The following is a 115,343-nucleotide window of genomic DNA, read 5'->3' as shown; positions in this document are numbered from 1 at the left end:
AGCGGCTGCTCGGCGACGGGCACGAGGTCCGCTCGGTGAGCCGGCGGCCGCACACCGGCACCGAACGGCCGCGGCTGCGGTCCTACGCGGTCGATCTGCGCGAGGGCACCGGCCTGGACGTGGCGCTCGCGGACGTGGACGCCGTGGTGCACTGCGCCTCGACGCCGTCCGGCGGTGACCTGGAGGCGGCCCGGCCGCTGCTCGACGCGGTGGCGGCGGCGGGGGTGCCGCATCTGGTCTACATCTCGATCGTCGGGGTGGACCGGGTGCCGCTCGGCTACTACCGGACCAAGCACGCGGTGGAGCGGCTGATCGAGGACTCCGGCGTGGGCTGGACGGTGCTGCGGACGACGCAGTTCCACGATCTGGTGCTCCAGATGGTCAAGGCGGGTGCCCGGTCGCCGGTGGTGCCGGTGCCGACCGGGATCCGGATGCAGCCGGTGGAGGTCCGCGAAGTGGCCGCGCGGCTGGCCGGGTTGGCGGCCCGGGAGCCCGCCGGGCGGGTCGCGGACATGGGCGGGCCCGAGGTGCTGGAGGCGCGGGAGCTGGTGCGGGCGACGCTCGACGCGGGTGGGCGGCGCCGGCTGCTGGTGCCGGTGCGGGTGCCGGGCAAGGTGGGCGCGGCACTGCGCCGGGGCGAGAACCTCACTCCGGAGCACGCCGTCGGGGTGCGGACCTACGCGGAGTTCCTGGCGGAACGGGCGGGCGGCGGGACGTCGCACTGAGCGCGGGGCCGGGCCGGGCCGTCCGGCGCCCGGGTGCGGCCCCTGTCCGTCCGGAGCGGGTTCAGCCCGCCGGGGCGAACAGCTCGTCCTGCGCCGCGTCCCGTGCGGCGAGGACCGCGCCGCGCAGTACCGCCCGGCCGCCGACCGCGCCGGCCCGTACGTCGGTGCGCAGCGGGGAGAGCCGGGCCAGCCGGCCGGCGACCCGGTCGGCGAGCGCGGCGCCGCCGGCCAGGCCGATCTCGCCGCCGAGGACCACGCAGCCGGGGTCGAGGACCGCGCAGACGGCCGCCGCGCCCAGGGCGACCCGGTCGGCCAGGGCGTCGAGGAAGGCGGCGCCCGCCGGGTCCGCGCCGCGTTCCTCGGCGGTGACCGCGGCGCGGACCAGGGCCTCGGCGGGCGGGGCGTCGGTGGGGCCGGGCCGGCCGGCCCCGTCGCCGGGCGGGGCGGCGAGGCCGTGCTCGGCCGCGAGGGCGCAGAGCGCCGTGGAGCCGGCGAGGGAGTGGAAGCCGCCGTCGCAGCCGGTGGCGGAGGGCAGTGCGCCGGTGCCGGGGACGGGGAGGAAGCCGATCTCGCCGGTGCCGCCCGAGGCGCCGCGCCGCAGCGCGCCGTCCAGGACGACGGCGGCGCCGGTGCCGTGGCCGAGCCAGAGCAGGACGAAGGTGTCGTGGTCGCGGGCCGCGCCCTCGCGCTGTTCGGCGAGGGCGGCGAGGTTGACCTCGTTCTCCAGCAGAACCGGGGCGGCCGTCCGGGTGCGCAGTTCGCCGACCAGGGTGGCGTGCCAGGTGGGGATCCGGTCGGTGCCGCCGAGCCGGCCGGTGGCGGGGTCGACCAGGCCGGGCGCGCCGACCGCGAGGGTGTGCGGCCGGTCGGCGCCGGCTGCGGCGAGCGCCTTGTCGACCACGGCGAGGGCGGTGGCGACGGCCGTGTCGGGGGTGTCGTCCGCGCCGACGGGGGCGGTGCGTTCGGCGCGCACCCGCCCCAGGAGGTCGGCGACCGCGACCGTGACGCTGCGGGTGCGCAGGTCGAGGCCGACGAGGTGGGCCCGGTCGGCGACGATGCCGTAGAGGCGGGCGTTGGGTCCGCGCCGCTGGGCGCCGCTCTCCCCCACGACGGCGATCAGCCCGGCCTGCTGGAGGCGTTCGACGAGGTCGGCCACGGTCGGCCGGGACAGCCCGGTCAGCGTCTTGAGCTGACCGGCCGTCAACGGCCCCTCGGACTGCAGGAGTTGCAGGGCCAGCCGGTCGTTGATCAGCCGGGCGGTGGCCGGGGAGGCGGTGCGGCCGGCGGCTGCCGCGCGCGGTGGATGCATGGCGGGATTCTTCCCTCCGGTCGGACCAACGCCCTTATTATCAGGCAGGGTTCCTGATAATTTACCGCTCATGGCTGGCACCGGCACCCCCGACGGCTCCCTCCCCCTCGTCCCCCCGCTCCCCCGGGGCCGGCTGCGCCGTGCCCGTTGGGCCGTCGCGCTGGTCTTCCTCATCCACGGCTCGGTCACCGGCAACTTCGCCACCCGCATCCCCTGGATCCAGGACCACACCGGCATCTCCCCCGGCCAACTCGGCCTGGCCCTCGCCTTCCCGGCGATCGGCGCGTCGCTGGCCATGCCGCTGGCCGGCCGGATCAGCCACCGCTTCGGCGCCCGGACGGCACTACGCGGCCTGCTCGCGCTGTGGACCCTCTCGCTGGTCCTGCCCGCCCTCTCCCCCGGCCTGTACGCGCTCTGCCCGGCGCTGCTGGTGTACGGCGCGGCCTCCGGCACGGCGGACGTCGCGATGAACGCCCTCGGCGTGGAGACCGAGGACCGGCTCGGGCGGCCCATCATGTCGGGGCTGCACGGGATGTGGAGCGCGGGCGCCCTGCTCGGCTCGGCGGCCGGCACCCTCGCCGCGCACGCCGGATGGGACGCCCGGCTCCATCTCGCCGGTGCCGCGCTGGTGTTGACCCTGCTGGGCGTGGCCGCCTGCCAGGGCGTGCTGGACCTGCGCAGTGCCCCCGAGGAGCATCCGCCGCCGCGCTTCGCGCTGCCGCCGAAGTCGGCCGTGATCATCGGGGCCATCGGATTCTGCGCGGTGTTCGCGGAGGGCGCCGGACTGGACTGGTCGGCGGTCTACCTCCGCGACCGGCTGGGCACGGACGCCGGCCTGGCGGCCGCCTCGACCACCGCCTTCTCCTGCACCATGGCGGCCGCGCGACTGGCCGGCGACAAGGTGGTGGCCCGCTTCGGCGCGGTGCGCACGGTACGGGCCGGGGGCGTGCTGGCGGCGGCCGGCGGGCTGCTGATCGTCGCGGCCCGCCACCCGGTGACGGCGATGGCCGGGTTCGGGCTGATCGGCCTGGGCATCGCGGTGGTGGTCCCGCTGGCCTTCGCGGCCGCCGGGCGCAGCGGTCCGGCGCCGAGCCAGGCGATCGCCGGGGTCGCCACGATCACCTACACGTCCGGGCTGATCGCCCCGTCCGCGATCGGCGGGATCGCCCAGGCCAGTTCGCTGACCGTGTCGTTCGCGCTGGTCACGGCGCTGGCCTGCGGTCTGGTCGTGGGCGCCCGGGTACTGGCCGTCCCGGCCCGCAGGGCCTCGGGCGGCGCGCCCGCGGTGGCGGGCGACCTGGAACGTTCCTGAGCCGGAGCGGTCCCGGTCGCGGCCCGTTCCCGGTCCGGCGGATCAGGCCGCGTCCGCCGCCGTCTCCCGCTCGTCCGTCTCCGGCCGGATCAGTTCGCCGGCGACCGCGCGGGCCCGGTCCGACCACGGCGTGGGCCGCAGTGTGGCGGAGTCGATCCGGACCAGGACGCGGTGGCCGTGCGCGTAGGTCTCGGTGCCGTCGGCCGAGCAGAGCCGGAAGCCGTAGGTGAGGCCGGTGCGGCCGAGGCGTTCGATCCAGAGGTGGGCGGCGTAGTGGCCGGGGCGGGTGACCGGGCGCTCGTAGGAGACCCGCATCTCCTTGATGACGTTGCACATGTCGCCGGCCGCGGCCCAGTCGCCGTCGAAGCCGAAGCCCTGGCCGTGCCAGTACTCCGCCCAGGCGCGTTCGACCAGCAGCGGGTAGCGGGAGTTGTGGAGCATGCCCAGGGCGTCGAGGTCGTCGAAGTGGACGGTGACGGGGACGAGCCGGCCGTACGGGAGGGCGGCGGGCGGAAGGGCTTCGACGGTCACGGACGGGGCTCCTGGTGCTGTTGCGGACATGCCGATCCATCGTAAGCGACTGCTCAGTATGGTTCGCCCGCCGGGTGCCCCTGGGCCCGGCGGTGGCCGCACCGCACGACGTGGCTCACTCCCGCGACCGGAAGCTGGTCAGGGCGGCCGTCACGGCCCCGGCGAGCAGCAGCGCGAGCCAGCAGCCGGCGACCAGGAAGGGGTGCTGGCCGGGAAAGCCCGAGCCGGGCTGGACCGGGTTGCCCCACAGGTGGCGGATGGCGTCGGCCACCGCGGTGACCGGGTTCCACTCCACCACCGGGCGGAGCCAGGCGGGCATGGCGGACGCCGAGAAGACCGCGTCCGAGAGGAAGGTGCAGACGACCAGGCCGAGGGCCGCGATCGAGTCGACGGACTCGATGTTGCTCACGGTCATCCCCAGCGCGATGCCCACCCACACGGTGGCGAGGATGAACAGGGCGGCGACGCCGAACCCGGCGAGGACCGACAGCGGGTCACCGTGGACCCGCCATCCGATGCCCAGGCCGACGAGGCTGATCACCACCAGGACCCCGAGCCCGACCAGCAGGTCGCCCAGCGCGTGCGCGGTCAGCACCGCCGCCCGGGAGATGGGCAGCGACCGGAAGCGGTCCATGAGACCGGCCCGCCGGTCCAGGGCGACGCTGACCGCCGTGGGTCCCACCCCGGCCAGCCCTACTTGCGCGGTGATGCCGGCCATCAGGTACTCCTGGTAGGCACCGCCGTGCGGGGAGACGATGGCGTTCTTGAACAGGTAGCCCACGGCGAGCAGCATCACCAGCGGGTTCATCACGAGCCCCACCGTGCGTCCGGGGCCCGGCGGAGGTGGCGCAGGCGCCGCCCGGCCAGGGCGAAGGTCTCCCGGACGACGCCGGCTGCGGCGGACGGTCCGGACGGGGTGTCGACGGTGAGGGTGCTCATGCCTGCCTTCCGGGGCGCCGCGCCGCGAGGCGGCGCAGGTCGTCGTCGAGGATCTTCCCGATGGCCGCTTGCGGTCCGGGGTGCATCAGGTACTCGTGCTCGTGCGGTACGTCGTGCCGGTGCACCGCGCCGGTCACGTGCTGCCGCCAGCGCCGGACGGAGTGCGCGGTGGCCTCCGCGGAGCGCTCGGCGGCGGCGACCACCAGGGTCATTTCGCCCTCGTGACGGCCGGGCCGGAACCGGGTCGCCAGATCGGCGTGGTGCCGCATGGTGGCCATCAGCCGCTCGACGTCCTCGGTGGCGAGCCGGGCGAACGTCCCCCCGTGCCGGCGGAGCGTGCGCGCGACGGACTCGGCGCCGCCGTCGGCCGCCCCGGCCGCGTCCTCGTGCCCGAGGTACGCGAGGAACCGCACCAGGAGTTCCCGCTCGCCCGCCAGCGGCCCGTCGTGGGCGGGGTCGTGCGGATAGGCGTCGAGGTTGGCCAGGTACGCCACGCGGTCCCCGGCGTCCCGGAGCCGGACGGCCAGTTGGTGGGCGAGCAGTCCGCCGTAGGACCAGCCCATCAGGTGGTAGGGGCCCGCGGGCTGGATCCGCCGGATCAGCCGGAGGCAGGCGTCGGCCTGCGCCTCCAGGGTGGCCGGCGGTGCGCCGCCGCTCGCCTGCGGCGCCTGGAGGCCGTACAGGGGGCGGGCCGGGTCGATGTGGGCGGCCAGGCCGAGGTACGGGAGGCTGAGGCCCAGTCCGCCGTGGAGGCACCACAAGGGCGGCAGTTCACCCGTGGGCCGGATGGGCAGCAGGGGGGCGAACGGGTCGAGCGTGCCCGCGTCGAGCCCGCCGGCCGTCCACTGCTCCTCCAGGTGCCGGACCGTGGCGTCACCCGGGGCCGTCGGGCCGCGGCGGGCCAGCGCGGCCAGGGCGGCGACCGTGCGGGCGGTGAAGACCTCCGCGACGGCGATCCGCAGGCCGTCCTTGGCCAGCCGGGAGACCAGTTGGACGCTGCCGATGCTGTTGCCGCCGAGGTCGAAGAAGTCGTCCTCGGCGCCGACCCGGTCGACCCCGAGCACCTCGGCGAAGGCGTCGGCGACCAGCCGTTCGGTCCCGTGCGCGGGCGGCCGGGACGGCGTGCCGCGCCACTCGGGCGCCGGCAGCGCGGCGACGTCCAGCTTGCCGTGCGCGGTCAGCGGCAGCTCCGGCAGGGCCAGGAGGGCCGCGGGCACCAGGTGGCCGGGCAGTTTGCGGGCGAGCGCGGCACGCAGCGCCGCGAGCTCGGGCTCGGTCCCGGTCTCGGGCACCAGGTAGCCGACGAGCCGCAGGTCCCCGGGGCGGTCCTCGCGCGCGACGACGGCCGCCTGGGCCACCCCGGGCTCATCGGTCAACGCGCTCTCGATCTCGCCGGGTTCGACCCGGAAGCCGCGGATCTTGACCTGCTGGTCGGCCCGGCCCACGTAGTCCAGCGTGCCGTCGGGGAGCCACCGCACCAGGTCTCCGGTGCGGTACATACGGGAGCCTGGGGCGCCGAAGGGGTCGGCGACGAAGCGTTCCGCGGTGAGCTCCGGGCGGTTGAGGTAGCCCACCGCGAGGCCCGTGCCGCCCACGTAGAGCTCTCCGGTGACGCCGGCCGGAACCGGGGACAGCGCATCGTCGAGGACGTAGGTGCGGTGCCCGGCGACGGGACGGCCGATGGGTGGGCGGCCTCCTTCGAGCCGGTCGCTGACGGTGCAGCAGACGGTGGTCTCGGTCGGGCCGAAGGCGTTGACCATCCGGGTGGCCCCGGCCCAGCGGTCGACGAGCTCCGGCGGGCAGGCCGAGCCCGCTACCGCCAGCAGCATGTCCTTGGGCAGCCGGGCGTCCGGCGGGAGGGAGGCGACCACGACCGGCGGCAGGACCGCGAGGTTGACCGCGTGCCGGCCGATCGTGTCGGCCAGCGGCTCCCCGGCCCGCCGGTCGTCGTCGGCCTGGACCAGGGTGCCGCCGCTGAACAGCGACACGCACAGTTCCCACACGGCCGCGTCGAAGCCGAAGGACGCGAACTGCAGGGCCCTGGTGTGCGGGCCGAGCCCGAGGCGGGCCCGGTGGTCGCGGGCGAGATCGGCGGCCGTGGCGTGGCTGACCGCGACGCCCTTGGGCCGCCCGGTGGACCCGGAGGTGTAGATCACGTACGCGAGGTCCGCGGGGGTGAGGGGCCGGGTCCGCTCGTCGTCGGTCAGCGGCCGGGAGGGGCGGGCGGCGACGGACTCCGCGGTCGCGACGTCGTCGAGCAGCACGGTCCGGTCCTCCGCCACCACGTCGCCGGGCAGCGCGCCCGACGCCCGCACCGCGGTGCGGGTGACCAGGAGCGCGGGCCGGGCGTCGGTCAGCATCTGCGTGATCCGCGCGGTGGGGTAGGCCGGGTCGACCGGGAGGTAGGCCGCGCCGGTCTTGAGCACCGCGAGCAGCGCGACCACCAGGTCGGCCGAGCGGGGCAGCGCCAGGGCGACCAGGGTGCCCGGGCCGGCGCCGAGGTCCCGCAGGTGGCGGGCGAACCGGCCGGCCCGCTCGTCCAGTTCGCGGTAGGTCAGCCGGTCCCGGTCGGAGACGAACGCGGGGTGGCCGGGCTGCTGCCGCGCCCACTGCTCGAACAGGTCCGGCAGGGTGACGGGTGGGGGCGCGGTCCACTCCCGGTCGGCGCTCCACCGCTCCAGGATCTGCCGGCGCTCCCCGGGCGCCAGGACCGGAAGGGAGCTCAGCCGTTCCGTGGGCCTGCTGACCGCGGCGGTCAGCAGGCGGACGAAGCGCTCCGCGAGCCGCTCGGCGGTGGGGCGGGTGTACAGATCGGTGGCGAACTCCAGCCGGCCGGTGAGGCCCGCCGGTCCGTCGGCGTCGTGCTCCTCGGCGATCTCGAAGGCGAGGTCGAACTTGACGCCCAGGCCCACCTCCACCGGGGCGCACTCCAGCCCGTCCAGGGAGAACGTGGAGCGCTCGGTGTTCTGGAGGATGAGCATGACCTGGAACAGGGACTGGCGCGCCAGGGAGCGGGTGGGGCCCAGCGCCTCCACCAGGCGCTCGAACGGCAGGTCCTGGTGCGCGTAGGCACCGAGGTCGGCCTCCCTGACCCGGTGCAGCAGTTCGCCGAAGGTCGGGTCGCCGCCGGTGTCGGTGCGCAGGACGAGGGTGTTGACGAAGAAGCCGACCAGGTCGTGCAGGGCGGCGTCGGTGCGGCCCGCCACCGGGGTGCCGAGGGGGATGTCGGTGCCGGCGCCCAGCTTGGTGAGCGTGACGGCGAGGGCGGCCTGGAGCACCATGAAGGGGCTGACGCCGGCGGAGACCGCCAGCGCGGCCAGCCGGCGGTGGATCTCGGCGGGCACGGTGAAACCGACCGCGTCACCGGCGTACCCGGCCATCTGCGGCCGCCGGTGGTCGGTGGGCAGCTCCAGCTCCTCGGGCATGCCGCGCAGAGTGGTGGTCCAGTAGTCGAGTTGCCGGTTCTGGAGGCTCTCGGGGTCGTCCTCGGTGCCGAGCAGGCGCCGCTGCCACAGCGTGAAGTCGGCGTAGTTCACCGGTAGTTGGGGCAGCTCGGGGGCGCGGCCGGCGGTCCGCGCCCGGTACGCCGCGGAGAGTTCGCCGGCCAGGACCTCCAGCGACCAGCCGTCGACGGCGATGTGGTGCATCACCAGCAGCAGCACGTGCTCCGCGGGCCCGAGCCGGAACAGCCGGGCGCGCAGCGGGAGTTCCGTGGTCAGGTCGAAGTCGGCGGCGCACTCGGCCGCCAGGCGGGCGGTCAGCTCCCGCTCGCCCCCGGTCACCTCGTACCGCGGCAGGTCCGGCCGGGCCTCGGCGGCGTCCACCACCACCTGGCCGGGGACGCCGGCCAGTTCGGGGTAGACGGTGCGGAGCACCTCGTGGCGGTCGGTGAGGTCGCCCAGCGCGGCGCGCAGTGCCCCGGTGTCCGGCGCGCCGGTGAGGCGGACCGCCGAGGCCACGTGGTAGGCGCCGCCGCCGGGGGCGAGGCGGTTGAGGAACCACAGCCGCTGCTGCATGTGCGACAGCGGCACGAAGGACGGCCGTTCCTGCGGGCGCAGCGGTTCCCGGGCGGCCGGTGCGGCGGTGAGGTGGCCGGCGAGGGCGGCCGGCGTGCGGTGGTCGAAGAGGGCGCGGACCGACAGTTCGGCCCCGAGCGCGGCCCGGACCCGGCTGACCAGCCGGGTCGCCAGGAGGGAGTGGCCGCCCAGGACGAAGAAGTCGTCGTCCGGGCCGACGTCGGCGCAGCCCAGGGCATCGGCGAACAGGCCGCGCAGGATGTCCAGCGCGGGGGTGCCGGAGGGCGGGAGGGGCCGGGCCGGGGTGACGGCCGGCGGCTCCGGGAGCCGGGCGCGGTCGACCTTGCCGCTGGTCCCGAGCGGCAGCGCGTCCAGGCGGACGAAGGCCGCCGGGACCATGTAGGAGGGCAGCGCGGCGGCCACCCCTTCGCGGATCCGCGCGGTGTCCGGGTCCGGGTCGGGGGTGACGAGGTAGGCGACCAGCCGTACGTCGTCCGCCGCGTACGTGCGGGGCACCACCACGGCCTGGGTCACCCCGGGCTGGGCGACGAGGGCCGCCTCGATCTCGCCGGGTTCGATGCGGTGGCCGCGCACCTTGATCTGGTGGTCGGTCCGGCCGAGGTACTCCAGCCGTCCGTCGGTGTCCCAGCGGGCCAGGTCGCCGGTGCGGTACATGCGGGTGCCCCGAGCGCCGTGCGGGTCGGCGACGAAGCGTTCGGCGGTCAGCGCGGGGCGGCCGAGGTAGCCGTCGGCCAGTTGCGCCCCGGCCAGGTAGAGCTCGCCCACGACGCCGGGCGGCACCGGTCGCAGCGCCGCGTCCAGGACGTATCCGCGGGTGTTGGCCAGCGGGGTGCCGATGGGCGGGGTGCGGTCGACCGGCGCCCGTACCTCGTGCGCGGTGACGTAGACGGTGGCCTCGGTGGGCCCGTAGAAGTTGACGAGGGAACCGGCGTGCCGGAGCAGCCCCTCGGCGAGCGCCGCGCTCAGCGCCTCTCCCCCGGACAGCAGGCGCAGGCCGGTCAGGCAGCCGGGCTGCGCGGTCAGCAGCGCCTGCAACTGGCTGGGGGTGGCCTGCAGGACGGTCGCGCCGTGGGCCCGTATCGCCGCCGCGAGGGCCGCCGGGTCGCGAGTGGTGGACCGGTCGGCGAGGACCAGCCCGGTGCCGGTCAGCAGCGGCAGGAAGAGCTCCAGCAGGGCGATGTCGAACCCGAAGGTGGTGGTGGCCAGGATGCGGTCGTCCCTGGCCAGCGGCACTCTGCGCGGCAGATCGTGGAGGAAGTTGGCGAGCGCGCCGTGCGGGACCACGACGCCCTTCGGCCGGCCGGTCGAGCCCGAGGTGTACAGGATGTAGGCGGGCAGGGCGGGGTGGAGCGGACCGCCCCGCTCTGCGTCGGTGAGGTCGCCGTCGGTGAGGGTGTCCAGCAGTTCTCCGACGGCGGGCCGGTCCACCAGGACGGTGCGGCCCGGCCAGCCGATGGCGGCGGCCTCGGCGGTGGCGCTCAGCAGCACGGCGGGGCGGGCGTCGTCCAGCATGTACCGGATGCGGGTGCGCGGGTGGTCGGGGTCGACCGCGAGGAAGGCGCCGCCGGTCTTGAGGACGGCGAGCACGGCGACCAGCAGGTCGCAGGTGCGGGGCAGCGCCACGGCGACGACGGACCCCGGCCCGGCGCCCTGGTCGAGCAGGTGCCGGGCGAGCCGGTTGGCGCGGCTCTCCAGCGCGCCCGCGGTCAGCGTCCGGTGGTCGCTCTCCACGGCGACCCGGTCCGGGTCCTCGGCGGCCCGCCGGGCGAGGGCGTCCGGCAGGAGCCGGCCGGGGGCGGGCCGGACGGTGTCGTTGTACCCGGCCAGTACGCGTTCCCGTTCCTCGGGTACGAGGAGGTCGAGGCGGCCGGCCGGTTCGCCGGCGACGTCGGGGAGGCGTTCCAGCAGCCGGGTGGCCCGGTCCAGCAGCCGGCGGGCGGCCTGCTCGGTGAAGAGTCCTGGGTGGTGCTGCAGGCGCAGTTCGAGGCCGTCGCCGGGCAGGACGACCAGGCTGAGCGGGAACTCGGTGTCGTTGCGGATGTCGGAGGCGAGCAGGCGCAGGCCGGTCAGTTCGGTGAAGGCGTCCTCGCCGGTCCGCGGGTAGTTCTGGAACAGGACAGCGGTGTCCAGGAGGGTCGCGCCGCCGACGAGTTGCTGGATGTCGACGAGGCCGAGGTGCCGGTGCGGGAGCAGGTCCGCCTGCCGGTCCATGAAGGCGGTGAACACCTCGGTCAGGGGGCGGGCCGGGTCGATCCGCAGCCGGGCGGGCAGGGTGTTGGCGAACATCCCGACCAGCGAGTCGACGCCGGGCAGTTCGGCCGGGCGGCCGGAGTCCACCACCCCGAAGGTGACGTCGGAGCGGCCGGTGAGCTGGCCGACGAGGAGTCCCCAACCGCCCTGGACCACCGTGCCGGTAGTCAGCTGGTGGCCGCGCGCCCAGCCGGCCAGCCGTCCGGCGGCCGGTGGGGACAGATGGCCGCGGACGGTGTGCGGGACGACGGCGGTGCGGCCCGGGTCGTCCGGCGCGACCAGGGACGGTTCGGACAGCCCCGACAGCGCCTCGCGCCACGCCCGGCGTGCCGCCCGGCCGTCCTGGCGGGCCAGCCAGGCCAGGTGGTCCCGGTAGCCGGTCCCCGGGCGTACGGCGGGGGCGGCGGTGCCGGACGCGGCGGCGTAGTCCTCGAAGAGGCCGGAGAGCAGCAGCGGCATGGACCAGCCGTCCACCACGATGTGGTGCACGGTGAGCAGGAAGCGGTACCGGCCGTCGGCGCGGCGGACGAGGGTGCACCGCAGCAGCGGCGGGCGGGTCAGGTCGAAGCGTTCGGTCCGGTCGGCCTCGGTGATCCGTTCCAGTTCGGCGGCCTGCCCGTCGGGGGGCAGGTGGCCGAGGTCGAGCGAGGTCCAGCGCAGCGGCACGGCGGCGGGCAGCACCTGCACCGGTTCGCCCGACCGGCGAGTGCGGAAGCAGGCCCGCAGGTTGGGGTGGCGGACGAACTGGGTGCGCACCGCGGCGCGCAGCCGGTCCTCGTCGAGGGGGCCGGCGAGGTCGGCCGTGAACTGCAGGACGTGGATGTCGGGGCCGTCCTGCACCAGGTCGGCGTGGAAGAGGAAGCCGCGCTGCAGCGGCGACAGCGGCAGGAACTCACTGCCCGGCCGGGTCGTGGGAGGGGTCGCCATCATGACTCCAGCTCGGTGTCGAGGTCCGCCAACTCGCCTTCGAGGGCGGCGAGTTCGTCGCCGTCCAGGCCGAGGAGGTCCGCCGGGTCCGCCGGGTCCGCGGTGGTGCCCGCCTCGTCCGGGGCGGATTCCTCGGCGGGTGGCCGTGCGGCGGCGAGGGCGGCGGGGGTGCGCAGCCGGAAGACCTGCCCGGCGGTCAGGGGCAGCCCCTTCGCGCGGGCCCGGCCGACGACCTGGATCGCGCTGATCGAGTCCCCGCCCAGCAGGAAGAAGTTGTCCTGCGGGCCGACCTGTTCGCGCCCCAGGACCTCCGCGAACAGTCCGCACAGCAGCGCCACCTCGGCGGCCGCCGCGTCCGGGGCCGGCCCGGTGTCGGACCGGTCCGTCCCGCCGGCGGGCGCCGGGACACCGCAGCGAAGCGGCACGTCCTCGTCGGGGACCGGGGCCCCCGGTCCGGCGACGGGCCGGCCGGGGTGCTCCACCAGCCCCAGGAGCAGCCGCCGGAAGGCCGTGGCGAGCGCCTCGACGGTGGCCCGGTCCAGGACGTCGGGCGCGTGGTCGAAGCGGATCTCCATGCGGGTGCCGGTCCGCACCACGAGGCTGAGGGGGTGGTGGCGGGCGTCGCGGGCGCCCGCGTCGGCCACCCGCAGGCCGGCTCCGGCGGGCAGGTCGTCGGTGGTCACGGTCGGGAAGTTCTCGAAGACCAGGACCGTGTCGAAGGGTTCACCGGCCGCGGCGAGCGCGGGGTTGCCCCCGAGCATCTCGGCGAGTCCCAGGTGGTCGGCGTCGCGCAGCGCGGACTGCTCCTTCTGCAACCGGTGCAGGAAGTCGGTCGCCGGCTCGTCCGGACGCAGCGCGGCACGCACCGGGAGGGTGTTGAGGAACGGTCCGACGATGGACTCCACGCCGGGCAGCGCGCCGGGACGGGTGGAGACGATCGAGCCGAACAGCACGTCGTCGCGTCCGGTCGTCCGGCTCAGCAGGGCCGCCCAGGCGCCCAGCAGGAGGGTGTTGACGGTGAGCCCCTGCGCCGCCGCGAAGCCGGTGAGCGCGGCCGTTTCGGCCCCGGTCAGCAGCAGCGGCACCGAGGCGGGCTCGACCGGTTCCCGGCCCGGTTCGGCCGCGCAGAGGTACACCGGTCCGGTGACGCCCTCCAGCGCCGACCGCCAGACGACCCGGGCCGCTTCCCGGTCCTGCGCGGCGAGCCAGGACAGGTAGGCGCGGAACGGCACCGGGGCGGGCAGGTCCCGGGCGTCGCCGCCGTCCGCGTAGCAGGTCAGCAGTTCCCGGACGAGGACCGGCATGGACCAGCCGTCGACCAGGATGTGGTGCAGGGTCCAGATCAGCCGGTGCCGCCGGTCGTCGAGACGGACCAGCGTCCAGCGCATCAGGGGCGGGTGGGCGAGGTCGAAGTGACGCTCCCGGTCGGCCGCGGCGAGGCGGGAGAGTTCCGCCGCGCGCTCCTCGGCGGACAGGGTGCGGCAGTCGGCGCGGGTGAGCGGCACGGTGACGCCCTCGCGCAGTACGGCGACCGGGTCGCCGGCGGCGCGGTAGCGGAAGCCCGCCGCGAGCTGGGGGTGGCGGTGCAGCAGGGCGGCCATCGACCGTTCCAGTGCCGTGGTGTCGAGCGGGCCGGCCAGGTCGGCGGAGATCTGGAGGGTGTAGAGGTCGGGTCCGTCGCCGCGCAGTTGGGCCTGGAACAGCAGGCCGCGCTGGAACGCGGTGAGCGGCAGCACGTCCGTCAGGGCTCCGGTGCTCTCCCGCGCCAGTGCGTCGGTCTCCTCCTGGGTCAGGGTGACCAGCGGGAAGTCCGACGGGGAGGGTCCGCCGGCGTCCGGCAGCGCGAGGTGGCGCACCACGGCCCGCAGCGCCTCGAACCAGCCCGGGCGATCTCCTCGACGTCCGCGGCGGTCAGCACGCCGTCGGCCCACAGCCAGTCCGCGGCCAGCCGCGGTCCGGTCCCGAGGTCCTCGGTGACGGCGGTGACCGCCAGCGGGTGGCGCAGCGGCATGGCGGGGTGGACGCCGGTGCCGACGACCGCGTGCGTGCCGTCCATGGTCCACGGGCCGGCCGCACCGTCCGCGGTGAACCGCCCGAGGTAGTTGAAGCCGATCTCCGGGGTTCCGCCGGCCGCCAGCAGCCGGGCGGTCTGCGGGTTGAGGTGGCGCAGCAGGCCGTGGCCGAGGCCGCGGTCGGGCACCGCGCGCAGCTGCTCCTTGGTCCGCTTGACGACGGTGGCCAGGGCCGGCCCGGCGTCCCACGCCTCGGCGGCGTCGAACTCCCCGGGGTCGAGCAGGACGGGGAAGACGGAGGTGAACCAGCCGACCGTGCGGGACAGGTCGGCCGTGGCGTCGAGCTCCTCGCGTCCGTGGCCTTCGAGTTCGACCAGGACCCGCGGGCCTGCGTCCGGGTCGTGCCGGGACCGCCAGCGGCCGACGGCCAGGGCGAGCGCGGCCAGCAGGAGGTCGTTGATCTCGCCGTGGAAGGCGGTGACGGCGGAGGTGAGCAGGGCTGCGGTGGTGTCCTCGGGCAGGTGCAGCCGCAGCCGGCCGGCCCGGCCGTAGGTGTCGCGGGCCGGGTCGAGGGGGCGCCGGCCGAGACCGGCGCCGGTGGCCGGGCCGCCGGTCTGCCGCCGCCAGTGGTCGAGTTCGGCGATCCGCCGGCCGGAGCGGGACTCGCGGGCCAGCAGGGACGCCCAGCGCCGGTAGGAGGTGGGGACCCGCGCCGGCTCCGGGGGCTCCCCGGCCTCGACCGCCTCGCAGGCGGAGCGCAGGTCGGCGAGGAGGATGCGCCAGGAGACGCCGTCGACGACCGTGTGGTGCGCCAGCAGCAGCAGACGGCCGGTGCCGTCCGGTCCGCGGCCGAGCAGCACCGCCTGGAGCATCACGCCGCCGCGCGGGTCGAGCCGGGCGCGGGCCGCCTCGACCTGCGCGGCCACGGTCCGTTCGAGGGCGGCCGGGTCGTTCGGGGTGCCGTCCGCGGTGTGGACCAGGGTGCCGGCGTCGACCGTGCCGGGCTCCCCGGTGCGCAGCGTCCAGACCCCGGGCGCCGGTTCGTGCAGCCGCAGCCGGAGCACGTCGTGGCGGTCGAGGAGGGACTGCAGCGCGGGGACGAGGCGTTCGGCGGTCAGTTCGGGGGGTGTGCGGAGGACCAGGTACTGGCTGTACTGCGCGGCCGGCCCGTCGAGCGTGGTCAGGTCCTCGCAGAGCTGGGCGATGATCGGGGTGGGTTCGACGTCCCCCACGCCGTCATCGGCCGCCGCGGTGCGGGGTGTTGTTCCCGCGGGGGTGTCCTGGTCCCCTCGCACGGGGTGGTGCACGGCGAGGGCGGCGGGGTGCGGTGGTCGAAGATCGCCCGGGGGTGAGCGTCACCCCGCGGGTCCGCGCCCGGCTCACCACCTGGATCGCGGTGATGGAGTCGCCGCCGAGGGCGAAGAAGCTGTCGTCGGCCTGGACCTCGGGCAGGTGCAGCACCTCGGCGAAGGTCTCGCAGAGCACCGTCTCGGCCCCGGCCGCGGTCCGCGGCGCCGCCGGGCGACCGGGGCGGGGGCGCCGGCGGGGTCGGGCAGCGCCCGGCGGTCCACCTTGCCGTGCGCGGTCAGCGGCATCCGCTCCAGCGCGACCCAGCCCGACGGCACCATGTACTCCGGCAGCGCCGCGGCGACCGCGTCGCGCACCGCGTCCGTGGGCAGGTCCGGCGCGACGACGTAGGCGATCAGGCGGGTGGCGCCGGACGGGCCGGAGACCGCCCGCACCGCCGCGTCGGCCACCCCGCGACCTCGCGCAGCGCGGCCTCCACCTCGCCCAGTTCGATCCGGTGTCCGCGCACCTTGACCTGGTGGTCCAGGCGCTCGACGAACTCCAGCTGGCCGTCGGGGCGGCGCACCACGCGGTCGCCGGTGCGGTACATCCGGGCCCGCCCCCGGCGAAGGGGTCGGCGACGAACGAGGCGGCGGTCTTGACCGGGTCGGAGAGGTACCCGCGGCCCACCCCGGCGCCGCCCACGAAGAGTTCGCCCACCTGGCCCACCGGGACCGGGCGCAGATCGCCGCCGAGCACGTGCAGGACGGTGTTGCGCACCGGGCGGCCGATGGGGACTCGGGCGCCCAGCTCCTGCCCCGGCCGCAGCACGGCGTGGGTCACGTCGTCCGAACACTCCGTGGGTCCATAGGCGTTCACCATCGGCACCCCGGCGATCCGCCACCAGCGTGCGCACAGGTCCGCCGGCAGCGCCTCGCCGGTGACCATCAGCCAGCGGAGGGAGCCGGTGTCGGGGCCGGTGTCCGAGACCTGCCAGAGGTCCAGCGCGGCGCGCAGCAGCGACGGGACGACCTCCAGCACCGTCACCGCGTGGTCCGCGACGGTGCCGAACAGCGCCTCGGGGTCGGCCGCGACGTCGTGCGGGACGATCTGCACGGCGCCGCCGGCCAGCAGCGGGCCGAGCATCTGCCACACCGACACGTCGAAGGTCACCGGCGCGTTCCACACCACCGTGTCGCCGGGCCCGAGTCCGAGGTCCTCGATCTTGGCGAGGAGGTGGTTGAGCATCCCGCGGCGTTCGACGATCGCGCCCTTCGGCCGGCCGGTCGACCCCGAGGTGAAGATCACGTAGGCGGGGTCCCGCTCCGCGCCCGCCGGGGCGGACAGCGTGGTGGGCGCGGCCGCCGCGGCGAAGTCCCGGTCCGCGGCCAGCCGCCGGACCGGGTGGCCGGTCAGCGCGGTCACCTCGTCGGCGGACGCGGCGCATCCGGGGCCGACGACCAGGTGGCCGACGCGGGCGTCGGTGAGCAGCCCGGCGGCCCGGGCGGCCGGGGCCCGTACGTCCAGCGGGACCCAGGCGCCGCCGGCCTGGAGGACGGCCAGCACCGTGCCGAGGAAGACCGCGCCGGGTTCGGCCAGCACGCCCACCAGTGCGCCGGGTCCCACGCCGGCCTCGGTCAGCCGCCGCGCCATCGCATCGGCCCAGGTCACCAACTGACCGTAGGAGACGGTCAGTTCGCCCTCCGCCAGGGCGGTGGCCGCCGGGTCCTGCTCGGCGCGCTCCCGTATCCGCTCCACCACGGCGCCGTGCACCGGGCCGGTGGCTCCGGTGCCGGCGGCGAGCAGCTCGGCGCGTTCGTCCTCGGTGACCGTCTCCAGCCGGCCGAGCGGGGTGGGGGCCGGGGCCGACGCCAGCCGGCGCAGGAACACCTCGAACCGGCTCAGGTGGCCGCGGATCTCCTCGGGCCGGTAGAGCGCGGGGTTGCCGTTCATATGGAGTTCCAGGCCGCCGCCGGCGGAGTCCAGGACGGTGATCATCAGGTCGTCGACGATGCCGGTGGAGAGGTTGTGCAGCACCGCCCGGCAGGGGCCGAGGCGGATCTCCGGGTTCTGCGGCAGGACGTTGACGAACGGTCCGAACGGCCGCCGGTCGCCCGCCGTCAGACCCATCGCCCGGCGCAGCCGCTCGGCCGGGTAGCGCTGGTGCCGCAGCGACCGGGCGAGGGTCCGGGAGGTCGCGGTGAGCAGCTCCGCCACCGTCGTGGAGGCGGGGAGCCGGGCCGGGAACGGCAGGTAGTTGGCGACCATCCCGGGCACGGTGCGGGCGAGCGCGGACTGCCGCGCGGTCACCGGGAGGGTCAGCAGCACCTCGGGGTTGCCGGTGGCCTTGGCGACGTAGGCGGCCGTCGCGGCGATGGCGAAGGTCGGCCAGGTCACCCCGGCGTCCGCCGCGGCGGCGCGCAGGGTGGCCGCGGCGGCGGCGTCGACGGTGCGGGTGACCCGCAGGAACGCGGTGCCGGGTACGGGGTCCCCGGTGGCCAGGCCGGTCGGTTCGGCGTCCCGCGGGAGGTGGCGCTCCCAGAAGAGCCGGTCGCGCTCGACGGCGGGCGAGGCCAGGTACGCCGTCTCGGCGTCCAGCAGCACCCGCAGCGGGGGCAGCGGGGTTCCGGGCGGTCCGCTCCCGTCGGCGGCCGGGCCGCCGTAGACCTCACTGAGCCTGCGGTAGACCGCGAGCCGGCTGTATCCGTCGGCGAGCAGGTGGTGCATGGCCAGGTGGAGCAGGTGGCGGTCGGCGGCGATCCGCACCAGGGTCAACCGGAACAGCAGGCTCCCGGTGAGCCGGAAGGGCCGGTGCAGGTCCTCGTCGAAGAGCCGGAGGGCCTCGGCGACCGGATCGGCGGCGCCGCTGAGGTCCAGCTGCCGCAGCGGCAGTTCCCCGAGCGGCCGGACGTGCTGGACGGGGACGCCGTCCGTCTCGGAGAACCGCGCCCTGGTGCACTCGGCCTCGTCCAGCACCGTCTCCAGGGCCCGGCGCAGCAGGTCCGCGTCGAGCGGGCCGGAGATGTCGAGGTAGTCGGCCATGTTGTAGGCCAGTCGCCCCTGCGAGAGCCGCTCGTCGAACCAGATGCCCGACTGGGCGCCCGTCAACGGCAGGGCGGTGTCGGCGGGTGGGGTCATGGTGTCTCCTGGACGCGTCACGGTGGAAGGGCGGGGCCGCTGCTACGGGGGTGGGAGCGGGGCGGCGGGAGCCGGGACTGCGGGCGGCTCAGCCGACCCGGGCGGGCACGTCGTCGTCCAGGGCTCGCGGGCCGTAGAGGTCGACGACCCACTGCTCCTGGTACACGGTGTCCAGGTAGCGCTCGCCGAGGTCGGGGGCGATGGCGACGGCCCGGCCGCCGGGCGGCAGCGGATGCCGTGCGAGCCACGCGAGGGCGCCGCTGACGACGGTGCCGGTGGACCCGCCGAAGAGGAAGCCGCGGCGGGCCAGCCGGCGGCAGCTGCGGATGGTGTCGGGCTCGGCGACCAGCACCACGTCGTCGACGAGCGACTCGTCCAGCAGGGGCGGCCGGACGCCGGTGCCCAGCCCCGGGATCATGCGGGTCCGGGCGGGGCCGCCGAAGGTGACCGACCCCTCCGCGTCCACCGCGACCACCCGGACCGACGGCTTGTGGTCGCGCAGGTAGCGGGCGCAGCCCATCAGGGTGCCGGTGGTCCCGGCCCCGACGAAGAGGACCGACAGGTCGGGGAAGGCCTTGAGGATCTCCGGGCCGGTGGTGTCGTAGTGGGCCTGCCCGTTGTCCGGGTTGGCGTACTGGTTGAGCCAGAGGAAGTCCTCGTTGCCGGCGCACAGTTCGCGGACGTGCGCGAGGCGCGCGCCGAGCAGCCCGTCCACCGGGTCCGGGGTGGTGATGACGTGCACCTCGCTGCCCAGCGCCTGCATCAGCTGGCGGGCGCCGAGGGTGCAGCGGGAGTCGGTCACGCAGAGGAAGCGGTAGCCCCGGGAGGCGGCCAGCAGGCTCAGTGCCACACCGAGGTTCCCCGAGGAGCTCTCCACCAGGGTGGAGCCGGGACGCAGGCGCCCCCGGCGTTCGGCGGCGTCCACCATCGCGCGCGCGGCCTTGAGCTTGATGGAACCGGCGAAATTGAATCCCTCGCATTTCAGCATCAACGGTTCACCGACGAGGGGTTCCAGATCGACGAAGAGGTCGTCGGCATTGAATTCGTGGGGAGCGGTGATGATGTGAATGGGACACCTGCCGCCTTGATGGGAATGGGCTTCTTCAGATGCGTGCGCGATCCTGCCAAATCGCACTGACTACCGGTTGACCGCCCGCTGACCGGAATTTGCCAACTTGCCGCTCTTACAAGGCCGTTGCTAGGTTCTGGGCGGCCCGGCCCGATGTCGTGGTCCGGGTGGTGGCCGAATGGGGGGAAGGCAGCCATGCGCATCGTGCTCGCCGAGGACCAGTTCTTGTTGCGCGAGGGTCTGATCCGGCTGCTGGAACCGCACGGTTTCGAGGTCGTCTCGGTCGTCGGCAGCGGCCCGGAGCTGGTCCGGGCGCTGGACGTGGAACGCCCCGACCTGGTCCTCGCGGACATCCGGATGCCGCCGACCCACACCGACGAGGGGCTGCGCGCGGTGCTGGAGGCCCGCCGCCGCCACATCGGCCAGCCGTCACTGCTGCTGTCGCAGTACGTCGACCAGCTCTACGCGCGGGAGTTGCTCGCGGACGGCGAGGGCGGCGTGGGCTATCTGCTGAAGGACCGGGTCTTCGACGCCACGCAGTTCGTCTCGGCGCTGCGCCAGGTGGCCGGCGGGGGCACGGTGATGGACCCGGACGTGGTCACCGCGATGATGTCCGGCAGCGGGCGGGACGAGAAGGTCACCCGCCTGACCGACCGGGAGCGCGACGTCCTGCACGGCATGGCCGAGGGCCGGTCCAATGCCGCGATCGCCGCCCTGCTCGTCATCACGGAGAAGGCGGTCACCAAACACATCGGCAACATCATGCAGAAACTGGATCTGCCGCCGTCCAAGGACGACAACCGCCGGGTGCTGGCGGTCCTGACGTATCTCAACCATTCCTGACCGCGGCGGTCACCCCGCGGCCCGCCCGGCGCGCAGCCCCGGGAAGAGGTTGAGGTGCTGGATGTTGCGGGTGCCTTCCATGAACTCGACGCCCCGTGCGTCCCGCGCCAGTTTGTCCAGCAGCGGGTGGCTCGCCCGGGCGGCCGGCGCCAGCAGCTCGCAGCCGGCCAGCGTGACCTCCTCGGCCAGGGCGCAGGCCCGCGCCTTGGCGGCCGAGGCGAGGTGTCCGTCGCCGGTGGCGTCCACCTCCGCGGCGGCCCGGAGCACCAGGGACCGGGTGGCCGCGATCCGGTGGCCCAGCTCCTCGATGCGGTCCCGGGCGGCGCCCCGGGCGGCCGGCCGCTGTTCGACGACGTAGGCATGGGCCGCGCCGGCGATGCCGAGGGCCAGTGCCGCCACCCCGGGGCGCAGCCGGTTGAAGACCTGGACGCAGGCCCACATGCCGCGGCGGACCGGCGACAGGTGCCGGCCGAGCACCCGCTCGGGTTCGACGGGGAGGTCGTCGAGGGTGACCGCGCCCAGTTGCGCGCCGCGCAGTCCGAGCGTGTCCAGCGGCTCGGCCCGGTAGCCGGCGCACCCGGTGTCCACCAGGACGGCGGTCACGCCGAGCGGTCCGCTGCCGGTGCGGGCGAAGACCACGGCGACCTGGGCGCGGGCGGCGTTGCCCACGTAGCGTTTGCGGCCGCTCAGGACGAACCGGCCGTCGGCGCCGGGGCGCAGCGTGGTCTCCATCGCCGAGGCGTCGGAGCCGTGGCCGGGCTCGGTCAACGCGAAGCAGGTCCAGATGGGTTCGCTCACGATCCGGGTGTAGTACTCCGCGCGCTGCGCCGGGTCGGCCAGTTTGTCCACCAGCACGCCCGACATCGACGGACCGGGCGCGGCGAGGGTCAGCCCCGCGTCGCCGCGCGCCAGTTCCTCCAGCAGCACGACGTGTTCCACGGCGCCGGTGCCCTCGAAGGCGTACGGGCCCACCCGCAGCGGCCGGCCGCCGTACTCGCGCGGTGTGCCGTAGGTGCTGAGGTGGCGGACCCCGGGCAGGTCCAGGTAGCGGTGGACGGCGTCCGGGTCCCGGTCGAGCTCCGGTGCGGCGGCGCGGAACTGGTCGCCCCACTCGCGGGCCAGGTCGCGCAGCGCGGCCAGCCGTGCGTCACCGTTCACCGTTCCTCCTCCGCGGGAAGGTAGACATCGGCCAGCAGTTCCGAGACCTCGGCGACGCCGCCGGGGCCGGTGCGCAGGAATCCGTGGGCGCCCAGCAGCCGCAGCCATGCCCGGTCGGTGCGGGTGACCTGGGAGTGCAGGTGCCGCAGCCGTGCCGTCGTCGCGTCGGCCGGGGCGAGCGAGGCGGCGTGCGCCGTCAGCTCCAGCTCGCCGGCGTACGCCTCCGCGGCCTGGGCCTTGACCAGTTGGTGCATCAGGATCGTGCCGTCCCCACTGGCGCGTTCGCCCAGCCGGGCGAGAGTGGCGGTGCGGAGTCCGGCGGTGAGTCCGAGCCGGATCCAGAGCAGGGACGGTGCATCGGGCGGGGCGGGCCGCGCGGCGTCCCGTACCCGCCGTACCAGGACCACGGGTCCGGCGGGCGGCGGGTAGTGGCGCAGCACCCGGCCGTCCACCGGGCCCGCGGGCTCCGGCAGGACGGCGTGGCCGGCGGCGCCGCCGTCCAGGGCGTGCGGGCCGTGCCGGGTCAGCAGGGCGCGCAGGGCCGCCGCGGGTCCCTCGTCCCGGGCCGCGGCGTACAGGCGCTGGTGGCCGGGCGGGGCGCTCACGCCGGTCGCGGCGCTCATGCGGCCACCGGGCCGACCCGGCAGACCGACAGGTCACCGAGGGAGCGGTCGTACTCGGCGAGCAGCACCGGGGCGTCGTCCGGGGCCGGGCGCAGTCGGGCCAGCGCGCCGAACAGCGCGGTGCACGGCCATCCCTGCGGGGTGTGCCGGAGCGCGGAGTGCGGGATCCGCGGCTGCCACCGCTCCCCCACCCCGGCGCCGACCAGGATCGTGGAGGCGCCGTCGGCCGCGAGTTCGGCCGCGAGGGCGTCGAGGGTGCGCGGCACCTCCTCGGCGGGGACGCCCGACCGCTGGCGCACCCGGAGCGCGTCCGGGGCGCCGTCCGGCGCCGGCTCGACGACCAGCGCCACCGCGGCGTCGCCCGCGACCCGCCGGTCCGGTGGCAGCGGAGGGTCGTGCGGCAGGTCCGACCGGTCGAAGGCGAACGCCAGCACCCGCCGGAGGCGGTGGCGGAGCACGCTGGAGCGGGCCAGCGCCAGCATGGTGAAGGGCGCCGAGACGCCGGTGTCGGTGATCCCGAAGAGCCGGGGCCGGCCGGGCAGTCGGGCGGCCAGCGTGGGCCCGGTGAGCGTCAGGGGCGTGAGGTCGGGCGTCGCGTAGGCCAGCAACAGCAGGTCGACCGGGTGGTCCTGGGCGCCGAGCGGGTCCAGCAGGGCGACCGCCATCTCCTCGAAGGTGGATCCGGTGACGGTCGGCCGGGTGGCGTCCCGCAGGGGCACGCCGGCCGCGGCGGCGACCTTGGCGTGGTACCGGTCGTCGTCGGCGGCGCCGGGGCGGGTGGCCCCGGCCGGGAAGCGGCGGTGCGCCATCGCGGAGACCGTCAGGGCGAGCGTCACCGCTGCGCTCTCAGCTCGCCCGTGAGGTGGTCGGTCAGCGAGCCGACGGTGGCGAAGTGGCTCATCTCCAGGTTCTCCGTGTCGAACTCGCAGTCCAGCAGCTCCTCCAGGGCGAGCAGCAGGTCGAGCACGCCGGTGGAGTCGAGGCCGAGTTCGTCGAAGAGCCTGGTGCCGGGCTCCAGGCCGGTCAGCTCGCGCTGGAGGACGTCGCCGAGGGCTTCGGTGACGGCGGCGGTGACCCGGTCCTGCTCGGTCGCGGGCTGCTGGATGGTCGCTTCGGTCATGTCCGTGTCCTTCGGTAGGGGCCGGCCCGGGTGCCGGGCCTAGGCGGTGGGGAGCGAGTCGAGCGGGGAGCGCACGGCGGACGAGGCGGGGTCGTAGAGGTGCTGGCGGGCCAGCAGGTCCCTGGGGTGTCGGCGTCCCGGACGAGGTGCGCCCGCCCGCGGTGGACCAGCACCTCGGCGGGGTGGCCGTGGGAGAGGAAGAACACCGGTGAGGCGCTCGGGCCGTACGCGCCGGACCGGCGCACGCCGAGGAGGTCACCGGTCCGCAGCGGCGGCAGCGGCACCTTCTTGCCGAGGGTGTCGTTGGGCGTGCACAGCGGTCCGGTGATGTTCCACGGTTCGGTGGCGCCGGTGCCGGGCCGGTTGAGCAGTTCGATGGGGAAGTTCCGCTTGACGAACGACCCGATGCCCACGGCGGCCATGTGGTGGTTGGTGCCGCCGTCGGCGACCGCGAAGTTCTCCCCGGCCGAGGTCTTGGTGTAGCCGACCCGGACCACGTACGTCCCGCTCTCGGCCACCAGGTAGCGCCCGAGTTCCATGATCAGCCGGGTGTCGGGGTGGGCTTCGGCGAAGGCGTCCAGGACCGGGTTGACGCCGGCGGCCAGGCGCGCCAGGTCCAGGTCGCGCTCGCCGTCGAAGTAGGCGACGCCGAGGCCGCCGCCGACGTCGACCGTCTCCAGGGGGAAGCCGTGGTGCGCCGCGACGCGTTCGGCGAGGTCGAGGATGCGCTCGGTGTTGAGCACGACGGCCTCCTCGCTGAGGATGCGGGTGCCCATGTACACCTGCACGCCCATCAGCCGCACGTGTGCCAGTCCCTTGCCCAGCGGCTCCGATCCCAGCAGCTGGTCCTCGTCGATGCCGAACTGGCGGGGTTTGCCGCCCATGGTGAGCCCCGAACCCTTCACGGTGAAGCTCGGGTTGACGCGCAGCGCGACCGGAGCGGTCAGGCCGAGTTCGTCGGCCAGCTCCTCGATCGCCGCCAGTTCCTGGAAGGACTCGCAGATGACCGCGTACACGCCGTGGCGGAGGCAGGCACCGAGTTCCTCGCGGCTCTTGCCGGGGCCGAGGAAGACGATGTCGCGGGCGGCCACCCCGGCCGCCCGTGCGGTGAGCAGCTCGGTCAGCGAGGAGACCTCGGCCCGGGCGCCGTGCGCGTGCAGCAGGGCGCAGACGGAGACGTTCGGGTTGGCCTTGAGCGAGTAGAAGATCTCCAGCCGGGGGTGGAGCAGCTCGCGGAGGGCGTCCATGCGGCCGGTCAGGCGGTCGCCGTCGTAGAGGTACAGCGGGGTGCCGAACCGCTCGGCGAGGGTGGTGATCCCCAGGTTCTGCACGGTGAACTCAGCGGACATCGGCGGGCTCCTCGGTCAGGGTGGCCAGTTGCTTCGAGACGGCCTCGTCCAGCGCGGGGAGCCGTTCGGGGGCGCCGACCAGCAGTCCGTACAGCCGCCCCTGGTAGGGCCCGGAGCCGGCGCCGGCGTTGACGGTGGCGAAGTTGTTGACGACCAGCCCCTCCTCGCCCGGTGCCGGCAGCAGCAGGCCGTCCAGCAGCCGGCGCACGGCGGCGAACGGCAGCTCCCGGCGCAGCCGGAGGGGGTAGTGGCGGGCGAGTGCCGACTGTCCCGGGGCGAGCACCCGTTCCTGGAGCCGGACCTGGTAGGTCGACATGTTGTTGCGGGCGTTGATCTCGATCACCGGGAAGACGCCGCCGTCGGTGTCCACGATCGCGTCGATGCCGGCCACGCCGAAGAAGCCGTCGGACGCCAGCTGTTTGCCGAGCAGCCGGGCGGCGTGCCGGATCTCGTCGAGTTGACGTGTCGTCAGGTCGGGCGGGAAGCGGTGGCCCTTGTGCACGCCGCCTTCGGTGAGGGCCTCCTTGACGAAGTCCAGCCGCACGCTGCCGTCCCGGCCCACGGTGATCTGGTAGTTGAGGTCCCGGTCCTTGGCCACCCGCTCCTCGATCACGAAGGCGGCGCGGTCCGAGCCGGCGGCGCGGGCGGACCGGGTGATCATGGTGTGCAGCCGGTCGAGCCGACGCCGGCTGTCGACGACCGCGATGCCCTTGCCGGAGACGCCGAACGCCTCCTTGACCATCAAGGTGACGCCCTGTTCGCACAGTTCGGCGGCGTGCGCCAGCGCGGCGTCGAGCGCGTCGAGCGTCTCGCAGGCCCAGCCGCGCGGCTGCCGCAGCCCGGCCGCGTCCGCGGCGCGCCGGCTGTAGACCTTGCTGTTGACCGCCTTGCACAGCGGTGCCGGCGGGGCGGCCAGCGGGAGCCGGGCCCGGGCGGCGAGTTCCTCCTCCAGGGCGGAGACGCCGTGCGGGGCCAGCAGCGCGCCCCGGTCGGCCAGTTCGCCGAGGCCGGCGATCAGCGCGTCGTCCGCCAGGGCGTCCCGGGTGACCAGGTGGTCGGGCCGCTGGCCGGCCACCACGTGCACGGTGGGCAGGGACAGCCCCAGTCGGCGCAGGTGGTCGAGGTAGTCCTCGTCGGGCCGGGCCTTGAGGACGACGTGGTCGTCGGCGTCGCCCAGCAGCAGCGCGAACTCCTCCATGCGGTTGACCACGGCACTGTTCCCCGCCGACGAGAGCCGGGGCAGTCCGGTCTCGCCGCGCGCCCACTCCTCCTCGACCTCGAAGTTGCCCAGGAACACCAGGGACGCGCCCGGGTCACCGGCCACCGCGGTCTTCAGCCGCCGGCTGAAGTTCTCCTCCACCGCTTCTCCGTCCTCCCCGTACACCCGGGGTGCTCAGTGCTCCACGACCATCGCGGCGAAGCACGCCCCGAGCCCGACGGCCACCATCAGGTAGTGGTCACCGGGGCGGAGTCTGCCCAGCTCGCAGGCCGTGACGTAGTTGACGAACGGGTCGGCCCCGAAGCAGTGCCCGGTGCGCGGGACGTTGTCCAGGAGCACCCGTTCGGTGCGGGTGCCCAGCCGGTCCGCGAGCTTCGTCCACGCGACCCGGTTCACGTTGTGCGGCAGCACCAGGGCGATCTCGTCCATGGTCAGCCCGGCGGCGTCGACGGCCTCGCCGATGACCTCGGTGAGGACGTCGGCGTACATCCCGCGGAAGGCCCGGGCGGCCTCCGGCGTCATCACCATCTTCGGGTGGCCGGTGGACACGGTCCGGGTGGCGAAGCCGCGTACCCGGTCCCTGGTCCCGGACGCCGCCACCAGTACCGCGGCGGTCGCCTCGCCGGTGGCGCCCACCCCGGGCACGAACTGGGTCTCCCGGGTCAGCGCCTTCTCCCCGGTCAGGATCAGCGCGAGCGCCTCGGGGTCGCCCTCCTCCGCCAGCAGCATGCCCGCGACCTCCACCGCCAGCAGGCCGGAGGCGCAGGCGTGCTCGGTCAGCGCGAAGGTGCGGGCGTGCCGCAGACCGGCCTCGCGCCGGATCTCCTGGAGCGCGCTGTGCGGATACGGCGACGGCGCGCGCAAGGTCCTGGCGCGTATCAGGAAACGCACCCGTTCTTCCGCGCCGCGCAGCGACGGCAGTTTCTCCAGGGCGGAGAGGAGCAACTCCTTCTCCGTGACCTCCTCGTCCCAGCAGATCCGGGAAAGTCCGAACCCCCGGATGTAGCGGCGCAGTTCCGCGTCCGTCAGTCCCAGGTCGTGCTGGCGCTCCGCGAGGGAAACCGGTGACGGCCAGTGCGTGGATACCTCGGCTATTGAGGTCACAGCCCGCCGACTCCTTTCGAGCCCGACTGTCCCCGAATTGGGTGCGGGGAACGGCGCCCAAAGTAATCGCGCCGATTGACGAGGCACTGACTGAGCACTGACCACGCCGATCGACGGCCGGTGGTATTCCCGGGCGATCGTCCGGCACCCCGGCCGTCCCCGGACCCATTTCGAGCCACCACGCGCCTTTTCTCTCCGGGGGACGGGGAAAGGCCGCGGCCAAGGAGAATCCATCCTTCCGCAACCTCGCCGCCGCGCGGGGCGCCGGCGCTCCCGCCCGGGTCCGCCGACCCCCGCCTTCCCCGGCCCCGGACGGACCGGTCCGTCCCGTCACCCGTGGCGGCGGCCGTCCCGGGATTTTCCGTAAGGGGAAGGCAAAAGCACCTCTCGCGCGATATCACTGACCAGTACGGCGTGTGTTAGCTTGGCGTGGCCGAAAAGCATGGACCCACGCTCAGCACGTAGTACGCGCACGGTGATGGTCAGCAGCTCAGGCTCAGGGGGGACCAGCTCATGCAGCAACGCCGGACCGTTGTCCAGTGGGGAATCTCCCGGAGGCTCGCTCGTTCGCGAGCCTGACCTCATCGCCCCTCGCACGGAATTCTCCCGTCCGTTTTTCCGGGGGAAGTAGTGGTTCTTGGTCGCATGCCCGCGCATGCGCCGTTCTGCACCCGCAACGACCAGGCGACATCACACGATTGCGCCCGTCCGGCGACGCCGAAGTGAGTACAGGGGGAAGACGCCGCATGCCGAGTACAGGGAGTAGGCGCCGAACGCTGACCACCGGGAGAAGAAGAATGGAAAACAGATGGCTCCGCACATCCTGAACGGGGACAACATGGACACGGGCGAGGTGTCGGTCGGATTACTGGGCCCCTTACAGGTCGCCCATCGGGGGAGGTCCTACGGCGTCGGGCCGAACCGTGCCCGGGCCCTGCTCGCCGTGCTCGCCCTCTCCGCCGGAGAGGTCGTCTCCATCGACTTCCTCATTGACGAACTCCTCACCGACCGGCCCTGGAAGAACCCGAAGAACGCGCTGCAGGCCGGGGTCCACCGCCTGCGCGACGCCCTGGAACGGATCACCGGGACGCCGGGCACCCTGATGGTGCGCACCTCGGCCAACGGCTACCTGCTGGACGTCCCGCCGGCCCGGGTCGACACCCACCGCTTCGACACGCTCGCCGCCCAGGGGGCGGCCCTGCTCCCCCACGCGCCCGACGAGGCCGTCGCCGCGCTGGAGGAGGCGCTCGCCCTGTGGCGCGGGGACGCGCTGCTCGACGTACTGGGCGGCCTGCGCTGTCAGAACCAGATGAGCCGGCTGGCCAGTCAGCGCCTGAGCACTCTTGAGGACCTCTACGAGGCCAAGCTGCTCAGCGGCGGCTACCGCGTGGTGAACGGGCTGGAGCAACTCGCCCTGGAGCACCCCGAACGCGAGCGCCTGACGGAGCTGCTGATGGTCGCGCTCTACCGTTCCGGCCGGCAGCAGGAGGCCCTCGCCACCTTCCAGCGGGTCCGCTCCTGGCTGCAGGACGAGCTCGGCGTGGAACCGGGCCGGAAGCTGCGGAGCCTGCAGCGGGCGATCCTCACCCAGGACGCGGCCATCGACGCGCGCCTGCCCCAGACGACAGTGACCTGACGTTCCGTCAAAATGCCTGTTCCGCAAAGGACTTGACCGGTAGCTGACGCGGCGTCGTCAGGAGGCGGCCGGCGTCGCCGGACCGCCTCTCAGCCGTCGTCGAGCGGGTGCTCCAGGAACCGCTCCTCGACCCGCGCCGAGCGGCCGCACACCGCCAGCGCCCCGGCGTACCCGGGGCCCGGCTCCAGGTCGAACAGGGCGAACGGCCCGGCCGCGTACGGTCCCCGCCACTCCACGAGCGCCGCCGAGCGGCCCGGGCCGGACACCGTGATGTCGCGCTTGGGCACGACGATGCCCAGGCCGACCGCCTTCAGCAGCGCCTCCTTCCGCGTCCAGTACACCGCGTAGGCCCGGTCCCGCCGGTGCTCGGGGAGCGCCTGGAAGACGCGGTACTCGTCCTCGGCCAGCACCCGCGGGGCCAGCCGCCGCACGGACCGGCCGGGGACCCGCTCCACGTCCACCCCGGGCTCCGGGCCCTCGGTGACGGCGAGTACCACCCGGCCACCGGTGTGGGCGAGCGAGAAGCGCACCCCGGCACCGGGCACGAACGGCTTGCCGTGCGGGCCGCCGCAGTGCCGGCACCGGCGGTGCAGCGGCACCCGCCGCGGCGGTGTCCCGGTGATCCGGCCGATCACCGTCCTGATCAGCGCCCGTCCGGTCGTCAGGCGGGCCCGGTCCGCCGCCTGGTGCAGCCGTTCGCGGCGGGCGCGCTCGTCCGCGTCGAGCAGGGCCCGGGCCGCCGGGTCGTCGACCACCGGGGACCACCACACCCGGCACACGGGGGCTTCCGCCACGGCCCGGTTCACCCCGGCCCGCCGTCGGCCTGCCGGCCGGTCAGGCCGAGGAACACGTCGTCCAGCGACGGGCGCCGCCGCGCGAAGTCGACCACCTCGATCCCGGCCTCGTGGAGCGCCGACGCGGCGGCGGCGATGCCGGCGAGCCCGTCGTCGAGCTGCCACCCGAGCACGCCGCGCTGGGCGTCCTGTGTCAGTTCGCCGGTCACCACCGTGCGCAGGGTCCGGCGGGCCGTGGCCAGGCCCGCCGCGTCGGCGAGGGTGATCTCCAGCCGCTCCTGACCGACCTTGCGCTTGAGCGCGTCGGCGGTGCCCTCGGCCACCACCACGCCGTCCGCGATCACCGAGATGTGGTCGGCCAGTTGGTCGGCCTCCTCCAGGTACTGCGTGGTCAGCAGGACGGTGACGCCCTGCGCCACGAGTTCCCTGACCACCTCCCACAGGGCGATCCGGCTGGCCGGGTCGAGGCCGGTGCTGGGTTCGTCGAGGAAGATGACCTCCGGGTGGCCCACCAGGGTGCTGGCCAGGTCCAGGCGCCGGCGCATCCCGCCGGAGTAGGTGCCGAGCGGCCGTCCGGCCGCGGCGCCGAGGCCGAAGCGTTCCAGCAGTTCCCCGGCCCGGGCCCGGGCGTCCCGGCGGCTCATCCCGAGCAGCCGCCCGAGCAGCGTCAGGTTCTCCCAGCCGGTCAACTGCTCGTCCACCGCGGCGTATTGGCCGGACAGCCCGATCCGGCGCCGCACCTGCCGGGCCTCGCCCGCCACGTCGTACCCGGCGACCCGGACGGTGCCGGCGTCGTGCCGCACGAGGGTGCTGAGCACGCGCACGGTGGTGGTCTTCCCCGCGCCGTTGGGACCGAGGAGCCCCAGTACGCTGCCGGCCGGCACCCGCAGGTCCACCCCGCGCAGCACCTCGACGTCCTTGTAGCTCTTGCGCAGTCCCTCGACCTCGATGGCCGCCGTCGTGTCCGGCACGTCGTCAGGCTCCCCGGGAACCGAGGCGGGCGGGGTCCAGGTCCGTCCAGTGCTCCTCCACGTAACCGGCGGCCTCCTGCCGGGTCACCGAGGAGAGCACCGGCCGCCAGCCCTCCGGGACCTCGGCGAACGCCGGCCAGAAGCTGTGCTGGTTCTCGTCGTTGACCAGCACGTGGAAGGTGCCTTCCGCATCGTCGAACGGGTTACTCATGGGCCGCCCCTCGTCCTCTCGCCTGCCGGCGTGGTCCTCCTCACTATGCTCAAGCGCGCTGACGCGGGACTGACGAACGGCTGAGCACGGCCGTCGGTCCGCTCACCGGGTACGCGGGCCGGGTCCGCCCGGAGAACAGCCGGTCGGTGCGCGTCGCGGTGGGCCGGCCGGTGATCCGTCCGAGGAAGCCCGCCGGGCCACCGCCCGAATCCCCGCAATCGCCGTACTCCCCGCGCCAGGCGCACCAGGCGGGCAGGGCGACCAGGCCGACGAGCAGTTCGACGGCGACGGCGGAGACCACGGCCACCACGGCCGCCGACCGCATCGGGGCCATCGGCCCGGCACCCGGGAGGCACCCGGCCGCCACCAGGACGGCGGCCACCGCGGCGAGGGGGAACCCGGCGCGGCAGCAGCCGTCCTGGGCGGCGGCGCCGGCCGGCATGCCCAGGCGCCGGTTCTCCCGGATCCGTCCCGCCGCCCGGACGTGCCGGGGCAGGGCGAGCGCCGACAGCACCAGCCAGCCGGCCACCGGTGCCCACCGGCCCGCCGGCGCGCCCTGCCCGGCCGGTGCGACCAGCGCGGGCGCCAGCTCGCCGAGCACCGCCCCGGTCACGGAGAGCAGCAGGGCCTGGGAGAGGACGAGCAGCGGACCGAGGACCCAGGACCGCAGGGCGAGCGCGGCGCCGGCCGCGGTGAGGGCCAGCAGGACCACTCCCCGGCCGACCAGGGCCACGGCGCCCCGGAGGCGGCGCGGGGCAACGCCCCGGCGAGGACGGCGAGCACCCCGGCGGTGAGGACGAGGGCGGCCGGCGCGCGGTCCGTCACCCGGCCGATCACCGCGCGGCGCAGCCGGGACACCCGGAGGCCCCGGGCCGGCGGGACGGGCGGCGCGGAGCGGCGCGGCGGCACTGTTCGCCGAGCACGAGGACGGCGGGCACCGCGACGGTCGCCGTCACCGTCGCCACCACGGCCACCACCGCCGTCCCGACCGCGACGCCGGGCAGCACCGGCGCCCCGGTCGCCGCGAGCCCGGCCGCGGTCAGCAGCACCAGCCCGGCGCAGCGCACCACGGCCCGCCCGGAGGTGCCGGCCGCGATGGTGAGCGCCGCGGTGGGACGGTACCCGCGGGCGCTCTCCTCCCGGTACCGGCGTACGTGGGCGGGGACCAGGTCCAGGCCCAGCACCAGGCCGACCAGGGCCACCACCGCGGCGGCCGGGGCGCCGCCCGGCGTCACCAGACAGCCGAGCGCCGCCAGTCCCCCGCCCCAGCCGAGCGTCGCCAGGTGCCGCGGGCGCGGCCCGGCGGCCGTGGCGAGGGCACCGGTGACCAGGGCCAGCAGCGCCAACAGGGGCCCGAACCGGCCGGCCACGCCGAACGGCCGGACCAGGGCGCCGAACGAGACCGCGAGACCGACGACGACCAGCCAGCCGCGGACCGCCCGTGCCGGATCGCCCGCGGCCCACCGCGCCGCACGGACGGATCCGCACCGAGGTAACGCCATGTGCATGCCACCCTTCCCTCGGGCCGGCGGGGAGCACCCCCCTCGGTACGCAGGGGCCGCTCCCCGGGGCGCGACCGTCACATCGTCGCCGCTCGGTCGTCGGTCGGGTCGGCGATGTCGCAGGGGATCTCGAAGGCCACCGTGGTGGGTCCGCCGTCGGGGCTGGTGATGGCGAGGGGGCCGTCGAAGACCGCCAGCCGGCGTTCGACCCCCTTCAGACCGTTGCCCTTCCGCAGGTCGGCCCCTCCCCCGCCGTTGTCGTGCACCGCGACGCGCAGCGCACCGTCGGCGTGCCGGATGTCGACGTGCGCCTCACGGGCCCCCGCGTGCTTGGTGACGTTGGCGAGGAGTTCGGCGATGGAGAAGTACGCGGCGGACTCGACCGGCTCCGGCAGCCGTCCCGGCAGGGAACCGGCGACCTGGATCTTCAGCGGGATGCCGAGGGCGAGGGTGCGGACCGCGTCGACCAGCCCGCGGTCGGCGAGCACCGGCGGGTGGACGCCGTTGACCAGGTCCCTGATCTCGTTGAGCGTCTTGGTGGAATCCTGCTTGGCCGCCAGGAGCAGGGCGCGCGCCGCCTGCGGGTTCTCCTCCAGCAGGGACTCGGCCGCCGAGAGCGTCATGCCGAGGGCGACCAGCCGCACCTGCGCCCCGTCGTGCAGGTCGCGTTCGATGCGGCGGATCTCCCCGGCCTGCATGCGCATCGCGTCCGACCGTGAGTGCGTCAGGTGGTCGACGCGGGCCGATAACACGGTCCGGGAGGTGCCCAGTACGGCGCGCACCCAGCGGCCGTGCAGCGGCAGCATCAGCCGGGGCAGGTACCGCAGCGAGACCACGATCTCCACCACGCCCAGGGCGGCCGCCCCGATCGCCGCGGGCAGGCTCGCGACCGGCAGGAAGAGGAACCAGGTGTTGTCCCAACTCTCCACCACCGGCTGCCAGATGAACGGCAGGATCAGCCCGAACAGCCCGTGCGCCAGGGCCACCGCCGGCAGCAGCGCCAGCACCGGTCCGATGCAGGGGTTGATCAGCAGCCAGAGCAGATCACGCCAGGTGGCCGGATCGCCGATCATCCGGTGCACCCGGCGCAGGCCCGACAGCCGGGCCTGAACCGGCGGTTCGGGCGCGTACGGCTCGGGCACCCGCACCCCCGTCCACCCCAGCGCGAGCCTGCGCTGGAGCCGCGCGTCGGCGCGCACGGTGTCCAACGCCTTCGGAAGCAGCGGGATCCCGACGCCGACACAGGCCAGACACACCACAAGGGTGACCCAGACCAGGAGCAGGGCCTCGGTCAGCGCCAGTCCGGTCAGCACCACGCCTCGCCCTAACAGGGCGGCGGACCCACCCCATCCGGGCCGCAGGCCCGCCTCGGCAGCAAGCTCGTTCATCGTCGCCTCGTTTCCTGTCAGCGGTAGGTGGATCAAGCATCCCTGAGGCACACCGCGGACGCAGGGGAGCTAACTCCCCTCTTTCGGCGCCTCTTTCGGCACCTCTTCCGGCACCTCTCCCGCTACCGGATCTCCGTTCGACACCGGACGGCACCGGACGGCAGGCACCGGACGGTCAGGGCGCCTGTCCGTCGTTCCGGTCGGCGGACCCGTCGCTCCGGCCGGCGGACCCGTCATTACGGTCGGCGGACCCGTCGTAGTCGCTGGTCCCCGCGTCGAGGAGCGGCATGCGCCCCTGCCCGGCGGCCCGGGAGAGCCAGCGCAGGGAGTGGTAGCCGGTCAGCACGATGAGCGTCCCGAGGGCGATGCCGCCGAGTTCGAAGTGCGCGGTGAACTTCAGCGAGACGCCGCCGATGGCGATGATGATGCCGGCCGCCGCGGGGATGAGGTTCAGCGGCACGGTGAAGTCCACCCCGTTCCGGATCCAGATCTGGGCGCCCAGCAGGCCGATCATGCCGTAGAGGATGACCGTGATGCCGCCCAGCACCCCGCCGGGGATCGCGACCACCACCGCGCCGAACTTCGGGCACAGGCCGAACAGCACGGCGAAGGCCGCGGCCGCGGAATAGGCGGCGGTGGAATAGACCCGGGTGGCCGCCATCACGCCGATGTTCTCGGCGTACGTCGTGGTGGCGGGACCGCCGACCGCCGTGGAGAGAACGGTGGCCGTGCCGTCGGCGACGATGGCCATGCCCATCTTGTCGTCGAGGGGGTCGCCGGTCATTTCCCCGACCGCCTTGACGTGTCCGGCATTCTCCGCGACCAGTGCCACCAGCACGGGCAGCGCCACGATAATTGCGGAGGCCGAGAAATTCGGGGCGTGGAAGGTCGGGAGGCCGATCCAGTCGGCCTTCTGCACACCGGAGAAATCAATGCGCCAGTGATCCGTCACCTTCCCCGCACCATTCGCGGAATGAATCATTCCCGCGGTGCGGTCGAGAACCCAGGACAGGACGTACCCGAAAACCAGGCCCAGGAAAATGGCAATGCGCGACCAGAACCCCCGCAGGACGACGAGGGCGAGACCAGTGAACAGCATGGTCGCCAGAGCCGTCCATTGATCCTGCGGCCAATACGTGGACGCCGTCACCGGGGCGAGATTGAAGCCGATGAGCATCACGACCGCGCCGGTCACCACGGGCGGCAGCACCGCGTGGATCACCCGGGCGCCGAGGACGTGAATGACGATTCCGCAGCCCGCCAGGCAGGCACCCACCACGAGCATCGCGCCCGTCAGCGTGCCGGCGTCTCCGCCCTGACCGGCGATCACGGCGGACACCCCGACGAAGGAGAGCGACGAACCCAGGTAGCTGGGAATGCGTCCGCGGGTCATCACCAGGAAGAGCACCGTGGCCACGCCCGATGCCATGAGGGCGAGGCCGGGGTCCAGCCCCATGAGCACGGGGGCGACGAAACACGCGCCGATCATCGAGACGACGTGCTGGGCGCCGAGCGCGATGGTGCGGCCCCAGGTCAGGCGCTCGCCGGGCCGGACCACCTCCCCCGGCCTCAGGTGCCGCCCGTCCCCGTGAAGCTTCCACCCGAAGCCGGCCATGATCACTCTCCACTTCCGTGACGCCCTGCACGTCACAGAGCCGAGGTGATTCATAGTCGAACGGCTGCGTCAGGACAAACCGCGTCTGCCGACCGGGGCGCCGCCGCCGGACGAGGGGACCTCGCCGTACGACCAGGACCGGGGGAACGCCCCCGGGAGCCGTGCTCCGCCGTACCACGAGGTCCCCGGGCACCCGGGCCTCAGCGGCCGTACTTCTTCACCGCCTGGTAGTAGGTCCAGGCCAGCGCCTTGCAGGAGGCCTTGCGGGCGCCCGAGTAGCCCCCGCAGACCCGCTTCAGGTCCTCGTAGAGCGCCTTGTCCAGTCGCGCCTTGTTCGCCTTGAAGGTGCCCATCCGCTTGTAGTTGCGATAGCCGAAGTCATGGCGCGCGCAGCGGAGGTGGAAGGGAAAGCCGAGGGGGTTGTCGGGCGACTTGGAGCAGTAATCGGTGTTCCAGTTGAAGCGGTAGGCGGACCATTTCGACCGGTGGTCCCGGGCGGCGGACCACTGCGTGTAACTGGCCGCGCTGGTCTGGGTCCAGTTCGCCAGCACCCGGGACTTGTCGGCGGGCACGGCCGGAGCGGCCGGAGCGGGGGCGGCTGCGGTCAGCAGCGCCGCTATCGCCAGGAGCGGGGCGGTGAGTACCGCGGAACGTCTTCGGGACATGCGCCAACCTCCGGAATTCTGCACCACGTTCACCGCGGCGCTTCCTGGATCGCGAAAAGATATGGGTTTCTCAAAGGCCGTTGCCGCTCTTGTGGCTCTCCGGAGAGCCACAAGAGGGCGCGCCGATTATTACCCCGATCCGGTCAACGCCGCCCGGGAAACGCGGATATCCGCAAGGCAGCTGCCACGCTGGGCAGATGACGACGATTCAGGAATCCGGCGAACCGGGTCGGATCGGCTCCGCGGCGCCCCGCCAGGCGCCGCCCGGGGACGTGGCCGGGGTGCTGGCGCGGATGCGGGCACTGGACGCGGCACTGCCCGACGGGGACGGGGTGGCCGTCTTCAACGGCGTGTACCTGACCGTCACCGAGGCGGTGGCGCGGCGCCTCGGTGACGGCGGTTTCCGGGACCCGGCGGCCGCCGGGGAGCTCGACGTCCGGTTCGCCCGGCGCTATTTCGCCGCGGTGGACGCCGCGGCCGCCGGGCTGCGGCCACCGGCCTGCTGGCGTCCGCTGTTCCAGCTGCGCCGCCACCCCGACGTCCACCCGCTGCAGTTCGCCCTGGCCGGGATCAATGCGCACATCGGCCACGACCTGGCACTCGCCGTACTGGACACCTGCCGGGCGCTGGCCTGCGAACCGGCGGCGCTGGAGGGCGACTTCGACCGGGTGGGCGGGGTGCTGACGAGCCTGGAGGAACGGATCCGCGAGCAGCTGATGCCCGGCCCCGACCTGCTCGACATCGCCGACCCGCTGACCCATCTGATCGGTTCCTGGAGCCTGGACAAGGCCCGGGACGGCGCCTGGGTGGCGGCCCGGGCCCTGTGGAGCGTGCGCCGGCTGCCGGAGGTGGCGGAGGAGTTCACCGAGCGGCTGGACGCCGGCGTCGGCCTGGTGGGCCGGATGCTGCTGACCCCGCTGCCCGGCTGACCCCGTCCGCGGTGCCCCTGGTCAGCACCTGTGAACTCCCGTGTGCGGAAGGTAGGTTGACGGTTCAGAGGGACAGCGGAACGCAACGACGCGACATCTGACACCCCACGAAGGAGTGCGCTGCATGGCCATCCGACTCGGTCTGAGCCTTCCGCAGATGCGGCAGTACGACATCGGGCGGGACGTTCCCGACGTGGCCCGGGCCGCGGAGGAGACCGGCTACGAGAGCCTGTGGGTCTTCGAGCGGATCCTGTTCCCGGAGCCCGCCACCCAGGGCCTGTACAACATCCCGGGGCTGCCCTGGCCCGAGCAGTACCGCTCGGTCGCCGACCCGCTGGTGACGCTGGCCCTGGCCGCGGGCGCCACCCGGCGGGCCCGGCTGGGCACGAGCGTGCTGGTCGCCCCGCTGCACGTGCCGTTCCAGCTGGCCCGCGGGCTGGCCTCGCTGGACGCGGCGAGCGGCGGTCGGGTGGTCGCGGGCCTGGGCACCGGCTGGTCGCTGGACGAGTACGCGGCCGCCGCGGTCGCCCCGTTCGAGAAGCGCGGCAAGGTCCTCGACGAGCTGATCGACGTCTGCCGCGCGGTGTGGGGCCCGGACCCGGTGGCGTACGACGGCGAGCTGACCACCATCGCCCCGTCCGAGGTCGGACCCAAGCCGAAGGGGCCGCTACCGATCCTGCTGCCCGCCAACAGCCCGCGGGCGCTGCGCCGGCTGGTGGACCGGGCGGACGGCTGGATGCCCGTCGGCATGGGAGCGGAGCAGCTCGCCAAGCAGTGGAAGCGACTGCAGGAGGTGGCCGCCGAACGGGGCCGCAAGGAGCCGGTGCAGAGCGTGCTGCGGGTGAACACCACGCACACCGGCGCTCCCTACGAGGGCCCGGACCGCAAGCCGTTCCAGGGCAGCGTGGCGCAGATCGTCGAGGATCTGGCCGCGCACGCCGCGGTGGGCGTGGAGGAGATCCTGATCGACCTGCAGGGCCACGCCCGGGACGCCGAGGAGCTCAAGGACCTCGCGGCGGAGGTCCACACGGCGGCGCGGGCGGCCGGGGTGTGACCGGCCGCCCGCGCGGGCTCGTGGCGGGGGAAGCCCCCGGGGGAGGAACCGGGGGTCAGTCCTCCGGCAGTTCGACCGGGGCGATCTCGTCGTAGACGTCGCCCGGGCCCGGGTTGGTGGCGTCGGTCGTGCCGCCGAGGTGGTGCATCACGCCCCACACCGCGTTCAGCGCGGTCTGGATCGCGCCCTCGGCCCAGCCGGCGGTCCAGGAGATGTCGTCGCCGGCGAGGAAGATGCCGCGCTTGTCCTCGGGGAGGCGGTCCTGCATGAAGTGGGTGAACAGCCGCCGCTGGTAGCGGTAGTGGCCGGGCAGGTTGGCCTTGAACGCGCCCATGAAGTAGGGCTCGTTCTCCCAGGAGACGGTGACCGGGTTGCCGATGATGTGCTTGCGGATGTCGACCTTCGGGTAGATCTCGCCGAGCGACTTCAGCATGACCTCCATCCGCTCGTTGGCGTCCAGCGGCAGCCACTTGAGGCTGTCGTCGCACCAGGTGTACGAGAGGCAGATGACGGCCGGCTGGTCCGGGCCGTTGTCCAGCAGGTAGGTCCCGCGGGTCATCCGGTCGGTCAGCGTCATGGACATCACGTCGCGGCCGGTGTCCTCGTCCTTGTCCAGCCAGAACGGCCGGTCGACGGGGACGAAGAGCTTGGACGACTCCATGTAGTGGGTGCGCTCGATCGCCGTCCAGTGGTCGATCGGGAACAGCTCGTCGTCACAGGCGATCTTGGACAGCAGCATCCACGACTGGGCGGTGAAGACGACCGCCTTGTAGGAGCGGATGTCGCCGGAGGCGTCGGTGACGGTGACGCGGTTGCCGGCGGTGCGGTGCAGCCGGGTCACGGCCGGGCGCGGCGTCCCGTCGTGCAGGGTGGACAGCGAGGTGCCCGGCGCCCAGTGCACGATCTTGGCCGGCTCGCGCTCCCAGAGGCGCAGCGGCAGCTGCTGGGAGCCGCCGACGATGCCGCGGTGGTGGTCGTCGGCCTCGGTGTAGACGACGCGCAGGATCTCCAGGATGGAGTTCGGGAAGTCGGTGTCCCAGCCGCCGGTGCCGAAGCCGACCTGGCCGAAGATCTCGCGGTGGCGGAAGGACTTGAAGGCGTCGGAGTCGCAGAGGAAGCCGTAGAAGGTCTGGTTGTCGAGCTTCTCGACGAGCTTCGCCCAGATCTCGCGGATGCGCGGCACGTCGCGCTCGCGCATGGCCTGGTTCATGTCGGAGAAGTCGGCGCCCTCGTCCAGGCAGGCGTTCCACGCCTCGGCGACCTGGCGGTAGACCGGGGGCAGGTCGTCCAGGGTCTCGGCGTAGTGCGACTCGCCCTTGAGGTCGACGACGGTCGACGGGGTGGACTCGGCCAGCGGGTTGGGGAACGGCTTGGTGGTCAGGCCCACCAGGTCGATGTAGTGCTGCAGCGCCGTCGAGGACGGCGGGAACCGCATCGCGCCCAGCTCGCAGTTCAGGCTCTCGTCGCAGCCGTCGAAGCCGACGGTCCGTAGCCGGCCGCCGATCTGGTCCGCCTCGTAGACGACGGGCTTGAGGCCCATCTTCATCAGCTCGTAGGCGGTGACGATGCCGGAGAGGCCGCCGCCGATGATCGCGACCTCGGTGCCGTGCTCGGTCGCCGGTATCTGGCCGAGGCCCGCCGGGTGGGCGAGGAAGTCGTCGTACGCGTACGGGAAGTCCGGGCCGAACATGGTGATCGGCGGCTGCGCTTCGGTGTGCGGGACGGCGGGGGGCACCGTGGACGTCATGGGGTACGGACTCCTTGCAGGGAAAGCTGAAGGCGGGGCGGAGGCAGGGCGGTGGGGGAGGGTCAGACGAGGGACGCGTACAGCTCCGGGCGGCGGTCGCGCAGGTAGGGGTTGGTCTCGCGGGAGGCGGCGAGGAACTCCGGATCGACGGCGGCGGAGACCAGCTCCTCGCCGCGGCCGGCACGGGCCCGGGCGACGCCGTCCGGACCGGCCAGCGTGGAGAGCCCGACGAACTCGAACTCCCCTTCCGGACCGGTGCGGTTGACGTACGCGATGTACATCTGGTTCTCGAAGGCGCGGACCGGGACCAGCGATTCCGCGACGAACTGGAACGGGTGCATCTGCGCGGTGGGCACCAGCAGGAGGTCGGTGCCGGCCAGCGCGTGCGCCCGGACGTTCTCCGGGAACTCCACGTCGTAGCAGATCATCAGGCCGACCCGGAGGCCGCCGAGCTCTGCCTGGACGACCGGCCGGTCGCCCGGCGTGAACCACTCGCGCTCGAAGCAGCCGAAGAGGTGGGTCTTGCGGTACGTGGCGAGGCGCTCGCCCCCGGCGTCGATCAGCTGGACCGCGTTGTAGACCGTGTCGCCGTCCCGCTCGGGGAAGCCGTAGGCGATCGCCAGGCCGTGGTCGGCGGCGATCCGGGCGACGGCGGCCGCGGAGGGGCCGTCGGCGGGCTCGGCGAGCTTGGGCACGTCGGCGCCGATGGCGTAGCCGGTGAGGAACATCTCGGGCGCGGCGAGCAGCCCGGCGCCCTGCGCGGCGGCCGCGCGGGCCGCGTCCTGGAGCACCTGCAGATTGTGGGCGACATCGCCGGGCCGGCCCGAACTCTGGAGCAGGGCGGTGTGCAGCGATGTCATGGGACCCCTCGGCGGACGGTTCGGGCGGGACGCATTGACGGTACGGGGCGGTGACGATTCCGGACAAGGCGCCACCGTTGCGTGCGGCCGGACGATTCATTGCGCGTTCAAGCGCCTCCGCGGCGATTCATTGCGCCGGAGGTCACCGGGCCTCCGGCGGGGGCCCGGCGGCGATGGTTTCCCCGACCACCCGGCGGACGAGTCCGCGCAGCCAGACGTGGCCGGCGTCCGCCTCCTGGCGGGGGTGCCACGCCATTTCCATGGTCATGTCGGGGAGTTCCAGCGGGATGGGGAGGGTGCGCAGGCCCAGGGCGCGGACCGTCGAGGCGGCGATCACCTCGTTGGCGAAGCCGACCGCGTCGGTGTCCCGGACCATCATCAGCGAGGCGGCGAAGGTGGGGACGGTGGCGATCACCTTGCGGCGCAGTCCGAGGCGGCCAGTGCGGTGTCGATGGGGCCGGTGAGCCGGCCGCGGCGGGTGAAGTTGAGGTGCGGGGCGTCGGCGTAGCGGCGGGCGGTGAGCCGGCCCTCGGTGAGCGGGTGGCCGTCGCGGACCACCGCCATCCCGCGGTCGGTGAACAGCTCCTCGGTACGGATCTCCGGTTCGGTGCTGTCGATCACCCCGAGTTCCAGGTCCGCGGCACCGTCCCGGAGCAGCGGCAGGTCCACGTGGCTCTCCCCCAGGAAGCGCAGCACGACCTGCGGCGCCTCCTCGGCGACCCGGGCGACGAGGCGCGGGCCGACGGCGGTGACGAAGAGGTCGTTCGCGCTGATGGTGAAGGCCCGGGCCAGCTGCGCCGGGTCGGCGGGGGTGGCCGGGGTGAGCACGCCGTGGGCGCCCTCCACCAGCCGGCGCACCTCGGCCCTGATCTCCAGGGCGCGCGGGGTGGGGACCATGTGGCGGCCGGCGCGGACCAGGACCGGGTCGCCGAGGGTGCGGCGGATCCGTCCGAGGGCGCGGCTCATGGCCGGTCCGGAGAGCCCGAGGCGGTCGGCGGCCGCGGTCACGCTCTCTTCTTCGAGCAGCGCGTCGAGGGCCGTCAGCAGGTTGAGGTCGATGTTTGCGTTTCGCGCAATCATGGAGTGCACACCTTGCAGTTGAGGTTAATCCACGGGGACTCTAGCGTCCCGCCCATGACCTCGACGCTGTCTCCGTCTCCACCGTCCGATTCCCTTCGCACGCCACCCGGCAGGCCCTCCCGGCGGCGGTCGGTGACGGCCGCGATGTGCGTCTGCGTGCTGGTCGCGCAGTCCCTGGTGGCCGCGATGAACCTCGCGATCCCCCGGATAGCGGCGAGCGGACTGCATCCGTCCGCCGCCCAGCTGCTGTGGATCGTCGACACCTACGTGCTGGTCTTCGCGGGGCTGCTGATCCCCGCCGGGGCGCTGGGCGACTGCTACGGCCGCAAGGGCGTGCTGCTCACCGGGCTCGCCGTCTTCGCGACGGGCGCCCTGCTCAGCGCGCTGGCGGGCTCCCTGCCGGCGCTGCTGGCCGGCCGGGCCGTCTCGGGTGCGGGCGCCGCGCTGCTGGTCCCGGCGACCATGTCCGTCCTGCTGCACGCGACACCGCCGGACCGCCGGGCCGGGGCGGTCGCCGCCTGGAGCGCGGCGCTCGGCATCGGCGGCATGGCGGGCAACGCGGGCGGCGCGCTGATCCTTCAGTACCTGCCCTGGCAGGGGCTGTTCTGGGCGTACGTGCCGCTCGGGCTGGGCCTGCTGGTCTGGGTCGCCGCGACCGCGCCGCGGGTCCCGAGGCAGACCGCCGCGCTGGACCTGCCGGGCTCGGCGCTGCTGGTCCTCGGGGCGGCCGCGCTGCTCTTCGGCATCATCGAGGGGCCGGGGCTGGGCTGGGGTTCGGCCGCGGTGACGGGGGCCTTCGCCCTGGCGCTGGTGGTGTTCGCGGTGTTCGTCCGGCACGGTCTGCGGGCCGCGCATCCGGTGCTGGACCCCCGGCTGTTCCGGCTGCCCCGGCTGCGGGCCGGCACCCTGGGCATCGCCGTGACGTTCTTCGGGATGTTCGCGCTGTTCTACGTCAACGCCCAGTTCCTGCAGTACGTGAAGGGCTACTCGCCGCTGCAGACCGGCTTCGCGATCGTGCCGCTGGCCTTCGGGATGATGGCGGTGACGCGGTACGGCATGCGCTGGGCGCAGCGGGCCGGTGAGGCCGCAGCGGTGGGTACCGGGCTGGGCCTGATCGTGGTGGGCCTGCTGCTGATGTCCACCGCTGACGCCGGCACCCCGTATCCGCTGTACCTGGTGTTCCTGCTGGTGATGTCGGTGGGTGCGGGGCTGGCGATGCCGACGCTGTCGCATGCGATCGTGGCGTCGGTGCCGGCCCACCGGTCGGGGATGGGCTCCGGACTCCAGGGCGCGGCACGGGAGTTGGGGGCGGCGCTGGGGATCGCCGTGGTCGGGACCGTGCTGTCGGTGCGGTTCGCCGCGGGCACCGGGCAGGGCGCGGCGGTGACCACCGCGTTCACCGAGGCCACCGCGCTGGGGTACCGGATCGCGGCGGGCGTGGTGCTGGTGGCGGGGATCGCCGCGGTGGCCGGCCTGCGGACCCGGGCGCGCTCCGGTGGCTCCGGCGCTTGACCTCAAGTCCGCTGGAGGTAGCAGGCTCGGCGGCACGACCACCGAAGCGAGGACCCGCGGCGCCCCGCCGCGGGTGCCGGCGGAGCCGGGCGCAGAGGTCCGGGAGGGCCGGGGCCTTTCCGACCCCGGCCCAGGGGACAGCACACCTAGCGGGGCGCGCCCGAGCCGTACCGGCGGAGCAGCGGGGAGAGCACCAGGACGGACTTGGTCCGTTCCACGAACGGCTCGCCGGCGATCCGCTCCAGCACCCGCTCGAAGTGGCGCATGTCGGAGGCGAAGACCTGGACGACGGCGTCCGCCTCACCGGTGACGGTGGAGGCGGACGCCACTTCCGGGTAGCGCGACAGACCGCGGTGGATCGCCTCGGGCGAGGTGTTCCGGCGGCAGTAGATCTCGATGAACCCCTCGGTCTCCCAGCCGAGCGCGGCCGGGTCCACCCGTACGGTGAAGCCGGTGATCGCGCCGTCGGCCCGCAGCCGGTCCACCCGGCGCTTGACGGCCGGGGCGGACAGCCCGACCTCCTGGCCGATGTCGGCATAGCTGCGGCGGGCGTCCTCGGCGAGGGCGTGGACGATGCGTTCGTCGAGATCGTTCAGTCGCACTGCGGGTGGATCACTTCTCTGACGTGGCCAATCGGGAGCGGCGCAAGCCGTAACCGAAGTAGACCACAAGGCCCACGACCATCCAGACACCGAAGACCACCCAGGTCACGGCCTCCAGGTTGTACATCATCCAGAGGCAGAGCAGGAAGCCGATCGCCGGGAACAGCGGGGAGAGCGGCGTACGGAAGGTGCGCGTCATCTCCGGGCGGGTCCGGCGCAGCACGATCACCGCCACGTTCACCAGCGCGAAGGCGAACAGCGTGCCGATGCTGGTGGCGTCGGCCAGCTGGCCCAGCGGCACCGCGGCGGCGAGCACGCCGCAGAACAGCGAGACGATCACGGTGTTGACCCGCGGCACCCCGCTCTTGGCGTGCACCTTGGCGAACGCCTTCGGCACCAGGCCGTCGCGGGACATCGCGAACAGGATGCGGGTCTGGCCGTAGAGCACGGTCAGCACGACGCTGGCGATGGCGATGACCGCGCCGAACGCGAGCAGCACGGCCCACCAGCTCTGCCCGGTGACCGCCGTCAAGATCCCGGCCAGCGCGGCCTCGGAGCCCTTGAACTTCTGCCACGGCATGGCGCCCACGGCGATCGCCGCGACCAGGCAGTACAGCGCGGTGACGATCAGCAGCGAGAGCATGATCGCGCGGGGCAGGTCACGCTGCGGGTTCTTGGCCTCCTCGCCGGCCGTGGAGGCGGCGTCGAAGCCGATGTACGAGAAGAACAGGGTGGCGCCCGCGGCGCTCACACCGGCCATGCCCATCGGCATGAAGTTGGCGTAGTTGCCGGACTTGATGCCCTGGAACGCGACGCCGCAGAACAGCAGCAGCGCGGCTATCTTGACCAGCACCATGATGGTGTTGGCCCGGGCGCTCTCCTTGGCACCGCCCAGCAGGAACGCCATGGCCAGCAGGACCACCAGCAGCGCCGGCAGGTTGAAGTAGCCGCCGTCGCCGGGCGGCTGGGACAGCGCGTCGGGGAGGGTGAAGCCGATCGTGCCGGCGAGCAGCTCGTTGAGGTACTGCCCCCAGCCCACCGCGACGGCCGCGACCGAGACGCCGTACTCCAGGAGCAGGCACCAGCCGCAGACCCAGGCGACCAGCTCGCCGAGGGTGGCGTAGGCGTAGGAGTACGAGGAGCCGGAGACCGGGATGGTGCCGGCCAGCTCCGCGTAGGACAGCGCCGAGAACAGCGCGGTGATGCCGGCGATCACGAAGGAGATCACGACCGCGGGGCCGGCGTCCGGGACCGCGTTGCCGAGCACCACGAAGATGCCGGTGCCGAGGGTGGCACCGATGCTGATCATGGTCAGCTGCCAGACGCCCATCGAGCGGCGGAGCTCACCGCCCTGCCCCTTGCCGCCCTCGGCGACCAGCCGCTCGACCGGCTTGCGCCGCATCAGCCGGGTGCCGAGGCCGCCGGGGCCGCCGGGAGAGGGCGGCCGGGTGTCGCTGGCCCCTGCGGGCGGGGCTGCGCCGTGCTCCAACACTGGGGAGGCTCCTTCTTCGCTGCCTGTCAGGTGACGGCGACCGACGGCGGTCAGGAAACGGGCATGCCGAAGCACCCCGTGCGGGAGACCGCCGAGCAGGCGGTCTCCGCCACTCCACGTACTGACGCAGACCTTACGGGGCGCCGCTGAGCTGCCGTAATGCAGGTTCCTTGCGCAACCACGGCTGATCGTTGCGCACCGGCGACCCGTACGGTGGATCGTTGCGCCGTTGCGCCAGGAAACCCCGCGAGACCCGGAAACGCAAACCGGCCCCGCACCGGGTCGGTGCGGGGCCGGTCAGGCGCTCCCCAGGGCCGTGAACGGCCCCTGGCGGGTCAGCTCCAGCTGTCGTGCAGCGGCTTGCCCTCGGCGTAGCCGGCGGCGCTCTGCACGCCGACCACGGCCTTCTCGGCGAACTCCTCCAGCGTGGCCGCGCCCGCGTACGTGCAGGAGCTGCGGACGCCCGCGATGATCGAGTCGATCAGGTCCTCGACGCCCGGCCGGGCCTGGTCGATGAACATCCGGGAGTGCGAGATGCCCTCCTCGAAGAGCGCCTTGCGGGCCCGGTCGTAGGACGACTCCTCGCTCGTCCGGCGCTGCACCGCACGGGCGGAGGCCATGCCGAAGCTCTCCTTGTACGGACGGCCGTCGGCGGTGTGCTGGAGGTCGCCGGGCGACTCCAGCGTGCCGGCGAACCAGGAGCCGACCATGACGTTGGACGCGCCGGCGGCCAGCGCCATGGCGACGTCGCGGGGGTGCCGCACACCGCCGTCGGCCCAGACGTGCTTGCCGTACTTCTTCGCCTCGGCGGCGCACTCCAGCACCGCGGAGAACTGCGGCCGGCCGACACCGGTCATCATCCGGGTGGTGCACATCGCGCCGGGGCCGACCCCGACCTTGATGATGTCCGCGCCGGCCTCGATCAGGTCGCGCACGCCCTCGGCGGCGACGATGTTGCCCGCCACGATCGGGACCTGCGGGTCCAGCGCCCGGACGGCCTTGATCGCGCTGATCATGCTCTCCTGGTGGCCGTGCGCGGTGTCCACGACGAGCGTGTCCACACCGGCCTCCAGCAGCGCCTTGGCCTTGCCGGCCACGTCGCCGTTGATGCCGACCGCGGCCGCGATCCGCAGCTTGCCGTCGGCGTCGGTGGCGGGGGTGTACAGCGTGGCGCGCAGCGCGCCCTTGCGGGTCAGCACGCCGACCAGCATGCCGTCGGCGTCGACCGCGGGCGCGAGCTTGCGGTTGGCGGCGTCGAGGCGGTTGAAGGCCTCCCGCGGGTCGATGTCCGCGTCGAAGACCAGCAGGTCCTTGGTCATGACCTCGGCGACCTGGGTGAAGCGGTCCACCCCGGCCAGGTCGTGCTCGGTGACGATGCCGACCGGGCGGCCGCCCTCGACGACGACGCCCGCGCCGTGCGCCCGCTTGGGCAGCAGCGCCAGGGCGTCCGCGACGGTCGCCACCGGAGACAGCACGATCGGCGTGTCCAGTACCAGATGACGGCGCTTGACCCAGGTCACGACGTCGGTGACGACGTCGATCGGGATGTCCTGCGGGATGACGACCAGGCCACCACGGCGGGCGACGGTCTCGGCCATGCGGCGGCCGGCGATCGCCGTCATGTTGGCGACCACCAGCGGGATGGTGGTTCCCGTCCCGTCGGGCGTGGCCAGGTCGACGCCCTGGCGGGAGCCCACGGCGGAGCGGCCGGGCACCATGAACACATCGTCGTAGGTCAGGTCGTAAGGCACCGAAGAACTCTCTTCGAGCGCGCCGTTCTTCGGATTCAGGAATCGCATATAGCCCAGGATACGGGCCCTGACCAGGGCTCATACGATTGTCCTAGCCCCTGCTGGGCCATGTGTGCGATCCGCCAAGAGGGCTGCGGAGGGACCGCCCGGGTCCGGCGTCAGGGCGCCTGCCGACGGTCCCGGCCCTGGCCAGGACCACCGCCAGCCCGGTGCCGGTGTCGCGCCAGAAGCCCACCGCGTCCGCCAGGACGGACTCCACCACGGCCCAGTCCTCGGGCACGGCGGCGGCATAGCCCTGCCAGCCGGTGAGGGCCAGCAGCCGGCCGCGGTCGGCCGGGCACCAGGACAGGTCGGTCAGGCAGTCGGCGAGCGCGTCCCAGTTGCGGCCGAACCAGGTGGGCAGCCGCAGCGCGCCGGCGCACCGGTCCATGAAGGCGGCCTTGTCCGCGACGCCCTCCAGGTCCAGCACGGCACCGGTCCAGCCGGCCTCCCGTGCGGCGGCCAGCGCCTCGGCCACCGGCCGGTCGGCGGGCCAGGGCAGCACCCCGGCCGGCGTCCGCCCGTCGAGCACCGCCGCGAGCGGCCGCGGCACGGCCGCCGGCTCCGGCCCGGTCATCGCAGCACCGCCTCGAAGGTCCGGTAGTGGTCGCCCGTGTAGTACGTCTCGTGGTCCCGGCCGGTGATCAGCCGGCGGGCGCCGCGGTCCGGCGAGCCCGGGGTGCGGACCGTGTACTCGTGGTAGTAGCCGCGCGGGTGCGGCGGCAGCCGCCGTTCGCGGTTGCCGAAGACGGTCCCGTCCTGCGGGTACGGGAACGGCCCGCCGGCGTCGATGAGCCGCAGCGTGTCACGCGCCTGGGCGGGGAGCGCGGCGCCCGTGACGTCCGGCATGCCGGACGCCCAGGCCGGTACGCGGGAAGGCGCGGCCCCGCGGGAGGTAGCGGCGGCGGTGGAGTGCGGCGGGCCGGCCGAACTCCCCTGCTCGGCCCGGCCGGTGGTACATCCGGTGAGCGCGAGCAGCAGCCCGGCGAGCAGCGCGCCGAGGACGGCGGCGGCACGGCGCGGGACGGGGCGGATCACCATGGGCCGATGCTGTCACAGGCCCGCCCGGGCCGCCCGCCGATGACCGCCGGGTGGTACGGCCGCCCGGCGGCGGCCGGGCTCAGGTCCCGTCGGGGTCCGCCCGGTCCAGCGCGGGGCGCGGCCCGGGGCCGGTCTCCAGCAGCAGGTGGTCGGCCGCCGCGGTGTCCGTGACCAGGCTCGTCACGAGCCCGGAGCGCAGCACCGCGCCGATCGCCGCGGCCTTGCGCCGGCCGCCCGCGATGGCCACGACCTCCGGGATGCGGCGCAGCCGGTCCGCCTCGACGGTGATGCACCGCTCGCCCAGGTCCCGGCCGATCCGCCGGCCCTCGGCGTCGAAGAGGTGCGCGGACATCTCGGCGGCCGCGCCCAGCGAGGCGTAGTGCTCGCGCTCCTCCTCGGACAGCATGTCGTAGACCGTGGAGACGCCCGGCTCCCAGGAGCCGATGGAGACGCAGGCCACGGTGACCTTGTCGAAGTAGTCGAAGGCGCGGGCGATGCCGGTCTGCCGGCGCAGCGCCTCGGCGGTCGCCGAGTCGGGCAGCAGCATCGGCGCGTAGATCGGGTGCGCCTCGCCGCCGGCGACGTCGGCCGCGCGGCGCACCGCCTCGACCGAGCCGCGGTCGGCGGTGCCCGCGTCGTAGACGCCGGTCAGCTGGACGACCGTGCAGGGCGGCAGCCGGTGCAGTGCGGCCGCCATGTGGATGGTCGAACGGCCCCAGGCGAGTCCGAGCACATCGCCCTCGGTGACCAGCTCGCCGAGCAGGTCGGCGGCGACCTCACCGAGGTTCTCCGGGTCCGCGGCGTCCTCGGGCGCGGTCTGGCCGCCGAAGGCGGGGGAGCGTCCGCGGGTGACTCGACGACCACGGCGTGCCGCAGGCCGTAGCGGGCCCGCAGCGCGTCGGAGCGCTCGGCGTCCAGCTCGGAGGGCACCCGGATCTCGATCCGTACGAGATCACGCTCCAGTGCGGTCTCCAGCACCCGGGCGACCTTGAACCGGCTGACGCCGAACTCCTCCGCGATCTGGATCTTCGACTTGCCCTCGAGATAGAAACGGCGGGCCATGGCCGCGGCCTGCACCAGCTCGGCAGGGCCCATTCCGGACTGTGGGCGGCTGGCTACCACGAAATTCTCCCCTTTTGCGCATCTGATCGAGTCTTTGCTCATCCTTTCAGAAACCCGGCGGCAACGGGGACCTTGACCGCCGCGACCCTCGTGAACGCTCGGTGGCGCCACGGACAATTGGCGGCTCGGCCACCCCACGGGACCCTTCCCGTGGCCGGCAACGGCCTTGCCGCCCGCCCCCGTTGGCCGGAATTCAGTGGGCGCAGGCCCAGCCGGCCCCCGCGGCCGCCGCCTCGGCCTTCTCGCGCAGATCCCGCACCGCCTTGGCGGGGTCGTCCGCGCCGTAGACCGCGGAACCGGCCACGAAGACGTCGGCGCCGGCCTCCGCGCACCGCTCGATGGTGGCGTCGGAGACCCCGCCGTCCACCTGGAGCCACAGTTCGAGGCCGTGCCGGGAGATCAGCTCACGGGTGCGGCGGATCTTGGGCAGCATGATGTCCAGGAACGCCTGGCCGCCGAAGCCGGGCTCCACGGTCATGATCAGCAGCATGTCGAGCTCGGGGAGCAGGTCCTCGTACGGCTCGATCGGGGTGGCCGGCTTGAGCGCCATCGACGCCCGCGCCCCCTTGGCCCGGATCTCCCGCGCCAGCCGCACCGGCGCGGCGGCCGCCTCGGCGTGGAAGGTCACCGACCCGGCCCCGGCCTCGACGTACTGCGGCGCCCAGCGGTCCGGGTCCTCGATCATCAGGTGCAGGTCGAGCGGGGTGTCCGTCGCCTTGCGCAGCGACTCGACGACCGGCACACCGAGCGTGAGGTTCGGCACGAAGTGGTTGTCCATCACGTCGACGTGCAGCCAGTCGGCGCCCTCGACGGCCTTCGCCTCCTCGGCGAGCCGGGCGAAGTCTGCGGACAGGATGCTGGGGTTGATCAAGGCCATGCCCCCAGTATGGCGCCCCGCCCCGGAGCGGGCGGAGGCGGGACGGACCGGGGGCCGGCACCCCCGTCGCGGTGGCCGTACCGACGAGCAGGACGGGACGGCCGACCCGCGGGCCGATGACGCCCACGCTCCGGGGCAGCGAGTGCGCCGAGGTGCACTCGGACCCCTCCGCTCCGTACCGCCGGCGCGCCGCCACGAGTCAGCGGACGGGGTCTCCCAACGCACCCTGCCCGCAAGGGAGTTCCGAAGTTCCTCGGCCCGTTCGCGTCATCCGGCGCCCCTCGCCCCCGTCGTCACCGCGCCTCACCTTTCCTCCGGCGTTGCGTGGTGGGACGCCACAGCGGGCGCGACCGGGTCAGCCGGTGCGGCGCAGCAGGGCCAGGTACATCGCGTCGGTGCCGTGCAGGTGGGGCCAGAGCTGGACGTCCGGGCCGTCGCCGAGGGCGGGGACGCCGGGCATCAGCGGGCGGGCGTCGACCCATTCGACCGCCACGGCCGGGCCGCCGCGGCCCTTGATGACGTCGTCCACCACGGCCCGGGTCTCGGCCGGGTGCGGCGAGCAGGTCGCATAGCCGACCACGCCGCCGACGCGCACCGCGGCGAGCGCCTGGCGCAGCAGCTCGCGCTGGAGCGGGGCGAAGCCGTCGAGGTCCTCGGGGCTACGGCGCCAGCGGGCCTCCGGGCGCCGGCGGAGCGCGCCCAGGCCGGTGCACGGGACGTCCATCAGGACCCGGTCGAAGCTGCCGGGGCGCCAGGCGGGGCGGGTGCCGTCGGCGGTGACGACCGCGTACGGGCCGGGGTTGCCGGCCAGGGCCCGGGCGACCAGGCGGGCGCGGTGCGGCTGCTTCTCGGACGCCAGCAGGGCGGCGCCGCGCTCGGCGGCCAGCGCGGCCAGCAGCGCGGCCTTGCCGCCGGGGCCGGCGCAGCCGTCCAGCCAGGCCCGGTCGGGGCCCTCGACGGGCGCGTTCGCCAGTGCCAGGGCGACCAGCTGGCTGCCCTCGTCCTGCACACCGGCGCGGCCCTCGCGCACCGCGTCCAGCGCGCCGGGCTCACCACCCTCGGCGAGCCGGACCGCGTACGGCGACCAGCGGCCCGGCAGCGCGCCCCGCTCGCCGGCCGCGGCCAGCAGCTCCTCGGCGGTGGCCCGGCCGGGCCGCGCCACCAGCGTCACCTCGGGGCGCTCGTTGTCCGCCTCCAGCAGGTCCTCGATGCCCGCGCGGCCGCCGCCGAGGGCGTCCCACAGCGCCGAGACGATCCAGCGGGGGTGCGCGTGCACCAGGCCGAGGTGGTCCTCGGGGTCCTCGTCGTAGTCCGGGGCGATCCGCGCCAGCCAGCCGTCCAGGTCGTCGGCCGCGACCTTGCGCAACACCGCGTTGACGAACTTGGCCCGCCCGTCACCCAGCACCACCCGCGCCAGCTCGACGCTCGCGCTGACCGCGGCGTGCGTGGGGATGCGGGTGCCGAGCAGCTGGTGGGCGCCGAGCGTGAGCACGTCCAGGACCGGCGGGTCGACCTCGCGCAACGGCCGGTCCACGCATTGGGCGATGATCGCGTCGTATGTGCCCTGCCGCCGCAGCGAGCCGTAGACCAGCTCGGTCGCCAGCGCCGCGTCCCGGGCGTCGAAGTCCCCGCCCTCGCGCGCCTTGCGCAGCAGCGGCGGCAGGACGAGGTTCGCGTAGGCGTCCCGCTCGTCGACGGCCCGCAGTGCCTCGAACGCGAGGATCCTGACCGGGTCCTTCTTCGGACGGCGATGCGGTGTGCCGGGACGGCGGCGGGGCTGGGGCTGGCTCACAGAAAAGGTGCTCCGGATGCGACATGCGGTCTGGGGGTCCCGGATGAGGGATCCGTCCCAGCCTACGCGGGGCCGGGGCTGCCGCAGAACGCCTCCCCGCTCGGGCCCGGGGCCGCGCGGAACGCCTCCCTGCGCGGCTCCGGGACCCCGGCCGTGCGCTCTCCCTACGCGGCCCGCTTCTCGTAGCCCACGAGCCGGACGCAGACGGCGAGACCCTCGATCGCCTGCTCCAGCTCCGCGAGGCCGGGGTAGCTGGGCGCGATCCGGATGACCGCGTCGCGCGGGTCGTCGCCGTACGGGTGGGTGGCGCCGGCCGGGGTGAGCACGATGCCCGCCTCGGCGGCCTTGCGGACGACCTCCTTGGCGCAGCCGTCCGGCACCTCCAGGGTCACGAAGTACCCGCCCCGGGGCGTGGTCCAGGTCGCGAGCCCGGTGCCGCCGAGCTCCTTCTGCAGGATCCGGCCCACCGCCTCGAACTTGGGCCGGAGCAGGGCGCGCTGGCGCTCCATGTGGGCGCGCACGCCGTCGGCGTCGCGCAGGAACATCACGTGCCGCAGCTGGTTGACCTTGTCGGGGCCTATCGACCGCTTGGCGTTGTGGCCGAGCAGCCAGGTCACGTTCGCGGGCGAGGAGCCGAAGAAGGCGACACCGGCGCCGGCCGCGGTGATCTTCGAGGTGGAGCCGAAGACGAACGCCCGGTCCGGGTGGCCGGCCCCGGCGCAGGCGGCGAGCAGGTCGGCGATCTCGACCGGCTCGTCGGTGAGGTGGTGGGCGGCGTACGCGTTGTCCCAGAAGATCCGGAAGTCGGGGGCGGCGGTGGGCATGGCGGCGAGCCGCGCCACGGTCGCGTCGCTGTAGCTGACGCCGGTCGGGTTGCTGTACTTCGGTACGCACCAGATGCCCTTGATCGCGGAGTCCTCGGCGACCAGCCGCTCCACGGTCTCCATGTCCGGGCCCTCGTCGGTCATCGGCACCGGGATCATCTCGATCCCGAACCGCTCGCAGAGCGCGAAGTGCCGGTCGTAGCCGGGCACCGGGCACAGGAACGCGATCCGCTCCTGGTCCGCCCAGCGCGACGCGGCGCCCGGCAGCACGCCCAGCAGGGCGTGCACCAGACAGTCGTGCATCAGCTCCAGGCTGGAGTTGCCGGCCGCGAGCAGCTGTCCGGCCGGGACCTGGAGCAGCCCGGCGAATATCTCCCGGAGCTCGGGCAGGCCCTGCAGCCCGCCGTAGTTGCGCACGTCCGTGCCGTCGGCGGAGGTGTGCCGTCCGCCGGGCAGGCTCAGCAGGTCCGTGGCGAGGTCGAGCTGTTCCGGGGCCGGCTTGCCGCGGGTGAGGTTGAGCGAGAGCCCCCGTCCGGCGAGTTCCTGGTAGTCCTTGCGGGCCCGCTCGACGAGACCGGCCGGCGCGTCGGGGCTCAGCTCGGTGGTCATGGTGCTTCCTTTCCCAGGGGCCGCGCCGCGGGGGCGGCGCGTCGTTCAGGTGGCGCCGCCGAGGATACAAACCGCCCCGAACGACGGGCCCGGGAATTCCACCCACTGGGATCCACGGGGCCGCGCCGGGGCCCCGTGCGCGTCAGCCGCCGAGTCGTTCGCCCGCCTCGATGCGTACGCCGCGCGCCCAGTCCGCGGCCTGCATCGGCTTCTTGCCCTGCGGCTGGACCCAGACCAGTTCGACCGGGTGACTGCCGGTGCCGACGTACACCGCCTTCTTGGTGACGGCGAGCGCGCCGGGTGCGAGGGAGAGTTCGGCGTGGCCCGCGGCGGAGGTGGCGGACATCAGCTTCAGGCGCTCGCCGCGGAAGACCGTCCAGGCGCCGGGCGCCGGCGCACAGCCGCGGATCACCCGGTCGACCCGCAGGGCCGGCGCCGCCCAGTCCACCTTGGCGTCCTCGACCTCGATCTTCGGTGCGAGGGAGATGCCCTCGGCGGGCTGCGGCACCGGCGTCAGGCTGCCGTCCTCGATGCCGTCCATGGTCGCGACGAGCAGTCCGGAGCCGGCGAACGCGAGCCGGGTGAGCAGGTCACCGCTGGTGTCGGTCGGCCGGACCTCCTCGGTCAACACCCCGTAGACCGGGCCGGAGTCGAGCCCCTCCTCGATCTGGAAGGTCGAGGCGCCGGTGACCTCGTCGCCGGCCAGCACCGCATGCTGCACCGGTGCCGCGCCGCGCCAGGCCGGCAGCAGCGAGAAGTGCAGATTCACCCACCCCCTGGCGGGAACGTCGAGCGCCACCTTGGGCAGCAGGGCACCGTAGGCGACCACCGGGCAGCAGTCCGGGGCGATCTCCCGCAGCCGGGCCAGGAAGTCCTCGTCCCGCGGGCGGGCGGGCTTGAGCACCTCGATGCCGGCCTCCTCCGCACGCTCCGCGACGGGGCTGGCGACCAGCTTCCGGCCGCGTCCCGCGGGCGCGTCCGGCCTGGTTACGACGGCCACGACCTCGTGCCGGTCGGAGGCGATCAGGGCATCGAGGGAGGGGACGGCGACCTCGGGGGTGCCGGCGAAGACAAGCCTCATGGGTGGCGGACTACCTCTCACACGCAGCGGAACGACACACCAGTCTAGGGTCCTTGCCCCGGCCGGGGAGCGCCGCTTCAGGGGGCGTACGACATTTCCCGCGCCTCGCACGGAAGCTCGTACGCCCCCATACCGTGACCAGAGCCGCTCCTGTCGCGTTGGTCAAACAGCATTGACCCGAAGCGGGCCGCCGAGGCGGCCCGATCGTTTTCCATTTCTTCATTCCACGCCGGTTCGAGAGGCTTGCTCATGGCCGACCACGCAACCCACGACGCCCAGGCACGCGCCAGCCTGCATCTCCTGGTGCGGGACATCGAGCGGGTCCGCCGGCAGGTGGACGCACTGCGCACGCTGACCGCTCAGCTGGGCAACGTCTACCGGCCGCGGCGCACGGGTCCGTCCGCGGGCTTCGTCGTTTACGGACGCGCGCCCGCGCCGACCGTGCGCCTTGCCCAGGAACTGCGGGACAGCGTCGAGACGCTCGTCACGGCCGCGGTCGACTTCGACCGTTCGCTGGGGTTCTCGTGGGACGCGGTGGGCTCCGCGCTCGGCGTCACCAAGCAGGCGGTGCACCGCCGTTACGGCGCCCGCCGGGCCACCGCCCAGCCCGCCGTGGACGGTGCGGCCGAGCCCGTGGTGCGTACGCCGGAGTCCTCCGCGACCCGCGCGGTGAGCGTGACCACCGGGCTGTCCGGCGCGGCGTCCGTGCCCGCCGCCCGCTCCATGCCCGGACAGTCCTCCGCGGCCGCCCGCGAAGAGCCGACCCGTCCGGGCGCCTTCCCCGGCCCGCGCAACGGCTGAAACCCTCCCCCACGCCGGCCGCCCGGCACCCTCGCCAGCGCCCCGGGACCGCCCGCCGACCTCGGTTCCGGGGCGGCGTCATGCCCGCCTCCGTACCGCGGGCCCGGCACCCCGCAGCGCAGGCACGAGCCCCCGACTACGGTGCCCCGCGCGCGATCACCCCAGGTCCGGCGGATCGATCCGGACCCGCACCGCCGCCCCCTCCCGCTTGACCAGCCTGGCCGCCCGCGCCGCCTTGAGCGCCGCGGCGAGCGCCGCGCCCTGGCCCGGCCGGACCCGGACCAGCGCCCGCTCCCACTGCTCGCCGGGCTGCGGATCGCCCGGCCGGCGCGGCCGCCCGGGATCCGGCACCGGCAGCGGAACCGGTCCCAACACCTCGACGCCCGAAGGGAGTTCGGCGGCCCTCAGCAGCTCGGCGACGTCCTCGGGCCGGCCGGTCACCGATGCCATCCGGGACACCGGCGGGAACCCCAGCTCGGCCCGCTCGGCCAGCTCGCGCAGCGCGTGCCCGGCCGGGTCCCAGCGCACCAGCGCCTGCACCGGCCGCAGCGTCGGCTCCGCGATCACCGCGACCGTGCCGCCCTCCGCCTGGCCGCGCACCAGCGCCGCGGCACCCAGCCAGCGGCGCAGCGCCTCCTCCCCGGCCCGCAGGTCCGCCCGCCCGAGCAGCGCCCAGCCGTCGAGCAGCAACGCCGCCGCGTACCCGGCGCCCTCGGCGACCGGCTCGGCACCGGGAGTGGAGACGACGAGGGCGGGGCGGTCCGGGACCGAGTCCAGGACGTGGTCCCGGCCGGAGGTGCGCACCGGCACCTCCGGGAAGGCCCGGCCCAGCTCCTCGGCCGTACGGCGGGCGCCGACGATCTGCGCCCGCAGCCGGGTGCCCCCGCACTCGGCGCAGTGCCAGTCCGGGGTCTCCCGGCCGCACCAACCGCAGCACAGCGCCGTGTCGTTGCTCCGCGCCTCCAGCGGGCCGGCGCAGTGCCGGCAGCGGGCCGGCTCCCGGCAGCGCTCGCAGGCCAGCCGCGGGACGTAACCCCTCCGGGGCACCTGCACCAGCACCGGGCCGCGGGCCAGCCCGGCCCGGGCCGTCTGCCAGGCGAGCGTCGGCAGCCGCGCCACCCGCGCCGCTTCGTCGCGCGCGGCCTGCACGTCGTCGACGGTACGGATCAACGGGGCGGCCGTGCGGAGCTGTTCGCGGCCGGCCTCCAGCGGCCGGGCCCAGCCGTTCTCGACGAGCTGGGTGGCCTCGACCGTGCGGCCCAGGTCGCCGACCAGGCAGGCGGCCTTCTCGTGCACCGCGCGGAGCAGGAGGACGTCCCGGGCGTGCGGATGCGGGGCGTTGGTGTCGCTGTGGCTGGAGTTGCCGTCGTCCCAGATGGCGACGAGGCCGAGGTCGGCGACCGGGGCGTACATCGCGGCGCGGGTGCCGATGACGGCCCGGACCGCGCCGCGGCGTATGGCCAGCCAGCGGCGGTACCGCTCCTCGGGGCCGGAATCGGCCACCAGGAGCGTGTGCAGCCCCTGCCCCACGAGCTCGGTCAGCGCCGCGTCCACCCGCGCCGCCGACCGTCCGTCCGGCATCACGACCAGGGCGCCGCGGCCGGACGCCAGGGTCGCCGCCACCACCGCGGCCAGCTCCCCGGGCCACCGCGGCCCCGGGAGCGCGCTCCACACGGCCCGCGGCGCGCCGCCGCGGGCGAGGGCGTCCAGGAACGCCGGGCCGTCCGGATAGCGGGCCCAGCTGCCCGGGGCGGGCGGCGCGGGCGGGGGCGGCGGCTCGGGGAAGCGCTCCGCCTCCGCCTTGGCGTGACGCGGCGGAACGGCCAGCTGGAGGACGTCGGCGAGCGAACCGGCGTACCGGTCGGCCACCGCCCGGCAGAGCGCCAGCAGCTCCGGGCTGAGCACCGGCTCGGGCGAGACGATCTGGGCGAGCGCGGCCAGCGGGCCGCGGTAGTCGGACTCCGCGATCCGCTCGACGAGATAGCCGTCGAGCAGTCCGCCGCCCTCGCGCCGGCCCTCGCGCACCCGGCCGGTCCCCGCGCCGAACCGCACCCGGACCCGGACGCCGGGCCGGGCGTCGGCGTCCATGGCGGCGGGGACGGCGTAGTCCCACAGCTTGTCGAGATGGACCGGGCCCTTGTCGACCAGGACCCGGGCCACCGGCAGGGCATCGGCGAGCTGCGCGCCCCGCCACGTCCGCGGCTTGGCGCGCTCCGCCCTGGTCTCCCGGACGGTCTCCCTGATGAGGGCCAGCTGCTCGCCCCGCTCCCCCGGATCCCGCCCGTTCTCACTGCTCACAGCACCAGTCTTAGCAGACCGCACCGACAACGGCCGCGGGCCCGGGCGCAGCCGCCGGCGGGCCCGGAACGCCGCCGGCCCCGTACCGCGGGGCGGTACGGGGCCGGGGCCGGGACGGTGCGCTGCTTACAGGCCCACGGCCTTCTTCAGCGCCTCGACGCGGTCGGTCCGCTCCCAGGTGAAGTCCTCCAGCTCACGGCCGAAGTGGCCGTAGGCGGCGGTCTGCGAGTAGATCGGGCGGAGCAGGTCGAGGTCGCGGATGATCGCGGCCGGGCGGAGGTCGAAGACCTCGGTGATGGCCTGCTCGATCTTGTCCGTGTCGACGGTGGCGGTGCCGAAGGTCTCGACGAAGAGACCGACCGGCTCGGCCTTGCCGATCGCGTAGGCGACCTGGACCTCGCAGCGGGCGGCGAGGCCGGCCGCGACCACGTTCTTGGCGACCCAGCGCATGGCGTAGGCGGCCGAGCGGTCGACCTTGGACGGGTCCTTGCCGGAGAAGGCACCGCCGCCGTGGCGGGCCATACCGCCGTAGGTGTCGATGATGATCTTGCGGCCGGTCAGGCCGGCGTCGCCCATGGGGCCGCCGATCTCGAAGCGGCCGGTGGGGTTGACCAGCAGGCGGTAGCCGTCGGTGTCCAGCTTGATGCCGTCCTCGACGAGCTGGTTGAGGACGTGCTCGACGACGAACTCGCGGATGTCGGGAGCGAGCAGCGAGTCGAGGTCGATGTCGCTGGCGTGCTGCGAGGAGACCACGACGGTGTCGAGGCGGACGGCCTTGTGGCCGTCGTACTCGATGGTGACCTGGGTCTTGCCATCGGGGCGGAGGTAGGGGATGGTGCCGTTCTTCCGGACCTCGGACAGCCGGCGCGAGAGGCGGTGCGCGAGGTAGATCGGGAGCGGCATCAGCTCCGGGGTCTCGTCGCAGGCGTAGCCGAACATCAGGCCCTGGTCGCCCGCGCCCTGCCGGTCCAGCTCGTCGTCGTCGCCCTCGACGCGGTTCTCGTACGCGGTGTCGACGCCCTGCGCGATGTCCGGGGACTGCGCGCCGATGGAGACCGAGACGCCGCAGGACGCGCCGTCGAAGCCCTTCTTGGACGAGTCGTAACCGATCTCGAGGATCTTGTTGCGGACGAGGTTGGGGATGTCGGCGTACGCCTTGGTCGTCACCTCGCCGGCCACGTGGACCAAGCCGGTGGTGATCAGCGTCTCGACGGCGACCCGGGAGGTCGGGTCCTCCTTCAGGAGCGCGTCGAGGATCGTGTCGCTGATCTGGTCAGCGATCTTGTCGGGGTGGCCCTCGGTCACGGACTCCGAGGTGAACAGGCGGCGGGACACATCGCTCCCTGGGGTTGCAGCGGCTGCTGGCTGATCATGGGCGGAAGGGCCGAGAGCTGCGCTCGGCCCGATCCACTCGCCAGTTTATCGGTCGTATGTGGCGTTCGGGCACGCGGTCTCGATTTCTGGACCCCTCGTGACCTGGGACACCACACCTCACGGTAGGACGATCACCGCGCGGGGGCGACATGGTCAAGGGAACACGCCCGATTTTGTGGGGCCGGTGGGGTGAAAGGGGAGAGGGTATGCGGATTCAGCGGCGATTCTCGGCCAGCCGGGGGGCGACCAGGTCCCACACCGTGTCCGCGAGGGCTTCCTTCGGGCCGTACGGGACCGGGGTCTCGGTGCCGTCGGCCGCCAGGATCACCGCCTCGTTCTCGGCCGAGCCGAACGTCTTGTGCTCGCCGACCTCGTTGACGACGAGCAGGTCACAGCCCTTGCGGGCGAGCTTGGCGCGTCCGTTGGCGAGCACGTCGTCGGTCTCCGCGGCGAATCCCACCACCACCTGGCCGGGCCGGACGCGGTCGGCGGACAGCTCGGCGAGGATGTCCGGATTCCGGACCAGCGTGATCGGCTCGGGCTCCCGGCTGTCCACCTTCTTGATCTTGACGGTGGTGTAGACGGCGGGCCGGAAGTCGGCGACCGCGGCCGCCATGACCACGGCGTCGGCGTCCGCGGCGGCCTTCAGCACGGCCTCCCGCATCTGCCGGGCGGTGCCCACCGGGACCACGTCCACGCCCACGGGGTCGGGCAGCTCGGCGTTGCCGGCGACGAGGGTGACCCGGGCGCCGCGGGCCGCCGCCGTGGCCGCGAGCGCGTAGCCCTGCTTCCCCGAGGAACGGTTGCCCAGATAGCGGACGGGGTCCAGGGGCTCGCGGGTGCCGCCGGCGCTGACCACGACGTGGCGTCCGGTGAGGTCCGTCACGGCGGCCCCCTGGGCCCCGCGGGCCAGTACCCGCCGGCAGAGGGCGAAGATCTCCACCGGGTCGGGGAAGCGGCCCTTGCCGGTGTCGACGCCGGTCAGCCGGCCGACCGCCGGCTCGACGACGATCGCGCCGCGGCGGCGCAGCGTGGCGACGTTCTCCTGGGTGGCCGGGTTCTCCCACATCTCGGTGTGCATCGCGGGGGCGAAGACCACCGGACAGCGGGCGGTCAGCAGCGTGTTGGTCAGCAGGTCGTCGGCGAGGCCGTGGGCGGCCTTGGCCAGCATGTCGGCGGTGGCCGGGGCGACCACGACGAGGTCAGCGGCCTGGCCGATGCGGACGTGCGGGACCTCGTGGACGGACTCCCAGACCTCGGTGGTGGCCGGGTGGCCGGACAGCGCGGACCAGGTGGCCTCGCCGACGAAGTGCAGCGCCGAGGCGGTCGGCACCACCCGGACGTCGTGCCCGGACTCGGTCAGCCGGCGCAGCAGCTCGCACGCCTTGTACGCGGCGATCCCGCCGCTGACCCCCAGGACGACCCTGGGCCGCTCCCGCTCCCGCTTGTCCATCGCTTCGCCGCTCCCCGAGCTCCCGGTCCGCGCTACGTCCGTAGCGTCTGTATGCCCCTATGACACACCAAAGGCCCGGCGGACGTGCCGCCGGGCCCTGGATGAACTGACGCTGCTTACTGGGCCGGGCCCTCGATGGACTCGGAGGTCAGCAGACCCGCGTTGATCTCGCGCAGCGCGATCGACAGGGGCTTCTCGTGGACGTGGGTGTCCACGAGCGGGCCGACGTACTCCAGCAGGCCCTCGCCGAGCTGGGAGTAGTACGCGTTGATCTGGCGCGCGCGCTTGGCGGCGTAGATCACGAGGCTGTACTTCGAGTCGGTGGCCTCGAGAAGCTCATCAATGGGCGGGTTGATGATGCCCTCGGGAGCGGTGATGGAAGAGGACACTCTCTACCTTCCGAAAGGGGATGAAGCCTGGGTGGCATGCACCCGGCCGTCGTACGGGCCGGCGCAAAGTCTGTGCGTCCGGAGCCGGAGCGGCTCCGCGGGGTCAGCCGCTGGTGCTCTTGTCCCCGGATCGATGCAGCATCAAGGCTAGCAGCTCACGGCTCACGTCCTCGACGGAGGTGTTGACGCACGTCACGTCGAACTCCTTCTCCGCGGCCAGCTCGACCCGGGCCGCCTCCAGGCGGCGCTCGATGACCTCGGGCGCCTCCGTGCCCCGGCCGGTGAGCCGGCGGACCAGCTCCTCCCAGCTCGGCGGGGCGAGGAAGACCAGCTGGGCCTCGGGCATGGACTCCCGGACCTGGCGGGCGCCCTGCAGGTCGATCTCCAGCAGGACCGGCTCGCCGGCCTCCAGGCGGTCCAGGACCGCCTTGCGCGGAGTGCCGTAGCGGTTGCCGGCGAACTCCGCCCATTCGAGCAGCTCACCGTTGGCGATCAGCTTGTCGAACTCCTCGTCGTCGACGAAGAAGTACTGGACGCCGTGCTGCTCCCCGGGTCGCGGGGTGCGGGTGGTGGCCGAGACCGAGAGCCAGACCTCTGGGTGGACCTTGCGCATATGCGCGACGACCGTGCTCTTGCCGACCCCCGAGGGGCCGGAGAGCACGGTCAGTCGCGGTTGTCTGGCCGGGGGGCCGGCGGGGGTCGTCCCCCGGGAGACTGCAGAACTCATGCAGCGATTATTCCAGCTTCCCGGCGATGCCGGAAAATTCAGCCGGAAGCGCTGCCGCCGAATTCGCGCTCCAGTGCCGCGATCTGGTTGGAGCCAAGGCCCCGGACGCGGCGGCTCTCGGAGATCCCGAGCCGCTCCATGAGCTGCTTGGCGCGGACCTTGCCGACGCCGGGCAGGGACTCCAGGAGAGCGGAGACCTTCATCTTGCCGATGACGTCGTTCTTCTGGCCCTGCTGGATGACCTCGTGGAGGGAAGCACCGGAGTGCTTGAGCCGATTCTTGACCTCGGCGCGCTCCCGGCGAGCCGCGGCGGCCTTCTCGAGCGCGGCTGCGCGCTGTTCAGGGGTAAGGGGCGGAAGAGCCACGCCTACGTCACCTCGGATGTCGAACTGTCGGATACGGACCGGTGTGGAACCTAGTCGCCCCGCATCTGCGGAGCAACGAGCAACGCGCTTACGTGCACTGCTCTCGACGGAGACTAGCGGCCGAGCGCGCCGGAGTCAGCGAGAACAGACGAAAAGTCCTGGTCAGACTCTGCTGACCAGGACAATTCGGGACCAAACTCCCCGTCTTACGGTGCTTGATCGAGCGCGGTGCGCACTTCCTCGGTGAATCGGTCCGCCGCCGCGCGCAGTCCGGCGGCGTCCGGACCGTGCTTCAGCACCCCCCGGCTGACGCTCGGGAGGACGTTTTCGGCCGCGGGGCCGAAAACAGTTGGCAGGTCGGCCGGGGTGGCGCCCTGCGCGCCGATGCCGGGGGCCAGCAGCGGGCCGTTGATCGCCAGGTCGAACGTGGAGAGATCGCCGAGGGTGGCGCCGACCACCGCGCCGAAGGAGCCCAGCGGCTCGGCGCCGGCGTTCTCGGCGGCGAGGTGGCCGAGCATGGTCGCCGCGAGGGTGCGGCCGTCCTCGCGGACCGCGCGCTGGACCTCGGCGCCCTCCGGGTTGGAGGTCAGCGCCAGCACGAACAGGCCCGCGCCGCTCTCCCGGGCCAGGTCGGCGGCCGGCTTCAGCGAGCCGTAGCCCAGGTACGGCGAGACCGTCAGGGCGTCCGAGAACAGCGGCGAGTCCGGGCGCAGATAGGTCTCGGCGTAGGCGGCCATGGTGGAGCCGATGTCGCCGCGCTTGGCGTCCATGACCACCAGCGCGCCGCGCTCGCGGGCCTCGACGACGGCGGTCTCCAGCACGGCCAGGCCGCGCGAGCCGAACCGCTCGAAGAACGCGGACTGCGGCTTGAAGACGGCGACGTGCTCGCCGAGCGCCTCGACGACGGTGCGGGTGAACCGGGCCAGGCCCGCGACGTCGTCGTTCAGGCCCCAGTCGGCCAGCAGCGAGGCGTGCGGGTCGATGCCGACGCAGAGCGGGCCGCGCTCGTCCATGGCGCGGCGCAGCCGCGCGCCGAAGGGGTCCAGCGGCCGGGAGGGAAGGTCGGGCGAGGGGCCGGCCGTCATGCGGTCACCTTCTTGTGCTCGGCACCGACGGCGTCGGCGAGGGTGGCGTAGGGGCTGGTGCGCAGGCGCGCGGCCAGACCCTTGTGGATCGAGCGGCACCAGAACGGGCCCTGGTAGATGAACGCGCTGTAGCCCTGGACGAGGGTGGCGCCGGCGAGGATGCGCTGCCAGGCGTCCTCGGCGGTCTCGATGCCGCCGACGCCGATCAGGGTGATCTTGTCGCCGACGCGGGCGTAGAGGCGGCGCAGCACCTCCAGGGAGCGCTGCTTGACGGGCGCGCCGGAGAGGCCGCCGGTCTCCTTGACCACGGCCGGGTCGGACGTGAGGCCCAGGCCCTCGCGGGCGATGGTGGTGTTGGTGGCGATGATGCCGTCCAGGCCGAGTTCGACGGCGAGGTCGGCGACCGCGTCGACGTCCTCGTCGGCCAGGTCGGGAGCGATCTTGACCAGGAGGGGGACCCGGCGGTCGGTGACCGTGCGGTCGGCGGCCTCGCGGACCGCGGTCAGCAGCGGCCGCAGGTGGTCCGTGGCCTGGAGGTTGCGCAGCCCGGGGGTGTTCGGCGACGAGACGTTGACGACCAGGTAGTCGGCGTGGCGGGCCAGCCGCTCGGTGGAGGTGACGTAGTCGCCGATCGCCTCGGACTCCGGGACGATCTTGGTCTTGCCGATGTTGACGCCGAGGGTGGTCGGGAAGACCGGGTTGCGGGCCGCCAGGCGGGCCGCGACGGACGCGGAACCGTCGTTGTTGAAGCCCATGCGGTTGATCAGCGCGCGGTCCGGTACGAGCCGGAACAGGCGCTTCTTGGGGTTGCCGGGCTGCGGCTGGGCGGTGACCGTGCCGATCTCGACGTGGTCGAAGCCGAGCATGGTCATGCCGTCGATGGCGACCGCGTTCTTGTCGAAGCCGGCGGCCAGGCCGAACGGGCCGTGCATCCGGCGGCCGAAGGCCTCGACGCGCAGTTCCTTGTAGCGCGGGGCGAGGGCGGCGGCGAGGAAGGTGCGCAGCACGGGGATCTGCGCGGCCCGCCGGATCCAGCCGAAGGCCAGGTGGTGGGCCCGCTCGGGATCCATGCGCGTGAAGAAGAGCCGGAAGAAGAGCTGGTACATGGTGTGTGTCCTCATGAAGAGGGGGACACAGCGGCGGTTCGCTGTGTCCCCCTCAAGGGCTGCTAGTCGCGGGCCGCGGTCAGGTGTTCCGCGTGTTCCTGGAGTGACCTGACGCCCACGTCGCCGCGGTTCATCGCCTCGATGCCCTGGACGGCGGCCGCGAGGGCCTGGACCGTGGTGAGGCAGGGCACGGAGCGGGCCACCGCCGCCGTACGGATGTCGTAGCCGTCGAGGCGGCCGCCGGTGCCGTACGGGGTGTTGACGATCAGGTCGACCTCGCCGGCGTGGATCAGCTGGACGATGGTCTTCTCGCCGTTCGGGCCCTCGCCCTCGGACTGCTTGCGCACGACGGTGGCGTTGATGCCGTTGCGGCGCAGCACCTCGGCCGTGCCGGAGGTGGCGAGCAGCTCGAAGCCGTGCGCGACCAGTTCCCGCGCCGGGAAGATCATCGAGCGCTTGTCACGGTTGGCGACGGAGACGAACGCCCGGCCCTTGGTGGGCAGCGCGCCGTACGCCCCGGCCTGCGACTTGGCGTAGGCGGTGCCGAAGACCGAGTCGATGCCCATGACCTCGCCGGTGGAGCGCATCTCCGGGCCGAGGATGGTGTCCACGCCGCGGCCGTGCACGTCGCGGAACCGGCTCCACGGCATCACGGCCTCCTTGACGGAGATCGGCGCGTCCAGCGGCAGGGTGCCGCCGTCGCCGGTCTTCGGCAGCAGGCCCTCTGCGCGCAGTTCGGCGATGGTGGCGCCGAGCGAGATCCGGGCGGCGGCCTTGGCCAGCGGCACCGCGGTCGCCTTCGAGGTGAAGGGGACGGTGCGGGACGCGCGGGGGTTGGCCTCCAGGACGTAGAGGATGTCGCCGGCCATCGCGAACTGGATGTTGATCAGTCCGCGGACGCCCACGCCCTTGGCGATGGCCTCGGTGGAGGCGCGCAGCCGCTTGATGTCGAAGCCGCCGAGGGTGATCGGGGGCAGCGCGCAGGCGGAGTCGCCGGAGTGGATGCCGGCCTCCTCGATGTGCTCCATGACGCCGCCGAGGTAGAGCTCGTGGCCGTCGTAGAGCGCGTCGACGTCGATCTCTATGGCGTCGTCGAGGAAGCGGTCGATGAGGACCGGGTGGCGGTCGATCAGGCCGGCGTGGCGGGTGAGGTACTCGCCGAGCGACGGCTCGTCGTAGACGATCTCCATGCCGCGGCCGCCGAGGACGTAGGACGGCCGGACCATGACCGGGTAGCCGATCTCGGTGGCGATCCGCTTGGCCTCGTCGAAGGAGAAGGCGGTGCCGTACTTGGGAGCGGGCAGGCCGGCCTCGGTGAGGACCCGGCCGAAGGCGCCGCGCTCCTCGGCGAGGTCGATGGCCTCGGGCGAGGTGCCGACGATCGGCACGCCGTTGTCCTTGAGCGCCTGCGCCAGGCCCAGCGGGGTCTGCCCGCCGAGCTGGACGATGACGCCGGCGACCGGCCCGGCCTGGGTCTCGGCGTGCACGATCTCCAGCACGTCTTCCAGCGTCAGCGGCTCGAAGTACAGGCGGTCGGAGGTGTCGTAGTCCGTCGAGACGGTCTCCGGGTTGCAGTTGACCATGACGGTCTCGTAGCCGGCCTCGGACAGCGCGAACGAGGCGTGCACGCAGGAGTAGTCGAACTCGATGCCCTGGCCGATGCGGTTGGGGCCGGAGCCGAGGATGATCACGGCCGGCTTCTCGCGCGGGGCGACCTCGGTCTCCTCGTCGTAGGACGAGTAGAAGTACGGGGTCTTCGCGGCGAATTCGGCGGCGCAGGTGTCGACGGTCTTGTAGACCGGGCGGACGCCGAGGGCGTGCCGGACCTCGCGCACGACGTCCTCGCGCAGGCCTCGGACCGCGGCGATCTGGGCGTCCGAGAAGCCGTAGCGCTTTGCATCCGCGAGGATTTCCGGGCCGAGCTTCTCGGCGCCGGCGATCTCGTCGGCGATCTCCTTGACCAGGAAGAGCTGGTCGACGAACCAGGGGTCGATCTTCGTGGCGTCGAAGACCTCCTCGGGCGTGGCACCGGCGCGGATCGCCTGCATGACGGTGTTGATCCGGCCGTCTGTGGGGACCTGGGCCTTCTCCAGGAGGGCGGCCTTGTCACCGGGCTCGCCGGCGAAGTCGAACTGGCTGCCCTTCTTCTCCAGGGAGCGCAGCGCCTTCTGCAGCGCCTCGGGGAAGTTGCGGCCGATGGCCATGGCCTCGCCGACCGACTTCATGGTGGTGGTCAGCGTGGCGTCGGCGGCCGGGAACTTCTCGAAGGCGAACCGCGGCACCTTGACGACGACGTAGTCGAGGGTCGGCTCGAAGGAGGCCGGGGTCTGCTCGGTGATGTCGTTCGGGATCTCGTCGAGGGTGTAGCCGACGGCGAGGCGGGCGGCGATCTTCGCGATCGGGAAGCCGGTGGCCTTGGAGGCGAGCGCCGAGGAGCGGGAGACCCGCGGGTTCATCTCGATGACGATCACGCGACCGTCCTCGGGGTTCACCGCGAACTGGATGTTGCAGCCGCCGGTGTCCACGCCGACCTCGCGGATGACCGCGATGCCGATGTCCCGCAGGATCTGGTACTCGCGGTCGGTGAGCGTCATGGACGGCGCGACGGTGATCGAGTCGCCGGTGTGGACGCCCATCGGGTCGAAGTTCTCGATGGAGCAGACGACCACGACGTTGTCGTTCTTGTCGCGCATCAGCTCCAGCTCGTACTCCTTCCAGCCGAGGATGGACTCCTCCAGGAGCACCTCGGTGGTCGGGGAGAGCGTGAGGCCCTGGCCGGCGATCCGGCGCAGCTCGTCCTCGTCGTGCGCGAAGCCGGAGCCGGCGCCGCCCATGGTGAAGGACGGGCGGACGACGACGGGGTAGCCGCCGAGCTCCTCGACGCCCGCCAGGACGTCGTCCATGGAGTGGCAGATGACCGAGCGGGCGGACTCGCCGTGCCCGATCTTCCGGCGGACGGCCTCGACGACCTCCTTGAAGAGGTCGCGGTCCTCGCCCTTGTTGATGGCCTCGACGTTCGCGCCGATCAGCTCGACGCCGTACTTCTCGAGGGTGCCCGCCTCGTGCAGCGAGATGGCGGTGTTGAGCGCGGTCTGGCCGCCCAGGGTGGGCAGCAGGGCGTCCGGGCGCTCCTTGGCGATGATCTTCTCGACGAATTCCGGGGTGATCGGCTCGACGTAGGTCGCGTCGGCGATCTCCGGGTCGGTCATGATCGTCGCCGGGTTGGAGTTCACCAGGATGACGCGCAGGCCCTCGGACTTGAGGACCCGGCAGGCCTGGGTGCCGGAGTAGTCGAACTCGGCGGCCTGGCCGATGACGATCGGGCCGGAGCCGATGACCAGGACGGACTGGATATCGGTGCGCTTAGGCACGCTGGCCCTCCATCTGGGAAACGCTGTGCTGATTGTTGTCTCGCATGAGCTCGACAAACCGGTCGAAGAGGTACGCGGCGTCGTGCGGGCCGGCGGCCGCCTCGGGGTGGTACTGGACGCTGAAGGCCGGCTGGTCGAGGAGGTGCAGGCCCTCCACCACGTTGTCATTGAGGCAGACGTGGGAGACCTCGGCACGGCCGAAGGGGGTGTCGGAAACCTTGTCGAGCGGGGCGTCGACGGCGAATCCGTGGTTGTGCGCGGTGACCTCGACCTTGCCGGTCGTGCGGTCCTGGACCGGCTGGTTGATCCCGCGGTGGCCGTACTTGAGCTTGTAGGTGCCGAAGCCCAGCGCGCGGCCGAGGATCTGGTTGCCGAAGCAGATGCCGAAGAGCGGGGTCTTGCGGGCGAGGACGGCCTGCATGACGGAGACCGGGTGGTCGGCGGTGGCCGGGTCGCCGGGGCCGTTGGAGAAGAACACGCCGTCCGGCTCGACCGCGTAGACGTCCTCGACGGTGGCGGTGGCGGGCAGCACGTGCACCTCGATGCCGCGCTCGGCCATGCGGTGCGGGGTCATGCCCTTGATGCCGAGGTCGACGGCGGCGACGGTGAACTTCTTCTCGCCGATCGCCGGGACGACGTAGGCCTCCTTGGTGGCGACCTGGGCGGAGAGGTCGGAGCCCTTCATCTCGGGGGCCTGGCGCACCTTGGCGAGCATGGTGCCCGCGTCGGGCAGCGCGTCGCCGGAGAAGATCCCGACCCGCATCGCACCGCGCTCGCGCAGGTGGCGGGTGAGCGCGCGGGTGTCGACGCCGCTGATGCCGACCACGCCCTGGGCGGTCAGTTCCTCGTCCAGGGAGCGCACCGAGCGCCAGTTGGACGGGATCCGGGCGGGGTCGCGGACGACGTAGCCGGCGACCCAGATCCGCTGCGACTCGGGGTCCTCGTCGTTGACCCCGGTGTTGCCGATGTGCGGGGCGGTCATGACGACGACCTGGCGGTGGTACGAGGGGTCGGTCAGCGTCTCCTGGTAGCCGGTCATGCCGGTGGAGAACACCGCTTCGCCGAAGGTCTCCCCCACGGCCCCGTAGGCACGACCGCTGAAGGTGCGGCCGTCCTCCAGGACAAGTACGGCGGGAAGCGCCTGGTTCCTCTGAGAGGAGCTTCCCCTGGTGGAGGTCGTCATCGTGCGCCTTCCGTTTCGCTCTGCTCGGTGGTGTTTCGGGTGCTGCTGGGGGTGGTGCTCAGTGCGGTGAGGGCCTCGACCCAGGCGGGGTGCTCCTCCGCCCGGTCGGAGCGGAAACCGGAGTCGATCTCCTGGTCCCCGTGCTGCCAGGTGACGACGAGCAGGCCGCCCTCGGTGAGGACCTTGCCGGCGATGCCCTTGTCGAGGCGGGCGCCGCGCAGCGCGGCGGCCGGTACGAAGAAGTCCGTCGCGCCCGGCCGTACGACGTCCAGACCCGCGTCGGTGAGGGTCAGCTCGACGCGGCTGCGCGTGCCGAGGCCGTGCGCCACGATCCGGTCGAGCCACTGCCCGGCCGTGGTGGAGCCGTGGTAGCGCCCGCTGAGCGTCAGCTTCGGCTCGCCCGGGTCCTCGGGAGTGGAGGGCAGCTCGGGCAGATCGCCCTGAAGCGTGCCGCGCCACTTCCAGCCCTGGCGCATCAGCCAGTAGACGAAGGCGACGAGGACGAGCAGGCCGGCGACCCAGCCGAGCCGTGCTGCCCAGTCGGTGACCGGCGCGGACTTCTGCGCCTCGGCCAGTTGGATGAGTGGAGGAGTCACGCCAGCTTCCCGTCGACGACCGTTGCCCGGCCCCGCAGGAAGGTGTGGGTGACGCGTCCCGGCAGCTCACGGCCCTCGTAGGGGGTGTTGCGGCTGCGGGAGGCGAAGCCCGCGGGGTCCACCTCTCCACGGTAAGCGGAATCGACCAGGGTGAGGTTGGCGGGCTCACCAGCCGAGATGGGCCGGCCGTGGCCCTCCAGGCCGCCGATCCGCGCGGGCCGGAAGGACATCCGCTCGGCGACACCGGCCCAGTCCAGCAGCCCGGTGTCGACCATCGTGTGCTGGACCACGGAGAGCGCCGTCTCCAGGCCGACCATGCCCATGGCCGCGGCGCCCCACTCGCAGTCCTTGTCCTCGTGCGGGTGCGGGGCGTGGTCGGTGGCGACGATGTCGATGGTGCCGTCGGCCAGCGCCTCGCGCAGGGCCAGCACGTCGCGCTCGGTGCGCAGCGGCGGGTTGACCTTGTAGACCGGGTTGTAGGTGCGCACCATCTCGTCGGTGAGGAGCAGGTGGTGCGGGGTGACCTCGGCGGTGACGTCGATGCCGCGGGACTTGGCCCAGCGGACGATCTCGACGCTGCCGGCGGTGGACAGGTGGCAGATGTGGACCCGGGAGCCGACGTGCTCGGCGAGCAGCACGTCCCGGGCGATGACCGACTCCTCGGCGACCGCGGGCCAGCCGCCCAGGCCCAGCTCGGCGGAGACGATGCCCTCGTTCATCTGGGCGCCCTCGGTCAGCCGCGGCTCCTGGGCGTGCTGGGCGACGACGCCGCCGAATGCCTTCACGTACTCCAGGGCCCGGCGCATGATCACCGCGTCGTCGACGCACTTGCCGTCGTCGGAGAAGACGGTGACGCCGGCGGCCGACTCGTGCATGGCGCCGAGTTCGGCGAGCTTCTTGCCCTCCAGGCCGACGGTGACCGCGCCGATCGGCTGCACGTCGCAGAAGCCGTGCTCCTGGCCGAGCCGGTAGACCTGCTCGACGACGCCGGCGGTGTCGGCGACCGGGAAGGTGTTGGCCATGGCGAAGACGGCGGTGTAGCCGCCGGAGGCGGCCGCGCGGGTGCCGGTGAGGACGGTCTCGGAGTCCTCCCGGCCGGGCTCGCGCAGATGGGTGTGCAGGTCGACGAGCCCGGGGAGGAGGACCTTGCCGCCGGCCTCGACGATCTGCGCGCCGTCCGCGTCCAGGCCGCTGCCCACGGCCTCGATGAACTCGCCGTCGATCAGGACGTCCTGCGGCTCGCCGCCGAGCACCTTCGCACCACGGATCAGGATCTTGCTCATGGTCTTACTTCTCCTCGGTACGGGGGTTGGTCACGGCGGGCTCGTTGCCGCCCAGGAGCAGGTAGAGGACGGCCATCCGGATGCTGACGCCGTTGGTGACCTGCTCGACGGCCGTGCAGCGGCCGGAGTCGGCGACCTCGGCGGTGATCTCCATGCCGCGGACCATGGGCCCGGGGTGCATCACCAGGGCGTGCCCGGGCATCCGCGCCATGCGGTCGCCGTCCAGGCCGTAGCGGCGCGAGTACTCGCGCTCGGTGGGGAAGAACGCGGCGTTCATCCGCTCGCGCTGGACCCGCAGCATCATCACGGCGTCGGACTTCGGCAGCACGCCGTCGAGGTCGTACGACACCTCGCAGGGCCAGGTCTCGACGCCGACCGGCACCAGGGTGGGCGGCGCGACCAGGGTGACCTCGGCGCCGAGGGTGTGCAGCAGGTCGACGTTGGACCGGGCGACCCGGCTGTGCAGCACGTCGCCGACGATCGTGATGCGCTTGCCGGACAGGTCCTGGCCGATCCCGGCGTCCGGGCCGATCAGCCGGCGGCGCATCGTGAAGGCGTCGAGCAGGGCCTGGGTGGGGTGCTGGTGGGTGCCGTCACCGGCGTTGATGACGGGGGCGTCGATCCAGCCGGAGTTGGCGAGCCGGTAGGGGGCTCCGGAGGCACCGTGCCGGATGACGACGGCGTCCACGCCCATCGCCTCCAGGGTCTGCGCGGTGTCCTTGAGGGACTCGCCCTTGGAGACGCTCGATCCCTTGGCCGCGAAGTTGATGACGTCCGCGGAGAGCCGCTTCTCGGCGGCCTCGAAGGAGATCCGGGTGCGGGTGGAGTCCTCGAAGAAGAGGTTGCAGATCGTGCGTCCGCGCAGGGTGGGGAGCTTCTTGATCGGCCGGTCGGCGACCCGGGCCATCTCCTCGGCGGTGTCGAGGATCAGCACGGCGTCGTCGCGGGTGAGGTCGGCGGCCGAGATGAGGTGGCGCTTCATCCGGTTTTCTCCGTGTGTGAGGGAGGTGTACGGGAATGTCCGTCAGGCAGGCATGCCTGCGGGCCCGGGGTCACCGGGTCCGTCAGCGGTGCGCTAGCGCTCGCCGGCCGGGGTGGTCTGCTTCAGGCCGAGCAGCACGGCGTCGCGGCCGTCCTCCTCGGTCAGCTGGACCTTGACCGCCTCCCGCAGCGACGTGGGGAGGTTCTTGCCGACGTAGTCGGCGCGGATCGGCAGTTCGCGGTGGCCCCGGTCGACGAGGACCGCCAGCTGGACGGCGCGCGGCCGGCCGATGTCGCCCAGGGCGTCCAGGGCGGCGCGGATCGTGCGTCCGGAGAACAGGACGTCGTCGACGAGCAGGACGACCCGGCCCTCGATGCCCTCGGCGGGGATGTCGGTGCGGGCGAGCGTCCGGGCCGGGCCCAGGCGCAGGTCGTCGCGGTACATCGTGATGTCGAGCGAGCCCACCGGGACCGTGCGGCCGGTGATGTCCTGGAGCTTGGCGGCCAGCCGCCGGGCGAGGAAGACGCCACGGGTGGGGATTCCCAGCAGCACCACGTCGTCCGCGCCCTTGGCGCGCTCGACGATCTCGTGGGCGATGCGGGTGAGCATGCGCGCGATGTCGGGGCCCTCAAGCACCGGCCGCGCGGGGAGCTGAGCTCCCGCTTCGGAGCTGTTTGCGTCCATACGAAACGGACCTCCTTCTCCGCCTCACGGGACGGACCTTAAAGGACGTCGGAATTACGCAGTCAGGTTACCAGGACCGCTCGCCTGGCCCGTCTACACCCCTGACGGGTGATGGTCTGGCCCATTCCGCTTGACGAACCGAGATTACGCTGCGTAACCTCACAGTGAGTTACCAGCCACGCGGCGGAGCCGCATGTCGATACAGCTGTCTGGGGAGCTATATGTCCAGCGAATACGCCAAACAGCTCGGGGCCAAGCTCCGCGCCATCCGTACCCAGCAGGGCCTCTCCCTTCACGGCGTCGAGGAGAAGTCCCAGGGGCGTTGGAAGGCCGTGGTGGTCGGTTCGTACGAGCGCGGCGACCGTGCCGTGACCGTGCAGCGCCTTGCCGAGCTGGCGGACTTCTACGGCGTTCCGGTGCAGGAACTGCTGCCGGGCACGACACCGGGCGGCGCGGCCGAGCCGCCGCCGAAGCTGGTGCTCGACCTGGAGCGACTGGCCCACGTCCCGCAGGAGAAGGCCGGCCCGCTGCAGCGTTACGCCGCCACGATCCAGAGCCAGCGCGGTGACTACAACGGCAAGGTCCTCTCGATCCGCCAGGACGACCTGCGGACCCTCGCCGTGATCTACGACCAGTCGCCCTCGGTGTTGACCGAGCAGCTGATCAGCTGGGGCGTGCTCGACGCGGACGCCCGTCGCGCCGTGTCCCACGAGGAGATCTGAGCCCCTCGGGTCATCTGCAGAAACGTACCGCCGCCCCGGAGCCCGGGGCGGCGGTTCTGTTTGCCGCCGTCCTCGCCGGCGCCGGTGCGGGCATGCGAACGGGCCCGGAGCGTTCACCCAACGCTCCGGGCCCGTCCCATGCTCTGCCGCTCGTCGGCGGCGCCGGCTACTGCGCCTCGCGCCGCAGACCCGGCTTCAGCTCCTTCAGCCGGCCGAGGAGGCCGTTGACGAAGGCCGGGGAGTCGTCCGTGGAGAACTCCTTGGCGAGCTGCACGGCTTCGTCGATCGCCACCGCGTCCGGCGTGTCGTCCACCCAGAGCAGCTCGTAGGCACCGAGCCGCAGGATCGAGCGGTCGGCGGCCGGCATCCGGTCCAGGTCCCAGTCGACCGCGTAGGTGGAGATCAGCTCGTCGATGCGGACGATGTGGTCCGCGTACCCCTCGACGAGCTGCAGGGTGTACTCGTTCACCGGCGGCTGCCGGGGGTCGGTCCGGGCGTGCCGCATCCAGTCCGCGAGCACGGACTGCACGTCGGCGCCGCGCTGATCGGCCTCGAAGAGGATCTGGAACGCGCGCTTACGGGCCTTGCTGCGGGCAGCCACGGTTAGCTGTTCACCCGGCCGAGGTAGTCGCTCGTGCGGGTGTCGACCTTGATCTTCTCACCGGTGGTGATGAAGAGCGGGACCTGGATCTGGTGGCCGGTCTCCAGCACGGCGGGCTTGGTGCCGCCGGTGGAGCGGTCACCCTGGACGCCCGGCTCGGTCTCCTGGACGGTGAGCTCGACGGCGGCCGGCAGCTCGACGTAGAGCACCTCGCCCTCGTGCTGCGCGACGACGGCCTCGAAGCCCTCGATGAGGAAGTTGGCGGCGTCGCCGACGGACTTGCGGTCGACGTGCAGCTGGTCGTAGGTGTCCATGTCCATGAAGACGAAGTAGTCGCCGTCCATGTACGAGAACTGCATGCCGCGCTTGTCGACGGTGGCCGTCTCGACCTTCACGCCGGCGTTGAAGGTCTTGTCCACCACCTTGCCGGAGAGCACGTTCTTGAGCTTGGTGCGGACGAAGGCCGGGCCCTTGCCGGGCTTGACGTGCTGGAACTCGACGACGGACCAGAGCTGGCCGCCTTCGAGCTTGAGCACCATGCCGTTCTTGAGGTCGTTCGTGGATGCCACGGTTGCGGAATCTCCTGGACTGCAGGTGGTGGGACCCGGAGCGACGCCCACCGAGCCGCTGCGGCTCAGAGTGCGAGCAGCTCCTTGGTCGTGATCGTGAGTAGCTCGGGCCCGCCGTCCGCCTCGGGGCGGACGACGAGTGTGTCGTCGATCCGGACACCCCCACGGCCCGGGATGTGAACCCCCGGCTCGACGGTGACCGGCACGCAAGCGTCCAGTTTACCCATGGCGGCCGGGGACAATTGAGGGTCCTCATCGATTTCGAGCCCCACGCCGTGCCCGGTCCACGGTCCGAGCCGCTCGCCGTACCCCGCGGCGTCGAGCACATGGCGGGTGATCCGGTCCACCTCGCGGCACTCCACGCCCGGCGCGAGCGCCTCCCGGCCGGCCCGCTGGGCTGCAAAAACGAGATCGTACAGCTCGATCTGCCAGTCCGACGGGGTGGTGCCGATGACGAAGGTACGGCCGATCTCGCAGCGGTAGCCGCGGTAGTTCGCCCCGAGGCAGACGCTGAGGAAGTCGCCCTCCTCGACCCGCCGGTCGGTGGGCAGATGCCCCGGGCGGCCGGCGTTCGGGCCGGTCGCCACGGAGGTCGGGAAGGCCGGGCCGTCCGCGCCGTGGTCCACCAGCCGGCGCTCCAGCTCCAGCGCGAGATGCCGCTCGGTGCGGCCCACCAGGATCGATTCGAGCAGTTCGCCGAGCGCCTGGTCGGCGATCTCCGCGGCGATCCGCAGACAGGCGATCTCGTCGTCGTCCTTGACCAGCCGCTGCGCCTCGACCGCACAGGCCAGGTCGGCCAGCCGGAGCTGCGGTGCGACCTGGGAGAGCGCCCGGTGCCGGGTGACGGTCAGGTGGTGCTCCTCCACGGCCAGGGTGTCCGCGCCGGCCTTCGCGGCCAGGTCGGCGCCGGCCACGACCGGGTCATCGCCGCGGCCGGGCAGCACCGAAACCCGTACGTCGTCCACCGGCCGGCCCTCGGACGGATCGCCGCTCAGCGGTCTGCCGCACAGCAGCACATCGTCGGACGGGCCCAGCAGCAGAGCGGCGCCCGGCGGGGCGCAGGCGGTGAGGTAGCGGACGTTCGCGGGGCGCGAGATCAGGGCGGCGGCGCTTCCGGTTGCGGCACAGCGGTCGCGCAGCCGCGTGCGTCGGGCCGCGTACAACTCGGACATATCGCAAGGGTACGGCGGCTCCCCCGCGGCGGCCGGTCGAGGGGGCCGCCCGGGGGACGACCGGCGGGGGCGCGCCCGAGGCGGCTACCAGCTGGGCGGGCTGGCCAGCGAGCGGGCGACCACCTCGTCCAGCACCCGCACCGTCGTGGCGACGTCGTGCTGGGAGTTGTCGATGATCGGCAGGCCCGAGCCGTACCAGCCGGCCATCCGGCCGTGGATCCTGGCCACCTCTTCGTCCGACAGCCGGCGGTTGCCGGTGCGCCGGGCGTTGCGCTCCAGCACGATCTCCAGGCCGGGCAGCAGCACGATCGGCAGCAGTCCGGGACCCACGTGGCGCTTCCAGCCGCCCAGGCCGACGACCGGACGGTCCGGGAAGACCGCGTCGTCGAGGATGCAGGAGATGCCGTTGGCGAGGAAGTTACGGGCGGCGAAACCGCAGGTCCGGCGGGCCAGGCGGTACTGCGCCTCGGAATGGTCGTTCCACCCGGACTGCGGGTCGGCGAAGCCGGCCCGGACCCACTCACGGACATCGTCCAGGCTGATGTGCGCGGTCGGCACCCGCCGGGTGTCGGCCCAGTGGCGGGCCACGCTGGTCTTGCCCGCGCCGGCCGGGCCGATCAGCAGGACCGCGACGGCGGCGTGCGCGGCGTCCGGCGCGGCCGGGTCGGTGGGCGGGCTCGGCAGCGGCACCGGCGCGCCCGGCGGCAGCTGGATGTGGCCGGTGATGTCGGTGCTCTGCCCGCTGGGCGGCGGGGCCTGCTGCGGCGCGGGGCCGTGCCAGCCCGGCTGCGGGGCGGGCTGCTGCACGGGCGGCGGCGGGGCGGGCTGGTGCACGGGCGGCGGCGGGCCCGCGGGAGCGGGCGGGGCGGCCGGCGGGGAGGTGGGCTGGGTGGGCCGTCCCGGGTTGGGCGTCCAGTGCATGGCGGCCCCGGGTCCTGATGCCTGCCCGTGGGGCGGCGGCAGCGGAGCCCCCACTGCGTACTGCATCCGGTGGCTCTCCGTCTCGTGCGGTCGACGTGGTGCGGGGCACGGCGCCGGGCCGGACTGCCCGGTGCGCCGTGCGGTAACCCAACGGCCCCCAGGGGCCGTTGGGCCCGCGGCCGCCGGCGTGGGGTGGTACTGCTTGCGAACGGTACCCTCCCGGCGGCGCGCCGGGGGACCTCCTACCCCCGGCACGCAGCGGGTGAACGGCCGGGGGCGGGCCCGGAGCGCCCGTGGGGACGGGTCAGTCGTTCAGTTCCTCGGCCAGCGCACGCAGCGCGAGCCGGTACGAGCCGATGCCGAATCCGGCCACCGTGCCGCTGGCCACGGCCGCGATGACCGAGGTGTGGCGGAACTGCTCGCGGGCGTACGGATTGGAGATGTGCACCTCGATGAGCGGGGCGGTGCGCTGGGCGGCCGCATCCCGCATTCCGTACGAATAGTGCGTGAACGCACCGGGGTTGATGACGACCGGGACGGCTCCGTCGGCGGCCTCGTGCAGCCAGCGGATCATCTCGCCCTCGTCGTTGGTCTCCCGGACCTCGGCCTCCAGGCCCAGCTCCTTGCCGAGCCGGGCGCACTCCTCGACCAGTCCGGCGTAGGAGGTGGCACCGTAGACATCGGGCTCGCGGGACCCCAGCCGGCCGAGGTTGGGACCGTTCAGGACGAGTACCCGCCGCAGCGCGCCGCTCATGCGGCGATCTCCGCGTGCGCGGCGAGCAGCATGGCCGGGTCCGGGCCCTCCAGGACGGTCGGCTTGGCCAGGCCGTCCAGGACGATGAAGCGCAGCCGGTCGCCGCGGGACTTCTTGTCGACCTTCATCGTCTCCAGCAGCTTGGGCCACTGGTCGCCGCGGTAGGTCAGCGGCAGCCCGACGGAGGCCAGCACCGCGCGGTGCCGGTCGGCGGTGGCGTCGTCCAGACGGCCGGCGATCCGGCCGAGTTCGGCGGCGAAGACCATGCCTACGGAGACCGCGGCGCCGTGCCGCCAGTTGTAGCGCTCGTTCTTCTCGATGGCGTGCGCGAGGGTGTGGCCGTAGTTGAGGATCTCCCGCAGACCGGACTCCTTGAGGTCCGCGGAGACCACCTCGGCCTTGACCCGGATCGCCCGCTCGATCAGTTCGGCGGTGTGCGCGCCGTCGGGGCGCTTGGCGGCCTCGGGGTCCGCCTCGATCAGGTCGAGGATCACCGGGTCGGCGATGAAACCGGCCTTGATGACCTCGGCCAGGCCGGAGACGTAGTCGTGCACCGGCAGGGTGTCCAGCGCGGCCAGGTCGCACAGCACGCCGGCCGGCGGGTGGAAGGCGCCGACGAGGTTCTTGCCCTCGGCGGTGTTGATGCCGGTCTTGCCGCCGACCGCGGCGTCGACCATGCCCAGGACGGTGGTCGGGATCGCGATCCAGCGCACGCCGCGCAGCCAGGTGGCGGCGACGAAGCCGGCCAGGTCGGTGGTGGCCCCGCCGCCGACGCCCACGATCACGTCGCTGCGGGTGAAGCCGGACTGTCCCAGCGCCTTCCAGCAGTACGCCGCGACCTCGGCCGTCTTGGACTCCTCGGCGTTCGGCAGCTGGATGGCGATCGCCTCGTAGCCCTGGGAGGCGAGGTCCTCGCGCAGTGCCTCACCGGTGGCGGCCAGCGCCTCCGGGTGCAGCACCGCGACCCGCTTCACGCCGTCGCCGATCAGGCCCGGGAGTTCACCGAGCAGCTGCCGCCCGACGAGCACCTCGTACGGGTCGGTGCCCGCGGTGCCGCCGACCTGGATCCGGGTGGCCTGCTCCGTCATGCGTTCTCCTCCGTGTGGGCCGCCCGCGGGGCACCGCCCGCGGCCGGCCGTAGCTCCAATGCGTCCAGGATCGCCTCGGCGACCTGACCGGGGGTGCGCTCCGCCGTGGGGATCACGGCGCGCGCGACCTCGGTGTAGAGCGGACGACGCCGTTCCATCAGTTCGCGCCACTGCTTGCGCGGGTTGACGGCGAGCAGCGGACGGGGGGCGTCGAGGCCCACCCGCTTGACGGCGTCGGCGAGTTCGACGTCGAGGAAGATCACCGGCAGCCCGGTCAGCAGCGTGCGGGTGCCCTCGTCGAGGACCGCGCCGCCGCCCAGCGCGAGCACGCCCGGGTGCTCGCCGAGCGCGCTCCGGACCGCCTCCCGCTCCAGCTCGCGGAAGTGCGCCTCGCCCTGGTCGATGAAGATCTCGGCAATCGGCCGGCCGGCGGTGGCGACGACGTCCGCGTCGGTGTCCCGGTAGCCGACGCCCAGCCGCTCGGCCAGCAGCGCGCCCACCGTCGACTTACCGGCACCGGGCGGGCCGATCAACACGACGACGGGGGACGTCATTTGATCGCCAGGTTGTCGAGGAAGCCCTGCACGTTGCGGCGGGTCTCGGCCACGCTGTCGCCGCCGAACTTCTCCACGACGGCGTCGGCGAGGACCAGGGCCACCATGGCCTCGGCGACGATCCCGGCGGCCGGCACGGCGGAGACGTCGGAGCGCTGGTGGTGGGCCTGGGCCGGCTCGCCGGTGGTGACGTCCACGGTCTTCAGGGCGCGCGGCACCGTCGCGATCGGCTTCATCGCCGCCCGCACCCGCAGCAGTTCGCCGGTGGTCAGGCCGCCCTCGGTGCCGCCGGCGCGGCCGGAGACGCGCCGGATGCCCTCGGGCGTGTTGACGATCTCGTCGTGCGCCTTGGAGCCGGGCACCCGGGCCAGCTCGAAGCCGTCGCCGATCTCGACGCCCTTGATCGCCTGGATGCCCATCAGGGCACCGGCGAGCCGGGCGTCCAGCTTGCGGTCCCAGTGCACGTGCGAGCCGAGGCCGACGGGCACGCCGTACGCCAGCACCTCGACCACACCACCGAGCGTGTCGCCGTCCTTGTGGGCCTGGTCGACCTCCGCGACCATCGCCTTCGACGCGTCCGCGTCCAGGCAGCGCAGCGGGTCGGCGTCCAGCTTCTCGACGTCGGCCGGCGTGGGGTACACGCCCTGCGGAGCCTTCACGGAGCACAGCTCGACGACGTGCGAGACGATCTCGATGCCGGCGGTCTCCTTGAGGAAGGAACGGGCCACCGCGCCCAGCGCCACCCGGGCCGCGGTCTCCCGGGCCGAGGCGCGCTCCAGGATCGGGCGGGCTTCGTCGAAGCCGTACTTCTGCATACCGGCCAGGTCCGCATGACCGGGGCGCGGGCGGGTCAGCGGGGCGTTGCGGGCCAGCGCGGCCAGCTCCTCCGGATCCACCGGGTCGGCCGCCATCACCTGCTCCCACTTGGGCCACTCGGTGTTGCCGACCATGATCGCCACCGGCGAGCCCAGCGAGCGGCCGTGTCGCACGCCGCCCAGGAACGTGACCTCGTCCTGCTCGAACTTCATCCGGGCACCGCGGCCGTAGCCCAGCCGGCGGCGCGCCAGGGCGTCCGCCACCAGCTCCGTGGTGATCGGGACGCCGGCCGGAAGGCCCTCCAGCGTCGCCACCAGTGCGGGGCCGTGCGACTCCCCCGCCGTCAGCCAGCGCAACCTGCTCAACGGTGCTCCTCAGTACTGCTCATCCGCGTACGGTCTCCCCCTGATCCTCCCACGTCACGCGGGAGCGGCGGCGCCGAGTCCAGGAAGCGGACCCCGGCGTCCGCGCGGGGAACCGTCCGATGGCTCAGCGGGCCGCGAGGGCGGCCTCGCCGGCCGCGCGCATCGCGGCCAGCGGTGCGGGCGAGCGGCCGGTCATCTGTTCCACCTGCAGTACGGCCTGGTGCACCAGGAGGTCCAGGCCGCCGACCACCGCGCCGCCGCGGTCGGCCCAGGCTCCGGCGAGCGCGGTCGGCCAGGGCTCGTAGAGGACGTCGAAGAGCGTGCCGGGCCGGTCCGGGACCGCGGCGGCCAGCGCGTCGGTGGCGCCGGCGGGGGTGGTGGCGATGGTCAGCGGGGCGGCGAAGGCCTCGGCGGCCCGCTCCCACGGGGCGGTGCGGACGGCGACGCCGAGCCGTTCGCCCCAGCCGCGCATCTCGTCGGCGCGGGCCTCGCTGCGGACGTACGCGGTGACCTCGCCGGTGCAGATGCGGGAGAGCGCGGCGAGGGCCGAGGAGGCGGTGGCGCCGGCGCCCAGGATCGAGGCCCGCTCTACCTGCTGTACGCCGCGCTCACGCAGGGCGGCGAGCAGGCCCGGGATGTCGGTGTTGTCGCCCAGGCGGCGTCCGTCGGGCGTGAGGACGACGGTGTTCACCGCCTCGACCGAGGCCGCGGTGGGGGTGATCTCGTCGAGCAGCGGGATCACCGCGCGCTTGAGCGGCATGGTCAGCGAGAGCCCGGCCCACTCCGGCCCGAGCTCTGCCAGGAATCCGGGCAGCGCGGCCTCGCCGACCTCGTGCCGGCCGTATTCCCAGCCGGTCAGGCCGAGGGCGTCATAGGCGGCGCGGTGCAGCACCGGCGAAAGGGAGTGCGCGATGGGCGACCCGAGGACCGCGGCCCGGCGTGTGGGGCTCATTGCTTCGCCTTCTTGTGTTCCTGTTCGTAAATGCGGCGGTTCCGCTCGTGCTCTTCGTTCGTCTCGGCGAACAACGTCTTCTCCGGGCTGATCGAGACGAAGTAGTACCAGTTGCCCTTGGCCGGGTTGATGGCGGAATTGATCGCCACCTCGCCGGGATTGCCGATCGGCCCGGGCGGAAGTCCCTTGAACTTGTAGGTGTTGTAGGGATCGTTGAAGTGCCGCAGATCGTCGACGGAGCCGGTGTCCAGGGTGCTCTGGGACCGGGCGTAGTTCACCGTCGAGTCGAAGTCGAGCAGGCCGTAGGTCTCCGTGTTGTTCGGCTTGAGGCGGTTGTAGACGACCCGCGCGACCTTGACGAAGTCGTGTTTGTACTTGCCCTCGGCCTGGGTGAGGCTGGCGACGGTGAGCAGCTGTAGCGGCGAGGAGAGGTGGAACTCGCGCGCCTTGCCCTCCAGGTCGTACTTCGCGTACACCTGCTTGGCCCGCGACACCATCTGCTTGAGGACCGCGGCCGGCTTCGCCTTGTCACCCACGCTGTACGTGGACGGGTAGAGGAAGCCCTCCAGCGGGTCCTTTATCTTGCCGTTGTCGTCGGCCCAGGAGGGCAGACCGAGGCTCTTGGCGTCGGCCTTGGCGACGTCCTTGGTCGTGCCCGCCTTGAGGTGGAGCTTCTTGTCGATGAGCGCGTAGACCTCCTTCGCCCGCAGCCCCTCGCGGATCGTGAGGCCGTTGCGGCTCTTGGGGTCCAGCATCAGCTCGATGGCCGCGGCCGCGGACATCTGCTTGCGGAGCGAATACGTACCGGGCTGGAGCGACGTGGCCTTCTTGTTGTCGCCGGCCGCCTCGGTGAAGGCCCCGGCGCTCTTGATGACGCCCTTCTTCGCGAGGATCTGGCCCATTTCCAGGCCGGTCGAACCGTCCGGAATGTCGACCTGTACCGCGCCGGAGCCCTCGCCCTCGTAGTCGGGCGCCGATCCGAAGTGGGCCATGAAGAAGTCGTAGCCGAAATAGCCGACGGTGCCGACCGCGCCGGCGAACACCAGCGTCATGACCAGACAGGCGGTGCCGCTGCGGCGTTTGTTCTTCTTGCCGTTCCGTTTGCCGCGGCGCTCGCGGCCGTCGCCCGGTTCGTCGTCGGGGTACTCGTCCGCGTCGTCACCGGCGAAGAACGAGTGGTCCGGCTCCGGTTCCCGCGGCCGCTCGGGGTCGGCCCGCCAGTCGTCGCCCGGGGCGTCCTCGTAGGCGGCGGCGTTCTCGTACGCGGTGTCGTCGTACGGCGCCCCGGCGGGCTGCTGCTCGTACTGCTCCGGCGGGTACGGCTGCTGGTGCGGCACCTGCTGGTGCTGGTGCGGGGCCTGCTGGTGGTGCGGGGCCTGCTGGTGCCCGTGCTGCGGCTGCTGCTGGTACGGGTCCTGGTGGCCGTAGTAGTCCTGGCCCGCTCCGGCGTACGGATCGGCCGGGGGTTGCTGCGCGGCGTAGGGGTCGTACGGGTCGTACGTCGGCAGCTGCCCCGTCGAGGAGCCGTCCCAGCCCTGGCCGTAGTGCTGCTGAGGATGCTGCTGGAGATGCTGTTGGGGATCCGTGTAGTGCTGCGGGGCGGACTGCTGCCCGCCCCACTGCGGCTGCTGCTCCTGGCCTCCGTAGGGCCCCTGGTCTCCGTAGAGCGGGTCCTCGGGGTGCCACGGTTCGGAGCCGTAGCCCCGGCCATACTCGGTCATCGATCCCCTAGAGCCGAGAGGCGGTGCGCTCCGTACGGGCAGCGCGCTTGCTGTACCGATCCGCCTCTACTTGCACGTGCGGCTGTTCGAACCACCGCCGCATCGCGCGGCACGTTACCGTATCGCGATCAGATGACCACTTCGACGCTCTCGCCCGGAGGTTCCCCGGACACGCGTTCGGTTTCCAGTGCGCTCTGCAGGATGACCACCGCGGCCGCCTGGTCGACGACCGAGCGGCCCTTCTTGCTGCGTACGCCGGAGGCGCGCAGGCCCTGGGTCGCGGTGACCGTCGACATCCGCTCGTCGACGAGCCGGACGCCTACGGGTGCGATGTTCTTTGCCAATTCCTGGGCGAACGCCCGGACCTTGGCCGCGGCCGGCCCCTCTCCCCCACTGAGGGAGCGGGGCAGGCCGACCACGACCTCAAGGGGTTCGTACTCCTCGACGATCGCCTTGAGCCGGCGGTGCGCTGCCGGGACGTCACGTCCCGGCACGGTCTCGACGGGGGTGGCGAGGACCCCGTCGGGGTCGCACGAGGCGACCCCGATGCGGGCGTCCCCGACATCGACCGCGAGGCGCCGGCCGCGTCGCATCTCACTCACGCGCGTCAGGCCGCCTCGGAGACCAGGCGCTCGACGGCCTCGATGGCCTCGGGCACCGCGGCCGGGTTCTGGCCGCCGCCCTGGGCGACGTCCGGCTTGCCGCCGCCGCCGCCACCGAGCGTCTTGGCGGCCGTACGGACCAGGTCACCGGCCTTGATGCCGCGCTCGCGGGCGGCGTCGTTGGTGGCGATGACCGTCACCGGACGGCCGTTGGCGACCGCGAAGAGCGCCACCACGGCGGCCCGGCCGCCCTGGATGCGGCCCCGTACGTCGAGGACCAGCTTGCGCAGGTCGTCGGCGGCCGTGCCGTCCGGGACCTGGCCGGTGACGACCGCGACGCCACGGACGTCCTTGGCGCTCTCGGCGAGCCCGGCGGCGGCCTGGAGCACCTTCTCGGCGCGGAACTTCTCGATCTCCTTCTCGGCGTCCTTGAGCTTGCCGAGCATCGCCGAGATCTTCTCCGGCAGCTCCTCGGAACGGCCCTTGACCAGCTCCTGGAGCTGGGCGACGACCGTGTGCTCCTTGGCCAGGAAGTTGTACGCGTCAACGCCGACCAGGGCCTCGATGCGGCGCACGCCGGAGCCGATGGACGATTCGCCGAGCAGCTTCACCAGGCCCAGCTGGGCGGTGTTGTGCACGTGCGTGCCGCCGCAGAGCTCCTTGGAGAAGTCGCCGATGGTGACGACGCGCACCCGGTCGCCGTACTTCTCGCCGAACTCGGCGATGGCTCCCTGCTTCTTGGCGTCGTCGATCGACATGATCTCGGCCTGCACGTCGAGCTCGCGGGCCAGGACCTCGTTGATCTTCTGCTCGACGTCCGTCATCACGGCCGTGGGCACGGCGGACGGCGAACCGAAGTCGAAGCGGAAGCGGCCCGGCTGGTTCTCCGAACCGGCCTGGGCGGCCGTCGGGCCGAGGGCGTCGCGCAGCGCCTGGTGCGTGAGGTGGGTGGCGGAGTGCGCGCGGGCGATGGCGCGGCGGCGGGTCACGTCGATGGTGGCGTGGGCCGTGGCGCCGACCGTGACCTCGCCGACCTGCACGACGCCCTTGTGGACGTACACGCCCGGGACCGGCTTCTGGCAGTCGCGGACCTCGATGACGGCGCCGTTGTCCAGCTTGATGCGGCCGGTGTCGCCGATCTGGCCGCCGCCCTCGGCGTAGAACGGGGTGCGGTCCAGGACGACCTCGACCTCGTCGCCCTCGGTGGCGGCCGGCGAGGAGGCGCCGTTGACCAGCAGGCCGACGACGGTGGACTCGCCGTCGGTGGAGGCGTAGCCGATGAAGTCGGTGGCGCCGGCGCGGTCGGCGATCTCGCGGTAGGCGCCGAGGTCGGCGTGGCCGTGCTTCTTGGCCTGGGCGTCGGCCTTGGCGCGCTCCCGCTGCTCCTTCATCAGGCGGCGGAAGCCGTCCTCGTCCACCGACAGGCCCTGCTCGGCGGCCATTTCGAGGGTGAGGTCGATCGGGAAGCCCCAGGTGTCGTGGAGCAGGAAGGCCTTGTCGCCGGGAAGGACGGCGCCACCGGCGGCCTTGGTCTCCGTGACGGCGGTGTCGAGGATGTTGGTGCCGGCCTTCAGCGTCTTGAGGAAGGCGGCCTCCTCGGCGAGGGCGACCGTCTCGATGCGACGGCGGTCCTCCAGCAGCTCGGGGTACTGCTGGCCCATGGTCCTGATGACCACGTCCAGCAGCTCGCCGACGACCGGGCCGGTGGCGCCCAGCAGGCGCATGTTGCGGATGGCGCGGCGCATGATGCGGCGCAGGACGTAGCCGCGGCCCTCGTTGCCCGGGGTGACGCCGTCGCCGATGAGCATCGTGGACGTGCGGAGGTGGTCGGCGACCACGCGCAGCGAGACGTCGGTGCCGTCGGAGGTGCCGTAGCGGACGCCGGTGAGCTCGGTGGCCTTGTCGATGACGACGCGCAGGGTGTCGGTCTCGTACATGTTGGGGACGCCCTGGAGGATCATCGCCAGGCGTTCCAGGCCGAGGCCGGTGTCGATGTTCTTGCTGGGCAGCTCGCCGAGGATCTCGAAGTCCTCCTTGCCGGTGCCCGCGCCGCGCTCGTACTGCATGAAGACCAGGTTCCAGATCTCCACGTACCGCTCGTCGTTGACGGCCGGGCCGCCCTCGACGCCGAATTCGGGGCCGCGGTCGTAGTTGATCTCGGAGCACGGGCCGCACGGGCCCGGGACGCCCATGGACCAGTAGTTCTCCTTCTTGCCCAGGCGCTGGATGCGCTCCTTGGGCACGCCGACGACCTCGTGCCAGATGCGCTCGGCCTCGTCGTCGTCGAGGTAGACGGTGATCCACAGGCGCTCGGGGTCGAGGCCGTAGCCGCCGTCGGCCTGCGAGCTGGTCAGCAGCTCCCAGGCGTGCTTGATGGCGCCTTCCTTGAAGTAGTCGCCGAAGGAGAAGTTGCCGCACATCTGGAAGAACGTGCCGTGCCGGGTGGTCTTGCCGACCTCTTCGATGTCCGGCGTGCGGACGCACTTCTGGACGCTGGTCGCCGTCTTGTAGGGCGGCGTGACCTCGCCGAGGAAGTACGGCTTGAAGGGGACCATGCCCGCGTTGACCAGCAGCAGCGTCGGGTCGTCCGCGATGAGCGACGCCGACGGCACGACGGTGTGCCCGCGCTCCTCGAAGAAGCGCAGCCAGCGCCTGCGGATTTCAGCCGACTCCATCAGTGGTCCTCTTTTCCAGTCGGTCCGGTCAGACCGGTCGGTCCGGTTGTTCTCGTGGTTCGGTGGTGCCCTTCGAGCACCGCTCGGCGCGGTGCGGGCAGCTCACGCGCCTCGGCCGGCCTGCTCAGGCCGAGGGCCTCGTGCAACTGCTCTTCACGGTCCGCCATTCCGCTGCGTACGTCCAATGCAAATTGGCGCAGCCGGTGTCCGGTCTCGACGGCCTTGTCCGCGGCCTGCGCGGCGAGGCTGTCGGGCTGCAGCTTGCGCAGCTTTTGATGGACCTTGTTGGTGGCCCACACCCCGGCGGCGGCGCCGGTGGTGAACCAGAATGCGCGGCGGAACATCGCGGTGATCAGTCCTTGGAGCGGCGGTTGCGGCGCCCGCCGCGGCGGGCGCCGGGCAGGGTACGGCCGACGACGACGGTGCGCTTCGCGCCGCCGGCAGGGGCTTCTGCGCCCTTCTTGCCGATCGCGCGACGCACGCCGTAGCCGAACGCGGCCACCTTGACCAGCGGTCCGCCGAAGGCGGAGGAGACGGTCGAGGAGAGCGCGGAGGCGTTCGCGGTGACCTCCTGGACGTCGGCGGCGATCGCGTCGACGCGCGCCAGCTGGGTGTGCGCGGAGCGGACGGTCGCGGAGGCGTCGGCGAGCAACGGCACGGCCTGCTCGGACACCTCGGCCACCATCTTCGTCGTCGCCTTCAGCGTCTGTGCGAGCCTCACCAGCACGAGGGCGAGGAACGACACGAGGATCGCCCAGAAGACGGCCACGAGGATCCCGGCCACCTCTCCACCGGACACGTTGGCACCACTCTCCGACTGGTCTGGTCTCGTCCTGCTCGAACGGCAACCTTGACCTTATCGCGCCGTGACTGTCCGTCCGTACCCAGTTCTCCGCGCCGGGACGGGGGCGTCCGGGGAATCCGCAGAGGTGATTGTACGGTCCGCATCCCGCCGAGTACGCTCCGTGTGCCATGCGACGCTTCACGGGCTCCGGGCCCGCTTCCGGCCCCTCTCCCGACCGTCCGGAGGGGCCGGGGAGGCAGCCCCGGGGGACGGGCGGGCCGCCGGGTGGGCCGGGCAATCTCCCCGCGGAGCTGAACCGGTTCATCGGCCGCGACGACGAGCTGGCCGAGCTGGTCCGGCAGGTGGGGTCGGCCCGGCTGGTGACCGTCACGGGGCTCGGCGGGGTCGGCAAGTCACGGCTGGTCCACCATGGCGCGGCGATCTTGCAGGATCGCTTCTGCGACGGGGTGTGGCTGGTCGAGCTGGCCTCCTTGAGCGAGCCGCACCTCCTGGACCACGCGGTCGCCGAGGCGCTGGCGCTGGCCGACCACAGCGGCCGCCCGGTGCGTGCCGCGCTCTGCGACCACCTCGCCGGCCGTGAGCTGCTGCTCGTCCTGGACGGCTACGAGCACCTGGTGGACGTCTGCGCCGGGTTGACGGCCGAACTGCTGCGCCGCGCGCCGGGGCTGCGGGTGGTGGCGGCCGGCCGCCGGCCGCTGGGGATCCCGGGCGAGCAACTGCTGCCGCTGGCGCCGATGCCCGGGGGCGAGGCGGCGGCGCTGTTCGCCGACCGGGCCGCGGCCGTCGTTCCGGGTTTCGCCGTCGGGCCGGCGAACGAGGCCGCGGTCGGCGAGCTCTGCGACCGCCTGGACGGCATCCCGCTCGCGCTGGAACTGGCCGCCGGGCGGCTGCGGGCGCTGTCGGTGGACCAGGTGCTGCTCCGGCTCGACGACCGGTTCCGGCTGCTGACCGGGCGGACCCGGGGCGCACTGCCCCGCCACCAGACGCTGCGCTGCGCGATCGGCTGGAGCCATGAGCTGTGCACGCCCGGGGAGCGGCTACTGTGGGCGCGGCTGTCGGTGTTCGCCGGGCAGTTCGACCTGGAGGCGGCGGAGTACGTCTGCTCGGGCCCGGAGCTGCCGGCCGACGAACTCCTGGACACACTGGAGGAGTTGGTCTCCCAGTCGGTGCTGGTCCGGGAGGAGACCGCGGCCGGGGTGCGCTACCGGATGCTGGACACCGTACGGGCCTACGGTGCGGGCTGGCTGAAGGCGACGCGGGACGCCGAGCGGCTGCGGCGGCGGCACCGGGACTGGTACCTGGGGCTGGCGACGTGGTGCGAGCTGGACTGGTTCAGCTCGCGCCAGGCGGAGATCGCGGCCCGGATCGAGGCCGAGCTGCCCAATCTGCGGGTGGCGCTGGAGCAGAGCCTGCAGAGCACCACCGAGACGCACCTGGGGCAGTACCTGGCGGGCACGCTGTGGTTCTACTGGGTCGGCTGCGGGCGGCTGTCGGAGGGCCGGCACTGGCTGGACCGGGCGCTGGAGCTGGACGGCGGCCATGACGACGCCCGGCTGAAGGCACTGTGGGTGGCCGGATACGTGGCGGTGCTCCAGGGGGACACCGTGGGCGCGCTGGGGGCGCTGCAGGAGTGCAGCGAGGAGGCCGAGCGGACCGGGAACGCCACCGCGGCCGCCTACGCGCTGCACCGCACCGGCTGTCTGGCGCTGGTCTGCGACGACATGCCGCGCGCCGAGGAGCTGCTGCGCGGGGCGCTGGCGCGCTACCGGGAGATCGGCGAGCTCAACAGCAATGTGCTGATGGGGCAGGTCGAGCTGGCGATGGCGGTGGCCTTCCAGGGCGAGCTGGCGGACGCGGTGCGGCTGTGCGAGGACGTCCGGGAGGTGTGCGAGGACCACGGGGAGCGCTGGACGCTGGCGTACGCGCTGTTCGTACTGGCCTTCGCGGCGTGGTCGCGCGGTGAGGCGGGGCGGGCCCGGGCGCTGCTGGAGGAGTGCCTGGCCATCGACCACACCTTCCACGACCTGCTGGGCGCGGTGCTGGCGATCGAGCTGCTGGCGCTGGTGACGGTGGGCGAGGGCGACGCGGCGGAGGCGGCGGTGCTGCAGGGCGCGGCAGGGCGGATCTGGCCGTCGGTGGGGCTGCCGCTGTTCGGCTCGCGCTACTTCAGCCGGCCGCACGCGCTGTGCGAGGACCGGGCCCGGCGGGAGCTGGGGGACGGGAACTACGAGCGCTGCCTACGGGAGGGCGGCCGGCTCGATCTGGACGCGGCGGTGGCCCGGGTCCTGCGGCCGGCCGGCCCGCTGCCGGCCCCGCGCCGGGCGGTGCGGATCGTGCCGCCGGCCACGCACGAGCCCGCCGCCTCCCCCTCCGCGAGCGGCGGGGAGACGGCGGGCTGAGGTGGTGCTGCGCCGCGCGGTGTGGCTCTAGCGGGCGTAGTACTCGACGACGAGCTGCTCGTCGCAGATCACCGGGATCTCCTTGCGGTTGGGGTCCCGGTCCAGGCGGAACGCCAGCGCCGGGAGGTTGACCTCCAGGTAGCGCGGGGTCTCGCCGTCGGGGGCGTAGCCACCCTCGCGCGCGACCTGGAAGGGGTGCTTCTCGCGGCTGCGCTCGCGGACCATCACGACGTCGCCGGGGCGGACGCGGAAGGACGGCTTGTCGACCTTGCGGTCGTTGACCGCGATGTGGCCGTGCACGACCATCTGGCGGGCCTGGTAGATGGTGCGGGCGATGCCCGAACGCAGAACGAGCGCGTCCAGACGGCGCTCCAGCTCGACCACCAGGGCCTCGCCCGTCTTGCCCTCGGCCTTGCGGGCGCGGTCGTAGGCGCGCGCCATCTGGCGCTCGCTGATGTCGTACTGCGCGCGCAGACGCTGCTTCTCCAGCAGACGGACCTTGTAGTCACTGCTCTGCTTGCGGCCGCGGCCGTGCTCGCCGGGCGGTAAGGGCGGGCCTCGAAGTACTTGACGGCCTTCGGAGTCAGCGCGATGCCGAGCGCGCGCGACTTCTTGACCTTGGGACGCGACTGGTTCACGTGGAACGTTCCTCCATGTAAGTTAGGTGAGGCTTACCTTAGCGCGAGGAGAACGCATGTTTCGACCTGGGATCCCCCTGCCCGGTGCTGGTCAGAGCACCGGGACGGGGCAGCCGCGTCCCGTGGAAGACGCCCGGCAACCGACCGCTGCCGAGCGCGTACGCACTCTCGTCGAATCCCATGGTATGGCGTCGCTGAGCGTCCCCGGAGTCGAGGATCCGGACGAGACCGGGCTGACGGCTCCCCTCTGCCGGACCGTGACGCCCGACGGGGACGTGCTGTTGCTGGTTCCGGGGGACTGTGCGGCGGCCCGGGCGGCCGCCCACGCCCAGGACGACGACCTGACCGCCGTGATGGAGATCACGGATGTGGCACCGGTCTCGGTGCCCCACCGCATCCGCGGCCGGGCCTGGCTGGCCGGCTGGCTGACCCCCGTGCGCAACGGCCAGCGCGCCGAGGCCGCGCTGCTGCTCGCCGAGCGGCACCCGGTCGGCGAAACTGCTCGGACTCGGCGAGGCACTGCACCCGGATCCGGCACCGGGGCTGTACGGGCGGACCGCCTGGATGATGCTGCGCCTGGAGGTCGGCGAGGGGGCGGTGGACGACCTCTGGGGCGCCGGGCCGGTCGAGCCGGACGACTTCGCGGCGGCCGCGCCCGATCCGCTGGTCGCCCACGAGGCCGAGCTGCTGCAGCACCTGGCCGCGGCGCACGGCGAGCAGGTCCGCGGGCTGTGCTCGCTGCTGGGCGAGCGCGGCCGGATCTGCGGGGCGCGCGAGAAGGCCGTACCGGTGGCCCTGGACCGCTTCGGACTGCGGGTCCGCTTCACCGACCGCGGGCAGCGCTCCTTCGACGCCCGCTTCGACTTCCCCGAGCCGGTGCGGGACGTGGCCGAGCTGCGGCGGGCGATGCACACGCTCTTCGAGGCCGCGGCCCCGTAGGCCGCGCCCGAGGGCCTGCTGGGCCGATGCCGGCGGTGCCTACTCGGTGGAGGTCTCCCCCGAGGCGCCGCGCAGCCGGGCCCGGACCCGGTCGGCCACGTCGGCGTAGCGGGCCTCGGCGCCGTGGCGGGTGGGCTCGTAATAGCGGCTGCCGTGCACCTCGTCCGGGGCGTACTGCTGGGCCGCGATACCGCCGGGCAGGTCGTGCGGGTACTGGTAGCCGTGGCCGTGGCCGAGCTTCTGGGCGCCCTTGTAGTGGCTGTCGCGCAGATGGAGCGGCACCGCGCCGGCCTTGCCGGCCCGGACGTCCGCCAGCGCGGCGTCGATGGCCAGATAGGCGGCGTTCGACTTCGGCGCCAGGGCGAGGGCGATGGTCGCCTGGCTCAGCGTGATCCGGGCCTCCGGGAAACCGATCAGCGCCACGGCCTGGGCGGCGGCGACCGCGGTCTGCAGCGCCGTCGGATCGGCCAGGCCGATGTCCTCGCTCGCCGAGATCATCAGCCGCCGGGCGATGAACCGCGGGTCCTCCCCCGCCTCGATCATCCGCGCGAGGTAGTGCAGCGCGGCATCGACGTCCGAGCCGCGGATCGACTTGATCAGGGCGCTGGCGACGTCGTAGTGCTGATCGCCGGACCGGTCGTACTTCACCGCGGCGCGGTCGACGGACTCCTCCAGGGTCCGGAGGGTGATCTCCTTCTCCCCCTTGGCCAGCGCGGATCCGGCGCCCGCCTCCAGCGCGGTCAGCGCGCGCCGGGCGTCGCCGCCCGCGATGCGCAGCAGATGCGCCTCGGTGTCCTCGGGGAGCGTGACGGCCCCGGCCAGCCCGCGGGCGTCGGTCAGCGCCCGCCGCAGCAGCGCGCGCAGGTCGTCGTCCGTGAGCGGTTCGAGGGTCAGCAGCAGCGAACGGGAGAGCAGCGGGGAGATCACCGAGAAGTACGGGTTCTCGGTCGTCGCGGCGATCAGGGTGACCCAGCGGTTCTCCACCGCGGGCAGCAGGGAGTCCTGCTGGGCCTTGCTGAAGCGGTGGATCTCGTCGAGGAAGAGCACCGTCTCCTTGCCGTACCCCCCGGAGGCACGGCGGGCGCCGTCGATGACCGCGCGGACCTCCTTGACGCCGGCGGTGATCGCGGAGAGCTCCACGAAGCGCTTGTTCGTCGCCTGGCTGACGACGTACGCCAGGGTCGTCTTGCCGATGCCGGGCGGGCCCCACAGGAACACCGAGGACGGCCCGGCCGGTCCCCCGCTGCCCTCTCCCACCAGGCGGCGCAACGGCGAGCCGGGCTTGAGCAGATGCTGCTGACCCACGACCTCGTCGAGGGTGCGCGGACGCATCCGCACGGCGAGCGGAGACCCCGCGGGGTCCTTCTCCTGGCGGTCTTCGGCGGCGGCGGTGAACAGGTCGGGCTCCACGCACACGAGCCTATGCCACCCCACTGACAACGCCCCGGCGACCGTCGGGGACGGACCGGGGCGCGGGCGGCCTCCCGGCGGAACGGGAGGGCGGTTCCCTACAGCAGGCTGCTCCAGTACGACCACCAGCGGGTCAGGATCAGCAGCGCGATCACGCCGTACCAGAGGACCGGCACGACCCAGTGGAACTCCACGACCGCGTTCCGCAGGCCCGCGGGGGCCGGGATGACGCCGTGCTTGATGTTGTGCGCGGTGGTGTACCAGAACATCAGGATCGTCACGCACCAGGTCAGCGTGCACCACAGGCACAGCGCGTTGATGCTGTACAGCGACTGGCTCATCAGCCACATGCAGAAGACCGCGGCGAGCCCGGTGCCGATGTTCAGGCCGATCCAGTACCAGCGGCGGAAGCGGGCACCGGCCAGGACGGCCATGCCGATCGCCACGACCACGCCGAAGCCGACGAGCCCGGCCATCGGTTCGGGAACCCGAAGACCTCGGCCTGCTTGCTCTGCATGACGCTGCCGCAGGAGATGATCGGGTTGAGGCTGCAGGCCGGCTTGAAGTTCGGGTCCTTCAGCAGCTCGAACTTGTCCAGGGTGATGACCCAGGCGGCCAGGATGCCCAGCGCGCCGGTGATCACCAGCAGCAGCCCGAGGCCGCGGCCCGCGCCGAGGGTGCGCGCGCCGCCCGCGTGATCGTCGTCGATGGACACGTCGTCAACCGCTGTCGTCGTCATATCGCCGTTCCGTCGATGCCTGGGGAATGGGGCTGGGGCTGCGGCAGGCGGGCCCGCGGCCGCGCCCCTCATTGTGCCCCAACCCCACCACAACGGGCCGTTCGCTGTGCATAAAGCCGGTGAACCCCGGGGGCGGGCGTTGACGCGAGGGGCCCGGACGGTCACCGCCGTCCGGGCCCCTCGTTCCGTCGTGTCCGGCCGGGCCTCAGCCCAGGCGGCGCCGGACCTCCTCGGTCACGGCGTCCACCGCGACCGCCGTCTGCTCGCCGCTCTCCAGGTCCTTCAGCTGGACGACGCCCTCGGCCAGATCGCGCTCGCCGGCGACCAGCGCCAGCCGCGCACCTGAGCGGTTGGCGGACTTCATGGCGTTCTTCAGGCCCTTGCCGCCGTACGCGAAGTCGGTGGCGACGCCGGCCCGGCGCAGCTCGGTGACCGCGCCGAACAGCACCCGGCGGGCCTCGTCACCGAGCGGGACGGCGTAGACGGCGGTGGCGGCCGGGATGTCGAGCGTGATGCCCTCCGCCTCCAGGGCCAGCACGGTGCGGTCCACGCCCAGCGCCCAGCCGACGGACGGCAGCGCCGGGCCGCCGATCATCTCCGACAGGCCGTCGTAACGGCCGCCGCCGCCCACCGCGGACTGCGAGCCGAGGCCGTCGTGGACGAACTCGAAGGTGGTGCGGGTGTAGTAGTCCAGGCCGCGCACCAGCTTCTCGTCGTCCTCGAAGGCCACGCCCGCCGCGGTCAGCAGCTCGCGCACCTGCTCGTGGTACGCCTTGCAGGCCTCGCAGAGGTAGTCGCGCAGCATCGGCGCCCCGGTCAGCTGCTTCTGGACCGCGTCCCGCTTGTCGTCCAGGACCCGCAGCGGGTTGATGTCGACCCGGCGCCGGGTGTCCTCGTCCAGGTCCAGGCCGCGCAGGAAGTCCTGCAGCGCGGCGCGGTAGACGGGCGGCACTCCTTGTCGCCCAGCGAGTTGAGCAGGATGCGGAAGTTGCGCAGGCCCAGCGAGCGGTACGCCTGGTCGGCCAGGATGATCAGCTCGGCGTCCAGCGCCGGGTCCTCGGCACCGATCGCCTCGGCACCGACCTGGGAGAAGTGGCGGTAACGGCCCTTCTGCGGACGCTCGTAGCGGTAGTACGAGCCGGAGTACCACAGCTTGACGGGGAGGTTGCCGGCCTTGTGGAGGTTGGCCTCCAGTGCGGCGCGCAGCACGGACGCGGTGCCCTCGGGGCGCAGCGCGAGCTGGTCGCCGCCCTTGGTCTCGAAGGCGTACATCTCCTTGGTCACGATGTCGGTGGACTCACCGACGCCGCGCGCGAACAGCTCGACGTTCTCGAAACCGGGCGTCTCGATGTAGCCGTAGCCGGAGTTCTTCAGCGGCCCGGAGATCGCCTCGCGGACCGCCAGATAGGTGGCGGAATTCGGCGGCAGCAGGTCGTAGGTGCCCTTGGGGCCTGAAAGGTGCTCACGGAAGCTCTCGTCACATTCCTCGTCGTGGAGCGGGGCTGAAGCCGTCTCCGAGGCCGGCGGCCACTTCCCGCAGGAAGGGGTTGGTGGCGCGCTCGCGGCCGATGGTGGTCTGGGGGCCGTGGCCGGACAGGACGACGGTGGAGTCCTCCAGCGGCAGGCACACACGGGCCAGCGACTCAAGGATCTCGGCGTGGTCGCCGCCCGGCAGATCGGTGCGTCCGATGGAGCCGGCGAACAGCAGGTCGCCCGAGAAGAAGACCGAGGGGATGTCGGCCTGCTCGGGCATCCTGAACGTCACCGACCCCTTGGTATGGCCCGGTGCGTGCGCGACCGAGAACTCCATTCCGGCGAGTTCAAGGACGGCACCGTTGCTCAGCTCCTTGACGTCGTCGGGCTCCCCCACGGTGAGGTCGCCCATGAGCTGCTGGCCGACGGAGAGGCCCAGGGCCTTCTCCGGGTCGGTCATCATGTAGCGGTCCTCGGGGTGGATCCAGGCCGGGACGTCGTGCGCGCCGCACACGGGGACGACCGACGCGACGTGGTCGATGTGGCCGTGGGTGAGGACGACCGCGACGGGCTTGAGCCGATGCTTCCTGACCGCGTCCTCGACTCCCTGGGCGGCCTGGTGGCCCGGGTCGATGATGACGCACTCCTCGCCTGCGGCGGGGGCGACCAAGTAGCAGTTGGTGCCCCAGGCCCCGGCGGGGAACCCGGCAATCAGCACGTTCGTCCTTAAGGATCGGTGTGGCGGGCGGCCGCGGGGCCGCTCCCGGACATCTCGGCAGCTCCAGAGCCTACCGGCGGGACTCCCGGCAGGGCGAACCCGTATACGGTACGGCGACGGCGCACCTCAGCGATCGGTGATCGGACAAGGAGACGAGTCGGTGGTCAGCAAGGATCAGCGGCGGCGGCAGCTCGCCCGGGAGAAGTACGCGCGCCAGCAGCAGCGGCGGACCGTCGCCCAGCGCAAGGCCAGGCGCCGCAACACCGTCATCGCCGGCGCGGTGGCCGTCGCCCTGGCGGCCGGCGGGGCCGTCTACGCCTCCACCGCGCTGATCGGCGGCGACGACCGGACCTCCGACCAGGCCGCGGGCAGCCACCGCCCGGACGACCCCTGCCGCACGCCCGCGAAGGGCGCGCCGTCGCAGCGGACCTGGAAGAAGGAGCCGAAGATGTCGATCGACACCTCGGCCTCCTACGCCGTGAAGCTGGCGACGACCTGCGGCACGATCGGCCTGAAGCTGGACGCCGGCAAGGCGCCGCACACCGTCAACTCCTTCGCGTTCCTGGCCCAGCAGGGCTTCTTCGACCACAGCAGGTGCCACCGCCTGGTGGACCAGGGCATCCACGTCCTGCAGTGCGGCGACCCGACGGCCACCGGCAGCGGCTCCCCCGGCTACACGATCCCGGACGAGGACCTCAAGGACCCGCGGCTCAAGGGCGGCGTCTATCCGGCGGGCACGGTCGCGATGGCCAACAGCTACGACGGCAGGGACCCCAAGACCCGCAACTCCGGCGGCAGCCAGTTCTTCCTCGTCTTCGAGGACAGCAAGCTGCCCGCCAACTACACCCCGTTCGGCACCATCACCGGCGGTATGGACGTACTGCGCAAGATCGCCGCCGCCGGGGCGACGGACCCCGACCCGCAGACCCGCAACACCGCGCCGCACGCCACCGTCGTCATCGACCGGGCGACCGTCACGAAGTCCTGACCGGCGGCCGGGCGGAATTTCGGTCGTGCTGGATGCGGACAGCCGACCGCCGGTCGCCTAGATTGGCGTGTGGGTAGGGTGCCTGGTCCGACGGCTTCCACCCTCACCCGCAAAACCACCCGTCGGACGGCCAGGGCGCGGCCCTGCCGGACAGAAACTGTGGACGATGCCGGGGGGCCGTACGCCCCCGTCGGCATCATGTGGAGGAGGCGCTGTGAGCAGCGACCCGTGGGGCCGCGTCGATGAGACGGGGACCGTGTACGTGCGTACCGCCGACGGCGAGCAGGTCGTCGGATCGTGGCAGGCGGGCAGCCCCGAGGAGGCCCTTGCCTACTTCGAGCGCAAGTATGACGGCCTGGTCGTCGAGATCGACCTCCTCGAACGCCGGGTTCGGACCACCGACCTGTCGGCCAAGGACGCGATGACCGCGATCGACCATCTGCGCCAGCAGGTCGACGAGCACCACGCGGTGGGCGATCTGGACGCGCTCCGGAAGCGGCTGGACAAGCTGGTGGAGGTCGTCGAGTCCCGCCGTGAGGAGCGCAAGGCCCAGAAGGCGCGGCAGAGCGACGAGGCCCGGCAGTCCAAGGAGAAGCTGGTCACCGAGGCGGAGGAGCTGGCGGCCAGCGAGCAGTGGCGGGCGGCCGGCGAGCGGCTGCGGGCGCTGGTCGACATCTGGAAGGGCCTGCCGCGGCTGGACCGCAAGGCGGACGACGAGCTGTGGCACCGCTTCTCGCACGCCCGCTCGGCGTTCTCCAAGCGGCGCAAGGCGCACTTCGCGTCGCTGGACGCGCAGCGCGAGGAGTCCCGCAAGGCCAAGGAGAAGCTGGTCGCCGAGGCGGAGTCGCTGTCCAACTCGACGGACTGGGGGGCGACGGCCGCCCGCTACCGCGAGCTGATGCAGGACTGGAAGGCCGCCGGCCGGGCCCAGCGCGAGCACGAGGACGACCTGTGGAACCGCTTCCGCGGCGCCCAGGACGTCTTCTTCCAGGCCCGCGGTGAGGTCTTCGCGGAGCGCGACGCCGAGCAGCGGGAGAACCTGACCCGCAAGGAGGAGCTGGCCGTCGAGGCCGAGAAGCTGCTCCCGGTCTCGGACCTGAAGGCCGCACGGGCCGCGTTCCGGTCGATCAACGAGCGGTGGGAGGCCATCGGCCACGTCCCGCGGGACGCCCGCCCCAAGATCGAGGGCCGGATGCACGCCGTCGAGCGCGCCATCCAGGAGGCCGAGGAGGCCGAGTGGCGGCGGACGAACCCTGAGGCGCGGGCCCGCGCCGCGGGGCTGACCGGTCAGCTCCAGGACGCCGTCGACAAGCTGCAGAAGCAGATCGACGCGGCCCGGGCGGCCGGCAACGACGCCAAGGCCGACAAGCTCGGCCGCGAGCTGGAGGGCCGCAAGGCGTTGCTGGACCAGGCGCTCAAGGGCCTGGAGGAGTTCGGCGGCTGAGCGGAGTCCCGCGCACGAGGAGGGCCCCGGTACCCAGGTACCGGGGCCCTCCTCGTGTCCGTGGCGTTACGGCCTGCGCGCCGAGGTCACGCGGTAGACGTCGTACACGCCCTCCACACCCCGTACGGCCTTCAGGACGTGGCCGAGGTGCTTGGGGTCGCCCATCTCGAAGGTGAAGCGGGAGGTGGCGACGCGGTCGCGGGAGGTCTGGACGGCCGCCGAGAGGATGTTGACGTGCTGGTCGGACAGGACCCGGGTGACGTCCGACAGCAGCCGGGAGCGGTCCAGCGCCTCGACCTGGATGGCGACCAGGAAGACCGAGGACTGGGTGGGCGCCCACTCGACGTCCAGGATCCGTTCCGGCTGCCGGGACAGCGAGTCGACGTTGAGGCAGTCGGCGCGGTGCACCGAGACGCCGCTGCCGCGGGTGACGAAGCCGATGATGGGGTCGCCCGGCACCGGTGTGCAGCAGCGGGCCAGCTTGACCCACACGTCGTCGACGCCCTTGACGACGACGCCCGGGTCGGCGCTGGAGCGGCGCTTGGAGCGCGGCCGGATCGGGGTGGACTCGGCGATGTCCTCGGTGGCCTCGTCCTGCCCGCCGAGCGCCTGCACCAGCTTCTGGACGACGCCCGCCGCGGCGACGTGGCCCTCGCCGATCGCGGCGTAGAGCGAGGAGATGTCCGGGTAGCGCATCTCGTGCGCGAGCGTCACCAGGGAGTCGCCGGTCAGGATCCGCTGGATCGGCAGGTTCTGCTTGCGCATGGCGCGCGCGATGGCGTCCTTGCCCTGCTCGATGGCCTCGTCGCGGCGCTCCTTGGAGAACCAGCCGCGGATCTTGTTGCGGGCGCGGGGGACTTGACGAAGCCGAGCCAGTCGCGGGAGGGCCCGGCGCCCGTTGCCTTGGAGGTGAAGACCTCCACCAGGTCGCCGTTGTCCAGGGTCGATTCGAGCGGGACCAGCCGGCCGTTGACCCGGGCGCCTATCGTGCGGTGGCCGACCTCGGTGTGCACCGCGTAGGCGAAGTCGACGGGCGTGGCGCCGGCCGGCAGCGCTATCACGTCGCCCTTGGGGGTGAAGACGAAGACCTCGTTGCGGGACAGGTCGAAGCGCAGCGACTCCAGGAACTCGCCGGGGTCCTCAGTCTCCTTCTGCCAGTCGAGCAGCTGCCGCAGCCAGGCCATGTCGTTGACGGTTTCCTGGCCCTTGCCGGCGTTCTTCGGCACGTCCGTGCGGACCTTGGAGGCGCCGGCCACCGCCTCCTGCTTGTACTTCCAGTGGGCGGCGATGCCGTACTCGGCGCGGCGGTGCATGTCGAACGTGCGGATCTGGAGCTCGACGGGCTTGCCGCTGGGGCCGATCACGGTCGTGTGCAGCGACTGGTACATGTTGAACTTCGGCATCGCGATGTAGTCCTTGAACCGGCCGGGGACCGGGTTCCACCGCGCGTGGATGGTGCCGAGGGCGGCGTAGCAGTCGCGGACGGTGTCGACGAGGACGCGGATGCCCACCAGGTCGTAGATCTCGGCGAAGTCGCGGCCGCGCACGATCATCTTCTGGTAGACGCTGTAGTAGTGCTTCGGGCGGCCGGTGACGGTGGCCTTGATGCGGGCGGCGCGCAGATCGGCCTGGACCTCGTCGGTCACTATCGCGAGGTACTCGTCCCGCTTGGGCGCCCGCTCGGCGACCAGCCGCACGATCTCGTCGTACATCTTGGGGTAGAGGATCGCGAAGGCGAGGTCCTCCAGCTCCCACTTGATGGTGTTCATGCCCAGGCGGTGGGCGAGCGGAGCGTAGATCTCCAGCGTCTCGCGGGCCTTCTTCTCCTGCTTCTCCCGCTTGAGGTAGCGCATGGTGCGCATGTTGTGCAGCCGGTCGGCGAGCTTGATGACCAGGACGCGCGGGTCCTTGGCCATGGCGACGACCATCTTGCGGACCGTCTCGGCCTGCGCGGCCTCGCCGAACTTGACCCGGTCGAGCTTGGTGACGCCGTCGACCAGCAGCGCGACCTGGTCGCCGAAGTCGCCCCGCAGCTGCTCCAGGCCGTACTCGGTGTCCTCGACGGTGTCGTGCAGCAGGCCGGCCATCAGCGTCGCCGGGTCCATACCGAGCTCGGCGAGGATCGTCGTCACCGCGAGCGGGTGGGTGATGTACGGGTCGCCGCTCTTGCGCTTCTGGCCGCGGTGCCAGCGCTCGGCGACCTGATAGGCGCGCTCGATCTGGCGCAGCGTGCCCGTCTCGATCTTGGGGTCGTTGCCGCGGACGGCCCGCAGCAGCGGTTCGAGGACCGGGTTGTACGGGCTGGAGCGCTGCACGCCGAGGCGCGCGAGGCGGGCCCGTACGCGGTTCGGGGAGCCGGAGCGGCCGGCCGGTGCGGCCGGCAGCGGCTTGGCGGCGGCGGGGTGGTCGGCCTTGTCCGGGGGCTTGGGGGCGCGGGCCGGTGCGGACGCGGGGCGGGGCGAGGCGGCGGCGGGTCCCGGCTTCGGCGCGGGCGGGGCCGGTCGGCGGGGGCCGCGGTCCCGGACCGGCCGGTGCCCTCGGGGGTCGCGCCGTGCCGCTCGGGCCGGGGCGCGTCCGGGGAAGCCCCGGTCGCGGGCTTCGGCTCGTCCGGGCGCGCGGCATGGGATCCCGCCGGACGCAGTCCGGGGGAGAGCGGCTGGGCCTCGTCTGGCAAGAGCACTCCTCAAGCGGTTCCGGACCCCAGCCCGTCGAACAGGCCGGGATGCCATGGTATCGAGCCCGCGGCGGCCACCGCCGCGCGGCCATGGGTACGTACATGACACAGCAGCAGGGGCACCCGGATTGTTCCGGATGCCCCTGCTTGTCCAGCGTGTGCGGTGGCCTGGTCAGACCGTGATCAGCGCCTCCAGCGGAGCGCCCTTCAGGCCCGGCTCCAGGCGCTGCCGGCCGGCGAGGAAACCGAGCTCCATCAGCACCGCGACGCCCGCGACCTCGGCGCCGGCCCGGCGGATCAGCTGGAGCGAGGCGTCGGCGGTGCCGCCGGTGGCCAGCACGTCGTCGATCACCAGCACCCGCTCCCCCGGCGCCAGCGCATCGGCGTGCATCTCGATCTCGGCGGTGCCGTACTCCAGCTCGTAGGACTGCCCGAGCGTCGTGCCGGGCAGCTTGCCGGCCTTGCGGACGGGTACGAAGCCGAGGCCGGCCCGGACCGCGACCGGGGCGGCGAGTATGAACCCGCGCGCCTCCAGGCCCACGACCTTGTCGGCACCGTGCCGCTCGCACAGCCCGGCGAGGGCGTCGGTCAGCGCGCCGAACGCCGCCGGATCGGCCAGCAGCGGGGTGATGTCCTTGAACATCACGCCCGGCTTGGGATAGTCCGGCACGTCCGCGATCTTGCTCAGCAGCAGCTCCCGCAGGGCTGCGGCGGCGCTCATCGGCGCTTGCCCGACGGGCGGCCGCGTCCGCGGTTGCGGGCGGTGGGCTGGTGGCGGGGGCCGACGACCGCGGGGCCGTCCGCACCCTCGTCTGCGTCCTCGGGCGCCTCCTGGGCGTCCTCCTGGCTCGCGGCCTTGGCGGCGGCCGCGGCACGCTTGGCCTTGACCCGCTTGGCCAGCGCCTTCATCTCCGGCTCGCGGTTCTTGAGGTCGGTGACCAGCGGGGTCGCGATGAAGATCGAGGAGTACGCACCGGCGGCGAGACCGACGAACAGGGCCAGCGAGATGTCGTTGAGCATGCCCGCGCCCAGCAGACCGCCGCCGACGAACAGCAGACCGGCGACCGGGAGCAGCGCCACGACGGTGGTGTTGATGGACCGCACCAGCGTGCCGTTGATCGAGCGGTTGGCGATCTCGCTGTACGTGAAGCGGGTCTGCTTGGTGATGTCCTTGGAGGCTTCCTTCAGGCTGTCGAAGACGACGACCGTGTCGTACAGCGAGTAGCCGAGGATCGTCAGCAGACCGATGACCGTGCCCGGGGTGACCTCGAAGCCGACCAGGGCGTAGACGCCGACCGTGATCGTGAGGTCGTGGATCAGCGCGATCAGCGCGGCCAGCGCCATCCGCCACTCGAAGGCGATGGCCAGGTAGAGCACCACCAGGACCATGAAGATGCCCAGGCCCAGCCAGGCCTTGTTGGCGATCTCCTCGCCCCAACTCGGGCCGACCAGCTGGGTGTTGACGTCCTTGACCGGGATCTTCAGGTCCTTGGCGAGCTGCTCCTGGACCGGCACCGCCTGCTGGGTGTCCAGACCGCCGATCTGGATCCGCAGCGCGCCGTCGCCGAGCTTCTGCACCACGGCCTGGTGACCGCCGGACGCGGACTGGGCCTGGGCCTGGGCCTCCGCGGTCGACACCGAGGTCGCCGGGGTCGAGAAGACCGCACCACCGGAGAACTCGATGCCCATGTTCAGACCGCGCACCGCCAGGCCGACGATGGCCGTGATGGTGATGAGGATCGAGACGCCGTACCAGATCTTCCGCTTGCCGATGAAGTCGTAGCCGACCTCACCGCGGTAGAGCCGGGCGCCGATGCTTCCGAGCTTGGACATCTCACGCCTCCTTCGTCTGGGTGGGGGCGGTGCGACGACGGCGCAGCGGCGGCTTGGCGCCCAGGCGCTTGGGGTCGAGGCCGGACCAGGAGTGTCCGTCGGCGAAGAACTTCCGGCGGGCCAGCAGCGTCATCAGCGGCTTGGTGAAGCAGAAGACCACGACGACGTCGAGCAGGGTGGTCAGGCCGAGCGTGAACGCGAAGCCCTGGACCTTGCCGACGGTGACGATGAACAGCACCGCGGCGGCCAGGAACGACACGAAGTCGGAGACCAGGATCGTCCGGCGGGCCCGCGGCCAGCCGCGCTCGACGGCCGGACGCAGGGTGCGGCCCTCGCGGATCTCGTCCCGGATGCGTTCGAAGTAGACGATGAACGAGTCGGCGGTGATACCGATGGCGACGATGGCGCCGCAGACCGCCGGGAGGTTCAGCGCGAACTGGATGGCCGGCCCGAGCAGCGTCATGAGCGCGTACGTCAGGATCGCCGAGACGCAGAGGCTCGCCAGCGCGACCAGCGCCAGGCCCCGGTAGTAGGCGATGAGGTAGATGACGACCAGGCCCAGACCGATCGCGCCGGCGATCAGACCGGCGTGCAGCTGCTCACCGCCGAGCGCCGCGGTGACCGTGGTCTCGTCGACGATCTTGAAGGAGAGCGGCAGCGCACCGTAGGAGAGCATGTTGCCCAGGTCCTGCGCGGACTGCTGGGTGAAACCACCGGAGATGGTCGCGTTGCCGCCGTTGAGCCGCTCGCTGACCCGCGGGTCGGAGACCACCGCGCCGTCCAGGACGATCGCGAACTGGTTCTGCGGCGGGGCCTTGGTCGCGAGCTTGCCGGTGATGTCCGCGAACTTCTTGCCACCGTCGGAGGTGAAGTCCATCTGGACGATCCAGCCCTGGCCCTGCTGGCTGTCGAAGACGGCCTTGGCGCCCTTGACGTCCGTGCCCTCGACGCCCACCGGGCCGAGCACGTACTTCTGCGTGCCCTCGGTGTTGCACGCCACGACGGGGTCGGAGGGCTTTGTCGCGGCGGCCTGCTCACCGGCGGCGGCACGGCCCTGCTTGGTCGAGCAGTCCAGTGCGTTCAGCTGCTTCTGGAGGGCCGGCGGGATCTGGTCGCCACCGGGGGCCGGAGGCGTGGACGGCTTGGCCGAGCCCGAGGGGGTGGGCTTGGGGGACGGCGCCTTCTTCAGGGAGTCCGTGACGGCGCGGCCCTGCGTCGTGGGCTTCGCCCCGGGGGTCGCCGAGGACGAGGCGTGCTGCTGGCTGCCGGCCTGCTGGCCGCTCTTGCCCTTGGCGTTCTTGCCGCTCTGCGAGGGGCTGGGCTTCGGCTCGGGGGTCTTCGTGCCCGCGGTGGTGGTCAGCACCGGCCGGAAGCCGAGCTGAGCGGTGGTACCGACCTGCTGGCGGGCCTGCTTCGCGTTCGTCCCCCGCGGGATGTTCACGATGATGTGGTTGGTGCCCTGCGTCTGGACCTCGGTCTCGGAGACGCCCAGACCGTTGACCCGCCGGTCCATGATGTCGGCGGCGGTCTTCATGTTGGTCTCGTTGATCGCGTTGGGCTTGCCCGGCATGTTCTCGGCCTGGAGCGTGAAGCTGGTGCCGCCGGCCAGGTCGATGCCCAGCCGGGGCGTCAGCGTGCCGGAGTAGAACATGCCTCCGATCAGCCCCGCCATCGCGAGCAGGACCAGGATCAGCGTGCGGCCCGGATGCCCCTGGCCCGCGGGCGCCCTGCGGCCCTTTTTCGGTGCTGCCACCTTCTCGATTCTCCCTGTCCAACCCCTCGGCCTGGGGTATCGGCCGAGCGGCCACGAAGTGTTGTGGGGACCTGCCCCCCGCCGGAGCCTAGACCGTCCCGGAACCGCGGTGCACGCCTCGACGCGTGCTCCGCGGTTCCGTGGGAGGGACTACTTCGCGTCGTCGCCGCCGGTCTTCTTGTCCTTCTCGGCGGCGTCCGCGTCGGCCTTGGCGCCGTCCCCGGCGTCCTTGGTTTCCTTGTCGCCCCCGGCCTCGTCGGCCGCGGGCTTCTCGGCGGCGGGCTCGGCGTCAGCCGGCGTCGCGGCCTTGCCGAGGTCGATCTTGTCGGCCTTGTCACCCGTTTCGGTGGCTTCGCCGGCGGTGTCGCCGGTCAGCGACGAGGCGTCGTCCGGGACGACGGTCTCCTCGGCGTGGATCGGGTCGGCACCGTCCAGGATGCGGTTGTACTCCTCGTCCGCGAGCACTGCGCCGATGGCGTTCTTGGCGTAGATGGCGTGCACGCCGGGGGCGACCTCCAGGAGGACGGTGTCCTCGTGGACCTCCTTGACGGTGGCGTACATGCCGCCGATCGTGCGCACGCCGGCGCCCGGCTGCATCTGATTGCGCATCTGCGCGGCCGCCTGCTGCTTCTTCTTGGCGGACCGCGTCATCAGGAACATGGCCCCGATGAGGACGATGAAGGGGAGGAGAGAGACGATGTTGGGCACGGGACGGAGATCCTTCGCACGACCGCGCATCCGCGGCCTCATATAGCGGGGGTGGTATGCCGGCCCCTACGGACGGCATCGGCGGAGTCTAAGCGAGTCCCCACCAGTGGAACAACGCCCAGCATCGCACCGCAGTTCCTGCCCGGGCGAGTCCCCGCGCCGTCACGCCCCGAACAGGCCCTGCTGACCGATTCCGCCCGCTTGGTGCTGCGGCGGGACCATGTCCAGATGCGCCCAGGCCGCCGGGGTGGCGATCCGTCCGCGCGGGGTCCGGGCGAGCAGGCCCTCCCGTACGAGGAACGGCTCGGCGACCTCCTCGACGGTCTCGCGCTCCTCCCCCACCGCCACCGCCAGGGTGGACAGGCCCACCGGGCCGCCGCCGAACAGCTTGAGCAGGGCGGTGAGCACCGCGCGGTCGAGGCGGTCCAGGCCGCGCGCGTCGACCTCGTAGACCCCCAGGGCCTGCGAGGCGATCTCGCGGGTGATCACGCCATCGGCCTTGACCTGGGCGTAGTCGCGGACCCGGCGCAGCAGGCGGTTGGCGATCCGGGGCGTGCCGCGGGAGCGGCCGGCGATCTCGGCGGCGCCGTCCGGCTCTATCTCGACGTCGAGCAGGCCGGCCGAGCGGTGGATGACCCGCTGGAGCTCCTCGGGCGCGTAGAACTCCATGTGGGCGGTGAAGCCGAAGCGGTCGCGCAGCGGGGGCGGCAGCAGACCGGCCCGGGTCGTCGCCCCGACCAGGGTGAACGGCGGAAGTTCGAGCGGGATGGCGGTGGCACCCGGCCCCTTGCCGACGATGACGTCGACGCGGAAGTCCTCCATCGCCATGTAGAGCATCTCCTCGGCGGGCCGGGACATCCGGTGGATCTCGTCGAGGAAGAGCACCTCGCCCTCCTGGAGGGAGGAGAGGATCGCGGCGAGGTCGCCGGCGTGCTGGATGGCGGGGCCGGAGGTGATCCGGATCGGGGCGCCCATCTCGGCGGCGATGATCATCGAGAGGGTCGTCTTGCCGAGGCCGGGCGCGCCGGAGAGCAGGACGTGGTCGGCGGTGGCGCCGCGGGCGCGGGCGGCGCGCAGGACCAGGTCGAGCTGTTCGCGCACCCGTTCCTGGCCGACGAACTCCTGGAGGTCCTTGGGCCGCAGCGCGGCCTCGACGGCGGTGTCCTCGCCGTCCGCGTCGGCGCCGACCAGCCGGTCGGGGCCGGCCGGTACGGCGTCGTCGGTGGACGGTGCGGTGTCGTCCCAGTTCACTGCGGAATGCCTCGCGGGGTCGGGGCGGCCGGGCCGCCGGTCGGGTCGTACGGTCGCGGGCCGGGGCGCCGGTCACGGCGCGCGGCGGGGCCCGCGGCGACGGTCATCGGGCGCGGTTGAGGGTCTGCAGGGCGGCCTTGAGCAGCTGCGGCACCTGCGGGGCGCCGCCCTCGGCGACGGCGGCCTCGGCCTGCGGGGCGACCGCGGCGACCGCCTCGTCCGCCTCCCTGCTGGCGTAGCCGAGGCCGATCAGGGCGGCCTGCAGCTGGTCGCGCCAGCCGGCCGGGCCCGCGGCGGCCGCCGCCGGACGACGGCTGCCGACCGGCTCGCCGAGCCGGTCCTTCAGCTCCAGCAGCAGCTTCTGCGCGCCCTTCTTGCCGATGCCGGGCACGGCGGTGAGGGCCCTCTCGTCGCCGGTGGCGACCGCGAGCCGCAGCGCGTCCGGGGAGTGCACCGCGAGCATGGCCTGGGCCAGCCGGGGACCGACGCCGCTGGCGGTCTGCAGCAGTTCGAAGGTCTGCCGCTCGTCGTCGTCGGCGAAGCCGTAGAGGGTGAGCGAGTCCTCACGGACGACGAGGGAGGTGGCGAGCCGGGCCGGCTCGCCGATCCGCAGGCCGGAGAGGGTGTTCGGCGTGCACTGGACGGCCATGCCGATCCCGCCGACCTCGACGACGGCGGCATCGGGGGCGAGGGCCGCGACCGGGCCGGAGACAAAGGCGATCATCGGGTGCCCTTCGGCGTACGTACGGGAGCGGGGGTGCGGCGGGCGGCGGCCTGCGCCGCCTGGAGGCGGTTGACCGCGGGGGCGCGCCAAATGTGGCAGATGGCGAGGGCGAGGGCGTCCGCGGCGTCGGCCGGTTTGGGCGGGGCGGCGAGCCGCAGCAGCCGGGTCACCATCGCACCGACCTGGGCCTTGTCGGCCCGCCCCGAGCCGGTGACGGCGGCCTTGACCTCGCTGGGGGTGTGCAGCGCGACCGGCAGCCCGCGGCGTGCGGCACAGAGCATGGCGACCGCGCTGGCCTGAGCGGTGCCCATGACCGTACGGACGTTGTGCTGGCTGAACACCCGCTCCACCGCGACGTATTCGGGCCGATAGCGGTCCAGCCACTCCTCCAGGCCGCGCTCGATGAGGACGAGACGGTGGGCGACGTCCGCGTCGGCCGGGGTACGGACGACACCGACCCCCGCCATCGTCAACGGGCGCCCGGCCACGCCTTCCACCACGCCGACCCCGCACCGGGTCAGCCCCGGGTCCACCCCGAGCACCTTCACGACGCCCCTCCCCTCTTCACGCGCGGCACCGCGCAGCCGCACGCGCTGCCGACCCGGCACTCTGCCGGCCCGGCAACTTGCCGAACCTTGCGACCTTGCGACCTTGCGACCTTGCGACCTGCCGATCTGACGGACCGTTTCGTCCCGCACCTCCCCCATGGGGGGTGCGGAGATCCCCTGCTCAGCACAGTATCGGGTGCCACTGACAACGCCCCGCACCGACCACGCCACGGCGCGACGACGCACCGGGTCGACGGGCCGACGGGCCGACCGGCCGACAGCGCAACGGCCCGGCGAGCGGACCGGCAATCGGGCCGGCAACGCGGGGACCGACCACGCCACCGCCCACCACCCGCCGCCCGTCACCCATCGCCCATCGCCCATCGCCCGACAACGCGACGGGCCGACGGGGTGTGCTCCCCGTCGGCCCGTCGGTGCGCGGCTGTGGTGCCCGTGCGAGGTCCGGCCCGGTCCGGCCTAGGCGTCGACCTTGGCCATGACGTCGTCCGAGACGTCGAAGTTGGCGAAGACGTTCTGCACGTCGTCGCTGTCCTCCAGCGCGTCGATCAGCTTGAAGATCTTGCGCGCGCCCTCTTCCTCCAGCTCGACCTGCATGGTCGGGACGAAGTTGGCGTCCGCCGAGTCGTAGTCGATCCCGGCTTCCTGCAGGGCGGTGCGGACCGCGACCAGGTCGGTGGCCTCGCTGAGCACCTCGAAGGACTCACCGAGGTCGTTGACCTCCTCGGCACCCGCGTCGAGCACCGCGGTCAGGACGTCGTCCTCGCTCAGCTCGCCCTTGGGGACGATCACCACGCCCTTGCGGTTGAAGAGGTACGAGACGGAGCCCGGGTCGGCCATCGAGCCGCCGTTGCGGGTCATGGCGACGCGGACGTCCGAGGCGGCACGGTTGCGGTTGTCGGTGAGGCACTCGATGAGCACCGCGACACCGTTGGGGCCGTAACCCTCGTACATGATCGTCTCGTAGTCGGCGCCGCCGGCCTCCAGGCCCGCGCCGCGCTTGACCGCGGAGTCGATGTTCTTGTTGGGCACCGAGCTCTTCTTGGCCTTCTGGATGGCGTCGAAGAGGGTCGGGTTACCGTCCGGGTCGGCGCCGCCGGTACGGGCCGCGACCTCGATGTTCTTGATCAGCTTCGCGAAGAGCTTGCCGCGCTTGGCATCGATCACGGCCTTCTTGTGCTTCGTCGTAGCCCATTTAGAGTGGCCGGACATCCGCCTGTCTCCTTCGCGTAACCAATTCTGAAACGAACGCCGTCGATCCTACCGGGGTCGCGTCACACGGTGTCACTCACCTGATCACCGCAGCCTCAGCCGGCCGCGGCCCGCACCATCTCCACGAACAGGGCGTGGACGCGGTGGTCCCCGGTGAGTTCCGGGTGGAAGGACGTGGCAAGGACGTTACCCTGCCGCACGGCCACGGTGTGCCCGTCGTACGTGGCCAGGACCTCAACGTCCCCGCCGACCGACTCGACCCAGGGCGCCCGGATGAAGACGCCCTCGACGGGCCCGCCGGGGATGCCGGCCACGTCGATGGCCGCCTCGAACGACTCGTTCTGCCGCCCGAACGCGTTACGGCGCACGATCATGTCGACGCCGCCGAACGTCTCCTGGTCCTCGCGGGCGTCCAGCAGCTTGTCCGCGACCATGATCATGCCGGCGCAGGTGCCGTAGACCGGCTTGCCCGCGCGGACGAACGCGCGCAGCGGCTCCAGCATGCCGAAGACGACCGCCAGCTTGGACATCGTGGTGGACTCGCCGCCCGGGATGACCAGGCCGTCGACCTCGTCCAGTTCCTCGGGACGGCGTACCGGCCGGGCCAGGGCATCCGCCTCGGCGAGCGCGGTGAGGTGCTCGCGGACGTCGCCCTGGAGGGCCAGCACACCGATGGTGGGGGTGCTCATCTGCTGTCGTACGTCCTTACCAGCCGCGGTTGGCGTAGCGCTCGGCCTCGGGGAGGGTGTCGCAGTTGATGCCGACCATGGCCTCGCCCAGGTTGCGGGAGACGTCCGCGATGACCTTCGGGTCGTCGTAGAAGGTGGTGGCCTTCACGATCGCGGCGGCGCGCTTGGCCGGGTCGCCGGACTTGAAGATGCCGGAGCCGACGAAGACGCCCTCGGCGCCGAGCTGGCGCATCAGCGCGGCGTCGGCGGGGGTGGCGACACCACCGGCGGAGAACAGCACGACCGGCAGCTTGCCGAGCTCGGCGACCTCCTTGACCAGCTCGAACGGGGCGCGCAGCTCCTTGGCGGCGGCGTACAGCTCGTTGTTGTCACAGCCGCGCAGCTTGGCGATCTCGCCCTTGATCTGGCGCAGGTGACGGACCGCCTCGACGACGTTGCCGGTGCCGGCCTCGCCCTTGGAGCGGATCATCGCGGCGCCCTCGGCGATCCGGCGCAGGGCCTCGCCCAGGTTGGTGGCACCGCACACGAAGGGGGTGGTGAAGGCCCACTTGTCGGAGTGGTTGACCTCGTCGGCCGGGGTGAGGACCTCGGACTCGTCGATGTAGTCGACGCCGAGCGACTGCAGGACCTGCGCCTCGACGAAGTGGCCGATGCGGGACTTGGCCATGACCGGGATCGAGACGGCGTCGATGATGCCGTCGATCATGTCGGGGTCGGACATCCGGGCCACGCCGCCGTCCTTGCGGATGTCGGCGGGGACCCGCTCCAGGGCCATGACGGCGACGGCGCCGGCGTCCTCGGCGATCTTGGCCTCTTCCGGCGTGACGACGTCCATGATCACGCCGCCCTTGAGCTGCTCGGCCATTCCGCGCTTGACGCGCGCGGTTCCGGTCTCGGGGTTCTGGGACGTGGTGGGCGTGCTGGACACGGTTTGACCTCACTCAGTGCGGGTGGTTGTGCGTGCCGACCACACAACCGTTTGTGAGCGGCCGAAGAAAAGGGCCAATTCAAGGCCGGTGGCTCGTTGGGCCCGCACACCCCGCGGCCCGGTGCCCGCTCCCCCGGGCGGCCCCGGGTCCGCCCTGCGTGCTTCCCGGGGCTCTCCTGCCCGCGCTCAGTTGCCCGCCGAGCGGTCGTCGAGGACGGCCGGCGGCTCGTCGTCCATCTCGAAGGCCAGCGGGAACGGCGCGTGACCGGCGAGCCGGAAGTATCGCACCACCCGGTGGCGGCGGACCGCGCGGGCGGCCCGTACGGCGTCGTTGTGGAAGCGCCGGGCCATCGGGACGCGGCGGACCGCGGCGGTGAGCTCGGCGATCGTCTGCTCGCCACCCGGAGCCTCGCGTACGGCCTCCAGCTGCGCCTCCTCGGCGAAGATGGCCCGCAGCGCCTGGCTCAGCTCGCTCTCGGCGACCTCGCGGTGGTCCTCCTCGGCCTGCCGGGCCTCGTGGGCGGCCTGGTAGAGGACGATCGAGGCGGCCGGGTCCAGGACGCCCGACGTCCCGACCTCCTGCGCGACGGAGGCACGCCGCAGGAGCTGGGCATCGAGCGCCGCCCGGGCGGCGTCGATGCGGGCGTGCAGGCGGTCGAGGCGCCCGGCCGTCCAGCTGAGGTAGATGCCGATGAGGATGATCGCGGCGGCGATCCAGATGAACGTGCTCACGAGGTGGCACGTTACTCCCACGTACTCGGCTGCAGCGCCGTGCCGGTACCTCGCCGTTGCGCTTTGCGGCGCCTCCCACGTACCCGTCTGTTCCGCCGCGGGTCGTCTCGCCGTTGCGCGCTTGGCGGCGCCCCCACGTACCTCGCCGTCCCGCCGCGGGGCTCGCTCGCCGTTGCGCCTGGCGGCGGGCGTGGTGTTTTCGGGTGCGGTGCCGGCCCTCCAGACTTCGTCCTCCGGTCCAGCCCCTCCCGTGAGTGGGAGTTCTTAGCTGGTTGGGGGCGGGCCCTATCCGTTGCCTGCGGGCGTGTGGGCATTACGTGCACCCCCACCGGCCTTAACTTTCCCCCTCCCGGGAGGGGACGGGCCGGAGGACGAAGTCTGGAGGACCGGCACCGCACCCGACACCCACCCAGCCCGCCGCAGGCGCAACGGCGAGAACACCCGCGGCGGGACGGCCAGGTACGTGCGGGGCGCCGCAAAGCGCAACGGCGAACAACACCCGCGGCGGGAGAGACGGGTACGTGGGGCGGGCGCCTACGGCGCGGTCGCGACCGAAGCCGCCCCCGCCGTCACCGTTTCGTAGACGGCGAGGATGTCCGCGCCGACCGTGGACCAGTCGAAGCGGCGGACGTGGCGGGTGCCGCGGGTGCGGAGTTCGGCGAGGCGGGCCGGGTCGCCGAGGAGCCGGACCGCCGCGGTGGCGAGCGCGTCCGCGTCCTCGTTGGTGAAGAGTTCGCCGGCCTCGCCCTGGTCGAGGACCTGGGCGAACGCGTCGAGGTCGCTGGCCAGTACGGGGGCGCCGGCGGACATGGCCTCCACGAGGATGATGCCGAAGGACTCGCCGCCCGTGTTGGGGGCGACGTAGAGGTCGACGCTGCGGAGCAGGCGGGCCTTGTCCTCGTCGCTGACCATGCCGAGGAATTCGACCCGGGGGCGCAGTTCTGCGGGGAGGGAGGCCACGGCCTCTTCCTCGTCGCCGCGGCCGGCGACGAGGAGGCGGGCGTCGGGGACCTCGGCGAGGATCTTGGGCAGGGCCTTCATGAGTACCGGCAGGCCCTTGCGGGGTTCGTCGATGCGGCCGATGAAGCCGATCGTCTTGCCCTGCCAGGCGGCCTTGGGTTCGGCGCGGGCGAAGAAGTCGACGTCGACGCCATTGGGGATGACGACCGCGTCGCCGCCGAGGTGTTCGACCAGGGTGCGGCGGGCGTATTCGCTGACCGCGACGCGGGCGCTGATCTTCTCCAGGGCGGGCTGGAGGATCGGGTAGGCGGCGATCATCGCGCGGGAGCGCGGGTTGGAGGTGTGGAAGGTGGCCACGATCGGGCCCTGGGCGGCCCAGCAGGCGAGCAGGCCCAGGGACGGGGAGGCCGGTTCGTGGATGTGGATGACGTCGAAGGCGCCGTTCTGCAGCCAGCGACGGACCCGGGCCGCGGAGAGGAAGCCGAAGTTGAGGCGGGCGACCGAGCCGTTGTAGGGCACGGGTACGGCGCGGCCGGCGGAGACGACGTACGGCGGGAGCGGGGTGTCGTCGTCGGCGGGTGCCAGGACGGAGACCTCGTGGCCGAGCCGGATGAGGTGGTCGGCCAGGTCGCGGATGTGGAACTGCACGCCGCCGGGAACGTCCCAGGCGTACGGGCAGACGATGCCGATCTTCACGCCGTCTCCGTTCCGGGCTCGCGGGGCTCCAGGTCGGCGAGCCACAGGCGCTGGAGCATGTGCCAGTCCTCGGGGTGGTCGGCGATGCCGGAGGCGAAGGCGTCGGCGAGCGCCTGGGTCATCTGGGCTGCTTTCTCGACGCGGGTGCCGGTCTCGGGGACCTCGATCTCGGGGTGGACCCGGCCGCGCATGATGGGGGTGTCGTCGTACCAGAGGGTGACGGGCAGCAGCATGGCGCCGGTCTGGAGGGCGAGCATCGCCGGGCCGGCGGGCATCTTGGTCTCCTCGCCGAAGAACTTGACCGGTATGCCGGAGCTGGAGAGGTCGCGGTCGGCGACCAGGCAGACCAGGCCGCCGGCCCGCAGGCGGCGGGCGAGGGTGCCGAAGGCGGCGCCGCCGGTGTGCGGCAGGACCTCCATGCCCAGGCCCTCGCGGTAGGCGACGAAGCGGTCGTAGAGGGATTCCGGCTTGAGGCGCTCGGCGACGGTGGTGAAGGGGGTGTTGAGCTTCGTGGTGACCCAGACGCCCGCGAGGTCGTAGTTGCCCATATGAGGCAGGGCGAGGATGACGCCGCGGTCGCTTGCGAGGCCGTCGGTGAGGTGGTGGACGTCCTCGGGGACGAAGCCGTTCCTTATGCGGTCCTTGCTCCAGGCGGGGAGGCGGAAGGACTCCATCCAGTAGCGCATGTACGAGCGCATCCCGGCGCGGGAGAGCTCGGCCAGGCGTTGCGGGGTGGCGTCCGGGACGACCCGGGCGAGGTTGGCCTCCAGGCGGCGTACGCCCTTGCCGCGGCGCTTCCAGGCGGTGTCGGCGATCTTCCGGCCGAGGCGTACCGCGACGGTTTCGGGCAGCCGCTTGACGGTGCTCCAGCCCAGTCCGTAGAGCGCGTCGGTGAGGGTGCCGGTGTCGATCCGCGGCATCCGTGGGCTCATGCGCTGTTCCCCCTCGTGCGATGGCGTCGGCCTCGGCCGATTCGCGGCGTACCGTCACCACGCGCTGGCCGAGGGTGACGGCGCTGCCGATGGCGACGATCCACAGGGCGATCGGCAGCAGCACTTCGACACCGGGTACCCCGAACTTGTGCAGACCCGAGAGACCGCAGGCGACGAGGGTGATGACGAGCCGTTCGGCGCGTTCGACCAGGCCGTTGACGGCCACCGGCAGTCCGATGGCCTCGCCGCGGGCCTTGGTGTACGAGACGACCTGCCCGCTGGCCAGGCAGAAGATCGCCATCGCGCAGAGGGTGAGGGAGTCGCCGTGGCCGGCGTACCAGAGGGCGAGGCCGCCGAAGATCGCCGAGTCGGCGACCCGGTCGAGGGTGGAGTCGAGGAAGGCGCCCCAGCGGCTGGAGCGGCCCAGTTGCCGTGCCATGTTTCCGTCGACGAGGTCGGAGAAGACGAACAGCGTGATGACGACCGTTCCCCAGAAGAACTCGCCCCGCGGGTAGAAGATCAGCGCGCCGGCCACCACGCCGCCGGTGCCGATGAGGGTGACCGCGTCCGGGCTGACGCCGAGGCGGATGAGCAGGGCGGCGAACGGCGTGAGAACACGCGTGAAGAAAGCACGCGCGTACTTGTTCAGCATGGCCTTCCCGGAGGTCGATACGGGCCGCGCGGTCAAGGGGCCACCGGCTGGCCCATCGTAGCCACGAGCTCTGCGGCCACCACGAAGGCATCGCGGCGCAGGGTGCATCCCGCGGCTCGGGCCCGGCGGCGTGCGCCTCCGGGCGCGCGTGCGGGCCCCTTCGAGCCCTTGGGAGCGCGGGGGCGCTGTGCCATCTATGGACGGTTGATGACCACGGTGGAAAGCTCGAATCACCGCAAAGTGTCGACCTGGAGGCGAGACACATGAGCGAGAAGACGAGTACACACCCGGGAGCCGCCGGAAGGGCGGTAACGGCCGGCCGGCCCACGGCCCTGCGGAACGTGGTGCTGGTCGGCCACAGCGGATCGGGAAAGACCACCCTGGTCGAGGCGCTCGCGCTGGCGTCCGGTGCGGTCAACCGGGCCGGGCGGGTCGAGGACGGCGGGTGTCTGTCGGACTACGACGAGATCGAACACCGCCAGCAACGCTCCGTACAGCTCTCCCTGGTCCCGGTGGACTGGGGCGGTATCAAGATCAATATCCTGGACACCCCCGGATACGCCGATTTCGTCGGGGAACTCAGGGCCGGTCTGCGCGCCGCGGACGCGGCCCTTTTCGTTGTCTCGGCGGCCGACGGCGTGGCCGGCGCGACCCGCATGGTGTGGGACGAGTGCGCGGCCGTCGGGATGCCGCGGGCGCTGGTCGTCACGCACCTGGAGGCGTCCCGGGCGGACTTCGACGAGATGACCGAGCTGTGCCGGGCCACCTTCGGCGGCGAGGATCCGGACGCCGTGGTCCCGCTGTACCTGCCGCTGTACGGAACGCCGGGTGCCGACGGCCACGCCCCCGTGCACGGTCTGATCGGCCTGCTCTCCCAGCGGGTCTTCGACTACTCCTCCGGGGAGCGCACCGAGCGGGAGCCGACCGCCGAGGAGCTGCCGCTGATCGAGGAGGCCCGTGGCCGGCTCATCGAGGCGATCATCGCCGAGAGCGAGGACGAGTCCCTGATGGACCGCTACCTCGGTGGCGAGGACATCGACATCAAGACGCTCGTCGGGGACCTGGAGACGGCGGTGGCCCGCGGCACCTTCCACCCCGTGCTGGCCGCGGCCCCGGCCGCGGAGGGTTCGAAGCAGGGGCTGGGGACCGTCGAGCTGCTGGAGCTGATCACCGGCGGTTTCCCGACGCCCGCGGAGCGCGAGGCGCCGGCGGTGACCACCCCGGAGGGCAAGCCGCGCCCGGTGCTCGCGTGCGATCCGGACGGTCCGCTGGCCGCGGAGGTGGTCAAGACCTCCTCCGACCCGTACGTCGGCCGGATCTCGCTGGTCCGGGTCTTCTCCGGAACCCTGCGCCCGGACGAGACGGTGCACGTCTCGGGCCACGGCCTCGCGGACCGGGGGCACGAGGACCACGACGTCGACGAGCGGGTCGGCGCGCTGTCCGCTCCGTTCGGCAAGCAGCAGCGCCCGCTGCCGCAGGCGATCGCCGGTGATCTGGCGTGCGTGGCGAAGCTGACCCGGGCCGAGACCGGCGACACCCTGTCCGCCAAGGACGAGCCGCTGCTGATGGAGCCCTGGTCGATGCCGGACCCGCTGCTGCCGGTCGCCATCCAGGCGCACAGCAAGGCCGACGAGGACAAGCTGTCCCAGGGCCTGGCCCGGCTGGTCGCGGAGGATCCGACGATGCGGCTGGAGCACAACCAGGACACCCACCAGGTGGTGCTGTGGTGCCTGGGCGAGGCCCATGTGGACGTGGCGCTGGAGCGGCTGCGGACCCGGTACGGCGTCCAGGTCGACACCGTGCCGCACAAGGTGCCGCTGCGGGAGACCTTCGGCGAGTCCGCGGCGGGCCGCGGCCGGCACGTCAAACAGTCCGGCGGGCACGGCCAGTTCGCGATCTGCGAGATCGAGATCGAGCCGCTGCCGGGCGGTTCGGGCATCGAGTTCGTGGACAAGGTCGTGGGCGGTGCGGTGCCTCGGCAGTTCATCCCGTCCGTCGAGAAGGGGGTGCGCGCCCAGGCCGGGCGCGGGGTCGCCGCCGGGCATCCGCTGGTCGACATCCGCGTCACGCTGCTCGACGGCAAGGCACACTCGGTCGACTCCTCGGACGCCGCGTTCCAGACGGC

Annotated in this window: 92 protein-coding genes and 10 pseudogenes (2 of these 102 cut by a window edge); 14 read left to right on the top strand and 88 right to left on the bottom strand. The window is 73.0% G+C overall.

Going from position 1 to position 115,343, the window contains the following annotated elements; all coding sequences use genetic code 11:
- A protein-coding gene (locus tag OJ254_RS21345) for an SDR family oxidoreductase (RefSeq protein WP_265363604.1) crosses the window boundary here: on the top strand, window positions 1–725 show its 3' portion. 55 nt of this gene lie to the left of the window's left edge; the window shows 725 of its 780 coding nt (coding positions 56–780); its start codon lies off the left edge, out of view; its stop codon occupies window positions 723–725.
- A 61-nt stretch (window positions 726–786) separates the two neighbouring features.
- Here the strand turns inward: OJ254_RS21345 and OJ254_RS21340 are convergent, their stop codons facing one another.
- Window positions 787–2,034 (bottom strand): ROK family transcriptional regulator, encoded by a 1,248-nt coding sequence (locus OJ254_RS21340; RefSeq protein ID WP_265363603.1) that lies wholly within the window; start codon window positions 2,032–2,034, stop codon window positions 787–789.
- 70 nt (window positions 2,035–2,104) lie between these two features.
- On the opposite strand from OJ254_RS21340, the gene OJ254_RS21335 reads away from it, so the two are divergent.
- Entirely contained in the window at window positions 2,105–3,346 is a 1,242-nt protein-coding gene (locus tag OJ254_RS21335; protein ID WP_265363602.1) for an MFS transporter, read from the top strand.
- Between the two features lie 42 nt (window positions 3,347–3,388).
- Here the strand turns inward: OJ254_RS21335 and OJ254_RS21330 are convergent, their stop codons facing one another.
- The 10 genes and pseudogenes from OJ254_RS21330 to sbnA all read right to left on the bottom strand — a co-directional run bounded on the left by OJ254_RS21330 (window position 3,389) and on the right by sbnA (window position 19,536).
- Window positions 3,389–3,877: an acyl-CoA thioesterase gene (locus tag OJ254_RS21330; protein ID WP_265363601.1), complete on the bottom strand. Its 489-nt coding sequence runs from the start codon at window positions 3,875–3,877 to the stop codon at window positions 3,389–3,391.
- 115 nt (window positions 3,878–3,992) lie between these two features.
- Window positions 3,993–4,685 (bottom strand): ABC transporter permease, encoded by a 693-nt coding sequence (locus tag OJ254_RS21325; protein ID WP_265365251.1) that lies wholly within the window; start codon window positions 4,683–4,685, stop codon window positions 3,993–3,995.
- Window positions 4,685–4,816, bottom strand: coding sequence for a hypothetical protein (locus tag OJ254_RS21320; RefSeq protein WP_265363600.1), 132 nt, complete (start codon window positions 4,814–4,816; stop codon window positions 4,685–4,687). Before OJ254_RS21320 ends, OJ254_RS21325 begins: the two co-directional genes overlap by 1 nt.
- Window positions 4,813–12,033: a non-ribosomal peptide synthetase gene (locus tag OJ254_RS21315; protein WP_265363599.1), complete on the bottom strand. Its 7,221-nt coding sequence runs from the start codon at window positions 12,031–12,033 to the stop codon at window positions 4,813–4,815. The genes OJ254_RS21320 and OJ254_RS21315 overlap by 4 nt, the downstream gene beginning before the upstream one ends.
- On the bottom strand, window positions 12,030–13,889 hold the full coding sequence (locus tag OJ254_RS21310) for a condensation domain-containing protein (protein WP_265363598.1): 1,860 nt from the start codon (window positions 13,887–13,889) through the stop codon (window positions 12,030–12,032). The genes OJ254_RS21315 and OJ254_RS21310 overlap by 4 nt, the downstream gene beginning before the upstream one ends.
- Complete coding sequence (locus OJ254_RS21305; RefSeq protein ID WP_265363597.1) at window positions 13,820–15,274, bottom strand: condensation domain-containing protein; 1,455 nt, start codon at window positions 15,272–15,274, stop codon at window positions 13,820–13,822. Before OJ254_RS21305 ends, OJ254_RS21310 begins: the two co-directional genes overlap by 70 nt.
- A 4-nt stretch (window positions 15,275–15,278) precedes the next feature.
- Complete coding sequence (locus OJ254_RS31700; RefSeq protein WP_423836030.1) at window positions 15,279–15,527, bottom strand: phosphopantetheine-binding protein; 249 nt, start codon at window positions 15,525–15,527, stop codon at window positions 15,279–15,281.
- Window positions 15,422–15,784 (bottom strand): AMP-binding enzyme, encoded by a 363-nt coding sequence (locus OJ254_RS31695; protein ID WP_423836029.1) that lies wholly within the window; start codon window positions 15,782–15,784, stop codon window positions 15,422–15,424. The genes OJ254_RS31700 and OJ254_RS31695 overlap by 106 nt, the downstream gene beginning before the upstream one ends.
- 229 nt (window positions 15,785–16,013) lie before the next feature.
- A pseudogene (locus tag OJ254_RS21300) lies at window positions 16,014–18,467 on the bottom strand (AMP-binding protein); the annotation flags it as partial.
- Window positions 18,468–18,555: 88 nt separating this feature from the next.
- Window positions 18,556–19,536, bottom strand: a complete 981-nt coding sequence (gene sbnA, locus OJ254_RS21295) for a 2,3-diaminopropionate biosynthesis protein SbnA (protein WP_265365250.1) — start codon at window positions 19,534–19,536, stop codon at window positions 18,556–18,558.
- A 195-nt stretch (window positions 19,537–19,731) separates the two neighbouring features.
- Here sbnA and OJ254_RS21290 point away from each other — a divergent pair, with 195 nt between their 5' ends.
- On the top strand, window positions 19,732–20,379 hold the full coding sequence (locus OJ254_RS21290; protein WP_261952618.1) for a response regulator transcription factor: 648 nt from the start codon (window positions 19,732–19,734) through the stop codon (window positions 20,377–20,379).
- Window positions 20,380–20,388: 9 nt separating this feature from the next.
- Here OJ254_RS21290 and OJ254_RS21285 read toward each other — a convergent pair whose 3' ends face one another.
- The 7 genes and pseudogenes from OJ254_RS21285 to OJ254_RS21255 form a co-directional block, all read right to left on the bottom strand.
- Entirely contained in the window at window positions 20,389–21,537 is a 1,149-nt protein-coding gene (locus OJ254_RS21285; protein ID WP_265363595.1) for an acyl-CoA dehydrogenase family protein, read from the bottom strand.
- On the bottom strand, window positions 21,534–22,160 hold the full coding sequence (locus OJ254_RS21280) for a hypothetical protein (protein WP_265363594.1): 627 nt from the start codon (window positions 22,158–22,160) through the stop codon (window positions 21,534–21,536). Before OJ254_RS21280 ends, OJ254_RS21285 begins: the two co-directional genes overlap by 4 nt.
- Window positions 22,157–22,996, bottom strand: a complete 840-nt coding sequence (locus OJ254_RS21275) for a hypothetical protein (protein WP_265363593.1) — start codon at window positions 22,994–22,996, stop codon at window positions 22,157–22,159. Before OJ254_RS21275 ends, OJ254_RS21280 begins: the two co-directional genes overlap by 4 nt.
- Window positions 22,993–23,280 carry a phosphopantetheine-binding protein gene (locus tag OJ254_RS21270; RefSeq protein WP_265363592.1) on the bottom strand — a complete coding sequence of 96 codons (288 nt, stop codon included), beginning with the start codon at window positions 23,278–23,280 and terminating at the stop codon, window positions 22,993–22,995. Before OJ254_RS21270 ends, OJ254_RS21275 begins: the two co-directional genes overlap by 4 nt.
- Window positions 23,281–23,319: 39 nt before the next feature.
- Window positions 23,320–24,629, bottom strand: a pseudogene (locus OJ254_RS21265) (type III PLP-dependent enzyme).
- Window positions 24,619–25,989 carry a preATP grasp domain-containing protein gene (locus OJ254_RS21260; protein ID WP_265363591.1) on the bottom strand — a complete coding sequence of 457 codons (1,371 nt, stop codon included), beginning with the start codon at window positions 25,987–25,989 and terminating at the stop codon, window positions 24,619–24,621. The pseudogene OJ254_RS21265 and the gene OJ254_RS21260 overlap by 11 nt, the downstream one beginning before the upstream one ends.
- Before the next feature lie 33 nt (window positions 25,990–26,022).
- Window positions 26,023–26,952, bottom strand: coding sequence for a 3-oxoacyl-[acyl-carrier-protein] synthase III C-terminal domain-containing protein (locus OJ254_RS21255; protein ID WP_265363590.1), 930 nt, complete (start codon window positions 26,950–26,952; stop codon window positions 26,023–26,025).
- An 808-nt stretch (window positions 26,953–27,760) separates the two neighbouring features.
- On the opposite strand from OJ254_RS21255, the gene OJ254_RS21250 reads away from it, so the two are divergent.
- Window positions 27,761–28,588, top strand: coding sequence for an AfsR/SARP family transcriptional regulator (locus tag OJ254_RS21250; RefSeq protein WP_265363589.1), 828 nt, complete (start codon window positions 27,761–27,763; stop codon window positions 28,586–28,588).
- 89 nt (window positions 28,589–28,677) lie between these two features.
- Here OJ254_RS21250 and OJ254_RS21245 read toward each other — a convergent pair whose 3' ends face one another.
- The 8 genes from OJ254_RS21245 to OJ254_RS21210 all read right to left on the bottom strand — a co-directional run bounded on the left by OJ254_RS21245 (window position 28,678) and on the right by OJ254_RS21210 (window position 35,734).
- Window positions 28,678–29,382, bottom strand: coding sequence for a 4'-phosphopantetheinyl transferase family protein (locus OJ254_RS21245; RefSeq protein WP_265363588.1), 705 nt, complete (start codon window positions 29,380–29,382; stop codon window positions 28,678–28,680).
- An 8-nt stretch (window positions 29,383–29,390) separates the two neighbouring features.
- Window positions 29,391–30,353: an ATP-binding cassette domain-containing protein gene (locus OJ254_RS21240; protein WP_265363587.1), complete on the bottom strand. Its 963-nt coding sequence runs from the start codon at window positions 30,351–30,353 to the stop codon at window positions 29,391–29,393.
- 4 nt (window positions 30,354–30,357) lie between these two features.
- Window positions 30,358–30,564: an MbtH family protein gene (locus OJ254_RS21235; RefSeq protein WP_261952607.1), complete on the bottom strand. Its 207-nt coding sequence runs from the start codon at window positions 30,562–30,564 to the stop codon at window positions 30,358–30,360.
- Window positions 30,565–30,613: 49 nt separating this feature from the next.
- The gene (locus tag OJ254_RS21230) at window positions 30,614–31,297 is read right to left on the bottom strand and encodes a hypothetical protein (RefSeq protein WP_265363586.1); all 684 of its coding nucleotides are present in this window, start codon (window positions 31,295–31,297) and stop codon (window positions 30,614–30,616) included.
- A 100-nt stretch (window positions 31,298–31,397) separates the two neighbouring features.
- Window positions 31,398–32,066 (bottom strand): MMPL family transporter, encoded by a 669-nt coding sequence (locus tag OJ254_RS21225; protein ID WP_265363585.1) that lies wholly within the window; start codon window positions 32,064–32,066, stop codon window positions 31,398–31,400.
- Window positions 32,067–32,143: 77 nt separating this feature from the next.
- Complete coding sequence (locus OJ254_RS21220) at window positions 32,144–33,454, bottom strand: sensor histidine kinase (RefSeq protein WP_265363584.1); 1,311 nt, start codon at window positions 33,452–33,454, stop codon at window positions 32,144–32,146.
- 175 nt (window positions 33,455–33,629) lie between these two features.
- Window positions 33,630–35,069, bottom strand: coding sequence for a uracil-xanthine permease family protein (locus tag OJ254_RS21215; RefSeq protein WP_265363583.1), 1,440 nt, complete (start codon window positions 35,067–35,069; stop codon window positions 33,630–33,632).
- Between the two features lie 200 nt (window positions 35,070–35,269).
- Entirely contained in the window at window positions 35,270–35,734 is a 465-nt protein-coding gene (locus OJ254_RS21210) for a phospholipase (RefSeq protein WP_265363582.1), read from the bottom strand.
- Window positions 35,735–35,931: 197 nt separating this feature from the next.
- Here OJ254_RS21210 and OJ254_RS21205 point away from each other — a divergent pair, with 197 nt between their 5' ends.
- Both OJ254_RS21205 and OJ254_RS21200 read left to right on the top strand, forming a co-directional pair.
- On the top strand, window positions 35,932–36,663 hold the full coding sequence (locus tag OJ254_RS21205; RefSeq protein ID WP_265363581.1) for a DUF5995 family protein: 732 nt from the start codon (window positions 35,932–35,934) through the stop codon (window positions 36,661–36,663).
- Window positions 36,664–36,787: 124 nt separating this feature from the next.
- Window positions 36,788–37,717, top strand: coding sequence for an LLM class F420-dependent oxidoreductase (locus tag OJ254_RS21200; protein WP_265363580.1), 930 nt, complete (start codon window positions 36,788–36,790; stop codon window positions 37,715–37,717).
- A gap of 55 nt (window positions 37,718–37,772) precedes the next feature.
- Here OJ254_RS21200 and OJ254_RS21195 read toward each other — a convergent pair whose 3' ends face one another.
- The 4 genes and pseudogenes from OJ254_RS21195 to OJ254_RS21185 form a co-directional block, all read right to left on the bottom strand.
- Window positions 37,773–39,464 (bottom strand): flavin monoamine oxidase family protein, encoded by a 1,692-nt coding sequence (locus OJ254_RS21195; RefSeq protein ID WP_261952600.1) that lies wholly within the window; start codon window positions 39,462–39,464, stop codon window positions 37,773–37,775.
- A 62-nt stretch (window positions 39,465–39,526) separates the two neighbouring features.
- Window positions 39,527–40,324 carry a carbon-nitrogen hydrolase family protein gene (locus OJ254_RS21190; protein ID WP_265363579.1) on the bottom strand — a complete coding sequence of 266 codons (798 nt, stop codon included), beginning with the start codon at window positions 40,322–40,324 and terminating at the stop codon, window positions 39,527–39,529.
- 142 nt (window positions 40,325–40,466) lie between these two features.
- Window positions 40,467–40,805, bottom strand: a pseudogene (locus OJ254_RS31135) (LysR substrate-binding domain-containing protein); the annotation flags it as partial.
- Window positions 40,736–41,404: a LysR family transcriptional regulator gene (locus tag OJ254_RS21185; RefSeq protein WP_341483636.1), complete on the bottom strand. Its 669-nt coding sequence runs from the start codon at window positions 41,402–41,404 to the stop codon at window positions 40,736–40,738. The gene OJ254_RS21185 and the pseudogene OJ254_RS31135, both read right to left, overlap by 70 nt.
- A 54-nt stretch (window positions 41,405–41,458) precedes the next feature.
- Between OJ254_RS21185 and OJ254_RS21180 the strand changes: the two genes are divergently transcribed.
- Window positions 41,459–42,916 (top strand): MFS transporter, encoded by a 1,458-nt coding sequence (locus tag OJ254_RS21180; protein ID WP_265363578.1) that lies wholly within the window; start codon window positions 41,459–41,461, stop codon window positions 42,914–42,916.
- Window positions 42,917–43,062: 146 nt separating this feature from the next.
- Here OJ254_RS21180 and OJ254_RS21175 read toward each other — a convergent pair whose 3' ends face one another.
- The 10 genes and pseudogenes from OJ254_RS21175 to fmt all read right to left on the bottom strand — a co-directional run bounded on the left by OJ254_RS21175 (window position 43,063) and on the right by fmt (window position 54,146).
- The gene (locus OJ254_RS21175) at window positions 43,063–43,518 is read right to left on the bottom strand and encodes an Lrp/AsnC family transcriptional regulator (RefSeq protein ID WP_265363577.1); all 456 of its coding nucleotides are present in this window, start codon (window positions 43,516–43,518) and stop codon (window positions 43,063–43,065) included.
- Window positions 43,519–43,528: 10 nt separating this feature from the next.
- Complete coding sequence (locus OJ254_RS21170) at window positions 43,529–45,010, bottom strand: amino acid permease (protein ID WP_265363576.1); 1,482 nt, start codon at window positions 45,008–45,010, stop codon at window positions 43,529–43,531.
- 335 nt (window positions 45,011–45,345) lie between these two features.
- Window positions 45,346–46,809 carry a GuaB1 family IMP dehydrogenase-related protein gene (locus tag OJ254_RS21165; RefSeq protein ID WP_265363575.1) on the bottom strand — a complete coding sequence of 488 codons (1,464 nt, stop codon included), beginning with the start codon at window positions 46,807–46,809 and terminating at the stop codon, window positions 45,346–45,348.
- Window positions 46,810–46,852: 43 nt separating this feature from the next.
- On the bottom strand, window positions 46,853–47,377 hold the full coding sequence (locus OJ254_RS21160) for a barstar family protein (protein ID WP_265363574.1): 525 nt from the start codon (window positions 47,375–47,377) through the stop codon (window positions 46,853–46,855).
- Window positions 47,374–47,841, bottom strand: coding sequence for a guanyl-specific ribonuclease (locus OJ254_RS21155; RefSeq protein WP_265363573.1), 468 nt, complete (start codon window positions 47,839–47,841; stop codon window positions 47,374–47,376). Before OJ254_RS21155 ends, OJ254_RS21160 begins: the two co-directional genes overlap by 4 nt.
- Window positions 47,842–47,920: 79 nt before the next feature.
- Window positions 47,921–48,936, bottom strand: a pseudogene (locus tag OJ254_RS21150) (sugar-binding transcriptional regulator).
- A 220-nt stretch (window positions 48,937–49,156) separates the two neighbouring features.
- A complete protein-coding gene (rpe, locus tag OJ254_RS21145; protein WP_265363572.1) occupies window positions 49,157–49,840 on the bottom strand; it encodes a ribulose-phosphate 3-epimerase in 684 nt (227 codons plus the stop codon).
- A 355-nt stretch (window positions 49,841–50,195) separates the two neighbouring features.
- Entirely contained in the window at window positions 50,196–51,632 is a 1,437-nt protein-coding gene (locus OJ254_RS21140; protein WP_265363571.1) for an RsmB/NOP family class I SAM-dependent RNA methyltransferase, read from the bottom strand.
- 164 nt (window positions 51,633–51,796) lie between these two features.
- Window positions 51,797–53,065, bottom strand: a complete 1,269-nt coding sequence (locus OJ254_RS21135; protein WP_265363570.1) for an aspartate aminotransferase type Ic — start codon at window positions 53,063–53,065, stop codon at window positions 51,797–51,799.
- 142 nt (window positions 53,066–53,207) lie between these two features.
- Entirely contained in the window at window positions 53,208–54,146 is a 939-nt protein-coding gene (gene fmt, locus OJ254_RS21130) for a methionyl-tRNA formyltransferase (RefSeq protein WP_265363569.1), read from the bottom strand.
- Window positions 54,147–54,395: 249 nt separating this feature from the next.
- Between fmt and OJ254_RS21125 the strand changes: the two genes are divergently transcribed.
- A complete protein-coding gene (locus OJ254_RS21125) occupies window positions 54,396–54,947 on the top strand; it encodes a hypothetical protein (protein WP_265363568.1) in 552 nt (183 codons plus the stop codon).
- A gap of 156 nt (window positions 54,948–55,103) precedes the next feature.
- On the opposite strand, the gene OJ254_RS21120 is transcribed toward OJ254_RS21125, so the two are convergent.
- From OJ254_RS21120 to pyrR, 14 genes are all read right to left on the bottom strand, one after another.
- The gene (locus OJ254_RS21120; RefSeq protein WP_265363567.1) at window positions 55,104–57,245 is read right to left on the bottom strand and encodes a primosomal protein N'; all 2,142 of its coding nucleotides are present in this window, start codon (window positions 57,243–57,245) and stop codon (window positions 55,104–55,106) included.
- Between the two features lie 126 nt (window positions 57,246–57,371).
- Complete coding sequence (gene metK, locus OJ254_RS21115) at window positions 57,372–58,580, bottom strand: methionine adenosyltransferase (RefSeq protein ID WP_265363566.1); 1,209 nt, start codon at window positions 58,578–58,580, stop codon at window positions 57,372–57,374.
- 253 nt (window positions 58,581–58,833) lie between these two features.
- Window positions 58,834–60,072 carry a bifunctional phosphopantothenoylcysteine decarboxylase/phosphopantothenate--cysteine ligase CoaBC gene (gene coaBC, locus OJ254_RS21110; protein WP_265363565.1) on the bottom strand — a complete coding sequence of 413 codons (1,239 nt, stop codon included), beginning with the start codon at window positions 60,070–60,072 and terminating at the stop codon, window positions 58,834–58,836.
- 116 nt (window positions 60,073–60,188) lie between these two features.
- Window positions 60,189–60,461: a DNA-directed RNA polymerase subunit omega gene (gene rpoZ / locus OJ254_RS21105; protein ID WP_030412017.1), complete on the bottom strand. Its 273-nt coding sequence runs from the start codon at window positions 60,459–60,461 to the stop codon at window positions 60,189–60,191.
- Between the two features lie 103 nt (window positions 60,462–60,564).
- Window positions 60,565–61,188, bottom strand: coding sequence for a guanylate kinase (gene gmk, locus OJ254_RS21100; RefSeq protein ID WP_261952583.1), 624 nt, complete (start codon window positions 61,186–61,188; stop codon window positions 60,565–60,567).
- A gap of 38 nt (window positions 61,189–61,226) precedes the next feature.
- The gene (gene mihF / locus OJ254_RS21095; protein ID WP_030412015.1) at window positions 61,227–61,553 is read right to left on the bottom strand and encodes an integration host factor, actinobacterial type; all 327 of its coding nucleotides are present in this window, start codon (window positions 61,551–61,553) and stop codon (window positions 61,227–61,229) included.
- 206 nt (window positions 61,554–61,759) lie between these two features.
- Window positions 61,760–62,638, bottom strand: a complete 879-nt coding sequence (gene pyrF, locus OJ254_RS21090; protein ID WP_265363564.1) for an orotidine-5'-phosphate decarboxylase — start codon at window positions 62,636–62,638, stop codon at window positions 61,760–61,762.
- A complete protein-coding gene (locus tag OJ254_RS21085) occupies window positions 62,635–63,744 on the bottom strand; it encodes a quinone-dependent dihydroorotate dehydrogenase (protein ID WP_265363563.1) in 1,110 nt (369 codons plus the stop codon). The genes pyrF and OJ254_RS21085 overlap by 4 nt, the downstream gene beginning before the upstream one ends.
- Before the next feature lie 62 nt (window positions 63,745–63,806).
- The gene (gene carB, locus OJ254_RS21080; RefSeq protein WP_265363562.1) at window positions 63,807–67,115 is read right to left on the bottom strand and encodes a carbamoyl-phosphate synthase large subunit; all 3,309 of its coding nucleotides are present in this window, start codon (window positions 67,113–67,115) and stop codon (window positions 63,807–63,809) included.
- Window positions 67,108–68,298: a glutamine-hydrolyzing carbamoyl-phosphate synthase small subunit gene (carA, locus tag OJ254_RS21075; RefSeq protein ID WP_265363561.1), complete on the bottom strand. Its 1,191-nt coding sequence runs from the start codon at window positions 68,296–68,298 to the stop codon at window positions 67,108–67,110. The genes carB and carA overlap by 8 nt, the downstream gene beginning before the upstream one ends.
- Window positions 68,295–68,894, bottom strand: a complete 600-nt coding sequence (locus tag OJ254_RS21070; protein WP_265363560.1) for a PH-like domain-containing protein — start codon at window positions 68,892–68,894, stop codon at window positions 68,295–68,297. The genes carA and OJ254_RS21070 overlap by 4 nt, the downstream gene beginning before the upstream one ends.
- Complete coding sequence (locus OJ254_RS21065; protein WP_265363559.1) at window positions 68,891–70,177, bottom strand: dihydroorotase; 1,287 nt, start codon at window positions 70,175–70,177, stop codon at window positions 68,891–68,893. Before OJ254_RS21065 ends, OJ254_RS21070 begins: the two co-directional genes overlap by 4 nt.
- 4 nt (window positions 70,178–70,181) lie before the next feature.
- A complete protein-coding gene (locus OJ254_RS21060) occupies window positions 70,182–71,159 on the bottom strand; it encodes an aspartate carbamoyltransferase catalytic subunit (protein ID WP_265363558.1) in 978 nt (325 codons plus the stop codon).
- Window positions 71,160–71,252: 93 nt separating this feature from the next.
- Complete coding sequence (pyrR, locus tag OJ254_RS21055; RefSeq protein WP_261952575.1) at window positions 71,253–71,843, bottom strand: bifunctional pyr operon transcriptional regulator/uracil phosphoribosyltransferase PyrR; 591 nt, start codon at window positions 71,841–71,843, stop codon at window positions 71,253–71,255.
- Window positions 71,844–72,064: 221 nt separating this feature from the next.
- Here pyrR and bldD point away from each other — a divergent pair, with 221 nt between their 5' ends.
- Window positions 72,065–72,565: a transcriptional regulator BldD gene (bldD, locus tag OJ254_RS21050; protein WP_030412006.1), complete on the top strand. Its 501-nt coding sequence runs from the start codon at window positions 72,065–72,067 to the stop codon at window positions 72,563–72,565.
- 166 nt (window positions 72,566–72,731) lie between these two features.
- Here the strand turns inward: bldD and nusB are convergent, their stop codons facing one another.
- From nusB to OJ254_RS20980, 14 genes are all read right to left on the bottom strand, one after another.
- Window positions 72,732–73,166: a transcription antitermination factor NusB gene (gene nusB, locus OJ254_RS21045; RefSeq protein ID WP_261952574.1), complete on the bottom strand. Its 435-nt coding sequence runs from the start codon at window positions 73,164–73,166 to the stop codon at window positions 72,732–72,734.
- A gap of 2 nt (window positions 73,167–73,168) precedes the next feature.
- Window positions 73,169–73,735: an elongation factor P gene (efp, locus tag OJ254_RS21040; RefSeq protein ID WP_265363557.1), complete on the bottom strand. Its 567-nt coding sequence runs from the start codon at window positions 73,733–73,735 to the stop codon at window positions 73,169–73,171.
- 65 nt (window positions 73,736–73,800) lie between these two features.
- On the bottom strand, window positions 73,801–74,907 hold the full coding sequence (locus tag OJ254_RS21035) for an aminopeptidase P family protein (protein ID WP_265363556.1): 1,107 nt from the start codon (window positions 74,905–74,907) through the stop codon (window positions 73,801–73,803).
- Window positions 74,908–74,991: 84 nt separating this feature from the next.
- A complete protein-coding gene (locus tag OJ254_RS21030; protein ID WP_265363555.1) occupies window positions 74,992–75,894 on the bottom strand; it encodes a Pro-rich N-terminal domain-containing protein in 903 nt (300 codons plus the stop codon).
- A 238-nt stretch (window positions 75,895–76,132) separates the two neighbouring features.
- Window positions 76,133–76,582: a type II 3-dehydroquinate dehydratase gene (gene aroQ, locus OJ254_RS21025; RefSeq protein WP_261952570.1), complete on the bottom strand. Its 450-nt coding sequence runs from the start codon at window positions 76,580–76,582 to the stop codon at window positions 76,133–76,135.
- Entirely contained in the window at window positions 76,579–77,670 is a 1,092-nt protein-coding gene (aroB, locus tag OJ254_RS21020; RefSeq protein ID WP_265363554.1) for a 3-dehydroquinate synthase, read from the bottom strand. The genes aroQ and aroB overlap by 4 nt, the downstream gene beginning before the upstream one ends.
- Complete coding sequence (locus OJ254_RS21015) at window positions 77,667–78,224, bottom strand: shikimate kinase (protein ID WP_265363553.1); 558 nt, start codon at window positions 78,222–78,224, stop codon at window positions 77,667–77,669. Before OJ254_RS21015 ends, aroB begins: the two co-directional genes overlap by 4 nt.
- Window positions 78,221–79,405: a chorismate synthase gene (gene aroC / locus OJ254_RS21010; protein ID WP_265363552.1), complete on the bottom strand. Its 1,185-nt coding sequence runs from the start codon at window positions 79,403–79,405 to the stop codon at window positions 78,221–78,223. Before aroC ends, OJ254_RS21015 begins: the two co-directional genes overlap by 4 nt.
- A 124-nt stretch (window positions 79,406–79,529) precedes the next feature.
- A complete protein-coding gene (locus OJ254_RS21005; RefSeq protein ID WP_265363551.1) occupies window positions 79,530–80,357 on the bottom strand; it encodes a shikimate dehydrogenase in 828 nt (275 codons plus the stop codon).
- Window positions 80,354–82,078: an endolytic transglycosylase MltG gene (mltG, locus tag OJ254_RS21000; protein WP_265363550.1), complete on the bottom strand. Its 1,725-nt coding sequence runs from the start codon at window positions 82,076–82,078 to the stop codon at window positions 80,354–80,356. The genes OJ254_RS21005 and mltG overlap by 4 nt, the downstream gene beginning before the upstream one ends.
- Before the next feature lie 128 nt (window positions 82,079–82,206).
- The gene (gene ruvX / locus OJ254_RS20995) at window positions 82,207–82,671 is read right to left on the bottom strand and encodes a Holliday junction resolvase RuvX (protein WP_265365249.1); all 465 of its coding nucleotides are present in this window, start codon (window positions 82,669–82,671) and stop codon (window positions 82,207–82,209) included.
- 14 nt (window positions 82,672–82,685) lie between these two features.
- Complete coding sequence (gene alaS / locus OJ254_RS20990) at window positions 82,686–85,355, bottom strand: alanine--tRNA ligase (protein WP_265363549.1); 2,670 nt, start codon at window positions 85,353–85,355, stop codon at window positions 82,686–82,688.
- On the bottom strand, window positions 85,355–85,699 hold the full coding sequence (locus tag OJ254_RS20985; RefSeq protein WP_261952563.1) for a DUF6167 family protein: 345 nt from the start codon (window positions 85,697–85,699) through the stop codon (window positions 85,355–85,357). The genes alaS and OJ254_RS20985 overlap by 1 nt, the downstream gene beginning before the upstream one ends.
- A gap of 8 nt (window positions 85,700–85,707) precedes the next feature.
- A complete protein-coding gene (locus tag OJ254_RS20980) occupies window positions 85,708–86,154 on the bottom strand; it encodes a DUF948 domain-containing protein (protein WP_265363548.1) in 447 nt (148 codons plus the stop codon).
- Between the two features lie 173 nt (window positions 86,155–86,327).
- Between OJ254_RS20980 and OJ254_RS20975 the strand changes: the two genes are divergently transcribed.
- Window positions 86,328–88,559 carry an ATP-binding protein gene (locus OJ254_RS20975; protein ID WP_265363547.1) on the top strand — a complete coding sequence of 744 codons (2,232 nt, stop codon included), beginning with the start codon at window positions 86,328–86,330 and terminating at the stop codon, window positions 88,557–88,559.
- A 27-nt stretch (window positions 88,560–88,586) separates the two neighbouring features.
- Here OJ254_RS20975 and rpsD read toward each other — a convergent pair.
- A pseudogene (gene rpsD, locus OJ254_RS20970) lies at window positions 88,587–89,197 on the bottom strand (30S ribosomal protein S4).
- A 185-nt stretch (window positions 89,198–89,382) separates the two neighbouring features.
- On the opposite strand from rpsD, the pseudogene OJ254_RS20965 reads away from it, so the two are divergent.
- A pseudogene (locus OJ254_RS20965) lies at window positions 89,383–90,136 on the top strand (DUF2470 domain-containing protein).
- Window positions 90,137–90,175: 39 nt separating this feature from the next.
- On the opposite strand, the gene OJ254_RS20960 reads toward OJ254_RS20965, so the two are convergent.
- The 4 genes and pseudogenes from OJ254_RS20960 to OJ254_RS20945 form a co-directional block, all read right to left on the bottom strand.
- Entirely contained in the window at window positions 90,176–91,546 is a 1,371-nt protein-coding gene (locus OJ254_RS20960) for a replication-associated recombination protein A (protein ID WP_265363546.1), read from the bottom strand.
- 98 nt (window positions 91,547–91,644) lie between these two features.
- Window positions 91,645–92,285: pseudogene (locus tag OJ254_RS20955) on the bottom strand (vitamin K epoxide reductase family protein).
- Window positions 92,286–92,490: 205 nt separating this feature from the next.
- Window positions 92,491–93,716, bottom strand: a pseudogene (gene hisS, locus OJ254_RS20950) (histidine--tRNA ligase).
- A gap of 46 nt (window positions 93,717–93,762) precedes the next feature.
- The gene (locus tag OJ254_RS20945; protein WP_265363545.1) at window positions 93,763–94,476 is read right to left on the bottom strand and encodes an MBL fold metallo-hydrolase; all 714 of its coding nucleotides are present in this window, start codon (window positions 94,474–94,476) and stop codon (window positions 93,763–93,765) included.
- 160 nt (window positions 94,477–94,636) lie between these two features.
- Here OJ254_RS20945 and OJ254_RS20940 point away from each other — a divergent pair, with 160 nt between their 5' ends.
- Complete coding sequence (locus OJ254_RS20940) at window positions 94,637–95,464, top strand: peptidylprolyl isomerase (protein WP_265363544.1); 828 nt, start codon at window positions 94,637–94,639, stop codon at window positions 95,462–95,464.
- 214 nt (window positions 95,465–95,678) lie between these two features.
- On the top strand, window positions 95,679–96,908 hold the full coding sequence (locus OJ254_RS20935) for a DUF349 domain-containing protein (protein ID WP_265363543.1): 1,230 nt from the start codon (window positions 95,679–95,681) through the stop codon (window positions 96,906–96,908).
- A 66-nt stretch (window positions 96,909–96,974) separates the two neighbouring features.
- Here the strand turns inward: OJ254_RS20935 and OJ254_RS20930 are convergent.
- The 15 genes and pseudogenes from OJ254_RS20930 to pgsA all read right to left on the bottom strand — a co-directional run.
- A pseudogene (locus OJ254_RS20930) lies at window positions 96,975–99,549 on the bottom strand (RelA/SpoT family protein).
- Window positions 99,550–99,754: 205 nt separating this feature from the next.
- Window positions 99,755–100,303 (bottom strand): adenine phosphoribosyltransferase, encoded by a 549-nt coding sequence (locus OJ254_RS20925; protein WP_265363542.1) that lies wholly within the window; start codon window positions 100,301–100,303, stop codon window positions 99,755–99,757.
- Window positions 100,300–101,415 carry a protein translocase subunit SecF gene (gene secF, locus OJ254_RS20920; protein WP_265363541.1) on the bottom strand — a complete coding sequence of 372 codons (1,116 nt, stop codon included), beginning with the start codon at window positions 101,413–101,415 and terminating at the stop codon, window positions 100,300–100,302. The genes OJ254_RS20925 and secF overlap by 4 nt, the downstream gene beginning before the upstream one ends.
- Window position 101,416: 1 nt before the next feature.
- A complete protein-coding gene (secD, locus tag OJ254_RS20915; RefSeq protein WP_265363540.1) occupies window positions 101,417–103,168 on the bottom strand; it encodes a protein translocase subunit SecD in 1,752 nt (583 codons plus the stop codon).
- 150 nt (window positions 103,169–103,318) lie between these two features.
- A complete protein-coding gene (gene yajC / locus OJ254_RS20910) occupies window positions 103,319–103,906 on the bottom strand; it encodes a preprotein translocase subunit YajC (protein WP_265363539.1) in 588 nt (195 codons plus the stop codon).
- 132 nt (window positions 103,907–104,038) lie between these two features.
- Entirely contained in the window at window positions 104,039–105,127 is a 1,089-nt protein-coding gene (gene ruvB, locus OJ254_RS20905) for a Holliday junction branch migration DNA helicase RuvB (protein WP_265363538.1), read from the bottom strand.
- Window positions 105,128–105,230: 103 nt separating this feature from the next.
- Window positions 105,231–105,851 (bottom strand): Holliday junction branch migration protein RuvA, encoded by a 621-nt coding sequence (gene ruvA / locus OJ254_RS20900; RefSeq protein WP_265363537.1) that lies wholly within the window; start codon window positions 105,849–105,851, stop codon window positions 105,231–105,233.
- Window positions 105,848–106,399 (bottom strand): crossover junction endodeoxyribonuclease RuvC, encoded by a 552-nt coding sequence (gene ruvC / locus OJ254_RS20895; RefSeq protein WP_265363536.1) that lies wholly within the window; start codon window positions 106,397–106,399, stop codon window positions 105,848–105,850. The genes ruvA and ruvC overlap by 4 nt, the downstream gene beginning before the upstream one ends.
- 477 nt (window positions 106,400–106,876) lie before the next feature.
- Window positions 106,877–107,629, bottom strand: a complete 753-nt coding sequence (locus OJ254_RS20890; protein ID WP_261952544.1) for a YebC/PmpR family DNA-binding transcriptional regulator — start codon at window positions 107,627–107,629, stop codon at window positions 106,877–106,879.
- A gap of 95 nt (window positions 107,630–107,724) precedes the next feature.
- Complete coding sequence (gene pdxT, locus OJ254_RS20885) at window positions 107,725–108,318, bottom strand: pyridoxal 5'-phosphate synthase glutaminase subunit PdxT (protein WP_261952543.1); 594 nt, start codon at window positions 108,316–108,318, stop codon at window positions 107,725–107,727.
- 16 nt (window positions 108,319–108,334) lie between these two features.
- Entirely contained in the window at window positions 108,335–109,246 is a 912-nt protein-coding gene (gene pdxS, locus OJ254_RS20880; RefSeq protein WP_265363535.1) for a pyridoxal 5'-phosphate synthase lyase subunit PdxS, read from the bottom strand.
- Between the two features lie 186 nt (window positions 109,247–109,432).
- Window positions 109,433–109,978, bottom strand: a complete 546-nt coding sequence (locus OJ254_RS20875) for a hypothetical protein (protein WP_261952542.1) — start codon at window positions 109,976–109,978, stop codon at window positions 109,433–109,435.
- A 534-nt stretch (window positions 109,979–110,512) separates the two neighbouring features.
- The gene (locus tag OJ254_RS20870) at window positions 110,513–111,634 is read right to left on the bottom strand and encodes a glycosyltransferase family 4 protein (RefSeq protein WP_265365248.1); all 1,122 of its coding nucleotides are present in this window, start codon (window positions 111,632–111,634) and stop codon (window positions 110,513–110,515) included.
- Window positions 111,631–112,566, bottom strand: a complete 936-nt coding sequence (locus tag OJ254_RS20865; protein ID WP_265363534.1) for a phosphatidylinositol mannoside acyltransferase — start codon at window positions 112,564–112,566, stop codon at window positions 111,631–111,633. The genes OJ254_RS20870 and OJ254_RS20865 overlap by 4 nt, the downstream gene beginning before the upstream one ends.
- A 1-nt stretch (window position 112,567) precedes the next feature.
- Window positions 112,568–113,218, bottom strand: a pseudogene (pgsA, locus tag OJ254_RS20860) (phosphatidylinositol phosphate synthase); the annotation flags it as partial.
- Between the two features lie 263 nt (window positions 113,219–113,481).
- Here pgsA and OJ254_RS20855 point away from each other — a divergent pair.
- Window positions 113,482–115,343, top strand: partial view of an elongation factor G-like protein EF-G2 gene (locus OJ254_RS20855; protein ID WP_265363533.1) — the 5' portion only. It continues 337 nt past the right edge of the window; the window shows 1,862 of its 2,199 coding nt (coding positions 1–1,862); the start codon lies at window positions 113,482–113,484; the stop codon falls past the right edge of the window.

The sequence above is a fragment of the Streptomyces endophytica genome, from assembly GCF_026153355.1.
In the GTDB taxonomy this organism is placed as follows: Bacteria; Actinomycetota; Actinomycetes; order Streptomycetales; family Streptomycetaceae; genus Streptomyces; species Streptomyces endophytica.
The sequence above is the reverse complement of the archived record's forward strand: the minus strand, read 5'-3'. Positions and strand labels throughout refer to the sequence as shown.

Excerpts from the sequence above, each read along its gene's own strand:
- OJ254_RS21325 (WP_265365251.1), bottom strand. The coding sequence starts at position 4,685 with ATGAACCCGCTGGTGATGCTGCTCGCCGTGGGCTACCTGTTCAAGAAC.
- yajC (WP_265363539.1), bottom strand. The coding sequence starts at position 103,906 with ATGCGCGGTCGTGCGAAGGATCTCCGTCCCGTGCCCAACATCGTCTCT.
- mltG (WP_265363550.1), bottom strand. The coding sequence starts at position 82,078 with ATGACCGAGTATGGCCGGGGCTACGGCTCCGAACCGTGGCACCCCGAG.
- aroB (WP_265363554.1), bottom strand. The coding sequence starts at position 77,670 with ATGACGGAGCAGGCCACCCGGATCCAGGTCGGCGGCACCGCGGGCACC.
- OJ254_RS21210 (WP_265363582.1), bottom strand. The coding sequence starts at position 35,734 with ATGTCCCGAAGACGTTCCGCGGTACTCACCGCCCCGCTCCTGGCGATA.
- OJ254_RS21270 (WP_265363592.1), bottom strand. The coding sequence starts at position 23,280 with ATGACCGAAGCGACCATCCAGCAGCCCGCGACCGAGCAGGACCGGGTC.
- OJ254_RS21290 (WP_261952618.1), top strand. The coding sequence starts at position 19,732 with ATGCGCATCGTGCTCGCCGAGGACCAGTTCTTGTTGCGCGAGGGTCTG.
- OJ254_RS21250 (WP_265363589.1), top strand. The coding sequence starts at position 27,761 with ATGGCTCCGCACATCCTGAACGGGGACAACATGGACACGGGCGAGGTG.
- OJ254_RS21030 (WP_265363555.1), bottom strand. The coding sequence starts at position 75,894 with ATGCAGTACGCAGTGGGGGCTCCGCTGCCGCCGCCCCACGGGCAGGCA.
- OJ254_RS21085 (WP_265363563.1), bottom strand. The coding sequence starts at position 63,744 with ATGTACCAGCTCTTCTTCCGGCTCTTCTTCACGCGCATGGATCCCGAG.
- OJ254_RS21060 (WP_265363558.1), bottom strand. The coding sequence starts at position 71,159 with ATGAAGCGCCACCTCATCTCGGCCGCCGACCTCACCCGCGACGACGCC.
- pyrR (WP_261952575.1), bottom strand. The coding sequence starts at position 71,843 with ATGGACGCAAACAGCTCCGAAGCGGGAGCTCAGCTCCCCGCGCGGCCG.
- OJ254_RS21160 (WP_265363574.1), bottom strand. The coding sequence starts at position 47,377 with ATGACCGGGCCGGAGCCGGCGGCCGTGCCGCGGCCGCTCGCGGCGGTG.
- OJ254_RS21195 (WP_261952600.1), bottom strand. The coding sequence starts at position 39,464 with ATGACGTCCACGGTGCCCCCCGCCGTCCCGCACACCGAAGCGCAGCCG.
- OJ254_RS21340 (WP_265363603.1), bottom strand. The coding sequence starts at position 2,034 with ATGCATCCACCGCGCGCGGCAGCCGCCGGCCGCACCGCCTCCCCGGCC.
- OJ254_RS21215 (WP_265363583.1), bottom strand. The coding sequence starts at position 35,069 with ATGGCCGGCTTCGGGTGGAAGCTTCACGGGGACGGGCGGCACCTGAGG.
- OJ254_RS20975 (WP_265363547.1), top strand. The coding sequence starts at position 86,328 with ATGCGACGCTTCACGGGCTCCGGGCCCGCTTCCGGCCCCTCTCCCGAC.
- OJ254_RS21155 (WP_265363573.1), bottom strand. The coding sequence starts at position 47,841 with ATGGTGATCCGCCCCGTCCCGCGCCGTGCCGCCGCCGTCCTCGGCGCG.
- OJ254_RS21035 (WP_265363556.1), bottom strand. The coding sequence starts at position 74,907 with ATGTCCGAGTTGTACGCGGCCCGACGCACGCGGCTGCGCGACCGCTGT.
- OJ254_RS21180 (WP_265363578.1), top strand. The coding sequence starts at position 41,459 with ATGACCTCGACGCTGTCTCCGTCTCCACCGTCCGATTCCCTTCGCACG.
- carA (WP_265363561.1), bottom strand. The coding sequence starts at position 68,298 with ATGACGACCTCCACCAGGGGAAGCTCCTCTCAGAGGAACCAGGCGCTT.
- gmk (WP_261952583.1), bottom strand. The coding sequence starts at position 61,188 with ATGAGTTCTGCAGTCTCCCGGGGGACGACCCCCGCCGGCCCCCCGGCC.
- OJ254_RS21185 (WP_341483636.1), bottom strand. The coding sequence starts at position 41,404 with ATGATTGCGCGAAACGCAAACATCGACCTCAACCTGCTGACGGCCCTC.
- ruvA (WP_265363537.1), bottom strand. The coding sequence starts at position 105,851 with ATGATCGCCTTTGTCTCCGGCCCGGTCGCGGCCCTCGCCCCCGATGCC.
- OJ254_RS21005 (WP_265363551.1), bottom strand. The coding sequence starts at position 80,357 with ATGAGCCCCACACGCCGGGCCGCGGTCCTCGGGTCGCCCATCGCGCAC.
- pyrF (WP_265363564.1), bottom strand. The coding sequence starts at position 62,638 with ATGACGGCCGGCCCCTCGCCCGACCTTCCCTCCCGGCCGCTGGACCCC.
- OJ254_RS20865 (WP_265363534.1), bottom strand. The coding sequence starts at position 112,566 with ATGAGCCCACGGATGCCGCGGATCGACACCGGCACCCTCACCGACGCG.
- OJ254_RS20890 (WP_261952544.1), bottom strand. The coding sequence starts at position 107,629 with ATGTCCGGCCACTCTAAATGGGCTACGACGAAGCACAAGAAGGCCGTG.
- bldD (WP_030412006.1), top strand. The coding sequence starts at position 72,065 with ATGTCCAGCGAATACGCCAAACAGCTCGGGGCCAAGCTCCGCGCCATC.
- OJ254_RS21320 (WP_265363600.1), bottom strand. The coding sequence starts at position 4,816 with ATGAGCACCCTCACCGTCGACACCCCGTCCGGACCGTCCGCCGCAGCC.
- OJ254_RS21225 (WP_265363585.1), bottom strand. The coding sequence starts at position 32,066 with ATGGCGTTACCTCGGTGCGGATCCGTCCGTGCGGCGCGGTGGGCCGCG.
- OJ254_RS21220 (WP_265363584.1), bottom strand. The coding sequence starts at position 33,454 with ATGAACGAGCTTGCTGCCGAGGCGGGCCTGCGGCCCGGATGGGGTGGG.
- OJ254_RS21135 (WP_265363570.1), bottom strand. The coding sequence starts at position 53,065 with ATGACCACCGAGCTGAGCCCCGACGCGCCGGCCGGTCTCGTCGAGCGG.
- OJ254_RS21335 (WP_265363602.1), top strand. The coding sequence starts at position 2,105 with ATGGCTGGCACCGGCACCCCCGACGGCTCCCTCCCCCTCGTCCCCCCG.
- secF (WP_265363541.1), bottom strand. The coding sequence starts at position 101,415 with ATGTCCAAGCTCGGAAGCATCGGCGCCCGGCTCTACCGCGGTGAGGTC.
- OJ254_RS21235 (WP_261952607.1), bottom strand. The coding sequence starts at position 30,564 with ATGAGTAACCCGTTCGACGATGCGGAAGGCACCTTCCACGTGCTGGTC.
- ruvX (WP_265365249.1), bottom strand. The coding sequence starts at position 82,671 with ATGCGACGCGGCCGGCGCCTCGCGGTCGATGTCGGGGACGCCCGCATC.
- OJ254_RS20925 (WP_265363542.1), bottom strand. The coding sequence starts at position 100,303 with ATGAGCGCCGCCGCAGCCCTGCGGGAGCTGCTGCTGAGCAAGATCGCG.
- alaS (WP_265363549.1), bottom strand. The coding sequence starts at position 85,355 with ATGGAGTCGGCTGAAATCCGCAGGCGCTGGCTGCGCTTCTTCGAGGAG.
- fmt (WP_265363569.1), bottom strand. The coding sequence starts at position 54,146 with ATGAGGCTTGTCTTCGCCGGCACCCCCGAGGTCGCCGTCCCCTCCCTC.
- OJ254_RS21065 (WP_265363559.1), bottom strand. The coding sequence starts at position 70,177 with ATGAGCAAGATCCTGATCCGTGGTGCGAAGGTGCTCGGCGGCGAGCCG.
- OJ254_RS21165 (WP_265363575.1), bottom strand. The coding sequence starts at position 46,809 with ATGCGATTCCTGAATCCGAAGAACGGCGCGCTCGAAGAGAGTTCTTCG.
- OJ254_RS21280 (WP_265363594.1), bottom strand. The coding sequence starts at position 22,160 with ATGAGCGCCGCGACCGGCGTGAGCGCCCCGCCCGGCCACCAGCGCCTG.
- OJ254_RS21125 (WP_265363568.1), top strand. The coding sequence starts at position 54,396 with ATGGCCGACCACGCAACCCACGACGCCCAGGCACGCGCCAGCCTGCAT.
- OJ254_RS21315 (WP_265363599.1), bottom strand. The coding sequence starts at position 12,033 with ATGATGGCGACCCCTCCCACGACCCGGCCGGGCAGTGAGTTCCTGCCG.
- pdxT (WP_261952543.1), bottom strand. The coding sequence starts at position 108,318 with ATGAGCACCCCCACCATCGGTGTGCTGGCCCTCCAGGGCGACGTCCGC.
- rpe (WP_265363572.1), bottom strand. The coding sequence starts at position 49,840 with ATGGCCTTGATCAACCCCAGCATCCTGTCCGCAGACTTCGCCCGGCTC.
- OJ254_RS20985 (WP_261952563.1), bottom strand. The coding sequence starts at position 85,699 with ATGTTCCGCCGCGCATTCTGGTTCACCACCGGCGCCGCCGCCGGGGTG.
- aroQ (WP_261952570.1), bottom strand. The coding sequence starts at position 76,582 with ATGAGCGGCGCGCTGCGGCGGGTACTCGTCCTGAACGGTCCCAACCTC.
- OJ254_RS21200 (WP_265363580.1), top strand. The coding sequence starts at position 36,788 with ATGGCCATCCGACTCGGTCTGAGCCTTCCGCAGATGCGGCAGTACGAC.
- OJ254_RS21205 (WP_265363581.1), top strand. The coding sequence starts at position 35,932 with ATGACGACGATTCAGGAATCCGGCGAACCGGGTCGGATCGGCTCCGCG.
- OJ254_RS21015 (WP_265363553.1), bottom strand. The coding sequence starts at position 78,224 with ATGACGTCCCCCGTCGTCGTGTTGATCGGCCCGCCCGGTGCCGGTAAG.
- coaBC (WP_265363565.1), bottom strand. The coding sequence starts at position 60,072 with ATGGACAAGCGGGAGCGGGAGCGGCCCAGGGTCGTCCTGGGGGTCAGC.
- OJ254_RS21190 (WP_265363579.1), bottom strand. The coding sequence starts at position 40,324 with ATGACATCGCTGCACACCGCCCTGCTCCAGAGTTCGGGCCGGCCCGGC.